The organism is Cytobacillus stercorigallinarum (assembly GCF_014836495.1).
Taxonomy (GTDB): domain Bacteria; phylum Bacillota; class Bacilli; order Bacillales; family Cytobacillaceae; genus Cytobacillus; species Cytobacillus stercorigallinarum.
The window spans coordinates 807,399-908,136 of the sequence record NZ_JACSQT010000001.1 but is presented as its reverse complement, the minus strand read 5'-3'; the positions used below and the strand labels follow the sequence as shown (position 1 = coordinate 908,136).

Sequence of the window (100,738 nt, the reverse complement as noted above, 5' to 3'; positions counted from 1 at the left end):
TTTCTTTGCACAAAATAATAAAATTGAACATTTTGAGTATTTTTAATAGTGAAAATAAATTAATGCAACACTAGTGATATATTACCAAAAAAACCTATATTATCATACTATTTATTATATTCAGGTAATAAGAGTAACAATTACGATATTTTATATAAAATGATTCCTTCTGTTTAGGTTCCTGTCTTTCCCCTCTGACTTCAAAAATTTTATTAAATTCTAACATTTATCTTTTTTCTAGAGATAATCTTTGACAAGTTGAATAAAATGATGTAAATTACGTAATGGGCGAACAATTAATATGTTAACCCAATATAATATTCGTATTTAGAGGTGCTAGCTATGGAAAACGTATTTGATTATGAAGACATTCAATTAATTCCTGCTAAATGTATTGTGACTAGTCGTTCTGAGTGTGATACGGCTGTAACACTCGGAAAACATAAATTCAAACTCCCCGTTGTCCCTGCAAATATGCAAACAATTATCGATGAAAAAATTGCTACTTATCTTGCTGAAAACGGTTATTTTTATGTCATGCACCGCTTCCAACCTGAGACGCGCAAAAACTTTATTAGAAATATGCATGCGCGTGAACTTATTGCTTCTATTAGTGTTGGTGTAAAGGAAGAAGAATATGGATTTATTGAAGAATTAGCTCATGAAAAAATTGTACCTGATTATATTACAATCGATATTGCTCATGGCCATTCCAATGCAGTCATTCAAATGATTCAACATATTAAATTACATTTGCCTGATGCTTTTGTTATTGCTGGTAATGTAGGTACACCTGAAGCTGTCCGTGAATTAGAGAATGCCGGTGCAGACGCAACAAAAGTAGGCATTGGACCAGGAAAAGTTTGTATCACAAAGATTAAAACAGGTTTTGGTACTGGTGGCTGGCAATTAGCTGCACTTCGTTGGTGCGCAAAAGCAGCAAGCAAACCTATTATTGCTGATGGTGGGATTAGAACACATGGAGATATTGCAAAGTCTATCCGTTTTGGCGCATCAATGGTCATGATCGGTTCATTGTTTGCCGGTCATGAAGAATCACCTGGTGAAACAATTGAAAAAGATGGTAAGCTTTTCAAAGAATATTTCGGTTCAGCATCTGAATTCCAAAAAGGCGAACGTAAAAATGTTGAAGGCAAAAAAATGTACGTTGAGCATAAAGGTTCTCTTGTGGATACATTAAAAGAAATGGAACAAGATTTACAATCTTCTATTTCTTATGCTGGTGGAAATAAGCTTGAGAGTATTCGTAATGTAGATTATGTAGTAGTTAAAAACTCAATCTTTAATGGTGATAAAGTTTATTAAACAGTACGATTGCGCTAAGAAAATTATTTATTTCATCCTGCCAAAGATTTGAATCAATGGCAGGATGAGTACGTTTATTTTGAAGTGAAAACAGGTTTTCTTTTCTCCATAAAGGCCTGTGTTCCTTCCTTTTTATCCGCTGTTGCAAATAAGACCGCTTGTGCTAATTTCTCAATTATTTGTCCTGTTTTTTGATCGGTTTCTGCCCCATATTGTACGGCCACTTTAGCTAGCCTCACCGCTAATGGACCTTTAGCTAAAATTTGCTCTGCTATCTCTTCTACTTTACCCTTCAAACAATGCAATGGAACAACTTCTGTTACTAAGCCATGTGTCATCGCTTCCTCAGCAGAAAGAAATTTTCCTAATAGAATCATTTCTAACGCCTTTCCTTTTCCAACCATTCGCGATAATCTTTGCGTTCCACCTGCACCTGGGATAATTGACAAATTCAACTCAGGCAAACCAATCTTGGCATGATCAGCCATCACTCGTATATCACATGCTAATGCCAGTTCACATCCTCCACCAAGGGCAAGACCATTTATCATGGCAATTGTCGGCATGTCATACGCTTCAATTTCATCATAAATTTCTTGCATACTACCTGATGCAAAAACATCTAACATTTCTTTCTCATTTAGTTGGGTAATGTCTGCACCTGCCGCAAATGCCTTCTCTCCTTCTCCTGTAAATACGACAAGCTGGGACACTCCATCATGTTTAATTTCTACGAGAGCATCTCTTATTTCGCTAAGCGTTTCTTTACTTAATCTATTTCTTACTTCTGGTAAGTTAATATATATATAGGCGAGCTGACCTTCTTTTTTTACAATAATATTTTCATACATCAGATTTCCTCCTTCTTATTTTTGAAGGTTTTCAATCAACATAGCCATTCCTTGACCACCACCGACACAGAGAGAGGCAATGCCAAATCTCCCCTTCTCTTTTGCTAGTGCATGCATTAAAGTAACGACAATTCTCGATCCAGTTGATCCAAGCGGATGTCCGAGAGCAATTGCTCCGCCATTAATATTTACTCGTTCAGGTGGTAGCATCAACTCTCTTTGTACAGCAATGGCTTGAGAAGCGAACGCTTCATTTATTTCAAATAAATCTATGTCTCTGATATGAAGCTTTGTTCTTGCCAATAGCTTTTGTATAGCCGGAACCGGTCCAATCCCCATGACTTCAGGTGAAACACCGACAGATGTCCAATCATGAATGATTGCTTTTGCTGATAATCCCCTTTTATCAGCTTCTTGTGCTGTCATAAGCAAGAGTGCTGAGGCGCCATCATTTCTTCCACATGCATTTCCCGCAGTTACGCTACCACCTTCTTTAAATACCGGCTTTAAGCTAGCAAGCTTTTCTCGTTTTGTCTCCGGTCTTGGATGTTCGTCTTGAGCGAAAGTGATTTGTTCTCTTTTGTTTTGTATTGTTAGTGGGATGATTTCTTGTTGAAATGCATTCCTTTCTAGCGCCTTTTTATACTTTTGCTGACTTTCATAGGCAAACTGGTCTTGATCTTCTCTTGCAATATTGTAGCGCTCAGCAACATTCTCTGCTGTCATCCCCATCCCTAAATGAGCGCCATAAATTTCTGGCGGTTGTTGACCATTCTCTTTATTGGCATCCACTAGTATCGTTTGGTCACCGCCAAACCGTGCGCCTCTAATAAAAATGGGGGAATTACTCATACTTTCCGTACCACCTGCGATAACAACATTTGCCTGTTTGGAGTAAATTTGTTGCATACCTGAAGCGATGGCCTGCATGCCTGATGCACATAATCGATTCACTGTAAAAGCGGGAGAGGTTTCTGGAATGCCCGCTCTTAAAGCGGCTACTCTTGCCACGTTGGATGATTGCGAGGACTGTCGCACTTCTCCTAAAATGACTTCTTCTACAGTCGATGGGCTCATATTGACACGTTTAAGCAATCCAGTTATGATATCGGAGGCTAAGTAGCTAGAAGATATATTTCGCAATGTTCCTCCATACCTTCCAATCGCTGTTCTTACGCCATCTGCAATGACGATTTTATTTGAGTCCATTTTCTTCCCCCTAGTTATATTCTTTATTTAATTGAGCAGCAATGATATTTTTTTGGATTTCTGATGTTCCTTCATAAATCCTCGTAATTCTCGCATCACGATAAAACCGTTCAATAGGAAAATCTGAAATGTATCCAATCCCACCATGTACTTGTACGGCTTTATCAGCTACACGGTTATATACCTCTGAGCCGAATAATTTAATCATTGCAGCTTCCTTGATTACTTTCTTGCCTTCATCAACCATCGTAGCTACTCGGTACGTAAAAGAGCGTAATGCTTCGATATCGACAGCCATTTCCGCTAACATATGAGCAACGGCCTGATGCTCAATAATTGGCACATTGAACTGCACTCGTTCTTTTGCATACATCATTGAAAGATCTAATAATTTTTGAGCAGAACCTAAGTTTCTGGCCGCCAATCCTGCACGACCGTTTGCAAGAATCGTTAATGCATTCACATACCCTCTTCCTTCTTCACCAAGGACATTTTCTACTGGGACTTCACAGTCTTCCATAATTATTTCTGCTGAATGTGAACCGCGCAGGCCCATTTTATGTTCTATCGCTCCGACTTGAAAACCAGGAAAACTTTTTTCTACAATAAAAGAAGTAATCCCTTTTGCACCTTTAGATGGATCGGTGACAGCCATAACCGTAAAGACATCCGCTTGCGGTGCGTTTGTAATATAGTGCTTTAACCCATTTAAAATATATTTATCGCCTTTACGTACGGCCGTCGTTTTTAAATTAGTGGCATTCGAGCCAGCCTGTGGCTCTGTTAATGCGAAGGCACCTATCTTCTTTCCTGTTGCCATATCAGGTAAGTACTTCTGTTTTTGATATTCATTTCCCATTTCCACAATGCCAACTGATCCGATACCCGTATGTCCACCAATCAAAGTGGTGAATCCATTATGCGTGGCCCCAATTTCTTCATACAATGCACATTTGCCTACCATCCCAATGCCTAACCCACCATACTCTTCTGGAATACTTAAACCAAATAAACCTAGCTCTTTTGCCATTTCTACAATTTTATCTGGGATGTAATCCTCTTTTTCGATTTGCATCGCAACCGCTTCCACTTCATTTTGCACAAACTCTCTCACACCTTTTTTCAACACTTCAATATCTTCACTTACTGTATAACTCATATCAACTACCTCCTTTTATTTTTGAATATTCTCTATTTTCTTCCCGTGTTGATCGTATGCATACCATCCTTTACCTGTCTTTCTACCTAATTCACCTTTTTCCACTTTTTCAACTACCGACTGTTTAGGACGATCCACTTCGAGCCCTGTTTCAGCATATCGTTGCTTCCTTACCGCATAATTCACATCAAGACCAGTTAAATCCATTAAAGCAAATGGACCAATAGGATGACCTAAAGCCTTTTCCACAACGTAATCGATTTCTTCAAAACTGGCATATCCTTGTTCATATAAATAAAGCGCCTCATCCATAAGTCTCGCTAAGATACGATTGGCAATGAAACCTGAAATTTCTTTTTGTAAAAGTACTGGTTTTTTGCTAATACTTTGAATGAATGTCATCGCTTGCTGTGCAACTTCCGTTGAAGTATGCGGACCTTGAACAACTTCAACGAGCTCCATCACAAGTACAGGGTTAAAGAAATGGATATTACATACACGATTTTGATAGGTTAACTTATCTATCAATTTAGAACTCACTATGGTAGAGCTATTTGTCGCAATGATACAATTTTCTGAGACAATCTTTTCTAAAGTTTGAAATAATGATTGTTTTGCCTCTAAATCTTCAATAATAGCTTCTATGATAATGTCTACATCATGTAACTGATTGATTTCAGTAGTAAATGTTAAATGATCGAAAGCTTTATCCACCTCATCACGAGAAAACTTTCCTTTTCTCACCCTCTTCTCTAACTGCGTTTCTAACACTTCTTTCGCTTTTATTAAACGATCATTTGATATATCTTGTAACACGACATCGTAGTGATGAAGCGCTGCTACAACAGCAATTTGGGCACCCATTGCTCCCGCTCCAACAACACCCACTTTTTTTATGTTTGTCATTCTCGTTTACTTCTCCTTTCTAATTCTTCTTTCACGAGTAATCTTTTTAATAGTTTACCAACACCATTTCTCGGTAGATGACTTCTTTCTTCAAAATCTCTCGGTACTTTATAAGGTGTCAATTTCGTATAACAAAATGCTTTAATTTCTTCAAGATGGAGCGTATAACCTTCCTTAGCCACAAGAAACGCTTTTGGAATTTCTCCATTTTCAGAATCAGGGATGCCGACTACTGCCACTTCAGCAATAGCCTGATGTTCATAAAGGACATTTTCCACTTCTTGAGGATAAATATTAAACCCTGAAAAAAGAATCATTTCTTTTTTGCGACCGACAATATAGAAATAGCCATCTTCATCTACTGTGGCTAAATCACCTGTAAACAACCACCCTTCTTGTAACGTAGAAGCTGTCTCTTTCTCATTGTTCCAGTAACCTTTCATTACTTGTGGACCTTTAATGACCAATTCACCAACTTGATTCATCCCTAAATCTTCCTGTTTTTGATCAACGATACGACAATCTACATCAGGAACAGGAATACCAATGCTGCCATGTTTATGTGTGCCATTTATTGGCGTACGATGTGTCGTTGGAGAAGTTTCCGACATACCGAAGCCTTCTAAGATGGTACAACCCGTTAATTGCTTAAATTGCTTAATCACTTCCACTGGCAATGGCGCTGATCCAGATGAACATATTTTAAGAGAGTTTAATCCTGCAGATCGTACATCTGGATGATGGATAAAAGAAAGATACATTTTAGGGACACCCGGAAACATGGTTGGTGAGTATTTCTTCACTTGAATTAAAACCTCATCAACGTCAAATCGCTCAAAGAGCAAGATTCGTGCGCCTAAATAGATGCCTACATTCATCGCGCTTGTCATCGCATACACATGATAAAGCGGGGTTGCTGCTAATATCGTTTCATTTCCGAAAGCCACTTTTTGTCGATACATCACATAGCTTTGGTAAACATTTGCAATTAAATTATAATGTGTAAGCATGGCTCCTTTAATCGCTCCGGTTGTTCCACCTGTGTATTGTATAATGGCTAAGTCGTTCTTAGGATCTATGGTCACTTCATTAAATTTAGTCATTCCGTCTTTGAATATATCTTTCATATGATGTTCTATTGGAGGTGCTGCCTTATTATTACTGACATTTGTGGCGTACATTATATGCTCTAAATCATACACTTCCCTAATTTTCTGCAGTGTTGTGGCAGATTTTTCACCAACAACTATTGCGCGCAATTCTGTATCATGAAACACTTGCAAAACCTCTCTTGGTGTATAGGCTGGGTTAATTGGCACGATGATAAGACCAAGTGCATGACTGGCATAATAAGCTGTGACATAATCTGGATGGTTTCCGAGCCATAACCCGATTCTATCCCCTTTTTTCAATCCATTTGTCTGCCAATACGAAGCGAGTGCATCTGTTCGTTTCTTCAGTTCCTCATAGGTGAGTGTTTCGTGATTAAAAATAATAGACACATGATCTGGATAAGAAAGCGCAGTTTCCTTTAACATTTCATAAAGTCCAATTTGAGGTATATGGAAATTTGGCAACCGATCTTCATAATACTTTTCCCATACTCTTTTTAAAGAGAGATTACTCAAGACACATTCCTCCTTTATGTGTCACATATAGTCTTTTAAAAGATCTCTTGCAATAATTAGCCGTTGGATTTCATTTGTGCCTTCATAGATTTTCGTTATTCTTGCATCACGATAATATCTTTCAACAGGATAATCAGCGACATAGCCCATCCCGCCATGAATTTGCACTGCTTTGTCAGCTACTCGATTAAACACCTCAGACGCGTAGAGTTTAGCCATTGAGGATTCTTTGACAACCTTCTTGCCTTGATCGACTAAATGAGCAGCTTTTAATGTTAATGTTCTTGCAGCTTCCGTTTCTGTCGCCATATCAGCTAACATCCATTGAATCGCTTGATTCTTAGCAATTGGCTTTCCGAACTGAATACGCTCATTCGCATATTTCGCTGATAATTCAATTAGTTTATCACAAGATCCAACTGCCCTTGCCGCTAAGCCAATCCGTCCTTCGCTTAAAATAGTTAATGCAGCTACATATCCGAGGCCCACTTCTCCTATCACATTTTCTTCTGGCACTTCACATTGATCAAATAATAGTTGAGCAGTATATGAACCTTTTAAACCCATTTTTTTATCCTTTTTCCCCACTGTAAATCCAGGAAAATCTTTTTCTATTAAGAAAGCAGTAATTCCCTTTGCTCCTTTATCTCTATCAGTAACGGCAAACACCGTAAACACATCTGCTACAGGCGCATTCGTAATGAAATGTTTTGACCCATTAAGAATCCACTTATCGCCCCTTTTCTCTGCTTTTGTCGCAAGATTAGTAGCATCAGAACCTGCGCCAGGCTCTGAAAGGGCAAAACAAGCAATTTTTTCTCCTGATGCTAAAGCAGGTAAGTATTTTTCTTTCAAATAGGGCGAGCCAAGCCTTACTAATCCTGTACTACCAATACCTGTATGTGCACTGATTAAACTAACAAAACCATTATGCGTGCGACCTAATTGTTCTAATACAGCGGTTTTCCCAACCATGCCGAGGCCTATACCACCATACTCTTCTGGTATACTCATCCCAAATAATCCAAGTTCCTTCACTTGCTGAACTAAAGAATCTGGTATACGATCTTCATCTTCAATTTGTTGTGCTAAAGGCTCTACTTCCTTCTCGACAAATTGGTGTACCATTTGCACAATCTGATCGATTTCTTGGTTTTGAACTGTGAACATAAGATCACTCCTTTGATTGCTTTATATAAATATGGATGCAAAAACCATGCCATCACTTTTATTTCACGAAAGATTATGAACGAATAGCTTTAACATAAGTTATACAGTGATTTTTTCGGCATCATTTGTATCATCCACAAAGTAAACGCTTACTTTTTTGATTCAAAAAAGAATAGAGTTGATTCACTAATGAATCAACTCTATTCCATACTTTTTAAGCTTTCTTGAAATTGTCGGTTGGCTAGTATGCAAAGCGGATGCAAGCTCGTATGTCGTTGTACATTTTTTTAATGCTTTTATAATAGCTTTTTTTTCTGCTGCTTCTACTACATCCTTTAATGTCTCTGTTTTTTCATTCTCAAATGAAAAATCTATTTCTCGCCGATATTCTGGCGGGAGATCATTCATTGTAATAATAGACTCTTGTGAGACAATAACCAATCTCTCAATTAAGTTGGCTAATTCACGAATATTGCCTGGCCATTGATAATGATATAAAAATTTTTTCACCTCCGTATGTAAATCTTTTTTGAAATGATATTTTTCATTTGCCTGTTTTAAGAAATAATGGATTAGAGGATATATATCCTCCCGCCGGTCCTTTAAAGAGGGGATTTCAATGGTAATCACATTTAAGCGATAATATAGGTCTTCACGAAAATGACCGTTATTCACCATCTCTTTTAAATCTCTATTGGTCGCAGCAATGAGTCTTACATTTACATTCTTTGTCTTTGTTCCGCCTACCCGTTGGATTTCCTTTTCCTGAATGACTCTTAACAATTTGACTTGTGAAGCCAACGGTAATTCCCCAATCTCATCTAAAAACAAAACCCCTTCATCGGCTAGTTCAAACATCCCTGGTTTCCCATGTTTATCTGCCCCTGTGAAAGCACCTTTTTCATAACCAAATAATTCAGATTCTAATAATTCCTCTGGAATCGCACCACAGTTTAATTTAATAAATTTCCCCCTCATTCTTCTATTACTTGTTTCGTAAATGTATTTAGCAAGAACATCTTTTCCTACGCCTGTATCGCCAAGAAGAAGAACTGTGGCATCCACATTAACAATCCGTTCAGCGGTTTCAAATACATGCTTCATTTTTTCACTCTCTATGACAATCGCTTGCTGATGTAAGGTAATGTTTTGTTTTAACCTTTCAATTTCTTGACGGTAAGAGAGGTTTAATTTATTTGCTTCTTTTAAAGCATTTTGTAGTTCAATCAATTGTGATAAATCTCTAATATTTGTAACAACACTTTCTACTTCACCCGTATCGTCAAAGACCGGACTACCAGTAAGGAGCAACGATTCATTGCCAGCTCGATTAAACTGTACATGTGAAATCGTTTCTTTCTTTTCTATCACCCTTTTCGTTAAAGAACTCTCGAGAATCCCCCTTTCAATTAATGCATCTACCTTCTTATTCATATAATATTCTTTTGGGATACCCGTAATTCTCTCCATTGCGGAATTGGTTAAAATGGTATTCCCCTTTCGATCGGTTAAATAAATACCGTCGTAAGAGTTTTCTATAATTGCTTCCAGTAGCGTATTTGCCTTCATCAAGTCACTTACTTTATTCATTAATTGAGTCAATTCGGAAGACGAAATCCCTATATATAAGTAGTGATCCTGGCCTGATTGACTTCTGATAAACAAAAGAAAATCTTCATCCGTTAAAAAGGCGACCCTTATCTTTTCATTACCATACGCATGCCATCTCGAAAATAGATCGTTAATATACGAAGAAGGCTTCCCTTTAATCAAGATACGTAATGATTCGCTCATAGAAATAATTTCACCAGTTAGCGTTGTCTCTACTGTCAGTAAAAGACTACGATTCTGTACAATCATCTACTATCTTCACCTCTTTACATGGTAAGAAAAATAGAGGAAATAATGTAACTATATTTCCCCCGTAATTGTTACTTCATTAACTATTCGTATTGACCGTTTTTTTTGTGTGTTGTTCAAAAAAAGAGAGAATTTCTTCAAACACCAGCTGCTCATTTTCTTTTTTAGTAAAGCCATGTCCCTCATCTTGTAATAAAATATATTTCACTTCGCGTCCTTTCTTCTTTAATGCTTGCACAATTTGATCAGATTCTTCTTTCACAACACGGGGATCATTGGCTCCTTGAATAACGAGCATCGGTTTAGTCATAAAATCCAAATAAGTAATAGGAGAATATTCAATGAGTTTCTCCTTATCTTTTATGGGGTTTCCTACCCATTGATCCATAATCGGTTTCCAATCTTCGGGAACGGATTCGATAAATGAAAATAAATTAGAAGGTCCGAAGATATCGACAACCGCTTTAAAATAATCTGGATGTCTGCCATGTAAAAGCAGCGCCATATATCCGCCGTAGCTTCCCCCCATTAACAGAATGTCACCTTTCTTTGCATAACCTTTTTCGATTAGCCATTCTATACCAGCTATATTATCTAACCTAGGACCCTCTCCCCAATCACCCTCAACCATTTTCATAAAGGACAAGCCATAACCCGTTGACCCTCTAAAATTAGGGGCAAAGATGCTGTATCCATGATTGATAAGGAACTGAAAATAGGAACGAAAAGATTTTCTCTCTGCTGCTTGCGGTCCACCATGTGGCCAAAATATAACTTGGCCATTATTTACCTTCTTATTTGCTTCAAACCATAATGCTTCAATTTCTAAACCATCAAATGAAGGATAATAAATCGTTGTTGGATCGACAAGCTCGGATTCTTCCACACCTGGTACACGATATTCAGTTAACTGCTTCCACTCTTCACCCTTTTTTAATTGATAAATATTATGCGGTTTAATGGCGCTTCTACCTAAAAGATATAAATTACCTGAGTCATGAACAACTAATTTTTCAATAATATCACTAGGAATTTCTATCTTTTGTAAGTTATGATTATCTAAAGAATAAACATAAAGAAAGTCTTCCACTCCTTTTTCAGAAGTTAAATAGATGATGTGATTACGCTTATCATAATGAATGGATGAGAAACTTTCTTGGTCAAGCCCGACAACTTTACTGTATTGTTTTGTTATCAAATTAAATGTCGCCAAATAAGTGAAATTCTCATTAAAATTGGTGATCAAATAAATGGTATCTTCCGAGGTAAATAAAGCACCCGTTACTGTATGCGCCTCTGCATCTTTGGCAGTTAAACAAAGCTTTTCACTTTCAGTATGTACATAAGCGAGGGAATGAGTATTGGCAAATACAGTAGATGAAATATATCTCTCTTCATTTGGACTCCAACCATCTAGAAACGTCATACCTTCTGTCCCCTCTAGGAAAAGTTCTTCTTTGTCCGTTTCTATATGATATCTGTACACATTTAAATAAGAAGGGTTATGTTTAGAAGAACTATAATACAAGTATTGACCATCTTTTGATAATAGGGGATTAAAATTCCTCTTTTTTTCATTATTAATCAGTTGTTTCAATTTGCCACCATCCGGATGGACAGCATAATATTGCGCACATTCATCTCCATCTTGATCAAAACCCGCAAGTATAAATTGACCACTATCATCATAGAGGAGCCCCATGCACACTTGATCTTTGAATGTTAATTGAACGGGAAATTGCTTTGGCAAATTCATTGCCCATAAATTGTAGTAGCCATTTAAATTTGTACTAAACACAACTTGTGACTCATCTGGATTGACGACAAAGTCGTTGATGCTTAACGTTTTTAGAAACTGCTTCATCTCGGGTTTCGGAAATTGAATCATAGAACCCCCTCCTAATTAAAAGATTATTCTCATAATTCAGTATACCATATTCTATTTTACCAATTAAAACCAAACAAAAGCGAACATAGTATGACATTTTTATTTCAATTCTAATAGAGTGCAATAACTACGCTGTTACTGCTCAAAATACAAATAGGACAAGAAGAGATAGATTTTCTCTTTTTTACAATTTTTTTCTTTCTTATGATTGAAAAATGTTTAATTGGTCATTCTGTTAATGCAATGAATTTTTGCATAAATCCTTCATAAAAAATGTAAGCCATAAAGAAAGAGGATACTAACAATGATTAGACTATTTGGAGGGCGAATTTTTAAAACAGGCATTTCTGTCTTTATTACTGCATTTCTATGTCAACTATTCACGTGGCCACCAACTTTTGCGGTTATTACCGCTCTTGTTACTATTGAGCCAACTGCAAAAGAATCCATTCGTAAGGCACCAGCCAGGTTTCAAGCCTCTTCTATAGCGGCTTCTTTTGCCGTTTTATTTACCTTTATTTTCTCAGATAGTTCGTTGGCCTACGCACTTACAGCCGTTTTCACTTTGATGATATGTACGAAGTTAAAGCTAGAAGATGGTCTGCTTGTTGCCGCTTTAACCGGAATGGCTATGATATCCATTGTGCAAGAAGCTTATATGGCCACATTATTAATGAGACTTGGGGGTACTACACTAGGTTTATTAATTTCTACTTGTGTAAATATCTTTATTTTACCACCTAATTATTTACTCAAAATAAGTAAAACATCTTCTCAGTTAATGCATCGTATGGATAGTATTCTTATATATGTGACGAACAATTTCAAACAAGAAAATAGGAGCAGAAACGAAATCAAACAAATCATTGAAAAGATTGAGGAAGAGGTTGCCCATTGTGAACAGCTGATTCAGTACCAAAAAGATGAATGGCGCTTTCACAAATTTTCAAGAAAGGATGTATCTTACTTAAGACATAAACAAAAGCATATAAATATATTAAAGCAAGCGTTTAACCATTTATGCCAGCTTGCAACTCTTTCTTTTAAAGAGCTCACACCATCACCATACTTAATGCGATTATTGGAAGATACTCAATTTCATCTAAAACAGCCATTGAAACAACATAATGAAAATGACTATATCAATTTAAGAACACAATCTAAATTGAATGACAACCACCTCAAAATTGAGGAAAATATGCTCGCCATACAACAGCTCATGGTGCAGTATCAAATAAATGAAGAAAAGTTAGAAAAAATGGATGAGAGTACAATGAAAGTAGAAAATACAAGGACTTAAAGATGTAGTTTGCAGCCTTCTTCAATCTGAACTGTTGTTAAACAGAAGGCTGCTCTAACTTGTTATTTTCCGCTTAGACAGTGCCTTTTACTGTGCTCTCATTCTTTTGGCTTCTTCTAAGAGCTGGGAGCCCGCGCGTTGTTCCACTCTTTGTAAGCTATCGAAAAAAATGTTTCTCCAATTATCCTCATTTACATTTCAACAAAAAACCACAGATCATTTAATCTGTGGCGCTACTTTTTGAAGTTATATTTATATTGTTTCAGCATTCATTGCATAGTGTATATCCTGACACCTTATAGCCTTTTCTTCTAAGAAATCGAATACTCATGTTTTTTTCTATTTGTGATGAAGCAATAACGTGTACTCTCTTTCCATCGATTTCATGATAAAAGCGATGGAGATAGGCAATGGGAATATGCAAACGATGATGTGCCTGATCTACTTTTTCATTATAATCCCTCACATCGACGATACGAACATCACTCTCATGATTGTCTTGTAACACTTGTGCCTTCACACCAAAAACGGGCAAATATCTACTATATATAAAAGTCAAAAGTAAAATGATTAAGAGTATACTAATAAACGTAAGCATTTTTCCTCCTAGGATGTTGTATTCACCCTCATATTCTATACCCCTGTTGGTATGAAGTCAACAAGAAGAACTCACCATTTATCCTTTTCTAATCTTCATTCACTGAAAAATTTATAATTCATCAAATCCATTATCGACTTGATTCACTTTTGTATATTGTCTTGATTTTTGCTCAAAGAAATCTGATTTGCCTTGATCTACTTCTTCATAGGCAACAATCCAACGGAGCGGGTTTTTACGGAATCCTTCAAATGGTCGTTCAAACCCTAATTGATTACTGCGGACATTTGCATAAAATTTGATGTATGCTTCAAGGTCAGTAATAAGAATACCATCCATTTTATCACCGATTACCTCCCGTGCCCACTCAATTTCGAGTTCTGCAGCTTTTTTAAAGGTATCTTTTACAAATTGATGCAATTCTGGTGTGTCTAATTCAGGCTGCTCGTTTAAGATTTCCTTAAAGATTTTCACAAATAAATCAACGTGAATTTGTTCATCACGATTAATATAGTTAATCATCGTTGATGTAGATACCATCTTTTGATTTCTCGCTAAATAATAGAAGAAAGCGAAACCAGAATAGAAGAATAAGCCTTCTAATACTACATCATAAACGATTGATTTTAACATATTTTCCGCTGTCGGTTCTTTAACAAAATCTTTATAACCATTTGTAATAAAATCATTGCGTTCTCTTAATGTTGGTTCTGTACGCCAATAATCGAATACTTCATCTTGTTTACTTTTTGAAACGATAGAAGAAAGAATATAAGAATAGGAGTGATTATGAATCACTTCTTGTTGTGCAAGAATAATCATTAACGCTGACAGACTTGAATCAGTTAAATAATCTGCTGTTTTCCCAGCATAGTCCGTTTGAATACTATCTAGTAACGCTAGTAAACCGATAATCTTTAAAAAGGCTTCTTGTGCGTCCTCAGATAACTCAGGGAATTGCTTAATATCTTGAGACATATTAATTTCAAATGGTGTCCAGAAATTAGACAACATCTTTTTATATTTAGGGTAAGCCCAGGAAAATCTCACATCATCCCAGTTTAATACGTTCGAACATTCTCCATTAATAATACCTGTTGAACGATTCGGTGCTTCATGATTCATAATGGGACGTTTATTTAAGGTATTCATTTATTCCATTCTCCTCTCTGTGAAATCAGCTAGAGCATGATTCACAATCTTCAATATCTGTGGAAGTCGAACGTAAATAATAAGTTGTTTTCAACCTGTTTTTCCATGCGGATACATGAAGATTTAATAATTCTTTTGCTTTTATCGTATTTTTAATATAAAGATTGAATGACACTGCTTGGTCAATATGCTTTTGCCGTTTCGCATTTTGAGCAATGCTCCATTTTTGATCGATATGGTAAGCAGATTTATAATACCACGTTGTTTGAGCGTTTAAGTCTGGTGCAGTTACGGGAATACGATAGTCTTTTTTCTCTTCAGAGTATTGCTTGTTGAAGATTGGATCAATACTCGGTGTGCTGCCTGCAATTAATGCAGTGGATGCATTAGGGGCAACCGCTTGTAAATAGCCGTTTCTCATCCCATTTTCTTTCACTTTTTCCATTAGGTCTTGCCAATCAAGTTCACTTTCGCCATTCAGGTAATCTCTTTTTTCAAAATAGGCACCTGTATGCCAATCTGAACCATTGAATGCTGGGTATGCTCCTTTTTCCTCAGCTAGATTCATCGAACTTTCAATCGTTAAGTAAGCAATTTTCTCGTAAAGTCGGTCTGCAAATTCTAATGATTCAGGGCTTTCCCATACGATCTTGTTAGTAGCTAATAAATGATGCCAGCCGAAAGTACCTAAACCAATCGCTCGATACTTTTTATTCGTTAACTGCCCTTGAATAACAGGGATTTTATTAATATCAATGACATTGTCAAGCATCCTTACTTGAATAGGAATCAATCGTTCTATCACTTCTTCATTCACTGCTTTTGCAAGGTTAATAGAAGAGAGGTTACATACAACGAAATCACCAGGTGTTTTCTCGATAACAATCTTTCCATCCTTTGTATACTCTTCTACTCTTGTTGTTACACTTTGATTTTGGACGATTTCAGTACAAAGGTTGGTGCAATAAATCATGCCGGCATGTGCGTTTGCATTCATACGGTTCACTTCATCACGATAGAACATAAATGGTGTCCCAGTTTCTAATTGACTGCGCATGATAGACTTCATAATATCAATAGCAGGAATTTCTTTCTTTGATAAGTCTTCATTATTGACGCACTCTAGATATTTCATTCTAAAGGTACCTGCGCCAACTTCTTCATCATAATAATCTTCCAATGAGAAGCCCATTTTTTGTCGAACCTCATGTGGATCAAATAAATACCAGTTACCACGCGCTTCTACTTTTTCCATGAATAAATCAGGTAGACAAACACCGGTAAATAAATCATGTGTACGTAATCTTTCATCACCATTATTTAACTTTGCATCAAGGAAAGAGAAGATATCCTTGTGCCAAACGTCTAAATAAACGCTAATTGCTCCTTGTCTTTGTCCAAGTTGATCCACGCTAACAGCCGTATTATTCAGCTGTTTCATCCATGGAAGCACACCAGACGAAGCGCCTTTGAATCCTTTTATCATACTGCCTCTACTACGAATCTTACCTAAATAAACGCCAATTCCACCACCGTTTTTTGATAGTGCAGCAATGTCTGTATTACTGTCATAAATCGAATCTAAACTATCATCAACTGTTTCGATAAAGCAGCTAGATAGTTGTCCCCAATTCTTACCTGCATTTGATAAAGTTGGTGTAGCTACAGTCATAAATAAGTTACTCATTGCCCAGTAAGCTTCTTTTACTAATTGCAAACGATTTTTTTCTTCTTGATGCATAAGAATCATTGCAATTACCATCCAGCGTTCTTGAGGCAACTCAAAAATTCTTTTTTGGCGATCTTTTGCTACGTAACGGTCAGTTAGCATTTTAATCCCGAGATAAGTAAAGAGCTGATCTCTTTCAGGGACAATTTCTTTGCCTAATTCATCAATCTCTTCTTTTGTATAACTAGATAATAAAATAGGACTATAAATATCAATATCACTCAACTGTTGAATTAAAGAATGAAAATCACCATAAGCTTGGCCACTGTACCCTCGGTTCTCAGCTGCTTGTTGATAAATCTTCTTTAAATATAAATGGGCAGCCACATAGGTCCAATCAGGTTCATTTACATTTATGTAAGAAAGACATTCTAGAATTAACTGATTATAGAAACTGTCTAACTCTAGGTGTTCTAATTGTTCAGCCCGTTTTTCTAACGCACTAATTGGTAAATTACTGAATTGTTGATATAATTGCTCAAAATTGACTGTCGGTTCAATCATTGTTTTCAAAGTTTTTCCTCCTTCAACCTATTTCTATCAAATTTAGGCATAAAAAAAACCGCTCCAGTTACACCTTGAGCGGATCAAACGACAGTATAAATACAAGTGTACAATTACACTCTTTTTATGATCTGTCGTTTCATCTTCTCAAGCCCCGAAGAAATGAAACTTTTGATTAAGAAGGCAGGTATCCTGGCTTGTGTATCAACCTACTAAGAGCCTTCCCATTCTCTCTAAAAGAACAGTGGTTTCCTCTTTTCGTCACACTTACAGTTGCGGGTACAGCTCCGGATTTCCGGATTCCCATTTTAAGTCCATTTGGACTCCTTCAACCAATTACTATATGTAGTTGTCATATATATAATAAATAACTATATATTGTATCTGAGATTGTATGAGTAATCATATCACATCATTTCATAGAATACAATTTATTTCTTTTATATAAATTTCAAAATAAACTTTTCGTTCTTTCATCGGTAAATTTGAGACCATTATAAATAATAGCACTTCTTATTTATGTAAAAAAGGCTTGAAATCCATTAAAAATTGTTCAACCCTACTTTTTTACCTTCAAACTAGTAAGCTTAAACCAGAAAAGAAATCGTTTTTGGTAAAATAAATTAAACGGTCACAGAAGTGTCAAAATGTAATAATTGCGCTAAAATGGTTGCTCAATAATCAATGTTTTAACCTCTTGGTACAAATCTTTTAATCACTCTATAAAGAAAAACAAGCTAACTATTTTATTAGCTTGTTTTTCTCTTTAAATCTTTTGATAGAATGTCTTTATGCTAGTTATTTTACACGTTGCAATCGAAGTGCGTTTAATACAACAGAGACAGAACTAAATGCCATCGCAGCACCCGCCAACCATGGTGCTAAGAAACCTGCAGCTGCAATAGGAATACCGATTGTATTATAGCCAAAGGCCCAAAAAAGATTCTGTTTAATATTACGAATGGTTTTTTTACTCATCATGATCGCATCAGCAATACTATTTAGGTCACCACGCATGAGTGTGATGTCTCCTGCTTCCATGGCAATATCTGTACCTGTACCGATAGCCATGCCGATATCGGCAGTTGCTAATGCAGGGGCATCGTTAATGCCATCCCCTACCATCGCTACTTTTTTGCCTTGACTTTGCAGTTTTCTAACTTCTTCTGCTTTCGTTTCTGGTAAGACTTCTGCAATGACTTTTGAAATACCTACTTCTTTAGCAATGGCTTGTGCTGTTAACTGGTTATCACCAGTCATCATAATGACTTCTAACCCCATATCATGTAGCCTTTGAATCGCTTCGCTTGATGATTCTTTTATTGTGTCAGCTACAGCAATAAGCCCTTTTGCTCTACCGTTAATAGCTACAAGCATAGCTGTTTTTCCTTCGCCTTCTAATTCTTTCATTTGTTTCGAGAACCAAGAGAAGTCTACCCCATTCTCTTCCATTAATCTAACTGTACCAATTAGTACATCTTTTCCTATTACTTTTGCAGAGATGCCATAGCCTGGTAGCGCTTCGAAATATTCACTTTTTACTTTTTCAACATTTCTCTTCTCTAATCCTTCCACAATGGCTTCAGCAAGAGGGTGTTCGGATGACTTCTCACTCGCAGAAACGATAGAAAGAAAATGGGCTTCATTTGTTCCAGGTTCAACTATGATATCTGTTAATACAGGCTGACCATTTGTAACAGTACCCGTTTTATCGACAACAACAGTTGTAATTTCATGTGTCATCTCCAGGTGCTCTCCACCTTTAAATAGTACACCCATCTCTGCGGAACGACCAGACCCTGCCATAATTGAAGTAGGCGTCGCTAACCCTAATGCACAAGGACAAGCGATGACGAGCACAGCAATCATTTTTTCTAACGCACTAGCTACATCACCCGGTTGCAAGAAAAGAAACCATATAAAGAAGGTAACAAGGGCAATAGCCACCACTATAGGAACAAAGATACCTGAAATCTTATCGGCTAACCGCTGAATAGGTGCTTTTGATCCTTGTGCTTGCTCTACAACTCTAATAATTTGCGCAAGCGCTGAATCTTTTCCAACCTTTGTTGCCTTTACTGTTAAAAGTCCATTTTTGTTAACCGTTGCTCCTATTACTTCATCGCCAGCTTTCTTATCAACTGGCACACTTTCTCCTGTTAACATTGATTCATCAACTGCAGATTGCCCTTCAATGATTACTGCATCTACAGGAATCCTCTCACCAGGCTTAATGATAACCGTATCACCTGCTATTACTTGCTCAACAGGGACAACGGTTTCCTTACCTTCTTTTACTACAACCGCTTTTTTAGCCTTTAAATTCATTAATTTTTTTATTGCTTCTGATGATCTTCCTTTTGCGCGTGCTTCAAATAATTTCCCTAATAAAATAAGGGTAATAATAATCGCACTCGTTTCAAAATAAAGCTCAACATGATGACCATGCGTTGTACCTAGCGATTGTATGGTTAGAAACAAACTATAAAAATAAGCTGCAGAAGTACCCAATGCAACAAGTACATCCATATTCGCACTGCCAGATTTCAATGATTTATAAGCACCCGTATAGAATTGCCAACCGATAATAAATTGTACAGGGGTCGCTAATATCAACTGTACCCAAGGATTCATTAAAAAATCTGGTAGAAAAATGAATGAGGTGAATTCAAAATGCCCAACCATCGTCCAAAGTAGTGGGATAGATAGGATGGCAGCAGCAATAAATTTCCTTTGCTGCTTTTTAATATTCTCCTCCCTTACATCATTTGCGCTCGCAGTTGTTTTTAACGAAGCGCTATACCCAATCTTATCTACCCTTGCAATAATTTCTTCAACTGAAACCTGCTCAGGGTTGTATTCTACCGTACCTGTTTCTAAGGCTAAGTTCACATTTGCCTGCGCAATTCCGGGCTGTTTATTTAACACTTTTTCTATTCGCGCAGAACAAGCAGCACATGTCATTCCTGTAATATCAAACTCAGCTTTCTCTAAAACAACTTCATAACCAAGATCTTTAATCTTCTGCTGAAATGCATGTTCTTCTATCTTTTCTGGGTTATAGGAAATGGTGGCTATTTCAGAAGTGAGATTCACATTCGCTTCATTTACACCATCCATTTTACTTAACCCTTTTTCTATTCGCGCAGAACAAGCAGCACACGTCATTCCTGTAATTGGTAAATTAATTATTTTTTGTGAATCGTCTTGCTTGGACATATGCCCTACCTCACCTTTCATTGAATACTATACCCTACTACCCTATATAAACACTTAAAATAAATCGTGCAAAGCTGCACGATTAAGATTTAACTTCATATCCTTGATCATCAATCGTTTCTTTAATTTGATCAAGCTTTACAGATGAAGCATCATAAGCAACTTTGACTTCTTTTTTATCTAAATCTACTTTGACCGTGTCTACTCCTTTTAATTCACCTACACTACTTTCTACTGCTTTCACACAGTGACCACAAGACATTCCTTCTACATGTAAAATTACGTTTTCCATTGTATAAAATCCTCCTATTTTTTCATTAATTTTTGAATTGTAATAAGAAATTCATCTAATACTTCTTCGTCGCCTTCATTTATCCGATCAATTACACAGCCTTTTAAATGGCCTTCAAGTAAAATCTTAGCGACACTATTTAAGGCAGATTGTGTTGCCGATATTTGTGTAATCACATCATCACAATACGTATCTTTTTCAATTAGACCCTTAATACCTCTAATTTGTCCTTCGATACGATTCAATCGAGTGACTAAATTCTTTTTTACTTTATCTGAATGATGACTTCTTCTATCTCCATGCTCTAGGCAAATGGTTTCTTCATTCACATGATCTTTTTCATATTCCATTGAATCGCCTCCCTTATTTTCATTATATTATACCCCGGTACCCTATGTAAAGTGAAAAAATTTGCCGAATAATTTTATATTACTCAACTATAAATAAAAAGGTAGGTAGCAATATCTACCTACACTCTTGACGTATCATTACACTTCATTAAGATCTGAGACATCTACTTCTGTTCTTTCTTCTAACGGAATTCCTCTTAAATGAACTGTAACGGTCTTATCATCTTCATGTAACTTATCTATCCATACAGAAGTTCCATTGTATTGAACTTCTACATCACTCGATGATGAAAGTATTTGTTTTATTCTCTTTGTTTCCATATGATTCACCTCTCATAATTGATAAATATATTCTTTAACATTTTAGGCTTTTTATACATTTCCGTTAGGAACTCATTCGATTACAAAAAAACTTCTCGACAATATCTTACTAAGAGTGAATGATATGCAAGTTGAAGAAGTGCTAATAAATATGTAAGCGGTACTAATCGTACATTAAAGGAATTTTTCATTAAACCAACGAAACGAAAAGTGGAAAGACATGGGCAAACTTTAGATTATTTTATGGAGGGGCAGTGAACATCGTATATGTAGACAGAAAGGGTTGTATTAGTCGTTGCAAACCTCTCGAAATCTATATCATATTAGCGAAGAAATGCAAACTTCAGAAGAATGATTAAAATTATGGAAAACAACTGAGAAGTGGGAAAGACAAGAAGGACTTGATACGCATCAAGTCATAGAGTGCTCATATTGTCAAATATACGATCGGACAGACATCGATTTTAAGCCTGCTAGCTAATTTGGGGGAAATGAATGATTAATTATTGTGATAAAGGCATTTCTCCGCTTGTATTTTATAACTAGATGAATGACAAACAATAACGGATCCATTGCATAAAAAAAGAAAAGAGAGGCGTATTCATCTCTTTTCTTTTAAAACGTTTTAAAAGCTCTTCCTCTACATATTTATTTTTTCTTTAAGAGGAACCGCTGGACCAAATAGTTCAAGGTGAATATGTGAATTTTCCACACCTAACATAAATAATTGTTCTTTAATATTTTCCATAAAATTGATAGGGCCACATAAGTAGTACTCTGCTTCTTCACTTATATATGGCTTTAAATCCTCACTAGCTAATCTTCCCTCATCATCACTATATTTAACTAGGTAACGACCATTCTCAATTTCTGCTATCGCCGTTTTCACTTCATCTCCAAAAGCATGTACGTTTTTATTCTTACAAATATGAAGGAAACTTACTTCTCGCTTTGTCCCTTCTAATGCATGAAGCATACCTAATAATGGAGTAGTTCCAACACCACCACTGATTAAAACCACTGGTGTCTCCGCTTGGGATTGCAGTACAAATTCACCTGCTGGTGCACTCATTTCCAAACTATCTCCTATTTGCACATGGTCATGTAACCAGTTAGAGACCTTACCGTGTTCTTCTCTTTTGACAGAAATACGATACGTCTCTTCTGATGGTTTTCCTGATAAGCTATATTGACGGTTAAGGTCGTACTTTTCGCCAGCTATATTTATACGAATCGATACATACTGGCCAGGTTGGTAAGTTGGTAACGTCATACCATCAATGGGCTCAACATAAAAAGAAGTGATAAGATCACTTTCAGGTACTTTATTTACTACTTTAAAAGATTTAAATCCAGCCCAACCTGATGCATTGTATAAGTCTTCTTCAGTTGAAATAAAGATAGAGGCAATCACATCATAAGCCTCTGCCCATGCCTGAATAATATCATCTGTTGCTGCATCACCTAAAACTTCTTTTATAGCTGCTAATAGATGTTCCCCAACGATGGGATAGTGCTCTTTCTTAACCCCTAAACTTCGATGCTTATGAGCAATTGTAGCAACTGCTGGCGCCAATTTTTCTAAATGTTCAATATGGATAGCTGCTTGAAATAATACATTAGCGAGGGCTTTAGGCTGCCTTCCCTTTTCTTGATTAGCATGATTAAAAATATTAAGAAGTTCAGGATGTTCGGCAAATAAACGTTTATAAAAATGCGTTGTGATAGCGGTTCCATGAATTTCTAATACGGGTATCGTTGATTTGATGATTTTAATTGTCTCTTGTTTTAACATTAATATCTCCACCCTTTTCATTTTAAAGATATATTTTAAATACATCTTTAAAATATACCTTTTCTGAATTTAAAGCAATATTTTAAATACATCTTTTAAAAAGTTGTCACAATTGGTTCCACACCCAGCTATATGTATAATAGAACTATTAATAGAAGAAAAAGGTGTGATTCCTAATGCGTCTTACCAACTACACGGATTATTCATTACGAGTTCTCATATATTTAGCAACAATAAAAAAAGACCAGCTGACAAATATTAAGGAAATTGCAGACACATATCAAATTTCTAAGAATCATCTGATGAAAGTCATCTATCAATTAGGGAAAAATCAATATGTTGAGACAATTAGAGGGAGAAATGGTGGCATTCGTTTAGCCATGTCACCTAAAGAGATTAATATTGGTGAAGTAGTCAGAAAAACCGAAGAAGATTTTCATTTAGTTGAATGCTTTGATGAAAATAACAATCATTGTGTCATTTCCCCTGTTTGTGGCTTAAGGCATGTACTAAATAAAGCATTAAAAGCTTATTTAGAAGTACTAGATCAATATACATTAGCTGATTTAACGAAAAATCAATCGGCCTTAGCAGACTTTTTGTTTAAAAATTAAATGTAGACGTCAATTTCTATGCATTCTTCCGTAGTGAAAGACTAAAAAGCGGCCATAGCCTTCTATATGGGGTAGCGTTAGGAAAATGCGATTTACAATGTTAAGCTGTATTAGCAAAAAAATCGATTCCTAATGTTTAGGAACCGATTTTTTAATTGGTGTTTTAAAGTCACGCAAGAGTTTAAGTAAATTTATTCACATCTTGGAGACTAAGAAAATTAAACAAATCAAAAAATAATAGATAAACCGCCAATCTCTTAGCGGTTTATTTTTATAACTCAATTTGTTATAAATTTTTTCTCATGGATATTCAATTGTAAATCTGCTACATTATTTATAAATTGTTGATCATGTGAGACAAAAAGAATGGTGCCTTCATAACCGGCAATAAATGTTTCCAATGCTTCAATGGCATAGATATCTAAGAAATTGGTTGGTTCATCTAATAATAAAATATTATATTCTCCTAAAAATAGCAAACAAAGTTGGAGCCGAATAGCTTCGCCACCACTTAATGACTTTAGATTTTTTTGTAAATCTGTACCAATAAACTGCATTAAGTGTAAAACACTACGTAAAAATGTCTCATCGTACCCTGAGCGATTTTTCACGAATTGCAGGATTGTTTCATCATTAGTGAATTGATAACTCATTTGTTTAAAATATCCTATTTTTGCCTTTGAAGAAATTATCAGGTTATTATCTTTATTCGCAATACGGTCTAGCAATGTACTTTTTCCACTACCATTGCTGCCTGTAATCGCAATTTTTTTACCAAGTGGAAGTTGGAAACTGACGTCTTCTAATAGTACTTTTCTCTCAATTTGAAGATTAAATCGGTCGGCCAAAATTGGGAACTTGTTATGCATCTCTGTAGCTTTAGATTGACGGAAAATAATAGCTCTATTTTCTCTTACAGCCTCTACTTCCTGAAGTTTTTCCATTCGATTCTCAATTGCTTTGGCAGCACGTTGCATCGCCTTTGCACTCGTACCTTTTGACTTCGTCATAAACGACTTGTTCGGTAAGGCATTCGCTTCCTTTTTAGACATCCGCCCTGCTTGAGCAACCTTTTGAGCTTTTTTCATTTTATCTTGTGCTGCTTTTTCGAGCCGACTCTTTTCTTTCACGAACTGTTCATAGGCTTGCTGCTGTTGTTCACGTTCCAACTGTTTTTGAGCAATGTACTCACTATAGTTTCCAGAATATACACAAACCTTACCTTCATGAATTTCCCAAATAGTCGTGACTAATTCGTCTAATACAGCACGGTCATGACTAATTAATACAAGTGCCCCATAATAATAACGAAGTTCCTCTAAGATAAAAGAAATGCCCTCTTGGTCTAAATGAGTTGTCGGCTCATCGATTAGTAATGCTTCGCAATAATTGGTCAACAACTGAGCAATTTTCATCCTTGTCTGCTCTCCGCCACTTAACCGAACTGAATCTTTTGGTATATCTAATTTTCCAAATAATACTGGATCAGCGCTAAGAGATGCTGGTCCTTCAAGCTGTTCAAAATAACCATATTCAACATGACGACACACTTTCCCTTTTGTTGGATGAACCTTACCTGCTAATAGTCTTAATAATGTGCTTTTTCCTGCACCGTTTTTTCCAACAATCCCAATACGGTCAAATTGGTGAATGGCTAATCGATCAATCTTTAAGATTTCCTTATCTAAATAAGTTATTTCAACATTTTCTAATTCAAAACAAATTTTTTCCATATTTGCTACCTCCCGAAATTTTATCATTCGTATCGATAGCATGGATCGATACGAGCCTTTAAACTAAGCTCGTATCAATAAAATAATAAGAACTGCATGTCTTTTCCTCCTATCTCTATCTTCAAAACCACAAATGCTTGATGGTCCTCCTGTTGTGTCATTTAGCCACCAAATGATACTAAATGGAACAGCAGTACTACTCAGTATGAAAAGAACTGCCCTGTATAAATCGCAAAAAATTTATGCTTCCAATTTTTATTTTCCATAGTAATCGATACCTCCAAAAAAATTTTAACGTATCGATTCTGATTCGATACGAGCCATTGAAAACAAAGCTCGTATCAATAGAGAAGTAACATGCACATTTAAAATTCTCCCCATTTAAATAAAATAAAAAATCACAGACAATCCGTCTGTGATTTAGAGTAAAAGGAAGTATCCTAGCCAAACTAATGGATTATGGAATTACATGTCAACTTCCCCATATAAAGGTGTGTCACCCAAAAAGAAAGAAAGGCAGAATAATCCGTTTCTTCATATTACATATGATATATATTTAAAATGAAGATTATTAAAAAAGGACAGACTTATCCCGTTTACTCTGTATATACAAACAGAGTCTTCGACCGTATTCAATTACTGGTTCAAAGTTAGGGACCATAGTCTAGGTATCATTTTTTAAAAATCTCCTTATATCTTTTATAGTATATATATATTGTAAAGTGACTTTTAGAAAAAGTCAAAGAAAAAACACTTATTCAATTGGCACAGTTTATGCACTTTTCCACTTAATCTTCTGTGCATCAACGAAAGGTTATTCAAGTTCAATCACAATACATTCTATCCCGAGCTAATCCCATTACTCAGAAGGGAGTATATCTGCCCTCGTTGATCTTTATAAATTATATAGTTTTCGTTAACCTGAACATTTTTTTAAAATTCAGTCTCCTAATCCACTTAAGATTTCTTCTTACCTTACAATAAATAAACCTATATTGAAAAGTTTTTTAAATAAAATAAAAAAGAGTGGTTATCAAACAACCACTCGTCGTATCCTGTTCATTCAATTATCCGTTGACTTAACGATAGTCAAAAATAACAGAAGAATATTATTTGTTATAAAGGCTATTATTATTTACTACTTGTAATTCTTTTGTTGTTGCTACCATTTCACTTTCACAAATTGGGCACTTTGGTGTACTTTTAAAGTTGTCTCTCACCCAAGCATTGCATGTTTCTGAGGAACATTCCCAAATTTTAATCTCTTCAGTCTTCACTTCTTCCATGTTCTTTCTTCCAAATCCCATTGCCATTATCAGGCACCTCCTAAAGGTAGAACATATCATCCGAAAAAAATAAAAATCACTCGCTATGCCAAACCAGTATGGTCCTTTATAACAAGTGTGTGTAATATTTTTTACTTAACAAATATTAGTATAGCACATTTTTTTATCCTTGTCAAAACAAGGAAACTTTCACTTTAACATGTTGTCCTATAAAAAACAACCTTTATGTATGAATTATAGTGGAAAAAGTGTATAATAGAGACGCTGATTGCTTTAAAAGAAAGGATGAAGACATTTGCATATTTCGAGTTATACGGTTGAACAGATCAATGATCCGACCGGTATACTATCTGGAGAAAGATACGAATTCTTTTTAGATATTGATGTTGATGAAGATGATGAATTATACTCAGAACAAGGTATTCGCTTGCGCGTGTTATTTTATAAAGGTGAAGACGAAATGAAAATACTTAATTATCACTTCCAAGAGAATAATAATGAAGAGATTCTGGAATTTGGATTGGAAGAAGAAGAAGAAATATTAGTCACTAAATTCTGTAGTCAACATATCAATGCAAATGATGAATAAATATAAAATGCCTAGGGTTAGCTCCTAGGCATTTTATGATTATTCCTCTACTTGTTTACCTTCTTCAATGATATGATACATTAAATGAGCCAGGTGATGTATTGGACCATATGCTTCTTCATCCTCTTGCTCTTCTTCGTTAAATTCGAGATCATTCAAATGCAAGGCAACAAATTGGTAAAAATCCGGCAATGCAAAACTGTAACAAGCGGTTGGTTCTTCTTCTTCTCCTTCATAATGAAGAACCATATACGACTCTTGTCCATCCTTATTCAGACCATCAAAGTAAACAAAAAAGCCAATATTCGTATCTAACTCAAACAGGTGTCTTGTTCCACCTTCTGTCATTTGATTAAAATCTTCCTCTGATAGTTTGTTTACATTCATTTCATCCACTTGATCTTCTTTATGGAATTGTACTTTAAATGATTGCATACATCTCCCTCACTTTCTCTATATGATAATAGCATAAACACTTGTATTATCCTATTATTACCTCCATAACAAAAAAGAAACTTCCTCTTTTTATTTTCTCCAGTTATAATAGCTTAAAAAGGAGTGCGGCGATAATGAATATACAAGAGATCTATCAGCTGCAAAAAATTTGTGAACAACATGATGATATCGTTCTTAAATTAAACTTGGATATGATAGAGAATACGCAAACCGAAACACCTTTGTACAAGCACTCTATTGATGGTCAGCTTATCGGTTTTGTTGCGCTTTATCCCTTCGGATCAAAGCTTGAAATTTGTGGTATGGTCCATCCTAGCTATCGTCGGAAAGGGATATTTTCTTCATTATTTACTGAAGCTTTGCCCATCATTGACCAATATGAAGAAGTGCTGATTAATATACCTGGTCAATCAATTACGGGTAAGACCGTTATGTCTACATGGAACAAATCATATGCTTTTACTGAATACCAAATGGTCTACAAGGTTAGTCAACCGACAAAACAACAGCAACGAAATATTCATCTCAGAACCGCAGAATTAGCAGATTCTCCTTTCTGCAACCAACTCGACCAATTATGCTTTAACCTTTCAGAAGAGAATGCAAAAGCAATCAACGATGATTTTAACTTACATAAACAAGATGATCAATTACTAGTCATTTGCAATGGTAATAAAAGAGTCGGTAAAATACGTCTAAATATAAGGAATCAACAATTATGGATATATGGGTTCGCCATTCATCCTAATGAACAAGGTAAAGGGTTGGGGAGCGAAGTATTGCGTCTAGTCGTTCAACAATACCAAGCGCAATATTCCATTCACCTAGAGGTTGAAGTTAAGAATAACCGTGCGCTCATGCTTTATAAAAAGTGTGGATTTACGGTTTGCGGCAGTCAGGATTATTATCACTTCAAGTAATATCCTAAAAAGCCAAACCCATTTGTTATCATCCAAACCAAATCGTACATATAGTCCTCTTCAAATACATCGGTGGACTACTTTTAACTATGTAAAAAGAAAAAGATCACTCCTCATTGGAAGTGATCTTTTTTCTTTTATTGAACATTTGTATTATAGCTTTGTCACATTTACAGCTTGAGGTCCGCGTTGCCCCTCTTCTATATCAAAAGACACTTCTTGTCCTTCATCTAATGTTTTAAAGCCTTCCGTTTGAATTGCAGAGAAATGAACGAATACGTCATCTCCACTTTCTTGTTCAATGAAGCCAAATCCTTTTTCTGCGTTAAACCATTTTACTTTACCTGTTGCCATTTTTTCTTTTCCTCCTAAACATTTGAAACTCACAGGAAACATCTCCTGCATTTCCTAATATACCACAATTTGCTTTATTTTAATCAATCGCGGCCTTTATTATTTTTTACACGACGTCTTTCGCGACCTTTATAGTCACGGCCGCCGCCTTTACGATCTCTTCCACCAGATCTCGGACGATCACCAAAGCGACTACGATTACGTCCATCTCTGTTTTTAGGTTTTTTCGAACGAAGTGGTTCAACCGCTGTAATTTTTACAGGTGTGACATCTGGATCTTTTGTTAATAATTTTAATGCTGCTGCCAATACTGTCACTGAATCTGTATCTTCTAACAACGATTCAGCAATACGCTTATACTCATCGTACTCATTCTTATCAATTGTATTCATTAAACGATTAATCGTCACACGTTGGTTACCTGCAACAACATCTTTAAACGTTGGTACTGGTTCTTTCTTCATTTTTGTCTTCGTTACACTTTCAATAATTTTCAAGTGATCGATTTCTCGTGGAGAAACAAATGTAATAGCTAAACCTTTATTTCCAGCTCTTCCTGTACGTCCGATTCGGTGCACATAGCTTTCAGGATCTTGAGGAATATCAAAGTTGTATACATGTGAAACGCCTGAAATATCGAGCCCACGTGCGGCAACATCTGTTGCTACCATAATATCAATTGTTTGGTCTTTGAAACGACGAATAACTTGATCACGTTTTGCTTGGGGAATATCACCATGAATACCTTCTGCAGAATATCCACGTTTAATTAATCCTTCAACTACTTCATCTACACGTTTTTTCGTTCTACCAAATACAATCGCAAGTTCAGGAGATTGAATATCTAATAAGCTACATAATACATCGAATTTTTGTTTTTCATGCACTTCGATATAAGATTGTTCAATATTCTTTACTGTTAATTCTTTTGCTTTTACACGAACAATTTGTGGATCATTCATAAACTTCTCAGCTAATGTTTGAATACGTCTAGGCATTGTTGCTGAGAAAAGAAGCGTTTGGCGTTCATGCTCAATTTCACCAAGAATTCTTTCAATATCTTCAATGAATCCCATATTTAGCATTTCATCCGCTTCATCAAGAACAACTGATTTAATATTATTAAGACGAATCGTTCTTCTTTCAATATGATCAATTAAACGGCCAGGTGTTGCAGCGATAATTTGCGGACGATTTTTAAGTGCGCGAATTTGTCTACCAATATCTTGACCACCGTATATCGGTAAAGTTCTGATTCCTTTCACTTGTCCAATACGATTTAATTCTTCTGCCACTTGCACAGCTAGTTCTCTTGTTGGCGCAAGTACCAAACCTTGAATGCCATCTTCTTTCGTTACTTTCTCTAACATTGGGACACCAAATGCCGTTGTTTTACCTGTACCTGTTTGGGCTTGACCAATCATATCCGCACCAGCTAATGCAATAGGTAGTGATTGTGCTTGAATAGGGGTTGGCTCTTCAAAACCCATATTAGAAAGAGCTTTTTCTAGCTCTGTACTTAAACCAAAATCCGAAAATTTTACCAAGATAAATCCTCCTTGTATTTCAATCATACATCAAAATAATCTATAGTATGAGTGTATCCAGTTTCTATTAATTTTTTTCAATTTATAAGCAATAAAAGCAAAATCATTTTAACGGTGTAAGAACAGTTCAATAGTCGTTCACATAAAAAGATGATGCATGAAAGGCCATGCATCACCGCATTATTATGCTTTTACAACGTTTGCAGCTTGAGGGCCACGGTCGCCATCAACGATTTCAAAAGTAACTTCTTGACCTTCTTCAAGAGTTTTGAAACCTTCAGTTTGAATCGCACTGAAATGTACGAATACGTCTTGTCCTTCTTGAGACTCGATGAAACCAAAACCTTTTTCTGCGTTAAACCATTTTACTTTACCGTTATTCATGATAATACCTCCAAAAAATAATCACTAAAAAGTCATAATTATATAAGCTTATAGAGAAAAGTGGAATGCCTCGTACTTTAATTTTCTTATGAAGTTAAAAAGGCCGTAACTAAAAGAAATGAAGAGTACAATCGCCTACATTTCTTGCAGTTACGACCACTTATCCAAATAATATATAACGAACTTTACAGCGTATATTTTATACTACATTGTTTTATCGCTAAATGTCAATAGTTATTTCTCACTGAACCGTTTTCTCTGCTGAAGCTACTGTGTGTTTTAATAACATAGATATCGTTACAGGGCCTACTCCACCAGGGACAGGTGTAATAGCAGATGCTTTTTCATAACAGCTATCATAATGAGCATCGCCAATATTTCCTGGGTTGTATCCAGCATCTAAAACAACAGCCCCTTCTTTTAGCCAGCTTCCTTGGATAAAATTAGGTTTCCCTACAGCTGCAACAACAATATCAGCTTTGCTTAAATGTTCACTTAAATCTTTTGTTTTAGAATGACAAGTCGTTACAGTTGCATTGCGATTGAGCAGTAATGCAGAAACAGGCTTACCTAAAATCGGACTTCTTCCAACCACAACTGCATTTTTTCCTTCAACAGGAATATCATAATAATCAATGATTTCCATAATAGCAGCAGGTGTGCAAGATGGATAAACACCGAAACCAAGTGCAGTTTGACCATAGCCAAGACTGGTGACACCATCCACATCCTTTTCGATGTCGATCGCTTCAAATGCTTTTCTTTCATCTATATGTGCAGGTACTGGATGTTGTAATAAAATGCCATGTACATTTTTATCATTATTTAAATCCTGAATCGTTTCAATGAGTGTTTCAGTAGAAATACTTGCATCTAGATGTATTCTCTTTGAAAGAATACCAAGTTTTTCACAGGCATTGCCTTTCATGCGTACATATGTAGCAGAAGATGGATCGTCTCCCACTAAAATAGTAGCTAAGCAAGGCGTTACTCCTTGAGCCGATAATTTTAATACTCTTTCTTTTAACTGTTCTTTTACGTCATTCGAAACTTTTTGTCCGTCTAGTATCGTTTTTTCTTCCATGTCCAATCCCTCCGAAATACAAAAGAGATAAGTAGAACTTACCTCTGCCCAGACGACCGGCTAAACATAGACGCAGCTCCCCAGCGGTTATTTCCGCAATGTCGTCAGTTACTGCGATTTCTTCAGCTTCCTCTTTATTATAACAGAAAACACATATATTTCAACAAAAATGGAGCTTATTGTTCGTCTTTATCATATTGCGCCATAGGCTATTTTCTTGCTTCTATATTTGATTATTCGTTGATTATGGCATAATTTTTGTTGAGAATCAAAGTTAATGCTAAGACCGACATACATAATGATGGGATATATTTTAAAGAATACTTGAATGACTTTATCTTTACTATATCGGATAAATCAAAAAGCGAACCGCTTCAATGACGGTTCGCTGGTTATATTTGAGATTATTTAATTTCAATAAGTTCTTTACCTAAAACAACGAAAGCCCTACCTCTCTTCCATCCTTGCAACCCCGAAGTTGCGCCAGTGAGAATCAGGTTAAATCTTCATTTGTTCTTGAGAAAAGTAACTCTTTTTTGAATTGTATATTGGGGTTTAATTATTGAAGTAACCATATAAAGTTCATTTATGGGTAAATAGAAGATGATTTAAGAAGAATTTCAACTTCTTCATGAAGTTGTCCACAAAATAGTTCTTAATTATAAACCTTGCTTAGCGAACTTTACTCTAAAGAGTAACTTTCACATCAAGAAAAGTCGTATGACTACCGACTATCTTTCTATCTCAAATACCAAATTCTATTATAGTACTTCGGTAGATAAATGTCAAATTCATTGGTTATACGACAGGATAAGAGAAAGACTCACAAATATACCCCGTCGTCACCCAACATTTTTTTCACCCTTTGTTTGTCGCCCATTCAATCACTTCATTCAGTTCGTTTGTATATGATAGTGTTTGTTCAACTGTCCAGTCAAGTTCTTCAGCCATCATTTCAATTACAGCATTCTTATATGTGAACACAAGCATAATGTTAAACAACAATGCGCCTGTTCGGCGAAAAAAAAAGTCTACAGGCGAGACCGCCATTTCATAATCAAGTGCATATTTTAACTCCAACCATAAGACTCGTGGCATAAGGTGCTCGTCTTTATGATATTGCTTAACTAATGAGAATAAAACCGGTGCATTTGAACCATAACGGCTTAAAAGATAAAGGGACTCCTCTCCTTTTAATCCAACTTCTATCCCTTCCTGTTTCTTTGCTTCGATAAAAGTAGGGAAATTTTTTGCTCCACCTACTCTCCCGCCTGACAACGGTAGATGCTTTGTCATACTTTTTGAGAACAATAGCTGATATTCTTTTTTTAGCATAGACGAAACTCTGTCTACAATTGTTTCGGCCATTTTTCGGTAACCCGTTAATTTACCACCAGCAATCGATATTAAACCATGCGCTGACACCCATATTTCATCTCTTCTCGAAATTTCTGAAGGCGACTTCCCTTCTTCATGAATGAGCGGACGTACTCCTGCCCAACTGGATTCAATATCTGCTTCTGCCACCTTTACATTTGGAAAAACCCCTTTAATTGCGTTCAGCAAATAGAGCCTATCTTCATCTGTGATCGAAGGGTGCGCAGGATCATCTTTATAAAATGTATCTGTTGTTCCAATATACGTTTTCCCTTCTCGAGGAATAGCAAAAATCATTCGACCATCTTCACTGTCAAAGTAAATAGCTTGCGCTAATGGGAAAATGGAATGATCGATAACAATGTGAACACCTTTTGTTAATTTTAAAGATTTATTTTCCATTTGTGCATCTTTATCTAAAAGTCTCTCTACCCAAGGACCGGTAGCATTCACACATTTTTTTCCGAAAACTTGATAGGATTCATTACTGAGCTGATCTTGTACCTCAACCCCATTAATCATTCCATCCCTATAAATAAAATCGGTTACTTTAGCATAATTAATCACATCAGCCCCACGATGAGCCGCTTCTTTTATCACTTCTATCGTTAACCGTGCATCATCTGTACGGTACTCCACATAATAACCACCACCGAGTAAACCTTCTTCTTTCAGTAAGGGTTCTTTAGATAACACCTCCTCTTTATTTAACATTGTTCTTCTTTCATCTCTTTTTACTCCCGCAAGGAAATCATAAACCCTCAATCCAATTGATGTTGTGAATTTACCGAAAGTCCCTTCTTGATAAAAAGGTAAGACCATCCATTCTGGTTTTGTGATATGAGGGCCGTTTTCATATACAATCGCCCTTTCCTTTCCTACTTCAGAAACAACATGAAATTCAAATTGTTTTAAATAACGTAGACCACCATGCACAGTTTAGTCGAACGACTTGAGGTTCCTGCTGCAAAGTCCTGCATTTCAATTAATGCGACTTTCATCCCTCTTGTCACAGCATCAAGGGCGATTCCAGCTCCTGTAATACCTCCACCGATAACAACGAGATCATACTCATTGTTAGTTAAATCATGAATGGTAGTAGAACGATTCTTCGCAGAAAATGTCATTTTCGTACCCTCCTATTTACTTATGGTGTCGCAACTTATTTAAATGCCATTATTGCGCTTATTGCACTTTTAAGGTGTACCTACCCACCTTATGCTGCGTAACCTTCCCTATTTTCCTCCACCCATCCAGGATGGGGGAATTTGGACACGATGTACAAGGTCTCCTTCATAATTGAATAAAATTGCTCGAGAGCTCTTAGGTAAACTTCCAATAGTTCACTCCCCTATTATTTATTTGAAAAATGCTCATACAAATGAAAGACCATAATGGTGAGCATTAACCAAATCGCCCCGACTAAAAAACCAGCCGCTACATCACTAGGATAATGGACACCTAAATATATCCTACTTAAACCGATGGCAAAAATCAGTAACCCCATGATAATCGCTACAGCCCACTTCATACTTGTCCTTTTAGTTAAATGAATAATGACAAAAGCGAGTGATCCGTAAAAGATAAACGATCCCATTGAATGTCCACTTGGAAAGGCATATCCCGTTTCTTCAATTAATGGTAGGATAGCTGGTCTTTCTCTTTTAAAATAGTGTTTAAGACTCCAATTTAAAAGTGCCCCCACCCCCGATGCCAAACTAATATAAATAGCTAACGCATACTTCTTTTTTAAGACGAGGAGGACCATAACAATCAAAACTGCCGCGGCAATCCACCGTACAGAGCCAAGAAAAGTGAAACGATCAATCATGGTCGTTAATGTCGGAGTTATATTTTGTTGGACAATATGGATGACCTCCATATCAAACCAAGCAAGATCGTTGGTTGTGTAATCGAACACGATAAACAAAAACAGACTTAAAAATAGAATAAATAGTATGATGTTTGTTGTTATGTATACAGTTGGTTTTTTCATTGCCCATTCCTTTATGTTTTTTAGAAAGTTGGAGAAGTCTAGACTTCTCCAATTGAACGATCAAATCTATGCTTCCTTCTTTGTTTTTGCAGAAGTCGTTGATTTTTTCTTTTTTGACTTCGTTGTTGTTTTTTCTTTTTTTGGTTGTGATGGTTTTGTTTGATCGATGGATGCTTGTAATGCCGCCATTAGATCCGTAACATTGGATTTCTTTGGTTGCTGTTGATTTGTTGTTACTACCTCTTCCCCATTTTTCTTTGTTTCAATCAAGTCTAGAAGTGCTTGGCGATAGTCATCAGTATATTTCTCAGGTTCAAACGTTGTTGTTAGTTGGTCTATTAATAATAATGCCGTATCTAATTCTTTTTTGGCTATTTTTTCTTCCGCAGGAATATTAGGCACATCTGCAAAATTTCTCACCTCATCAGGGAAATGGATGGTTTCCATTACTAAAGTGTTGTGAAAAACTCTTAAAAGAGCTAGCTGTTCTTTTGCACGAATGATGATTTTCGCTATTCCTACTTTTTCAGACTCCTTTAAAGCTTCCCTTAATAAGGCATAAGCTTTCGATCCGCTATCTCCAGGTGAAATATAATAAGAGCGGGAAAAATATATCGGATCTACTTCATTTATTTTAACAAAATCTAAAATCTCCACCGCTTTATCTTCATTTTCTTTTTTTAACGCTTGTAATTCTTCTTCATCAAGGACGATAAACTTCCCTTTCGTGTACTCATATGCTTTTACTATATCACTTTGATCAACAGATTCATCACATACAGGACATACTTTCTCATACTTAATAGGTGAATGACACTTACTATGCAAATTACGCAATTTAATATCTTTATCTTCAGTTGCCGCATGCAATTTGATCGGGATATTCACTAAACCGAAACTTATGCTTCCTTTCCACATTGTGTGCATCAGTAAACCTCCTCCATTCTTATTAGTTGTATTTTTTCTCTGTGGATTATTCATATACACGTACATTGTTGGTAAGATTAGCTACATCTCTTTTTATATGTCTTCATGAAGCATTATCTTTACAAAAAACAATGAAAAAATCAACAAACACCACAGATTCAACTGTGATGTTTGTTGATTTTTTTAATAAACCGGATAAGGTGGGTATGGTGGATATACAGGATAAGGTGGATAAACCAGAGGTGCTAATAATGCGCCACCCAATAAGCCTGTCGCTACACCGCCTAAAAATGGACCACCAAAACCAAAACCGGGTCTCCCAAAACCGGGACCGCCAAAACCTGGGCCTCCCCCGAAACCAGGACGACCCCCATAAGGCCTTCTATAAAAATGAGTCTGTGTAGCTGCCGGGTAAAAGTGTTGAGTCAATAGATAACCTCCTCTATAGTCGTTCTCTCTATATACTCCTTATAACCTATGTAAAACACCTAAATTTGCTGTAGGCAAAAACCTACCCTTAAACTTTTTAAAAAACAAACGATTGAATGACTGGTTGCCTCATCGTATGATCTTTTGTCCATTCTAAAAAAGTAACCTTCACATTTAAAACCGGGGATAACCATTCATGTTTTTTTAATAATCCACTATAATTATGGAATGGACTTTTCTCCTGAATAATTTGGTTTGTCACTTCTGTCACTTCACGCCAATCTTTTAAAGTAAGCTTGCTCGAACCTGCACTGCCGATATAAATGAGCTCACCCTCTTCATTATATACACCTAAATCAAGTGAACGAATAAGTGATCCATTATAAGTTGCCCCTCCAACAACAGCAATAAGGTCCTGTTCTTTTTTCTTTTTTAACCAGCGTTCATCTTTTCCACCTAATATATAATTACTATTTAAATCTTTACATACAATGCCCTCTAGCCCTTGCTCTATGACTGCTTCATATAATGAATGGCAGTCTCTAAAACTTTGGACAATTTGAATCTCATTTGTTGGCTGGATCATTTCCCTTAACATATCCTGGCGTCTATGTAATGGGGTTTCAATCAGCCATTTACCGTTATAATATAAGAGGTCAAATATCATATAAGTAATTGGAATTTCTGTTTGTAATTGATTGATCGTTATTGTATTTTTCCGGCGATCTCTTCTCATTACATCATAAAAAGAGGGTACACCATCTTGAAAAGCGATTACTTCTCCATCTAAAATGAAGGAATTCCCCTTAATCAATGATGGCAATCGTTGTATTTCCGGATATTGGAGGGTGCGCTCATTTCCCTTTCGATTAAAGAGCGTCAATTTCTCTTTTTCATAATAGGACAATATCCTTGTACCATCCCACTTTACCTGCGCAATCCACTGATCGCCTTTTGGAATCTCATTTGTCATTTTTGGTTCAAAAGGAATAATTGGCTTCATTGGATTGCTCCTCACTTGTATGTCTTTTTTTAATCTAACCATACTATGACCATGTGTAATACGTTTTATGAATAGAAAACAGAATGAAAGAAAAAGGATGTTGAAGGTCAATATGAGGAAAAAAGGTCGTTTCTTTATTACCGGCTGGAATATTACAACTAATCAGTTTGAATATAGTATCGTACAACAAAATGAAGTAAAGGTAATGGGTGAATTTTCTGAAGGTCTAAATGAACAGGAATTGGCTATTTTAGTAAAATTGATCCAAAAAAATGGAAGCAAAGTAAATCAAACAAAATACACCATCTCCCCAAGCATTTGTATTCAACTTTGCTTTCGAGACATAATTGAGGATACTTTTATACTGCCTCAATTTATGCAATTCTTACCGAATGAGCAATGGGATACATGTACATGGGAGAGATTATTGATAGAAAATGCTAACATCGATCCTTCTATTGAAGTGACCCACCCGGAAAAACCGTTATGGGACAACCCAAAGATTAATAAAGAGCAACTCATTGCTTATCTTGTTTCCGTCTCTCCACGGTTGTTACCGTTTGTGAAGAATAGATTGTTAACAACCATTCGCTATCCACATGGCTATATAGGGAGAGAATTTTTCTATCAGAAGAATAAACCTGATTATGCACCGTCATTTGTTACTTCTTTTACAAAAGACGAAATCGACTATATCTTATGTAATGATTTATCTACACTTGTTTGGCTAGGTAATCAATTAGCACTAGAGTATCATACCCCTTTTGAAACAATTGACAGTGAACATCCGCTTGAAATTGTGTTCGACCTTGACCCACCTGATGAAACACATTTTTTACTAGCTGTTACTGTTGCACAGAAACTAAACAAGATTTTTGAGGAATTAAATATTATTGGCTTTCCAAAATTAACGGGTGGAAAGGGGATACAAGTACATATCCCAATTATGCATCATCATTTTTCTTATGAGGATACGAGACTGTTCACTTCATTCATAGCTTCCTATTTAGTTGAAAAAAACCCAGATTTATATACGACAGAAAGGATGAAAAAGAATCGCGGGAAAAAGTTATATATCGATTATATTCAACATGCAGAAGGAAAAACGATGATTGCGCCCTACTCTCCAAGAGGCAGAGAAGGAGCAATTGTAGCAGCCCCACTCTATTGGGACGAAGTGGACAAACAACTGCAAAGGAAGAACTTTACATTAGACAACATTAGTAAGTCTCGTTTAACTGATCCATGTCCAATGGCAAGCTTTTTCGAAACCAAAAATGACACAATCGCAAACATTATTCATTCATTAAAAAAAGGATAAGGCTATACACAAGTGAAACCTTAGTAAATGTGGTTTACTCGTCATTTTAGAAGCTACAATAGCAATGCAAATATCATATGAACGACCTGCAATTGAGATGCAAAAACAAAAAAACCGAAACAACACTATTTACGCTTAGTGCCGTTTCGGTTCAAAACTTATTTCTTTCTTAATAATCATACAAGGGCTCTTAAGCATTTAATTGCTTGGTTAAAAAAGCAGAAGCCTCTTGTTGTAACTTCGCATATTGCATCATTTCTTCAATATATTCTTCTGAGCTATCGATGGTAAATGTCCCCGGGTGATTTATATCTACTTCAATTGTACATTGATAGACAAAGCTGGCGTTACCAATCAGATCGATTGTAAAGGTATCATTTTGCTTATGAACAACACAACGGACCTTACCACCGTTGTTATAAACCTCAATCGGTTGCTCATAGGTATTGATACTTTGCATACAAGTAACTAAACTTGAAGCGGACATCGCTGTTCCGCATGCATTTGTAAAGCCCACTCCTCTTTCATACGTACGAACAAAGATGCCACTTTCTGGAAGAGGTTTGACGAAACTCACATTTACCCCATCAGGAAAGTAATCATTTTCTCCGTTGACATACAAACTTAATTCCTCTTGAATATCTGATTGCAACTCCTCGTTTTCGACAATAGCCACAAGATGGGGATTAGGAACAGAAAGAGCAGTAAAAGCGATATCTTCTGAAAGCTCTTCAATCTTTTCATTAATTAATTGATGCTGATCAATGTGAAGTGGCAAAGTAGCAACATCAAAAGACACCGGAGAAATTTCTACCTTGTAAGTAGGGATATCTTTATAAATATCGTCTTCTTTACTAACTTGAAGGGTAACTTTCATCGTATCAATTGTCGCCTCTTTGATTTTCAATTTCTCACATACATATCTCGCGACACAACGAAGACCGTTACCACACATGGAAGCTTCAGAACCATCTGCATTAAAAACTCGCATTTTCGCATCAGCATCTTCACTTGCTAATATAAATAAAATCCCATCCGCACCAAGTTCGCTGGTACGATTACAAAGACTAATCGTTAAGTTCGCTCGTTCTTTATCACTCCAGCCAAACGACTGCTCCATCTCATCAATGATAAAAAAATCATTTCCCGAACCGTGACATTTAATTAATTCTAATTTCATCATAAACCCTCTTTCTCTTTTAGGCTCTTCATTTAACTTCTATTCATGCTATAACCATTATTCATGTGAATATAACCGTTAATATTATTATAACGAGAAAAAGAAAGAGGGAGCAAAGAAAATTAATTATTAACGAAAATGTTTATTGAAATTACTCATTTCAATCGCATTAACAGCTGCCTCCCAGCCTTTGTTACCTGCTTTTGTACCCGCTCTCTCAATCGCTTGTTCAATAGAATCAGTTGTTAACACACCAAAGATTACTGGTATGCCTGTTTGCAATGAAGTCGCTGCTACTCCTTTGGCTACCTCTGCATTCACATAATCAAAATGTGGCGTGGCCCCTCTAATGACTGTTCCAAGGGCAACGACCGCATCGTATTTGCCACTTTCTGCGAGTTTTTTTGCCGCTAGGGGAATTTCAAACGCACCAGGTACCCAAGCGATCGTAATATCCTCCTCAGCTACATCGTGACGCTTGAAGCTATCCAATGCGCCATCTAATAATTTTTTTGTAATAAACTCATTAAACCGCGATACAACAACGGCTACTTTCATTCCCGTACCAATTAAATGTCCTTCTAGTATTGTATTCATTCTACTTCACTCCTATATTAGTTTGTTAATAATTGTGATTGCTTATAAGAGATTAATTGTTCAATCGTAATCATCTTCAAATCATATTTTTCTGCTACTTTCTCTAACTCTGCTACTCTAGCCATTTCACCATTTTCTTTCATAATTTCGCATATAATCCCGACTGGACTTGCACAAGCCAACTTCGCTAAATCAACTGCCGCTTCCGTATGTCCTGAGCGCTCAAGGACGCCACCATCCTTCGCTACAAGGGGGAAAATATGACCTGGACGATTGAAGTCTTTTGCTTGTGTTTCTTCGTCTAACATCTTTTCTACGGTTAAAAACCGTTCAAATGCGCTTATACCAGTCGTTGTCTCTTTATAATCAATACTGACTGTAAAGGCGGTTTGGTGACTGTCTGTATTATTAGTAACCATCGGATGCAAGTCTAGCTTTTTGGCGATTGACTGCTCAATCGGCACGCAAATAAGCCCTCTTCCCACTGTTGCCATAAAGTTGATCGTTTCAGCTGATGCATACTCGGCAACAGCGATAAAATCACCCTCATTCTCACGATTCTCATCATCACAAACGATAATCACTTTTCCCTTTTTCAAGTCAGCTATCGCTTCTTCAATTGAGTGACTCATATGTTCCCTCCTAACTTAAGAATCCATTATTCTCTAATAACTGATGGAAATTTCTTTCACGTTTTGATGTGTCTGTAAAGGCAACTACGTACTTTGCAAATAAATCATATTCAATATTAACGGGATCATTTACCGATTTTTCACTAATCACCGTTTCTTCAGCTGTATGAGGAATTAGCGCAATCGTAAAATATCCATCCCCAACCTCCATCACTGTTAATGAAGTGCCATCAACAGCAACAGATCCTTTCGGTAGAATTAAATGCTGATATTGCTCGGATAAGGCAACCGAAAGATAAATCGCATTTTCTACTCTTTGTTTTTTTAGAATTTTTCTCGTTTCATCCACATGACCGCTTACATAATGGCCGCCAAATCGTCCACCTGCTAACATCGCCCTTTCTAAATTCACCTTGCTCCCTACTTTTAATGAGGAAAGCGATGTCGCATGAAAAGTTTCTGGCATCACATCTGCTGTAAAACTTCTTTGTTGGAATTCGGTCACTGTTAAACAAACGCCGTTCACAGCGATACTATCACCGATATGGATATCATCCATAATCTTTGTAGCATTTAACACTATTTGAATAGTAGATCCGCGCTGAATCGTTCGTTGTACAGTACCGATTTCTTCGATAATACCTGTAAACAGAATGATCAACCTCTCTGTATAAGATTTGTTCGTTTTAATAAAAGTTGGAATTTTCCGCTCGGGGCAAAGACGCGGTATCGGGAGAGTTTGTTGAATATTACAAAAAAAGTTCGACTCACACTTATAGTTATCCCATTTCATCACCACCATTCTTAAAAAAGACTCATGAATAAATAAACCCGTATACGAATACGTATACGGGAAAAGTAATCATGGCCAAATAAACGTCAAAATCAACTGTTTTTGAACGTTTTTACACACACGCATCCTTCTCCCATCCAGACTATACTGTCGGCTTTGGAATTACACCAAATCCACCGTTCTCATTCCTGAGCCCGGGTCACGGACTAAGAGGTCACCCTCATCACCGCCGGTTGGGAATTTCACCCTGCCCCGAAGGATATTCTATGAAATTACAAGACTACTATTATGTATAATAGTCTCTACATCTAGCATATCTTTAAATCTTTATGAAAGCAATACTGAATCTCAAAATCATTCTTTCTTCACTCAGTACAAAGGTCATCAGTCTATATATTTAAGTGTTCCACTTTCTGCAAGAAGGTTTACAAACAGTTCATCATTGATTTGCACACTATTGGCTTCAATGAAAAAATTGTCTTTATTATTTACTTGAAAATAGAAATTGGTTTTTGCATGTAATTTCTCGATTTCTTTCAGATCTGATTCTAAGTTTTCAATTTTTATATGACCAAAACCATTGTTGTGATAACTAATTTCGCTTAATAAATTCGCCTCAGTAAAACGACGGTCATTTAAACGTATCGTCCCTTCAATAGCCTCTTGATAAACAAAGAACGACATCACTTCCTTTATAAAAATGTAGGTTTTCTTAATCTGTTGTTTATGACAACTGAGTAATTTTAAAGAAATGGTTTCATTCAAATAATCAATCTGTAAATCATCTAAATCCCAATATTCTGCTTTTTCGGCAAATAAGGTATTTATTCTATTTAAATCGCTAGACATCTTATCACCACTTTACTTTTTTCTTTTCACCTGTGTAAAGCACAATTTACCGCCATATTTTAGTCATAGCATTTTCTTTCTTCCCTTTTATTTAATTCCCTTTCGCTTCGAGTATTTCAATAAACCTTTCAAAATTGTCATTGAATCTTTGTTGTTCATAATAATCATCATTCACTGAACTATTGCTCTCAATCGCTCCAGCAATCGTACACGATCCCAGTATAAAGCAAATTCCAATAATCCATGCAGCATTAAGTAAATCTTTCCTGTTTATATTCATCATTTTCCTCCTATCCTTTAATCATTGGACAACGGATACATATAACAGTTTTTTCGGTAAATAGTACGAAATTTATTTTTTTGAAGACGATAACATTATTTGCTAATTTTCACAGAAGATTAATCATCTTCGTAGAAAGTATCATACATTTCAGGAAATAGTTCTTTTAATCTCCTTATCGTATGCGCATTTGCAACAATATCCAGTACATCAGAACTAATATAAAATAAACAATCGTGATGCACAAAACAAATATAAAGCGAAGTATGACCATCAACCATTTTAAGGGTATAGCGAAAAAACGCGGATGATTTCACATGATTTACCGTTGTATAGACAAAATAACAACCCATTTCTTCTTGCCAAACTACTTTATTAGACCAATTATTAATCTTGAAAAATCGACGTAAATTTAACTTTTCTCTCCTTACCCTATTGCTATCAATATCTTGATAACCAGAAATAAACGTCATATCTAACTTTTGCTCTATAGGAAATAGGTGATGAAATAAGCTTTTTGCTAAACCGGGATATTGTCTGAATGTCTCCAAACCAAACCGAATTCGATTGTCCTTCACTACTTGAAAATAAGGCGTTGCGGCGTTCGTCATATCAACTCCGAAATTATTTGCAGGGATCATTCTACCACTCGATTCTTCACAAAATATAATGATTACCATAATTATACACTCATTTCTAAATAAGCGACTATATATTTTTTTACACGTTTTTCCATCACCTGCGTTCACTTAGAAAATAAAAAAAGCACGTGTTCATTCCACCTTAAAGCAGAATCGACACGCGCTTCATTCAAACACTATCTTATTCTTTATTTAATTAACTCTAACTCAACAGGAATAAATTCTTCCACTGTTTCACCATCGAGTACTTTTTTGGCTGTTTCTAAAGCTTGCTCGCCCATTCTATCTGGTTTTTGAGCGACTGTTGCTGCCATGTCGCCACCTTCTACTGCCGCGACGGCATCATCTGTTGCGTCAAATCCAACAACAATGACATCTTTCAATCCAGCAGCCGTTAGTGCTTGATAAGCACCAAGCGCCATTTCATCATTATGAGCAAATACAGCTTGAACATCATTATTGCTCTGGATGATGTTTTCCATTACTGTTAAGCCTTCTGCACGATCAAAATTCGCAGATTGTTTTGTTGCCACTTCCACATTGTCAGATGCTTCAATTGCTTCGTTAAAACCTGCACCTCTTTCACGTGCTGCCGATGAACCAGGGATCCCTTCAAGTTCTACTACTTTTCCTTCTCCACCAAGTTGTTCAATGATAAATTCTCCTGCCATTTTACCGCCTTCTGCATTATCAGAAGCTACGTGAGCGACAACTTCGCCACCTTCAGCACTTCTGTCCACAGTAATAACCGGGATATTTGCATTATTAGCTGATGTAATGGCAGAAGCAACCGCTGCTGAATCGGCTGGGTTCACAATTAATAAATCTACCCCTTGTTGAATTAAATCTTCAATATCACTCACTTGTGTTGCTGGGTCGTCTTGCGCATCTACTGTTTTAATCGCATAACCAAGCTCTTTTGCCTTTGCTTCTGCACTATCACGTAGTGTCACAAAGAAAGGATTATTTAATGTAGAAATTGATAGACCAATTGTTTTTTCACCTGATGCTTTTTCATCACTACCAGTTGCTTCATTATCATCAGCCCCATTATTTAATGAACATGCACCTAATAAAGCGACTACTAAAACCAAAGTTAGAAGCTTCCATATTTTTTTCATGTGAGTATTCCTCCTTCATAGGTTTGCAAATCATATATGTTAAGCAGCTTTCTTTCTATCAATTAGTACAGCTAATAGAATGACGCCGCCCTTCACCACTTGTTGGTAGAAAGATGATACGTTTAATAAATTCAAACCATTATTTAGTACACCAATAATCAAAGCACCAATTAATGTACCAAAGATCCATCCGCGTCCGCCTGAAAGACTTGTCCCACCAAGTACAACAGCCGCAATGGCATCTAATTCGTAACTTGTACCAGCTGTTGGCTGTGCAGAGTCAAGACGAGAAGTTAACGTAATTCCGGCTACAGCAGCAAATAGTCCTGAAATCGCATAAACACCCATTTTCAAGCGATCCACTTTTAAACCAGAGAGCTTAGCGGCTTCTTCATTCCCACCAATCGCATAAACACCGCGACCAAACGTTGTTTTCTTTAATAAGAAGTATAAAAATAAATATGCTAACAGCATCGTAACAACAGGAAATGGTACACCGAGAAAATAACCTTTACCAATCATTTGAAAGCTAAAAGCATCAGATAATCCAGTAATTGGTCGACCTTCTGTATAAACAAGTGTCAACCCTCTGAAAATTGTCATTGTCGCTAATGTTGCAATAAAAGGAGCGACTTTACCTTTTGCAATAATTACACCGTTGACAAGTCCCATTAAAGCACCTGCTAATAAACCGAGAAGAACGGCTAATATTGGATCCATACCACTTGCTAACATACCTGCAGTCAGTGCCGAAGATAGCGCTAAAATCGAACCGACTGATAAGTCGATACCACCTGTCAAGATAACAAATGTCATTCCAAACGCAATTAAAGCATTAATTGAAACTTGTCTTAGTACGTTAAGTATATTGTCAGCTGTTGTAAAGCTTGGACTCATAACCGATAAAATAATAATAATGAGTAATAAACCTAAAACCGGTCCTAGCTTTTGAATGGAGCCGATGCCTTTACTAATTTTGTTCATGCTTTGTTCCCTCCTGTTGCTGCTTCCATAATTTTTTCTTGAGTCGCATCCGTTTTTTCTAGAATGGCAGCTACTTTCCCTTCATGAATCACCATAATACGATCAGACATGCCTAGTATCTCTGGCAACTCAGATGAGACCATAATAATGGAATGGCCCTTCATCGTTTCTTCATTCATAATCGTATATATTTCTTTTTTTGCTCCTACATCGACACCACGTGTAGGTTCGTCCAAAATTAACAGTGTTGGATCGATTCCTAGCCATTTTCCAAAGACCACTTTTTGTTGGTTCCCACCACTTAAATTCTTAACTTCTTGTTCTGGACCAGCTGTTTTAATTTTTAACTTCTCTATCATTTCTTTGGAGAAAGCTTTTTCCTTTTTAGTAGACATAATGGCACTTTGCGAAAGCGCTTTTAAATTAGGAACGGCTAAATTCTCCCTTACACTTAATCCAAGTATCAGACCTTCATCTTTTCGGTCTTCTGTAATAAAGCCGATACCGGCAGCAATTGCTTGCTTTGGTGCACGAATGTGTAGTTCTTGACCATTCAAGTATATTTTCCCAGACGATTTCTTTCTTGACCCAAAAATCGCTTCCATGATTTCCGTTCTCCCAGCTCCCATTAAACCGGCAACTCCAAGTATCTCACCTTTTCTAACATCAAATGAAATGTTAGAAAAATGACCTTTCACACTTAAGTTCTCCACCTTGAAAAAAACATCACCAATTGTTGCTGTCCGAGCTGGGTAACGCTCACCAATTTCTCGACCAACCATCATTTTCACGATTTCATCGAATGAGGTGTCTGTGGTATATTTCGTTCCTATTGATTGCCCATCTCGTAAAACTGTAATGCGGTCACACATTTTAAAAATCTCTTCCATGCGATGAGATATATAAATGATTGCCACATTCTCTTTTCGTAATTGATCGATAACAGTAAATAATGTATCAATCTCTCTATCTGTTAAAGCGGCTGTTGGTTCATCCATGATAAGAACCTCAGAATTGGCAGCGATTGCTCGTGCAATTTCGATCATTTGTTGTTGTCCAACAGAAAGTTCTCCAGCAGGCAGTTTTACATCCATTTCAATCCCTAAACGCTTTAAATACTTTTCTGCTTTTACATTCATCTCTCTCGTCTTTAATAAACCGAAAGTATTTAATTCTTTACCTAAGAACATATTTTCAGCCACTGTTAAATAAGGAATAATATTTAACTCTTGATGAATGACAGCAATGCCATTTTTTTCTGCATCTTTTGGTGAAGAAAATACAGTCTTATTCCCTTTATAATATATATCACCTTGATTGCTTTCATGGATACCTGTAAGGATTTTAATTAAGGTTGATTTCCCTGCCCCATTCTCACCCATAAGTGCATGGATTTCCCCAGCTCTTAAGTCAAAATCAACGCCTTTGAGCACTTCCACTGAATAGAAGGATTTATGAATATTCTTCATTTCTATTATTGATGATTGCTTCATTAAAAAATCACTCCTGACGTTAAAATGATGTTAGCGTAAGGGGATGCTTCTCCAGTTCGTATTATCGCCTTTGCTTTTTTTGTTTCTTTCTTAAAGGTTTCATGCGACACATAGTCACAATGAGTGAACTTGTCTTTTATTGTTAAGAATAGCGGTTGATTATCTGTCTTCATTTCATCTGCTAATGTGACTCGCTCAATCATTAGTTCTTTTTCCAATTCATTTAAAACGTCTAGAAAAGAAGGTGTTCCTATCTTTAGAGCAAGGTCGATTTTTTTCACGCCATCTGGAATAGGTAGCCCACAATCAGCAATCACAATCGTATCTGTATGGCCCATATCACTGATGACTTTCGCTATTTCACTATTCAGCATTCCTTGTTTCTTCATGATGATTCACTTCCATTTTTTCAATTTCGGCTTTTATCGGCATCCCTACTTGGGCACCCAGTTTCGTTACAGATAAACCTGCAGCCTTTATAGCGAAAGTAATGGCCTGGTCTAATGTTAAACCTTCATCAAGGGCAACAGCTAAAGCACCATTAAATGTATCACCCGCTCCAGTCGTATCAACTGCTTTTACCTTTACAGCAGGAATGGTCATGAGTTCTCCTTGTTTAAAGAACGCAGCCCCTTCACTTCCTTTTGTAATGACAAGTTTTTCTTTCAGTAATTCAATTGCTTCCGCATCATTTTTATACGCTTCGAATAATTGTTTCGCTTCATATTCATTCGGTGTTAAATAGGTCACAAGCTCAAACCAATGCGAAGGAATATGATGGAAAGGAGCAGGATTTAAAATGACGCCAACATTGCCTTCCGCCGCAATTTCTAGCACTTTTTCTACTGCAGATAATGGAATTTCTAATTGCAGAAGCACCCATTCACTCGCTAAAATATCATCGCGATAAGTTTCAATGACTTCACTAGTCATTAAATGATTGGCACCAGGTACAACAATTATTTTATTATCATGGTTGTACACTGTAATGCTTGCTGTTCCAGTTCGGACACCTTTTTCTACTTGGATACTTTCCGTATTGATTTGCAGCTCATTAAAATAATCCATATATTCCTGACCAAAAGGGTCATCGCCTACTTTACCAATCATTTTCACATTCGCTCCAAGCTTAGCTGCAGCCACTGCTTGGTTCGCCCCTTTACCACCTGGCACAGTAAAAAATGATTCTCCCATCACGGTTTCTCCCATTGATGGATTTATATTTGTTACCGTGACTAGATCCATATTGATGCTTCCAATTACTGTAATCATCTAATCACTCTCCTTCTGTCTTTTTAATGCTTTGTCGTTTCTCTCATTTTTAATTCTGTCGGGAAAACAATATGGTCCTGACCTTCTTCATTACCGTTGATTCTATTCAAAAGCATTGTTGCTGCTTTTTTGCCCATCTCATATATTGGTTGAGCGATAGTTGTAATTTCTGGTGAAACAGTTTCTGTCCACTCAATACCATCAAAACCGATAATCTGGAGTTCGTTCGGTACTTTTATTCCAAGCTTCGTGCATGCCTTTAGTGCACCCACTGCCATCACATCATTACCAGTAAATATGGCATCAATATCCTTATGTTCGTGAAGAAGACGAAATGTTGCTTCTTGGGCTGTTTTCATTTGATAATGCCCTTCACTTATATACATAGGTCTATCAAGAGCCATCATGACATCTTGATACGCTTTCTTCCTTAGTTGGGAATTGATAATATTTTCAGGACCACTAATATGGGCGATTTTCTCACAGCCGTTTTCAACTAAATGCATAACCGCTCTTTTCGCTTCCCGATAATTATCAATGGTCACAGAAGGAATACTTTCATGAAACACACGGTCCAGTGCAACTACGGGTATTTGTAAATTGGCGAGATGATTTTCATTCATATGATTAGACACAATGATCACACCATCAATATAATTTTCCGCCATTTTATTTAGATACATTAGTTCTTTCTCTAAATTGTCATCACTATTACATAAAAAGGTTGTGTACCCTTGTGCTACCGTCACATCTTCCACTGCACGAACAAGTTGAGGAAAGAATGGGTTAGTAATATCCGGGACAATGTAGCCAATCATTTTTGACTGTTTTTTAAATAAACTCCGCGCAACATTATTAGGGCGGTAGTTTAATGCTTTGATTGCTTCTTCTACTTTTGTTTGTGTTTCCTTTTGGACATAGCCTTTTTTATTAATCACTCTCGATACAGTTGCAACAGATACATTTGCGTACTTTGCTACTTCTTTAATTGTGGCTATATGAATCATCACCTTACATAAAATTCCTTGTTATATACTGTTATTATACTTATTTCCAAAGATAGTATGTAACCCGTTACATAGAAATCATTCATTATTTGTAACGTTATTCCCACATGATAAGGAAATGTATGTAACGGGTTACATATTTCAGAAATAAAACAAATATCAATTAATTACTATTCATTTGATATGTAACGCGTTACACACAAATCTGTAACCGTTTACACATTTTTAGTTTATCATCTATTAAAATTTTGTCAACTTTATTTTCATCTATCCTTTTTATAAAGAGGGTTTCTGTTCTATCACAATTTGTTTATATGGTCCTTGAATGGTAACTTTCATGAGTTGCGCAGCCATATATTTAGCGGTATACGGACAATCATTTTTTAACCACCATATAATTACCCCTAAAAACGCAGAGGCGTAAAAGCGAATAGCCATCTCTCTCGGTATGGTTAATAAGTTATCATCTGGTTGCATTACGGTCATGCCATCTGCAATAAATTCGCTCAACACAGTTGTTAGTTTATCTCGAAAATGAGGCATTGTACTTTCAGATAGCAACACTCTATATATATAATCATATGCGCCAATTTGGGTAAATAATTGAATAAAGCTTTCATTTGGTGTTTCAGCAGCATACGTCCCTTTACTTGCAATGAAAGAAGTCTTCATGGCTTCTTTTAATTCAACAATCATGTCATCCGTACTTTGTTCAAGCAAATCATATTTATCTGTAAAATGGAGATAAAAAGTCGCTCGATTTAGCATCGCTTTTTTTGTAATTGCCTGCACCGTCACTTTTTCAAAACCTTGTTCTTCTATTAAAGCAATTAAGGCGTCAGTCAACATTCGCTTCGTTCTTACTACACGTGGATCTACTTTTTCTTTTTTCGACATTCTTCTACTCCTTGTATTAATTGTCCTTAGTTTTAAACAAAAATGAATAAACTGTTGAGTATGCGACAATCTCAATTTTTTTGTTCATTGCTGTATTTTTTCATCTGTTGTTATAATCAGATTATCAACGGATTGTTGATAAAGCAACTAGTTGTATTAAAAATCGTACGATATGCTCTAAGATTTTTACCAAATGGGGGTTATTTATCATGAGAAGATTAGAAGGAAAAGTAGCCATTATTACTGGTGCAGCTAACGGGATGGGTGCAGCAGAAGCAAAGTTATTCGCGAAAGAAGGCGCTAAAGTTGTAGCGACTGACTTACAAATGGAAACCTTAAATAAAGTAGTTGCAGAAATTAAAGAAGCAGGTGGTGAGGCGATCGCCCTTGCTCATAATGTGACATCTGAGGAGCAATGGCAAGCAGTTGTAAATAAAACCATTGAACAATTTGGTAAACTCGATATCTTGATTAACAATGCGGGTGTCGCTTCTCCTAAAACACTAGAACAAATGTCAATGGAGGAATGGAATAAAATTTTAGATATCGACTTAAATGGTTGTGTAATCGGCATGAAATATGTCATCCCTGAATTAAAGAAAAATGGCAGCGGTTCCATTGTCAATATTTCTTCCATCGGTGGCATAGTTGGCATGGCAGGAACAAGTCCATATACAGCAGCTAAGGGAGCATTACGAGTCTTATCCAAATCTGCAGCAGTTGAATATGGAAAGGAAAATATTCGGGTCAATTCTGTACACCCAGGAATCATTTCAACACCAATGACCGCTCCTTCCATGGAATCTGCCTTACCGTTCTATCAAACTTATACGCAGTTGCCTTATTTCGGCAACCCTGAAGATGTCGCTTACGGTGTCCTTTTCTTAGCATCAGACGAAGCAAGATTTGTCACTGGTACAGAGTTAGTGATTGACGGCGGTTGGACTGCCCTATAATAAAACTTATACAAAAACGAGCCGTGACTTATTTCATCGGCTCGTTTCGTTTTAATACACATTCGTTTTATTTTTTTTTGAACTAAGGCCAGCATCTACAAATAATAACAACGCTGTAATGATATGCATAATCATTCCGACAACCGGAATCCAACCAATAATAGAAGTAATGATACCTGTGATACTACCGTACTTGTTTACTCCATCTCTTGCAGATAGTACAAGTGTGATTACATGAAGGAAAAACATAACAATGAGTGGCACCCAACCATTTGAGAGAATAAAAATCCCTCCGAGAAAAGGAATGCCAAGAAACGCTTCACATGCACCTGTTATCCATTTTAGAATTGTTGATGTACTCAATTTTCCACACCCTTAATGCTTAATCTAATAACATATTATCATACATTTATACCCACACATTCGTTTTAGAAAACATCCTCTATGGTAAACGTAAAATTTCCTTTTCCAAGAAGTCTTCATTTAGCGCACCTAATACTTTATTTCGAATAATCCCATCCGAATCAATGAAATAACTCGTTGGATAGGCAATCACCTCATAGTCATCTAAGACAATGCCTTCAGGGTCCATTGGGATGATGAACGATAGTTCTTTCTCTTTCACGAAATCAGCGGCATTTGTTTCGTTTCTTTCCGTTTTCGTCATATTTACAGCTATGACTTCAAATCCGTCTTCTTTATATTCTTTATAAACTTTTTCCATATAAGGCATTTCTTCTTCACAAGGTCCGCACCAGCTTGCCCAAAAATTAAGTAATACTTTCTTTCCTTCATAGTCACTTAGTTGAAATGACTCACCATTCAGTGTTTCCAACTGAATTTCAGGTGCCTTCTCACCAATTTTCAAGCCAACAGCTACATTTTCTGGGTTTTCTATTTCCTCATATTGGTCAATTTGTACTTGTGACAATAAACCTTTGTCCTTTAGAATAGTCCGATCTACGATCAATAAAATAATAAGTAATGAAGCCGCAATGATTAAAAACTTTCTCATAGAACACCTCAACTTAGAACACTTTTCAAAACTGTCTTAATCATACTATAGTTGAGACAACTTTAGCGAATCTTTTACTTTAATGTTGAATGTTTTTAACATATAGGATTAATAAACTATAAAAAATTAATTGTTCATCTGCAGTCAGAGGTTGATTCATCGTTAAAAAGGGGGTGTTGTTTACTTTGAACGATTCCGTCCATTCTCTCGGAATCCATCCTTTCTGTAATTTCCCTAACTCCCTCCCATTCTCAGATTGAACCAATAAATTCATAAAAGTCCTTTCATATCTTAGCGTATAAGCTCGGCTATCTTTTTGACAAATAAAGCGCTTATTATTGTCATAGTGTAGAAGAATCGTTTTACCGTTATATTCTATCTGGATATTAGGTTTACGCACTGTAATTGTAGCAAGCACCTTATGATCAACAAATAATGCATAGCGATTTCTGTATATCCAGCGGTCGACAAATGTAGGCAAAAACCAGCGCCATTTATGAAAAGCTAAATCACGTATCTCTCCAACCGTTCTACCATCTCTATTAAATAATAATAGTCTTAAATTCGGCGCTGGTAAAAACCCTATAAGAAATTCCCTTTGTGAGAATAGATTGATTTGCTTACTATTTGTTAATGTATGTGAACGTACCTTTGCTTGATTATTTGCTAACACATAGCTTTGATAAGACATCCCACTATATAAAACAAAGGGCAAACACCACCAAAGAAGCCCGCTGATCTCCTGAAAGAAACTATGATAAATGACTAATAACCATAGTGGTATACATGCAAGTAAACTACCATTAAGAGAGGCTTGTGCTGATTGTTGATAATATTGCTGAATATTCATGAACTTCCTACCCCGATTCTCTCATAAAAATGAATTACTACCAATCTATTATAGAAAGAAGGAAATCATGAGTAATATTCATTTTTACCGCTAATCAAAAGAAAAAAAGACAATTCTCCTCTTTCATGAGAGAAGGAAATTATCTTTTTTCACCAACTTTTCAATTCTTGATAAACTAGCTTCTGCATCCTTATAACCTTGCTCATAAAAGGCAGATAGTTTCTTTAAGTCTCGTTCCATTCTTCCCACATCCACCGTCTCAGGTCTAATGATTACCACTTGTCCCTCTTTTTCTTGCTTCTCTAAATAGTCAACGGTTTCGTTATACATTTTGTAACGATTCATCATTGCTCTTTGAAGCCCTGGATATTGTGGATATTTTCTTCGTAACAAAAAACTCATTCTTGACGGTTTTTTTCGGTAACCTTTTGGACGTGTTAAAACAACAACAGCTTTATCATATCCATCTGCTTGTGCTTTTCTAATGGGTATAGAATCAGAAATACCGCCATCGAGTAGCATTCGGTTATTAAAAGAAATTTCTGGGGCAATAAAAGGTAATGAACTTGATGCCTTTAATAGGAGCAACAAGTTTTCTCCATAGTCTTTCTTCCCATAATAGACAGCTTCTCCACTCAAACAATCGGTTGTACCAATTATAAACTCACTTTCTCCGTTAAAGAACGTTTCATAATCATAGGGAACGAGCTTATTTGGAATTTCACCAAAAATAAAGTCCATCCCAAATAATTGTTTAGATTTTCGATAATTTCGCAAGGATAAATATCTAGGATCAGATACATACTCCACACTTACCTTCTTGTTACGGCCCTTTTGTTTCGATAAATAGGAGGCAGCATTGGCTGCTCCTGCAGAAACACCAATTACATATGGAAAAATCATACCTTTATCCAAAAATAATTCCATAACACCAGCGGAGTAAGCCCCTCTCATTCCTCCACCTTCTAATACAAGGGCTGTTTGATGTAAGTTCATGCTCTCAACGTATCCTTTCTAATTAAAGTCCTTGTTCTATTATAACAAGCTTGTCTTGTCTATTCTACGAAAGAGAGGTATGCCATGAATGATAAAATGTTGAAAAAACGAAAATAACATAGAGTACTCTGTCCTAGTGAATATAAAAAAGTTTGCTAAGAAGCTACCCCACTACTTTTATTAAACACGGTCAGCTGTTCACGATTAATAATGTTATTTAAAAAATAATAAAGTTGTTTAAAAATGAAGAGCATACATCGTGATCTTGTCCGTTCTTCTTGAACTACCGGGCAGCATTCCTGTAATAAGTGAAAATGAAATTTGATAGAAAAAAGACCTCTTGATAAGATAAATGTGTCCTAAGCCGGCTAGCTAAAAGGGACAAAATATCTATTCGGAGGTCTCAAAATGAATTATAACCAAAATCATAAAATAGCTCAAATTACATCAAAAACCTTAATCATTGGTATAGATATTGCCAAACATCATCATGTAGCTAGAGCACAGGATTATCGTGGAATAGAGCTAGGTTCTACTTGCTTTTTTGATAATACTCAAGAAGGAATTAGGACATTTATTAATTGGATTAATCAAATAAAAGATTCATACGAAATGGAGTCTGTCATTACTGGAATGGAGCCAACAGGCCATTATTGGCTTAATTTAGCTCATATTCTAAAGGAGGAACAGATTAAGTTCGTCACGGTCAACCCCTTACACGTCAAGCACAGTAAGGAACTAGACGATAATTCTCCCACTAAAAATGATGTTAAAGACGCAAAAGTCATTGCACAACTAGTCAAAGATGGTAGATACTCCGAACCAACGATACCACAAGGAGTTTTCGCAGAACTGCGTGTGGCTAAGAAATTGCGTGATCTATTAAATGTAGACTTACAAATAGTGCAAGGACAGATACACAACTGGATTGATCGGTATTTTCCAGAGTTCTTTACCGTTTTTAAAAGTTGGGAAGGGAAGGCAGCTCTTCATTTATTAAAGCTGGAAGCATTACCGGAAGAACTGGTGAGATATACAGAAGAAGAATTACTAGAATACCTTAGGCAAGCAGTGAAGCGCAGTATAGGGATTAAGAAGATTCGTGCCTTAAAAGAAGCAGCCAATCGCTCGATTGGCATCCGTCAGGGTGCCATGATGGCTAAAATGGAGTTAAGAACGTTAATTCAAAAGTATGAACTCATTCAAAAAAAGTTCGAAGAGCTTGACCAAACTCTGGATACACTACTTCAAGATATTCCAGGCGTTGATCAAATGTTAAAAATAACAGGAATTGGCCGTGATACAGTGGCGGGTTTCTTCGCTGAAGTAGGCGATTTGAGTGAATACAATCATCCTCGCCAGATAACTAAACTGGCTGGACTTAGCTTAAAAGAAAATACATCAGGTCAGCATAAAGGGAGAACCAGAATAACCAAACGTGGTCGAAAGAAATTACGAGCATTGTTATTCCGAGCATCTATGATTCTAGTAGCCAAGAACAAAGCCTTTAAAGCCCTACATTATTACTACACAATGAGACCTGACAATCCGTTAAAAAAGATGCAGTCTTTAATTGCCTTGTGTAATAAGCTCATCCGTATACTATTCTCTATTGGTAAGAAACAGTTTGTGTTTCAAGAGGAGAAGATGTTGAAGGACATCCCTCATATGCATGCATTTATCCAAGAACCAATAGCAGCTTAATCACTATTAAACTAACGATTAACCAATAGATTTAACAAGATGAACAGACAAAATCAGCATGGGATTAGTTGGCAACGCAACTAACGTAAGGACTTAGATCCTGTGGGGCAGCATGACCGACATCCACCTTATGGAAAGGTTGAACGAAGGAATGTAGGAGCGTAGACTCTGTGAGATTTGGGAGGGTAGACCTCCATAAGAGATGTGGACATCCATTGGTGCGTACATACCTATTTATCCAACTTTTGGGAATCATCTGAAGGTTGGCTAGTTTCCTGCGCTCATTTTCTTCGTAAACAGCTTGATTGTGTACTTTTCACTCTAATCAAATCTGTAAAGTAAAACAAGTTAGATAGCAATACGGTGAAAAACTGCGTAATTAAGAGATAAGTGTTTGTTTATTGAGGGAGGTTAGTTGAACAAGGAATTTAAACTATGGAAGAAATAGTATATAGTAAGTAAAGTTTTTTATATTCCAAACGTATATTTTAAGGTTAATATTTTTTATTGCGGAGGGGTTTTATTGCAAACACTTTTTAAATATAACTGGATGATACGAAAAGATTGGTATAACTGGTGTGAAGATTTAAGTGAGGAAGAGCTTTTGCAAAATCGAACTGGTGGTATGGGCAGTATATTACATACACTTTTCCATATTGTTGATGTCGAGTGGAGCTGGATACGTCTATTACAGGGAAAAGCGGACTTTCAGGAGAGTTTTGATTATTATAACAGCTTGGACAAGATTCGAAAATTGGACGCAGAATTTCATATGGAAGTAGAGAACTTTGTGAACAATTGGGATGCAAGTATGGAAAATCAATTATTTTACGATACCCTGCCAGATGGAAGAATTGTAACAGATACTTGGGGTGAAGTTATGCGCCATGCCATTGCTCACGAAATTCACCATATAGGACAATTATCAATTTGGGCAAGAGAATTGGGAAGGAAACCGGTTTCTGCAAACCTTATCGGGAGAGGACTTTCCTCTCATTCAACAAAATAATTTATTAAAGGGTTTGCAGAGGTAGCATCTGTTTTCTTGTTGTACTAGGAGGCAGTATAGCACAATAACCAATAATATGAATTAATAATCAGAAAGTAAAAATTACTTAGTGAAAGTGAAAAAATTGAGGAATAAAGTTTACTTAGTTTTATTGTTTTCTTTAACACTTGTTGGCTTGCTCTTTATAACGAAAAGCACATTTAAATCTAATGTTGGATATACAACCTTTAAACCAACAGGAGTTAAACACGAATTTACTAGGGTTGATTTAGAACAGAAACAAGTGGTTGGTACGGTCTCATATAAAAATAAAACATATATGACTGTCGTTGTGGATGTAACCTCGAATACCTTTCAAGTCGAGGGAAGTGTTGATGAATTAGGAGATTTATCAATGAGCCAAGATTCTTACATAAATCTGTTCAAGCAGCAAGCTAAATATTTCATTGAAAAAAATATTGATAATCCTAAAAAGCATTATGAAGAATTAGAACATCAATCGTTTTAAACAAACGGGTGATTAAGTATAAGTAGGAGGGTTGCTGAGACAGCTTTTTTCTTTGTCGTTATTAACATAATACGCAGGTTACTTGAAGAATAACATGGGTTATTATGGTAATGTAGATGTAAATGAAGTTGTCTAAATGAAGATAATTATACAAGCATTTATTGGTTCAATTATAATTCATATAATCTATATAGTCGGTATGATGTTAGACGGTTATATCAAAACAAGAAACTACAAACCAGATATATCAAGTGCGTGGGAAAAAGTAGAGACACTTCAAAGTGAGTAGATTTTGGTAAAGCTAATTCTCCTTTTCTTTACTTGTTTACTTTTATAGGAGTAACAGTGATTTGCGGAATTATTATATCTTCTTATAAAAAATTGTTGAACTAACGGGTGCAAGAGTTAAAGATGATTATCGCTGGAGCGTTCTTTTTTTCTTGTTTAACAAACAGGGCAGGCTAGTCGAACAGTGTTGTTTAAATTGTGTTTAACAATCGGCCATATTGAGAGTGACAAGAAAACAGAATGAGTGACTTAAGAATAAATGTTATTTACACTTTGCTGAGGAGGTACTTATGAAAACTCACTATTATTTAGGTTGGTTTAACAATTTTTTTTCAGAGAATCTGGGCAGGGCGTTACAGGAGGATATAACTGATAGAAAATCGCTTGCTATGATTAGCTCGAATCCATCTGTTTTTGAAGATGATGGTGCTACTGAACGGTCGTGGCTTGACCAGGCTGGCATTATGTTTAATGAATATCATTTAATTAATTATCGCTTACAGAAGGAAGATGCCCAAACGATAATTCAAAATGCTTCCGTCATTTTTTTGTTGGGTGGCAATATCCTTAATCAAAATGGTTTTTTGATGGAGTATGAATTATCGGATTCGATTAAAAAAAGCAACGCCGTTGTAATGGGAGCAAGCGCTGGGGCAATCAACATGTCCGCTAAATGGTTGTGCTCGAAAAACTTTGGAGATAAAGTTGAAATGAGCTCTGTTTACGACGGAATCGGTCTTGATAATTTTTCCGTCCTGTCTCATTTTGATCTTGAAAATAACATGGCACTGGTTCAAAGCGAACTATCTCCCCTATCGGAAGAAATAAATATTTATGCGTCAAACAAAGATTGCGCTGTACGTGTAAAAGAAAACAAAATCGACATTTTTGGCAATGTATATTTAATTTCCGACTCAAAGATTCAGAAATTGGATGAGACGCTCTAGTTCTAGCGAAACGCTATGGCTTAATTGAATTAATTTTTTTATGCACCGTCTCTATTTTAAATATAGTGAAGGAGAACTGGCACGAGTGTTGAATTGCGTCTATTTTTCTCCTTCACCCTTCCACAAAATATTTAGTTAAAGTAATTAAATTCTTATTGAACTAACGGATGCAAGAGTTAAAGATGAGGATTGCTGGAGCGTTCTTTTTTTCTTGTTTAACAAACGGGACAGGTTAATTGAATACGAATGAATCAGAAGATCGTCATTAAAGTCGATCTTCTTTCTTGTCACTGTTTCAGATAAAAGAATAACTAACCGCTGGAATCAATTTATAGTAATAAATTTTATTAATTGGAAAATAATAGTACAAAGAATGAGGGATAAAAGGAAATACAGGGGAAACTTCGCTCGAGTCGATACCCGCTTATAGAGTCATGAGGTTTGGGAAGTCTTGCTTCAGCTTTCGTGCCGGACATGGCACTGCTAAAACCAGTTTGTCCAAATTATATATTTTCTTATCTTATGAATTCAGGCTGATCAAGATAAGTCTTCTTTTCTAATTCTGTTTAAAGGGTGTGTAAGATTATGGAATTTTTCACTTCACAGGAATCTTTAACTATTGTCCAATGGATGCTCCGGGCCATTGTTGGATTTGTGTTTTTCGTCATACTTGTCAAATTAATGGGTCAGCGTTCCCTTTCCCAAGTAGGACTTCTCGATTTTGTTATCGTGCTGATTATTGGAAATATTATTGCCCATCCGCTGTCCGATGAAGGATTAGGTCTGGAAGGGTCGATGATTACAATGAGTGTTATTTTAATCTTGTATATAATCGGAATCTACCTAAGTTTGCATTTTAGACATTTTAGAAAGTGGTTTATCACCGATCCGATTCCATTAATAGAAAATGGAATGATTAATAACCGTAATATGAAACGTGCCCGAATTTCACTTGATGAACTGCAGACCGAATTGCGAATGAAGAATATTGAAGAAATCCAAAAAGTCGCACTTGCCTTATGGGAGCATGGTGGCAAGGTTTCCATCTTTCTGAAGACGGAACATATGCCTTTAACAGCCGTCACATTTAGCCAACCTGTCAAACCTTTTTATTTTCCAAATGCCGTTATAAAAGAGGGAACGATTGATTGTAAACAATTGCATCAATTAGGCAGGGATGAAGAATGGATTCATAAAAACTTCAAGATACCTATCCAAATATAACCATCAAAGATATTCTGCTTGGTACCGTAGATGACAAGGAAGACCTATGTATATTCCTATATAATTCCTGAGCTTCCTCATGATCTTATTTTCCTATGAGCAGGTGCAACCGACAGGATGTTTTCCAATTTAAATAGCTGGAATTTTTTGTTTGCATAGCAAGAAGCAAGAATCGCGGACAATCCTTTTTTTCTTTGAAGAAGTTAACTAAAAGAAAATGTTGAGGCTAAGCTATTTTATTAGATGTTTTTATATTTATATAAGCGATCTTTCGACATGAATAAATATATAGGAGATGGCTTTTCTCTTTTTGATACACTATTATGAAGAAAAAAAATAAATTGGTAGCACGAAAGCTTTTTCAATAATTTATAATATCGGTTGTGGATGGCAAATGTTTCAAACCCTAATTTCCCACAACTTTATTTAAGCATTGTAATGCCGACTAATCCCTTTATTTCATTAACATTATCATGCAATTGTATACATTTAGCTATTAATAGAAGTGATTCCTTAACTTTTTTATAGATCATTGGAGCTTTTCTGTTTCACTATCAAATTCTTGTATCTGCCTTAGTAATTCTACATTATGTAGGTGGATTCTTAGAAGTACATCATTTTATTTATTACTGTTCCGTCCGTTAACGTTATTTTTTCCTTTGTACCTTGTTATACGAACACGCATAATGGAATGATATTTCAAAATTAAACGTGTTTATTATCTCTATACATCAGCTACCCTATCGTTGACACCCAAACCTACTTAAATCAAAGAATCACCGAATAAGCATTCCTCTATGAATGAAGCAATCATTTACTTTGTTCCTTATTAGTATATATATTATTCTATAAGCCAATAATTCGGCTTACAATGGAAAGGCCAAAAAGAAAACACGAACATTGATTTGTTCGCGTTTTCTTTTTGGCCTTTTATATTTACTCGTTTATTAGAGGATACGGATGATAAACGGGATGCGATACTCTTCCCCTTCAAACGCCTTAACAGCTGCAATAATGGTAAATACGATAAACGCAATGCCAAATATCGCTGCTAATAAATAACCAATGAGCACTAACATCAAGATCGTACTAATGATTCCATAAACAAAGTAAGTAATGAGGAAGTTAAAATACTGTCTACCATGATAGTCTACAAGCTTTGAGCTATCTTTTTTTATAAGCCAAATAACAAGTGGTCCTATAAATACAGTAAAGAAACTAATAATATAAATGCCCGCAGCAAGTATTCTGTCTGTTTGTGAATCTTTCATTGTTGTTTTCCCCTTTCTCTTATTCCTTCTTGTACTATATACCTATTTTACGATGATTATTATAAAAAGTTTCAAAGTTTTTATTTTCAAATTTCTGTTCTTCTATTGGACAACTTGAATACATTTATAAAAGCGAGAGAAAACAAGTTGATACGTGAGTTCCCCTGATTTTTACTACTAGGAAAAAAATAAACAAATAGGTGATTTATATGATGTCAAAAATCGAAGCATTTATTCTTGGAATCATTCAAGGTATAACAGAATTTCTACCTATTTCAAGCACCGGACATTTATATCTTGGAAGACATTTATTTGGTCTTGATGAAGCAGGATTATTTTTAGATACCATGCTTCATATCGGTACCCTTTTAGCTGTCCTTGTTGTTTATAAAAATGAGTTATTAGAAATCATTAAAAATCCATTTGGAAAGTTATCGATGCTGCTTGTCATTGGTACAATCCCTGCTGTCTTTGTTGGTTTATTATTTAATGATTTATTTGATTCGATCTCAAAAACCGGTGTCACCATTGGCTGGGAATTCATTCTTACCGGAATCATTCTGTGGTTCTCTGATAGTATTAAAAATGGTGCGAAAAAGATGAAAGATATTAGCTATGGCGATGCATTATTTATTGGGAGTTTTCAAGCAATTGCCATATTCCCTGCTATCTCACGATCCGGTTTAACCATCGCTGCGGGGCTCATCCGTAAACTCGATCGAGAAACAGCTGCCTACTTTTCATTTTTATTATCTATACCGACCATTGCAGGAGGCATTGTGCTGCAATTTGGAGAAATGTATGCGGGTCATATCGAAGCCATTAGCTTTGGCAGTATGTTAATTGCCACACTTGCATCAGCCATTTTCGGTTATATTGCCGTTGTTTGGATGATTAATTTTCTAAAGAGAAAATCACTCAAGATATTTGCCGTTTATGTTTGGATTTTAGGATTAACAATCCTATTTATGCAAATGGCAGGCATTTTTTAATATTGCTTCTCATGAGTAGGGTATTGATTTCTAATTTATCACTTTAACAGTATATTTGATGAAATATTATTAAGCAGAAAAAGGACTGGATGCTGATGTCGACGATACTTTTTAAAAATGCCATTGTCTATCCCATTACTTCAAAGCCTTTCCACGGAGATGTATTAATAAAAAATCGTATAATTAAAAAGGTCGGTAAAGATATTCAAGATTTGCATGCGCAAGTAGTTGATTGTTCTCATGGTTTTCTGCTACCTGGTTTTATTGATGTTCATACACATATCGGATTATATGACGAGGGGACTGGCTGGGCAGGTAATGATGCGAACGAAACAACCCAGCCATTAACACCTCATATTCGTGCAATCGATGGCGTCCACCCTTTCGATCCTGCCTTTCGTGATGCACTCAAAGCTGGGATTACTACTGTTCACGTAATGCCAGGCAGTGCGAATATTATCGGTGGCACCACATCTATCTTGAAAACGTATGGTAATAGCGTTGAAGAAATGCTTGTAAAAGAAACTGCGGGATTAAAAATTGCTCTAGGAGAAAACCCTAAAAAAGTTCATAGTCATAGCAATGATCATTCAATTACTAGAATGGGTATTATGGGAATGTTAAGAGAAGCGTTTTATAATGTTCATGCCAATCCAAATGAAGTAAACCTGCGCACATCCCCTATAATTAAAGCACTTACACAAGAAATACCTGTGCGAATTCATGCCCATAGAGCAGACGATATTTTAACTGCACTACGATTTGCTAAAGAGTTTAATTTAGATATACGAATTGAACATTGTACAGAGGGCCATTTAATTACTCCTTATTTAGGAAAGAACCTCCAAGTGAGCGTTGGACCGACCTTAACAAGACGATCAAAAGTAGAGTTAAAAAACAAGACGTGGGACACTTATAGAATCCTCGATAAAGCTGGTGTCTCCGTTTCAATTACCACCGATCACCCTTATACACCTATTCAATACTTAAACATTTGCGCAAGTATTGCTGTTCGAGAAGGTTTATCCGAACAAAAAGCATTGGAGGGAATAACCATCGCTGCGGCTAAAAACTTAAAAATTGATCATAACGTTGGTAGCATTGAAGAAGGGAAAGAAGCTGATCTTGTACTCTGGAGCCACCACCCTTTTCATTTTCTAGCAAAACCAAAATGGACAATGGTCTCAGGCAAATGGGCATACACAAATGCAGTTGACAAATAAAATGATAATAAGGAAGATTTATCTTTAAATGAGAAGCTCTGCCTCCCACCCCTTTCTAAATAATGATATGGTATCTTCTCCATTTATCTTCTATCCATCACACTTTTTTATGGTCCTACCTTGCTTTACCTCCATGTATCTGTATCTTTTTCACCTCCCATCCACTGGTTGTTTTATGCAATGTCACCATTAGAATCAGGCATGCAAAAAATGGTGAAATTTGGCGAAAAATAATCTTTAAAATAAGGCAAAAAATCTATTCCCTTTTTGTATTTTTTTTAGTATTATACTTTCATAAAATAATATTTTTAGTCGATAATATCTTTTGTTTTTGGATATTGGGAAGGCAAATGGTGCGCCACCAGTTTACTGGTTCTAGTGGGTTCGATTCCCACCCCGAAATTTTTTAGCTACATTACAAAAAATTTCGAGGGTGGGCCTTTTCTGTCTTTTTGGCATGGAGTAGGTTTACTCTCACGTGGAGGGATAACCAATGCTGAAAAAACGTGACCTAAATGATTGTCAAGTTTTATTCGAATTGATGACGCACCCCGATGTCTTCCCTTTTGTGCGTCATAAAGCTCAATCTTATGAAGAACTGTTGTTTATTACGAAACAAACGCTTGAAGCTGAGGAACAAGAAAAACTCATCTCTCGCACCATTACAGATGAATGGAATAATCCAATAGGTACCATTAGCTTATATGACATTGAAAATCAAGCTGGCTTTCTCGGCACATGGATTGGTAAACCCTATCATGGTAAAGGTTATAATCAATTAGCCAAAGATGCTTTCTTTAATGAACTTTTTTATGATTTAAATATTGAAACCATTTTTATGCGCATAAAAAAAGAAAACATTCGTTCATTAAAAGCTGCCCAGAAACTACCTTATGCCATTTATGCCAATGAATCACGTAAAAGTTTGTATGAAAAAATAAATGAAACTGGCGAGATTTACGATTTATTTGAAATTCCTAAAGATCTTTATTCTCTTCATATGCTTAGAGAAGGACTGACAGTGGAAGATACAACTCATCTAAAAGAAGCTTAAAAAAACAAGGGAGCTTACTATAGCTACCCTTGTTTTTTATTCGCTAAAACCTGTTGATAAATTTTTCTCACTTCATATGTTTTGTAAAGTTCTAATTTCCGCAATTCAATCGGGTGTCTATTGATTCCATATTCTTTGAGTTTTGCAATATACCAGCCTTTTGAACCTTGATATGCCATCCTCATCTCTCCTACCGTTCTTTCTAACAATATATGTGATAAGAATAGGAGACATGCTCATTAATGAAGATTTTTTCCTAATACATCCTTTGCTCCAGTAACTGGAATTACACTACCAGTGATAAAACTAGATGCCGGTTCAGTAAGAAATGCGATTACCCTCGCTACATCCTCTCCTGTACCAGGGCGTCCTACAGGGGTGCGATCATCATTTACTGTACAGGCATTGTTTATATCACTCTCTTTCCACTTGCCAATAATATCCCCCGGACAAACCATATTTACTGTTATGCCGTTTTCTGCTTCTTCCATTGCAATCGTTTTTGTTAATGAGACTGCACCAGATTTTGCTGCCGCAAAAGCCGAACGATACATCCATCCTGGGGCAGTTTCGGCGCGATCAAACCCTATTGTTATGATTCTCCCCCACCTTTTCTTTCTCATGAGTGGAATAACCGCTTTTCCCAATATAAATAAAGCTTGCAGATTTCCATTCATTAAATAAGACCATTCATCTAATGAATATTCAATCATTTTCTTTTTTTCGTGAATATACGGGCCCGCGTTATGTATCAAGATATCAATTGAATCTGTTTTCGCTAACGATTGTTGGATGAGATGATTACATTCATCATCATTCGTTATATCTGCTCTAATTGCGATATTTTTTGTCCCATATTTCTTAGTAAGTGCTTCACAAAGTTCATTTGCTTTTTGTTCGCTATGTCTATAATTAATAATTACGTTTATTTTTTGTTCTGCTATTTTCCATGCAATACTTCTACCGATACCAGTTGACCCACCAGTAATTAACGCTGTCTTCGTATTCACAAAACAACCCCTTTTAGTTAGAATTTTTTAAATTATTATTTAATTTCAATACTAATCAGTAAAAAGTAATGTTGCAAGTGTTTTGTATTGATGTTCCTTTAACGAAAATGGAATTGTTGCATAAATTAAATAATAGGCGTTTATCATCATCGGAAAGATCATCTCTTTTTTTGGAAGGGTGAAAAGTATATGTTCCCTTGGAATCAATTCCCATTTAATAAAGAAATGAAGGCCAAATTCGAAAAACTAAACCAAAAAGAAGTCAATGAGTATGTACAAGGGATGCTCGGAAAGGTCTTTCCGAATGACCTTCAATATTCAACAAAGCAAGAACAAGAAGAAACTCAACATACAACAGAAAATAAACAATCACAAAGTAAGTTAAGATTTCGTGTCTTGGAGACACATAAGTATGTGTTTGTAAGAATAGAAATCCAAAAACGAGAATGGTTAAAACAATTAAAAATGTATCATACAACCAATCAACTCATTCTCGAACATATCCCAAAAGACAGTGACCAAACACTTATTACATTACCGACTCTTGTTCATAAAAAGGGCGCTAAAGCAGACTTCCAAGATGACATTTTAGAAATCCAACTTTATAAGTTAATTGACCGGCAATTATCTGAAATTCATGTCGATGACTATTAGTTTGGAGTGGAAATATGTGTTACTACCTAAATACCCTAACAACAATGCTTTCAATCATTAAAAATGGATTACCGATTATAAAAAAACGAAAAAAGAAAATTTCAACTGCAGTTGCTGGTATGGCTGGATTAGTTTCTGCCTCACGCCTTAAACAGGCAGGGCATACGGTCAGGAATAGCCGTGTAGGAGGAAGAATATACACGCTTAGATCTTCCTTTTACGGATGGGGATGATCTGGATATGGGTGCGATGAGAATCCGTCATACACATAAACTTTTTGTATAACAATATTTAGCTAAATTTCAATTGCCATTATCCCAGCCTTTACACTATTACATGAGGCAGTAGAACCCTTTATCACACTATATAATCACAGTACAGAAGAAGACAAAAAAAGAATAGTCTCAGAATACGGTAAATATTCCATGGTCGATTTTTTAAAGTTTAACCCCTTAGAAACGCCTTTATCTTCAAATGCGATAAGATTAATTAGTATTTTTATAGGAATTGAAGGGTTTCAAAATTGATCATTTATGTCGATTTTATCTATTGTCCTCTCCCCTACTCTTGCCAAATGGAATTACCATCGAACCTATTTTTTTCAATCAAAAAATAGAAAGAATCAAACAAAGTGGGAATAAAGTAGCCATCTACGTTAATGATACATATCAACATACTTTTAAATTTACTTTACTTCAATTGATAGCTTTACTACCCCAAAATAGCATCAGTCAAAAAAATGGCAGGCAATTAGAGAATTGTAAAACATTCCTTCAATGAAAATTGGGATTGAATTTAGTAGCCCTTTTTGGAAAAGGTACAACTTTGGTCATGTTAAAACTGATGTACCGATTCATTTTAGCTATGTTCCTAATAGGGTAAATAATGATAGACCAGTTGTTTTACTTGTCAGCTATAGTTGGGGCAATGACGCTTTATTATGGAATAGTTTGTCACAATTAGATATTACGAGGGAAGTCTAGAAAAGCTTAAGTGAAGTATATGGGGATATTGTCTATATAGAATACCTCAGAACCGTTACATTTAATTGGAGTAGAAATTCTTTTTCGGCAGGTTGTTTCACGTTATATTCACCAGGTCAACAAAAAGATTTCGGCGAGGAAGTAAGTAAACCAACAGGGAGACTTCATTTTTCTGGGGAGCATACATCTCTTTCCCTGGATGGATTGAAAGTCGGGTATTCGTGCAGCAGCAGATATTCATAAGAGGGAATAGTCATGATATAAAAGAAGCGGTGAAAAGGCCATAAATAATACTAAGGCCTTTTCACCGTATGAACTTATTTAAATGGCAGTATATCCACTGTCTACTGTAAAAGTTTCAGCCATAAAGCTTTGCCACTCTCTACGTTCATCTCAGCATTGACAACGTTTGCACCTTTTTTCACCAAACGCCTTCATAGCCAATCCCTAACGCTAACTTTTTTGATTTTTTAAACTGATGTAGCACCTTGTCCACCATCGATACGATAATATGATCCTGAAATAAATGAAGCTTTTTCTGATGATAAAAATACCATTAGATCGGCAATTTCCTCAGCTGTTGCATATCTTTTCATTGGTACAGAACTTTCAAATTGTGTACGGGCATTATCTGTTTGTTCAGGCATAGCGTTTGCTTCAATGGATCTCATCATTTGTGTATCTACACCAGATGGCGTAACCGCATTTACTCTTACACCATAATCAGCAGCTTCTAGTGCAGCCGTTTTGTTTAACCCGATTACTGCATGTTTAGATGCAACATAAAGCCCCATACCTGGTGCACCTAATAAACCGCCGTTTGAAGCTGTATTAACGATTGCTCCACTTTTTTGAGCTTTCATCACAGGTAAAACATATTTTAATCCTAAAAACGCACCGAAAACATTTACCCCAAATACTGCATCAAAATTTTTCTTTGATTGCTCATCTAAGATGGCAAAATCGCCATTGATTCCAGCATTATTAATAAATGTATCGATACGACCAAATGCTTGTTGTGTATCTTCAACATATTTTTTTACTTCTTCTTCTTTTGTAACATCAGCTGATAACAATAAAATCTCCTCAGCATCAATAGAAGCAGCAGCCTTTTCTAATGCCTCTTTAGATAAATCTACTAGTGCAAGCTTGGCACCTTCTTTAGCAAAAGCTTTCGCTGCAGCTAATCCAATCCCACCTGCGGCACCTGTAATTAGAACTACTTTGTTTGAAAAACTCATCTGAAATTCCTCCCTTTTGTTTAATCCTAAATAATCATACTACTAAAATTGTATATTGTCGACAATTTTGATTATTATTAATAGGATGCCCATAAGTGGACATCCTTATTCTAACGTTTCTAATAAAAGAGCTGGTACTACTTCCTTCGCTTCGGTAATCTTATTTTCCATCAGATTTTTAGTGATTAATTTCATTCTTGGATGAAAACTGTTCATTGTATCCATTGTCCATTTCACTTGGGCAAATACGGTTAATATATAAACAGATTCATAATAAAATTTAGACAGTGCTTTATTGTTCGCCACTTCAAAAAAGAACGTTGTTACACCCGTGGATTTCATTTGATAACCAATGAGATCACCTGCAAGAAACGCTTCTTCCGCTTCATTGAGTTTTAATATTAACGTCTCTTTCGTTTCATCATGCCATCGATTCGAAGTCATATCTAGTGCCATTTGAATGAGTCCAACCATGACATGTGTATATTCTTTTATATCTTCAGCCGTAAAGGATTTTACAACTGTCCCTTTTCGATGAATACGCTCGACAATATTGTCTACTTGAAGTAAATATAATGCTTCTCTCACTGGTGCTCTACTTGTTTTTAGCTCTTCTGCTATTTTCTCTTCAATAATTTTATCTCCAGGAATATAAGAACCTTTCATAATTTCCCTTAATATGTATTTGGCAATTTGTTCAGGAAGCGATTCCCCAAATCGTTGTTTATTATTAAATAAAAAATCCTTCAATCCATTCACTCCGTTGTTTAATTACTCTTTATACATACATTATATCATTTAATTAGAACGATTTGGAAAATGAATCATAAATGGATGAGTAAGCCGTGCGATATCTTTGTAATCGGATGGTCGTAAAATGAATATGAAACGCATGCAAACAAACCTTACTTTGCCAAAACAGCTAAAGTCTAAATGTATTTATTTTTTGAGGAACAATAAAAAATGAGCAACGCCCGCATCGTATGATGCAGGTGTTGCTCATCTTGAATGATAAGAAGTAAAACATATTTGTCCGACTATTATTTACCGATGAACATTTGAGTCCAGTAATTACCGTTCTCAACATAACCTACTCCAAGGTGAGTATAGCTAGAGTTAAGAATATTTTCACGGTGACCTTGGCTATTCATCCAAGCTTGTACTACTTCTTCTGGTGTTTGTTGACCTTGGGCAATGTTTTCACCTGCAGAAGTATAAGAGATTCCAAATTGTTTCATCATATCAAATGGAGAACCATATGTTGGGCTGTTATGATCGAAATACCCTTTTGCTTGCATATCACGAGATTTTTCACGCGCTACATTACTAAGTTCCACATCAAGTTCTAATGCAGGAAGACCAGCATTTGCACGTTCTTTATTTGTTAAATCAAGTACTTGTTGTTCATATGCACTAACTTCAGATGATGCCTCTTCTGATGGTGCTTGTGTTTCTTCAGCTACTTCTTGCTCTGGTTGTGCTGCTTCTTCAGCTGGTTGTTCTGCTGGTTGTGCCGGTTGTTCTTCAGGTTGTGTTGGTTGTTGAACTGGCTGTTCTACTTGTTGATTTTGCTCTGGTTGTGCTACTTGTTCTGGTTGTGCTGCTTGTTCTGGTTGTTCTGGTTGTGCCGCTTGCGCTTTACCTTGTTCTAATGCTGCTTGTGCTCTTTCTTTCGCTTGACTTAAGATGTTTTGAATATCTTTTTGATTCCAATTCACATTATATTTACTCATGCAATCTTGCATCACTTTATTAATATAATCTTGGTTTAACATATTAGAAGTTTGATAGACAAAAGCCTTTGTTTCTACTTTTACTTGAGCTGGCTCTGCCGCTTCTGCCTTGTTTAAACCTGGTGCTGATACTAATAATGCAGCTGCTGCCGCTACTGAAAAAATAACTTTCTTACTCATAATCTATTTCCTCCCTAATGGATGTTTTTTGTTGTTTCTTGCTGTGAGATAATCATATCATAGGTTTTTTTGTAATATTTTTGGGAGGAAATAGAAATGAACCATTCTTTCTTGCATCTTTCTAATAATAGAAAGAAAAAACGTTATGATGATTAGGTTTTTTTGATTTTTAGAGAATAGGTTTTTTTATCATTAATTGGTAGTGACACTATCGTGTTTCCATTTATATACTAGAATAATATACTTGACAACTTGAAAAAGCCTTTTTCTCTTTTACTTTTATTACATATACGTAACATTCGTGATATTTATTATGCAACTATAATGAAATGATATCAAAGGCTGAAAACCTTGATGTAAGGCGGTTTGTAGCATAAAACTTTTCTATAACTTGCCTCATGAACAACAAAAGATATTCATTAACTACGACAAAAAAGGCCACTCTTCTTTATAGAAAGAGTAGCCTTTAATATTAATCATCATTTACCATTGGAAGTATAATTTGTATCGTAGTACCAATATTGTATTCACTTTGAATAAGCAAGCGTCCTTCGTGTAAATGTACGAGTTTCTCCACAATGGCTAAACCAAGTCCTGTACCACCATCAGCTCTCGTCCTCGCTTTATTCACTCGATAAAATCTTTGCCGGATTTTATCTAAATCTTCTTCGGGTATCCCAATCCCCGAGTCTTCCAATTGAATACAACAGCCATCTTCTGTTTGGAAAAGATCAAGTAATAATGTGCCCTCATCAGTATATCTAATCGCATTATCAAAAATATTTTGCATAATTTGTTCGATTCTACCTTCATCTGCAATGATAATGATATCCGGATCAAGATCAACTTCTATAGATAAGCCTTTTCTTTTAATTCGCGGACGATACTTTTGCACGACATCTTCCAATAGCTGGGCTAGCGGTATTGGCGCTTTCACCAACCGATAGTCATCTGTTTCGAGTTTTGACAAATCTAATAAATCACCGACAAGTCTTTCCATCCGAGTTGCTTCCCGATAAATCAGCTCAAGGTATTTTTCTTGATCTTCTTCATTAGTTACAAGACCAGACTTCAATGCATCACTATATCCTTTGACATAACTAATGGGTGTTCTTAATTCGTGAGACACATTAGCAAGAAATTCTCGCTTTTTATCATCTTCTTTTTGAATAGAGGTGGCCATCGAATTAAAAGCACTAGCCAGTTCACCAATTTCATCTTGTTGATTTGTCGCTAACCGCACATTATAGTTCCCTCTAGACACTTGTTCAGCTGCTAACTTCATTTCCATTAACGGGCTAGTCATTCTTTTAATCAGAAAAGTACCTGTCATAATGGCGAATAGAAGAAAGATGAACGCGGCAAGCATCCAAAGATAAGCGAAATCCTGTGTAATATCAGAAATTTTCTCTAACGGTAAATAGACATAAATAATACCAGCGAGGCGATTATCATCTAATAATGGGATAATCACACCCATAATACGAGTATCAAATCTTTCTTCAAAACCCGTTTTGTAAATTGGGGTTCCTTTTAATAATTGCTCTCGTTCTTCTCCGTTAATAAGCGAATCATACTTCATTTCAAATGGAAAGCATGCACTTAATTCCCGGGGATTATCTACCATGATAATATCGGTTTCTGATTTATCATTGTACCAAGCTACTTTTTCTTTTAAGTCTGTACTTATTTCTCCACCTTTATAATCAGACGCTAAGGCTAATCCTTCTTCTAATAATGTATCTTCTACATTTTCGACATATAATTTCTCATAAAACAAATAAGATAATAGGTAGGAATAAACAATTGTGATAAGTATCGCTATCGTCACTGTTAACCATAACTTTTTGGCTAATGTGTCGGTAAGGTACTTCATTTGTCTGGTACCTCTAATTTATACCCTACACCCCATACAGTTTGAATGTAATCTGCTATACCCAATTTCATCCTTAATGTTTTAATATGGGTATCGACCGTTCGTAAGCTACCATCATATTCAATTCCCCACACATGTTCAAGGAGCTGCTCCCTTGAAAGCGCCTGGTTAACATGTTGAATTAAATAAGAAAGCATTTCAAACTCTTTTAAAGTTAAAGAAATTTTTTCCTCTTCGACAAGGACTCTCCGCGCTTTTTTATCAATTGATAACTTCCCTATTTTTATTTGCTCGGATTCTTGTTTCACTTTTCCAGATCTCCGAAGAACGGCATGTATTCTAGCTACAAGTTCTCCTGGGCTTAGTGGTTTAACAATATAATCGTCACCGCCTAATTGCAGCCCCTTCACTTTATCCCATTCTTCTCCTTTTGCTGACAGAAAAATGATTGGAATATCTGAGTTCGTACGTATTTTTTGACAAACTTCATATCCATCTTCATTTGGCATCATAATATCTAAAATGACTAAATCAATTTCAGCTTCCTTCAATATCATGTAGCCTTCTTCACCACTCTCAGCGGTAAAGCATTTAAATCCCGAATTCTCCAAATACATCTCAATTAATGTTCTCATATCTGGTTCATCATCAATAATTAATATATTTACTTTTCTCATGAATCCTCGTTCTCCCTAAGCAAAATTTGAAACGGACCTTCGCCTACTTCTATCGATCCTTTCAGTTTTAGTGTCTCTGAATCGATAAATTGTAACTCAGAGCTATCATACCCTGCGACCAATATCATATCTCTAACGGTTTCAATTGTGAAAGGATTAGCTGTTACGCTCATTTCACCTAATACTTCACCAGCCTCATTTAACTTATAAAGCAGATTTGTTCCATGGCTCACAACAAATATCGCATCATCAGCTTTGGTAAAATCAACTGGCATTGAAGGAACACTAATTTTTCTTAATGCTTTTCCGGTCTCTCTATCATAAACATGTACATATTTTTCAATATCTAATCCTTCACCATGTCCACCGACCCATATTTCGTCATCTAATGAGAACAAACCTGTTGCATGTGTATGTATTTCATAGTTTTCTTTTATTTCCATCGTTTCTAAATCAATATTTGTAAGGACATTCTCATCAAATCCTATAATGATGAGTTCATCACGAGCTTCATCATGTGTCATTTCTAGTGGTCGATCAAAGATATCAATATCACTTGTTTCTTCTCCATTACTATTAAAAAATCGGACGCTATTTTTTCTCTCATCTAAAGCAACTATTGTGTCAGCTCCTAGTTCCTCAACGTCCACAATCCCCTCACCAATCGTCCACTGATGAATCAGTTCCCCTCTAGATAATGAGTAAAGATCAATGGTGTTTAACTTTTCTCCATACAGTAAAAGAGTGTCGCCATCTGATAGTACACTTCCTCCCGTGTATGCTTTATTGACCTTCCATGAACCGATGCTTTTTTGCGCCTGTATGTCTATAAATGATAGACTCATTTCCTTAATATTGACTGTTAATGCAATATCCCGATCAGCTGGTATATTTGTGAATTCTTCCTGTCTACAGGCAGTTAAGAAAGAAGAAATCAGTAAGAAAAATATGAACGCCTTGTAATAACGCATATAAAGTTTCTCCCCAGTTTCAATGTTTTTATAAGTCAAGGATACCGAATGGTTGTGTTAAAAGTGTGAAAACATTCAATCGATTGTAGCGAAAACTTTAAAATGTATATCAATGAGTGCTACTTTCATATCAGAAGAAAGTGAGGAGTCATTGATTCTTTTAATTGCAGCAATTAACTTTCTTTGTTTATCTTTTCTCACTCGTGGGTGTGCATTTTCATCTCTTAACTCTTTTTCTATCGCTATCATTAACACAGTATCTGCATTTTCTTCTCCTGTTGCCAATTCTCTATTTTTCCATAATGAACGGTAGCTTTGTAAAAGTTCGTTACTATTCATATTTCATCCACTCCTCTCTTATTTGAATCTACTTGATTCATACATAAATTTCAATTAAAGGTTAAAAATAAAAGTAATTCATCTATAGGAAGGGGCTAGTCAATGACTACACCATATTGCTGTCCATCATGTAAAACAAATCGGTCACGCTTTAACATTATCGAACAACACCCGCGTTCAGTTAAGCTTGACCCACAATCAGGCTCTGTACTTGAAGAATATGCAGCTGAAAATTTAACTGCTTTCCATTTAAAATATAATGGTCCAACAGTAAGGATTCAATGCGGTGCATGTGGCCTAATAGAAGACGAAAAAACGTTTATTAAGTTTGGAGAAAACCAATAAAAATTAGGGTGCAGGAATTGAAGAAGGCGTTCAAAATCGATACGATTAAGAATGCCTTCTTTTTTATTATATCGTTTACTATTTCATTTAAATTCACAAGCGATTTTTTTGTAAGAAATGATTAGCATCGACTTGCCATGGATCCAGTGGGGAAAATCTAACTAAACGAATGGAACCACGATAGCTCTTCTTCCCTTTATTCTTTATATACCAATCGACTTGAATCGGTAGATTAACGACTAATGCAGTATTTCCTTCGTCTAGTTGACCAATTGAAGCTAACTTTACATTTTCAATCGAACGGATTGTCTTGTCATCTATCTTGTTTAAAGTGACAAGCGACAGAAGATACGCATCTTGTTGTTTCAAGCCTGCTATAAAGGCAGCTGATACTCTTTCCGGCTCCGATATAGCCATATACTCATCAAGTTTACCAGCAGCTTTGAGAATCATCAATTTATGAGACAAATCCATTGAATTGGTGCGATGTGTCGTACTGCCGAAAAAATGTATACAAAAATGACCTGGAAAATTATTTGATAAAGCACCTGCCCCGTGTGGCATCCCGTGCATCGAAGCAGCAATCCACTCTCCATCACTAATAACGATAATCGCTCTTCGCTTCCAACTCCATTTTCCATTATAAATTTCCTTCATTATCTTTGTATCAGCTTTCGTTAATGGTTGAACATCTGCATGTTCACTCCCAGCTCTTCGTTGGACATCAAATCGCTTACCAGTATCGACATCTAGCACAGTAAACTTCTTAAACTTCGGTAAATGTTCTTTCGCTTCTTTCCAAGGCAACATCTGGATCGGTAATCCAATTTCATCATCCACCATACTATACATCTTTGCAGGGGACACTAAATAAAGCATGACAAACAGGGAGACAATACACAATTTTTTCATCTTTTATCACTCTTCTTTATTAGGTTTCATCGTAAAGTTTGCCTAAACATGAGCAGTTATATGTATAGTAACTTTTGGGTGGATTCCTCCAATGATTAAACCAAGTAAGAAAATCAGCATCGAATTACGTCTTTTGATTAAGTTAACAACAACAGGCGTAGATAATTTCTTCATAAAAAAACTGAGTAAGACATCATCCTACTCAGTTTGAATCGATATTTTCTTTTGGCTTTTCTAGAGATTGTAGTGCGCTTTCGATTTTATCCCAATCCATATTTTCTCCGATGAAGACCATGTTTAAAGGAATATTCATTTCTTCTTGAAAATAGACAGGCATCCCGTAAGAAAATTGGAAAAGCTGTGGATAGGCTAAAGATGAAAACTTAATATATCCCTTCATACGGTAAAGTGTGTCGGGTAATTCTCGCAAAAAACCTTCAAAAGCAGATCGATCTACAGCTCCTTTAAATTGATAAACAAACGTACTTAAATGTAAATCTGTTCCAATCCTACTGCTTGATTGCTTTTCTTTCGGCAGTAAGGACAATTCTCTGATTCGTTTTATTGGTACTTTTGCGTTTTTTGTCAACAATGTAAACGCTGTGGAATTAATACTTTGAACTTCTTGGATGACTTTTGCTTGTTCATCTTCTGTTAACAAGTCAATTTTATTAACGAGCAGACAATCTGCATGTCTAATTTGCTCAATTAATAGCTGTAGCACTTGTGGTGTCAATTCTTTTCTGTTTCGCCATCTTGCACTATCAAGGATGGAGATAATACCTTTAGGGACAATGGAGTTAGCAAAAAGTGGTGAGAGCACAGCATCTAACACTTCCACTGGATGTGCTGCTCCTGTCGCTTCTATATAGATAACATCTGGTTTTTCAAGCGTTAATAAACCTTGTAACTGACCTTCTAACTTGTCCTGAATGGTACAACAAATGCAGCCATCCAATAATTCTTTTAACGGAATGTCATCATCTATTGCATCTGAATCTATTGACACTTTTCCTAATTCATTCATTAATACAGCCACTTTTCTGCCGTTCTCTTTTTCATCCTGTAGCAACTGCTTTAAAAGTGTGGTCTTTCCACTCCCTAAAAATCCAGCTAATATATAGATCTCTGTGCTCATGTTTATTTTTCCCCTTAAAATCTATTCTGCAATCGTCTCTTCAATCATATTACTGAGTTTGTTTTTCATTATTTCATACGTATCATCGGTTATATACCCTATTTTTTGAAACTCTTCTTGCTTACATTTCCATACTGGAATATATCCATGTGGGAAATATTCATCCTCTTCTTCTAATCCCACTTCAATAAAAGATTGGTAGTCACTTTCTAAACATTGATCAAGTTTTGCTACTTTTCCTTTTTTACAGCGAATAAATTCAATCACCAAGTGTTCATGTCGTTCGTAATGTCTTAGCATTTCAGCGATTAACATTTCACAAGTTTGTTCGACATGAACGACCTCCTTCTTTATATTATCATTCATTTGAACAATCTGCCTCATGGAAACCACACCTCTTTCATTGAACCATTGTAAAGGATATAAGAGATTGGCACAAATATTACGGTTGCCCATTGACCTCCGTGACATTCTTCCCTTCGAAAAACTGCTTGAGGGCAGAGATATTTTCTTCATAATCCATATCTAACACAGCGCCAGCATGCGGAGAATTTTTATCCACAAATGAATCGTCTACCGGTATCCGCATTGTTTCTATATCTGTTATTGGATTCAATAATACAGAGGTAGCCATCGCAAACATTTGATCAATATGTAAATCGGTATCAACATTTGCCATCATCATTTTCATCATTTCTGGTGATTTGGCGATTCCTTCAATAGATGTCATATGATTTTTAAGTTCTTCCTTTAATAAGGCAAGCACTTCCTGTTGTCGCTTTACTCTTCCATAATCGTATTCATCATCATGACGAAACCGAACATAATCTAAAAGCTGCTCACCATTTAAAAAGTTTTTCCCTGGCTCAATATTCATATTCATATCTTCAATCATTGCTGCGGGAACATCCACTTCAAGCCCATCTGGCGCAACAGCATTTAGAATATTTGCAAATCCTTCAAAGTCAATGACAACCGAATGATCAACCTTTATTTGAAAATTTTCTTCGATTGTTTGCGAAAGTAATTCGGTTCCCCCTAAAAAATAGGCATGGTTCAATTTATGGTATCCTTTTTCATAATTCGGGATCTCTACATAACTATCGCGCATGATTGAGACAAGTTTAACTCTTTCTTCCTTTGGTTCATACCGAGCTAACATAATTGTATCAGATCTTGAATCTGCTTCTCCTCTAGAATCAACACCAACAAGTAAGAATGTTTTTGCTTCTGAATTATTCCATGTTGTTCCCTTCTCTTTTTGACGATGATCTTTTTCAGATATGCCAGATGAACAAGCTGCTAATAGCAAAGCTAATAAAATAATGAAAGATTTTCTCATGGTGCATCCTCCTTATTTTTCCTTTATTCATTCAGTGTAGGGATAGATGAACATCTTTATACTTTAAATGAGGGGAAAAAGTTATTTACGTGATTGCTTTCCTAGAGTAGTGGGGTTTTCATATATAAAAACAAACCAACAACCTACATACAGTGTGTTGTTAGTTTGTTCGGCGTCTAATCAACTTGATTTTTTTCTACTGTCACTATTTCTTCTTTTTTCATTCCTGCTGAGAAGAAAATGATACTACTTAAACAAATGACGGCTATCACAAAGAAAGCAATTGTCCCCCCACTAATACCAATCAAATAACCGCCAATTATTGGACCAATAAAACTACCTGTATTCCTAAACTGAGCAGCACCAAAATACGTGCCACGTAATTCCTCAGAAGCCAACTGATCAATCAAGATACTACTTGCTGGGAACGATAATATTTCTCCTAAGGTAAATAAGATTACACCGATAACTGCCATTATCCAATGAGTGGATATAGCAAAAAAGAACAAACCGACAGCTACAAGAGCTGAACCAATAATCATAGACTTTAAAGGGCGAACTTTTTCCATCAGTTTGGCAAAAGGTAATTGTAATATAATCACAAGGATAGCATTAATGGATAAAAGAAATGAATAAATGACGACCCCATTCTCTAAGCGGTTGTCAAAGTGTTGTGGTAAGTTAGAATCCATTTGCGAATAGCCAATCGCGAGTAATATTCCACCTAGAATATAATACAATAGCGACCTATCCCTCCGTACAATGTGAAAGGCAACAGGTAAGGTAACATTTTCTTTTTTCTCTAAACGAGGAACAGGCTGTATCGTAAACACTAAAATGAACATATATGCTAAATAAATACCACCAGTAATATAAAAGGTGAGAGAAGCGTTTGTTAATGCTAATAAAGCACCGATTAATGGGCCAACAGCCGCACCAATATTAATTGCGACATATCTTAAGGAAAATACCTTCATTCTTAGTTCCTTTTTTGTTAAATCAGCCATCAATGCTTGTGCCGTTGGTTCAAAAAAGGAATTACACAAACCAAGTAAAGCATTGAGTAGCAAAAAAGCAAGAGCTGAGGAGGACAAAGCAAAACCAAAATAAGCTGCTGCTGTCCCTACTAATGCAACAAGCATAATTGGCTTCCTTCCAAATTGGTCAGATAAATGGCCTCCTATAAAACCTCCTATTGTCGACATTAACGGACCCATTCCGATAATGAGGCCAATTAAAAACGAAGGATAGTCCTGATTCACTAAATATATAGATAAAAAGGGCAACGTCATAAATGCCGCCCCACGAGATAGGATGGTACCAACTAGTAAAATCCATATCGTGCGATGAAACTGGTTAATATAATCTTGCAATCGTTTAATCATGGTGTTTATCCTTTCGATTCTTTTACAATCCATCCTTTAACTAAAAACAAATAAGATACTAGAGCTAAGATTTCTGCAATAGCAATAATAAGTGCCATCGGCCATGAAGATGATTCACCCGCTATCCCAACTAACGGAGCAGCCATACCACCAAGCAAGAACGTCATTAAACCAATTAAGGCTGACGCACTACCAGCATTTTCACCTTGTGAAGCCATTGCCAAGGAAAAAGTTGAAGTATTAACTACCCCAACAGCAGAAACAACTAAAAATAATGGAATAAGAACACCCCAAATACCTAAATGGAAAATTTCACTTAGAAGTAATGTAACCCCTCCAACTAATGCAATCGACAATCCACCTACTAATAAAGTTCCCTCATGTATTCGCTCTGAAAGTTTTCCCGTTAATTGGCTGCCTAATATAATACCAATTCCATTTATTGCAAAACACACACTAAACAATTGCGGAGAAAGACCATAAATGTTTTGCAATACAAAGGGGGACCCAGATATATAAGCAAACATAGCCGCACCAACAAAACCTTGAGATAAAGCGTATCCCATAAATTTGCGATCTTTTATGATTTTGCCGAAACGGCTAAAGGAAGCAAAAACGCCTCCATTTAACCTTTTATCTGCAGGCAAGCTTTCTTTTAACGAAAACATAACCAATAATAGGCTAAGAAATCCGATGAATGTTAAAACCAAAAATACCCCTCGCCAAGAGGTAATCGCTAATAACTGCCCACCAAAAACGGGTGCTAAAATAGGTGCTGCCCCATTTATTAGACTAAGTGTGGCAAAAAATTTAGTTAATTGTGTACCACTGTATAAATCTCGTACAACGGCTCTTGATATAACAATTCCTACAGCCCCCGCTAACCCTTGAATAAACCTCAATATGATGAACAACTCAACGTTTGGGGAAACCACGCAGGCAACTGAAATGAGACAATATAAAATAAGTCCAATTATTAACGGTCGCTTACGACCAACCATATCACTAACTGGCCCAGCAAAAATTTGTCCTAAAGCTAAACCAACCATACAGGCCGTTAAGCTTAATTGTGCATATGATGCACTTGTATGCAGGTCATCTGCTAGATTAGGTAATGCCGGAAGATACATATCTAAGGATAATGGTCCAAAAGCAGATAATAACCCTAGAATAACTGCCAGCATAAGACGCTTACTTCTACTCTCCTCCTTATGGTTCATTAATTCACTTGTTTCGTGCATCACACATCCTTCTTTCCATATTCAATACAATTTTAGAATATTGCTAATTTACCACAAAACCGTTAAAAAAACATCCGTCTTTTTCAAATAAATTCGTCATTCGAAATAAATATTCTTGAATTTTATTACATTTCATCGGCTCTGCTTACGTTTGGTTTTTTCCTGAGTGCTGTGATTTTGCTCGGCTTTCATTCCTGTTTTAGCTTCTGAATGACACGTAAACTCTTTTTGCTTTCTCTCAGCATGAATTTTAAATGTCACAGCCAACATCCATCATATCGTCTGTTCAATTTTGATAATTAAAAAAAGAAGCGGCCTTACCCCTATAAAACATAGGGCTAAGACCGCTTAAACGATATTAGACGTTCTTCGTTATTATTTCATTTCTTCTTTTAAAACTTCTACTGCTTTCTTGATTTGAGTATCGTTCTCTAGTAGTTTTTCACGTAAAGCTTCCATAAGTTTCACGGTTGTTTCACCTTCAATAACACCTGTTTCTTCCAACTCATGATCCTTTTGGAAAGCTTTCACTGCAGCTTCTGTTTCTTCATCAAAGAATCCATCATCTTTATCAAGATCATATTCCAGTGCTACTAACATCGCTTGTGCTGACTTAATTTGACTGGATGATTCCGATATTTTTAATGGTTTCTCAGGATTAATATAAGGTAAGGAAGCATATTCAGGCAATGACACTTCATAATCTGGCTCAATACCCTTTTCATGAATCCAGTTTGCATCTGGCGTCAGCCATTTTTCTGTTGTAAATTTCATATTTGAGCCATCAGTAAAATCTTGAGCACGTTGTACAGTTCCTTTACCAAATGACTTTTTACCGATTAAACTTACATCAGCCGATTCATGAACGGCAGCTGCTAATATCTCTGAAGCACTAGCACTACCTTCATCAATCACCACGACTAGAGGCGTCTCCATTTGCTTTCCATTAGGTGCCTGCACAGCCTCTCTATTCCCATTGCGATCTTCAATTTGGAATAAGATTTCACCCTCTGGTACAAACAAACTAGAAATTTCAATTGCTTGATCTAATAATCCGCCAGGGTTTTGTCTTAAATCTAAAACAAGCCCTTTCATACCTTTTTCCTCTAAATCATTTAACACATCCACAAGTTCTTGCGCTGTATTTTCAGAAAAGGAAGTGACCTGGACTTTGGCAATATCATCTTCTAACATTTCTCCATATACCGTTTCAAGAGGGATTGTATCTCTCGTAATTGTTACATTCATCGGTTCACTGTTGCCACCACGACCAATTTCCAGTTCTACTTTTGATCCTTTTTCACCTCTTATTAAAAGGACTGCTTCTGAAGAACTCATTCCTTGCAAGCTCTTGCCATCAACAGATACAATCTGATCATTTGGTTGTAAGCCAGCATCTTCTGCAGGAGACCCTTTTAATGGTGAGACAATGACAATTTGTCCGTCTTGTTCCGTAATTTCTGCGCCAATCCCTTCAAAAGAAGAGGAGATGCTTTGGTGAAAATTAGCCGCTTCATCTTCGTTCATATAATCGGAATATGGATCATCTAGTGAATCTAGCATCCCATTGATAGCCCCATTAATTAATTCACCCGAATCAATTTCTTGGAAATAATTTTCGTTCAAGGAATCATAAGCTTGATATAACTTTGAAAATTCACTTCTTTCATTCGTTCCTACATTAACGGCCTTCTCGTCACCGAAAGACAATGCTAATGTTGTGATTCCAGCTGTAACAAAAACGAGGATGAATACAAGCATAATAAATGGGAATAATTTCATTTTTATTAGCTTAGGCTTATCCTTTATTTCCTGTTTTTCTTCATCATTATTTACTTCATTAGACAACCCTTTCACCACTTTCATCACTGTAAGCTGTGATGCTTACTCAAGTTTAAGATTTTATATTGGCGTTATCGGTATCAATAACTATATTACTGTACTGCAAATTATATCTCATTTCTTTGGAAAAGAGGAAGAATTTTCTTATGTATTCCTTTCATCTCAAGAATTCAGGCTTCTTTTATGTATCAATTAAATGAGGAAAGACTTCTTCTATATAGTGAATCTCATTTGTTCACTTCTAATTTTCCCAAACCCCACATAATCATTACATAAATGATGAAAGGAGAATGAATGCATGATTCCTGGTATATTACTATGGTGCTGTTTTGCTTTATCTATTATCTTTCTTATCTCAGGAATATTTAATCATTCTTATGTTCAAGCATTATTAAGTTTCATTTTGTTCCTGCCAATGAGTTGTTATTTATTTCGTATTGATCATTTTTTACAATACTTTTTTCTATTCCCTATTGTTCCATTGATCGCTTTTGGGTACATTTTTATGAAGAAGCGTACTTAAATTTCTTTTACCGTATTAAAGTATTCTTCTAATGTTAAATCTTTCTCAAAAATGACTTTTGCTGCTTCTTTTCCGACATAGCGAAAATGCCAAGGTTCAAATTTGTACCCCGTTATTTCTTCTTTTCCTTTTGGATAACGTAAAATAAAGCCGTACTTATGTGCATTCTCTTTTAGCCATTTACCTTCTTTTGTATCTTCGTAATCTTGAGTTAACGTGTAATCAACTGAAGGACTTGAAATGTCCATCGCTAATCCTGTTTGGTGTTCACTACTTCCAGGTAGAGCAACTGCTTCCGAAGCTTTTTCCTCACCTACGCTATTTACCTCTGCTTGGAAAACTGCTTCCTGTCGATCATATGAACGATACCCAGATACAGCAAATAACGCTATATTTTCTTTTTTAGCTGCAGAGAATAATTCTTCTAATGCATCTGCGGCTTCTTTTCTAAGGTAACTTTTTTCAATATCTTGATCTCCAAAAGAATATTCAACATCTGCACGTACAAGATCTTTCGGAGCATAATTTGCCGGTAAAGCAAAGTCTTTATTCACCATTACCATTAAGTTGGTTGGGTTTGTTATAGTTGGAGTTCCATCTACATCTTCAATCTGATTAAAAAATTGAGAAGCTAATGTTAGTTCCTCTTCATTTTGTTCACCTTGTTCGGGAGGTTGTTCAGTTGAATTGTTTTCTGTTTCTTGTTGATTGTCCTCTTCATTTTCTACAGGCTCATCTACTGAAGTTGGTTCTGAATTAGATAGAAAAGGTATTTTTTCTAAATAAGGATCTAATTGACTGCAGCCTCCTAGAAAAAGAGCAACTGTAACTGTTCCTACAAGTACTTTCTTCATTACTTTTCCCCTATTCTCTTTCTTTATGTCAACGTCTATCATAACACTTTATATGATAAATTGCGAAAGAAGAGAAAGGCTTAGTCTATGAACCTTACTATGAGTGATTCTACCAATAACAAAAGAGAAAAGGGTCATTTTAAGTAGCTGCTGAATCAATAGAGAAAACGAATCAAATAAACAGATCTGAAGATATATTTGCTTTTACTTTTAGCTTAAAGGCAAAAGAAAAACGAGTGACTACGAAAAACAATCACTCGTTAACCTATCGATTTATGAAATTGCCGCTTCTAACGCTACTTCAATCATTTCATTGAAAGTCGTTTGTCTTTCTTCAGATGTAGTTTCTTCACCAGTAATAATGTGGTCACTTACTGTAAGGACAGAAAGGGCCTTTCTTGCATGCTTAGCTGCTAACGTGTAAAGTGCTGCTGTTTCCATTTCGATAGCAAGAATTTGATACTGGGCCCATTTTTCATGTTCAGCATTATCATTGTAGAACATATCAGCTGTAAAAACATTCCCAACTTTCAATTCCAATCCTTTACTTACACCGCTGTCATAAGCTTTGCGCAATAGATCGAAATCAGCTGCAGGTGCATAATCAACACCACCAAAAGTTAAACGATTCATTTGGGAGTCAGTAGAAGCTGTCATCGCAAGGATCACATCTCTTACTTTCACATCTTTTTGGATGGCTCCGCATGTGCCAACACGGATCAAGTTTTTCACATTATAACTATTTATCAATTCGTTCACATAAATAGAAAGGGAAGGAACGCCCATTCCAGTACCTTGAACAGATATTCTTTTGCCTTTATAAGTGCCTGTATAACCAAACATATTGCGGACTTCATTATAGCACTTTACATCTTCTAAAAAGTTCTCTGCAATATATTTTGCCCTTAGTGGATCACCTGGTAGTAAAACTGTTTCTGCAATTTCATGTTCTTTTGCTCCAATATGTACACTCATGATATTCCTCCATCTGTTAAAATCGTGAATTATCTAAAATATAGCATAGGATGAGTTGTGATGGAAATGAAAAGAGAAGCAAAGTTTTACACTACACTTCATTACCTAACCATTATTCGGTTCACTAAGGCCCAACCACCCGACTTTAATTGATAATAATATTGTCCTCTTCTACCTTCATCAATATATAAAATATCTCCCGTTGATAAAAATCTCCCTTGGAAATCAAAAGGCATGCGATCTAGGACATTAAATTGCTTAAATACAGTTGATAAACATTCTTCATGATTTATACCTTCAATAAGTGTGCGGTAGACTTCTCGATAGCCCCGTGTTTCTCTGTATTTTGGAGTTTGAAAAATGGTAACATCATATTCTTTTGTTCTAGGTTTTACAAAAGGCTTGATCATATATACCCCTCCAATAAATGATTATTTTAAACAATATATTAGCTTTTTCTACGTTTATTTCCTTCAAAGAAATTCGCCTAATTTTGTCGATTAAAAAGAAATTTTATTTTGAAAACGCTTACATTTTTGCTTTTGTTTCATAAACTAGTATTAAACATAGTGATTGGTACAAAAGGGAGGGATAATTTGAAACGAGAGAAAATTCACTTCCGTCAATTCTTTTTGCTGCTTGTTTGTGTTTCCATCATTTGCAGCTCTTTTCAATGGCTATTCCCATACAAAAACTATACAAAAATTGCTCACCGTGGTGACGTTGCTCAAGCACCTGAAAATACAATGGCCGCCTTTCATTCTGCACTAAACAATGGCTTTGACGTAATCGAATTAGATATTCATTTAAGCAAAGATAAAAAAATTGTCGTCATACATGACGCATCTGTTAACCGGACTACAAATGGTGAAGGTTTAGTGAATGATATGACAATAGCAGAGTTACAAAAACTCAATGCAGGTAGTTGGTACAGTCAACATTTTTCTGAAGAGAAAATCCCATTATTACAAGAAGTGTTAGATGAGTTTGCTGGTAAGATCGTTTTGTTAATAGAAATTAAGGCTGGAGCAGAAACGCCAGAAATTGTAGAACAACTAGCAAACCAATTAAAACAAACCGTAAATGCTGGTGTACCTGCAAAAATGTTACAAATCCAATCCTTTCATATTGATGCATTAAAGCAATTCACGGAACGCGCTCCTGACTTTCCCATTGGCCTTGTTTTATCCACGCCTATTAATTTGATTCAAATGTATTCCTATAAAACAGAAATTAGTTTTTTATCGATTCATTATTCGAATTTAACACAATCATTCATTCAACAAGCTAAACATTATGGATATACGATCTATGCCTGGACGATTGTTACTCCATTACAGTTCAAGCAAATGCAATTATTAGGTGTAGATGGGATTATTTCGAATAATTTGGAGCGGAGAGAAGAGAATAGATATTTTGCATTTCTTCAATCATTTATAGAAGGTCATAGACTTTTAGAAAGATTTTTTGTGTAAATATTAAAACCCAACCAACAATTGATCCATAAAGGAACATCATACAGTTGGTTGGGTTTTTGTGTTTATCGTATTTTCTTACTCTTCCGAATCAAAACTTACATCTTCATCGATAATACACTTTTTGATTAAGTATTCAAAGGTAATATCAGCTAATTCATCTACTTCTAGTTCTACAGGAACGAACCCTCTTTTAGTCAACTCATGAAAGAAAAATTCAGCAATTTCTTCAGTATCTATAAAAACTTCAATTTCCTTCATATGCGACTCCCCCTTTGTACAAATTGTATGTGACACCTTTATGAAACATGCAACATTTGAATAGAAAAAATTTTTTCATTCTCTTGTCATTAAATCTAGTAAAAGTACATAAATATTTTCTATCACTAGTTTTGAAAGGATGATTTTATGGAAAAGTTCACAGCAGTCTGCAATCGTTTTATAGAAGATGTAAATAATGAAGAAGGGAAATCACTACAACTAATTGATCGGTTATTACGTTTTTTATTCATCGCTGTTTTACTAGTAGGCATTCCTATCATTTCAGTGGCAACTATTCAACTGTTTCATCTTTTGTAAGATTAACCTTTTTTACTTTCGTTGTGATAGTTTCCAGTTTTTTTAATATTATTTTCATCGCTTTTTCATATTCTTCATCTTGAAAAAAGTTGTACAAAAAAGAATAGTCATTATATATGTCTAGCAAACCATCTATGATTTGTTTCTCTTCGTTGGTTGTAAGATCCGTTCGACTTACTTCAACATTTTGATTACAAAAATCCTCGTTATTCTTTATTTCGGTAATTGCTTGTTGGTTAATAAGAAACAACATGCCTAATTTTTCTATAAATTCGTCCGCCTGTTCGGCATCAGATAATAAGGAAAGCTCCTCTTCACCAGCCTCAAGCCACTCTCCATCAGAAATTCGAGATAACTCATAAATGACGTCTTCCCATGCATCTTCTTTATACCGCCAAATCTCGGTACGAAAGCCCACTACTTTGAAAATCTCAGTACCATACCCCTTCACTTGGACGAGATCCCCAAAAAAGTATTGATACTCAATATCTACATGCTCTTTATCACTTACATCTCCTTCAAACTCTGAAAGTGGCTGTAAACTTGACTCCAAGTATAGACCATCACTTTTATTCACTTCATAAACATACATACCGTCAAGCCATTTTACATCTGTTACTTTCCCTACCGTTCCATAAATTGTAATCACGACTGTATCACCAACTTCATATTTCGGTTTTTTACGATTAACCATTGCCCTCATCCTTTCCAATAGTCGTGACTTTTAATTAAGATAGTATATGCATGAAAAGGCATTTTCGCTCGTATACAGGGACGTCCAAATTTTTTAGGGCAATGTTCATCTTTTGTTTATTTACGAAAAAAAACTGAATAAGATTTTCCCTCACTCAGTTTTTTATTCTTCATTTATTCTAATTTGATTAAAGCTTTTTAGTATTTTTTTAGCCTCTTCACATATAATGGACATTCTTTCACCTCATATATAGAAAAGGATCACCACTTTCCCGTTGAGGATAAAACTTAATTTGTTTATCTTCAAGTAATTGTACTATAGAGAAATAACTAAGCTCCTCTGCAAATTTCTTTGTCCATCCTGCTTTAGCAGCTGTATCTCTGATTGGTCCTTTCATCCCTACAAAGTATAAAGAAATCCCGTTTTCTTGATTTAATTGCTCTATCATTTCTTCTAAAGATTTAAAGGAATGTGCATCTATATCATTTACTCCCGAAAAATCAACAATAACTAATTTCGCATTAGGTTTAATCAATATAAGCTCGTTTAATTTATGCTCTAAATATGAAATATTTGAAAAGTGTATAGACGAGTCTATGCGGGCGATAATCAAATCATCTCGCGTTTTAGCATCTGGAAATCGTTTTATATCGCGAAACACTTTCTCCTTTTCTAAATATCCTATTTCTATGACCCTAGGCTTAGATATCTTAATAAATAAAATGCTGAAATTAAAAACAACCCCAATAACTATTCCCCATTGAATACCAATAACTAATGTCGCAGCAAAAGTAACTAACCAGCTCCAACCATCAACTGCCTTTAATTTAAACCATTTCCTTAATTGCTTGAAATCTATTAATTTATAGACCGCAACGATGATAACTGCAGCTAATACAGCATTAGGGAGATAATAAAAATATGAAGTGAAATATTGTAGAGCAATGATAATGAGTATGCTAGTAATTATTGAGACCATTTGCGTAACTCCACCACTTTGATAGTTGACTGCACTCCTTGAAAAGCTACCATTGATCGGAAAAGTCTGAAAAAAGGAACCGAAAAAATTTGCACATCCTAAAGCGGTTAACTCTCGATTAGGATTGATTTTATAACCTTCTTTTTCTGCGATTGTTTTTCCTATAGAAAGTGACTCCATAAACCCTAATAACGCAATGGTAAGAGCAGGAAGGATTAATTGCCTAACTGCATCCAGCGTAATTGTTGGGAACACCGGAGTAGGGAAACCGCTTGGTACCTCTCTCACAATTTGAACACCTCGTTCATGTAAACCAAAGGCATAGACACTTATAATGGAAAAAACAATTAAAAGTAACGCAGCCGGAATTCTAGCATTTATTCTTTTTAGTATAATTAAAAATACTATGCTGCAGCCGCCAATTAAAAGTGTTAAAAAATGAATCTTCGGAATCTCATTGACTAACTCCTTTAATATTAGATGTATTTGCAGGTGAGTTTCTACGGTAATTCCTAATAAATGCTTTAACTGACTTAATCCAATAATAATAGCAGCTGCAGAGGTGTAGCCTCCTAAAACCGAAGGAGAAATATAGTTAACAATCATCCCCATTTTCAAAACAGCTAAGATAAGCTGAAAAATCCCAACCATCATTGCTAAAAAGATAACAAGAATAATATATTCAGAAGTGCCTGGTTTTTCAATTACAGATACGCCGGAAAAAACCAGTAATGAGGTTATCGCAGTTGGCCCAACGGATAAATGCCTAGAAGATGCAAATATTGCATATATGATTAATGGCAAGGTGGATGCATATAGACCCATAATTAGTGGGAGGCCCGCTAGCATCGCATAGGCCATCCCTTGGGGAACAAGCATGACAAAAAGCGTCATCCCTGAAATGAAATCTTTTTTTAGTGTTTGTAATTGGTATGATCTAATCGAAATGAAAGAATTATATTTTTTATCTAACATAGCAACCTATCCTTTTAATGTATGAAAATTGAGCTTTCTATAAATGGGATGAGAGAGATTTCCTTGGGACTGCCTAAGATTAGAAATAGGGCATTTTCTGCCCTATCATTAAGGAGTGACAATATTTATAGAATGATCAAATTGATCGAGTAGGTTTAAAAATTCATCCAGTTTTGTCTGGTCACCAAATAATTTTAGTTTATTTGAAGTAATAGCTTCCACTGGGTCAAGGATTCCACTTACAATCGCATAAAATGTCGCCTTATTACTAATGAATGAAAGATCTGGATTTTCATCTAACTTATTTCTCTTATTTAATACACAATTTTCGAGATAAATGGTGTATTTCTCCTCTTCATCAGATAGAGAAATATTCATGGTCATTTTTTTATTTGCTGCTTTCGGACCATTTAACCTTACAGAAAGTAATTTAAAAAATTCATCAAACGGCATTTTAAGCATCATAACCGGATTACCTTTCGATGTTGCCCTTTTCTTCCTAGTCCCATTTCTTAGTTCTGATGCCCCGATAAGATAAGCGTTACGCCAATTAGCTGATTCTGCCTGATATCCTAATTGTTCAAAAGCATCTGCTAATAAATCTTTAGCTTCCGTATTTTCTGGTTCAGCCATCACTACATGCTTTAATACTTGCGCAACCCAACGATATTCCCCATTTTCAAAATCAGCTTTCGCTTGTTTGATTACATGAGTAGAGCCAGCCATGTACTTTACATATTTTTGACCTGCTTCAACTTGTGGAAGTGGATCCAAATCAGAGGGATGACCACTATAATAGCCTAGATAGAAATTATAAATCCCTTTAGAATTATGCTTTAAAGTACCATAGTATCCTCGATTACCCCAATATTGGTCCAACGTCTCAGGAAGCTTGAGCTTTTCTGATATTTCTTCCATTGTATACCCATGATTGGCTAGTCGAATGGTTTGGTCATGGATATATTTATAAAGATCACGTTGTAATACCAAATGTTCAAGCGCTTGCTCTTTTCCCCATACTGGCCAGGCATGTGCCATGACTAAAGCATCAATCTCTTTGTTTATCGATAGCTCAATGGTTTGGTCGATTGCCTTCACCCATTCTAGCGTATCGCGAGTTTTTGCCCCCCTCATCGTATAAATTTGATGCATTGTTTTATTCACATTTTCTGATACAAATAATACTTTGTAATCCTGAATGTAAAAATGCATTTCTACAGGTGCTTCAGTATTTGGTGTTAACAAAAATTCGAAGTTGATACCGTCTATTGTTAATTGCTCTTTCTCTTCTTTTATTTCTCTATTGGGCATCTCAAAACCATTACCTGAGTCGAAAACAGTTCCGATGCCTGCGGATAAAAATCCTTTTTCTCCCACTGGTAGCCCTATACCAAACTGATAGGATGCACGCCTAGACATGATTGGGCCTAAAAGGACATTTTCACTAAACATCTCTTGTGTAAAATGTTCAGGGACAATAATAGGAATAGTAGATGTCTCAGCATATTGGAGTATTGACTGTGTACCCCCAAAATGGTCAGCATGGCTTTGACTAATGATAATGGCAGTCACTGGCCTTTTAGGTCGATGACTATAATATAACTCCATTGCCGCATCTGCAGCAGAGTTACTAGATGAAGTATCAATGACAATGACTCCGTTTTTGCCTTCAACAAAAATCACTGTTGCTAACGAAAGTCCACGAACTTGATACACACCTTCAACGACTTTATAAAGACCTGATTTTGCCTGTAATTGTACATTCCTCCACAAGCTTGGATTGACAGTATCAGGAGATGGATGATTTTGGATATTTAAACTTTCTATCCTATTCTCATACGAAGCTATTAAACCCCTATCCGCATCTTCGAAATCTTGCTTGTTTTCAAAATTTAGAGATGTTAAAAAATCCTTATTTGCTTTTTTTGTAACAGCAGTAGCATTCTTTGGGCGCTTGGATAAATGACTTGTCGGAATAGTACCTGACATTTATATACCTCCTAAATTAGTCCTCATATTTTTTAATTTATTTGTCTTTCTTTATCTTTCCAAAAGTCCTTTTTCAATTCTTTTTTATCAATTTTCCCTATTTGAGTTAATGGTAAATTTTCTTTGAAATAGACTTTTTTAGGGACCATATAACTAGACGTTCGCGCTTTACAAAACTCAACCATTTCTTCTTCTGAACACTTCACCCCATCATGTAAAACAACAAAGACTGTTACTAATTCGCCCCAATCTGGGTCAGGGACACCAATACATGCACTCATCACAACTGCAGGATGTTGATTAACAACTTTTTCAACTTCAACAGAATAAACGTTCATTCCACCTGAGATGATCATATCTTTCTTTCTATCAACAATATATAAAAAACCTTCTTCATCGAATTGGCCAATATCTCCTGTATAAAACCAGCCATCTTTGATTGCTTCGCTTGTTAAATCGGGCCGTTTATAATAGCCTTCCATTAAGTACGGTGATTTTAAAATCACTTCTCCCTTTTCATATGTTTTAACATCTTGACCTCCATCGTCTATTATTCGTATTTGAGTCATTAAACAAGGTTTTCCACAACTTTGGAGAAACTTAGCCCCTGTCTCTAACGCTCGTACGTGATCGAATTTGTGCATTCTTGTAATGAGAACGTTCGCTTCAGTTGCTCCATACTGTTGAACAAATACCGGACCAAACAACTCTATCGCTTCTTTTAACCTTTCGGAAGAAATTGGCGAAGAACCGTAGTGAATGCTTCGTAAAGAACTAACATCAAATTTCATTTTTTTCGCTTTGTCGATAATCCGATAAATGATCGTTGGTACTGTGAAAGTAACCGTAATCCTCTTCTCTTGTACCGTCTTTAAAAATGTGTCCGCCTTAAACGTATCAATATAAACATGCGCTCCACCGGCTAACGCCCGTAGCATTAAACTTCCCGCTGAATGCTGAAGCGGGGTCGTTAATAACACTTTATCGCGGTCATCCATTGGAAACTCTATGAAGCTCGCAATAAGTGCAGCAGCTTTCCCTCCTTGAGAGTGCATGACACCCTTGGGCATCCCAGTTGTCCCACCGGTATAGGAAATCATAGAGATATCTTCAGGTGACATGTCTGGGAACGACGACACGTTTTCAACTTTTTGGATTTCTTGTCTACTTATCGTGATAAACTCTTCTGGGTATTGTAGATTAAAACCCGCCAACCCTATTACTTTTACGGATTGCTGTTGCTCTTTTTTATCATTCACATATTTTAATACTGTCTTCATATGCATTTCCGTAGCCATAATGACAAAATCCGTATCAGAATCATTTAAAATAAAGGCAACTTCACGAACGCCTAACTTAACCCCCATTGGAATCGAAGTTGCCCCGCAGCGTGCAACAGCTTGGCTAAAAAGAACGAATTCCATACTATTTGGAATAAGATAAGCAACGTGTGAACCTTTTTTCACACCAAGACTAACTAAAAAACTTGCAATTTTGTCTATTTCTTTACGTAATTCGCGGTAGGTTAGGGTTTCATTTGTTGACATGAATGTTACTGCAGGATGTTCTTCAAATCGTCTTAATGCTTTATCCATATAACCTTGAATAGTTTCTATACTCATCCGTATCACCTATCCTTTATTTTATTTTTCACTTCACCTGTAACAATTCTTTCGCGATTGTATTTCTCTGAATTTCGGAAGTACCAGTTAAGACTCTAAACATTCTTACGGTACGATACATTTGTTCAATTGGATGGCCTTTCATAAGCCCTTGACCGCCGAAAATTTGCACTGCTTTGTCCAACACACGTCCAGCCACTTCAGATGTAAACAGCTTTACCATTGAAGCAGTTGCTCGGTCACCTTCCCCATTCTCAAGTTTTTCGATAGCATCGTACACCATACATCTTGCAGCATAAATTTCTGTCGCCATATCTGCTAGCATATGTTGAATAGCTTGAAACTCACCGATTGACTGTCCAAACTGCTTACGTTCATTTGCACGTTTAATTGATAAATCTAATGCTCTTTGAGCCACCCCAATATATGTAACACCCCAAATGGCTCGATTTTGACTGATCCTCTTTATTCCAAGTAAAAATCCTTTCCCTGATTCTCCAAGGATATTTTCAGAAGGTACTCGACAATTATTGAAAATCAGTTCCCCTGTTCCATGCTCTCCTGAAATGGGAATTTGTGTTTCCCCTAATTCATAGCCCGGTTTTTCATTTGTTTTTCTATCAACTAAAAATGCGGTTATGCCAGCAAATTTTCCTTCAACGACTTCTTTGCAGATCACAATAGCAAAATCGGAATAAGGTGCTGCACTAATAAAGTGCTTTATGCCATTTAAAATGTACTCATCTCCATCTTTGACAGCTGTCGTTTGGATGGCCTTTGCATCTGAACCTGCTCCCGGCTCAGTTAAAGCGAAACAACAACTCGTTTCCCCTTTAATTAATGGATTGACATACTTTTCAATCTGTTCTTTTGTGAATGATTCAAGCATCTGCCCAATTCTTAAGACACCGCCTTTTTCACCTAAAACAAATCCCCATAAAGCAGATCCTGACCGAGCTAGTTCTTCTTTCAGCAAACATAACTCTTTTAAACTTACATTTTGACCACCATAATCGTTTGGTAGAGTAATCCCATAAAAACCTAATTCAATGGCTCTATTTCTCACCCATTGAATCGCTTCGGTCGGAACGAGCTCTTCCGTTTTAATATTCATTGCTTTTTCATATGGAAGCAGCTCATTATAAATAAATTCACGCATTTTAGTAACTAATTCTTGTGATTCACTCGTTATAACCATATATACTCCCCCCTAATTATGTGTAGACATCTATATACATCCTATATAAAACCAAACGATGATGATTGCCTTTTTTATTTACATGTGTTTAGAAGAAGATTTTATTTCTGTTTTATTTTTCCTCATATGTGGAAGTACTAGAACGATAGCTGTTGCTATTAGGAAAAATAGTGAGATCGGGCTTTTAAAGAATACGGTTAAATCTCCTGTGGCTGTTAAGATTGCCTTCCTAAGATTATCCTCAAGCATTGGTCCTAAAATAAAGGCAAAAAAGAACGGAGCTAAAGGGAAATTCGTTTTTCTAAAAAAATATCCAACCAAGCCAAAAATGATCATAAGCCAGATATCAAAAAAACTATAATTAATCATATAAACACCAATAAAACAAAATGCGGCAATAAATGGGACTAGGAATAGTTCAATTTTTTGGATTAACAAGGCAAAGGCAGGCACAAAGGCAACGTTTAATATTAATAGCAATACATTTGCAATGAAAAAGCCTGCAAAAGATGCCCACACGATGGTTGAAGAATTTTCAAATAGAAGCGGCCCAGGCTGTAAGCCAACCATAAGGAGTCCACCCATCAATATGGCTGCAGAAGCGGAACCAGGTATACCTAAAGCAAATGTAGGAATAAGTGCACCACCTACTGACGCATTATTGGAAGCTTCTGGACCACTCAATCCAGCAGGAGCACCTTTGCCAAACTCATCAGGTTTCTTCGACATTTTTTTCTCGACAGTATAAGACAAAAACGTGGAAAGGAGAGCACCAGGTCCCGGTAAAACGCCCACGATAAATCCGATAATTGACCCTCTTATCATCGAACCCGTGTTACTAACAACCTCACTTACTTTTGGAAATAAAGAGGAGAATTTTATATTTGTCTTCATCCCTCTTGTAGTTGCTTTCTCTTCAAGCCTAAACAGTACTTCTGAAATTCCAAAAAGCCCGATACCGATGACAGCGATGTTCATTCCATCCCATAATTCAACAAAGCCAAAAGTTAACCGTTCCTCACCTGTAACCATATCTGTTCCGATTGTGGATAGTAATAGACCTAACAATGTGGCGATTATTGGTTTTAATGGGTTTTTCTGCGTTAATCCACAAGCTACAATTAACGTAAATAAGATGAGTGAAAAATATTCAGCAGGTCCGAACATAAGTGCATATCTAGCAAGGATAGTGGTCAAAAATACCATTCCCACAAACCCAAAAACTCCCCCAACAAAAGAGGCAATCGCGCTTAATGTTAAGGCATACCCCGCTTTTCCTTTTCTCGCCAATGGGTAACCATCGAATGTTGTCACAATGGCGCCACCATCACCAGGTACGTTAATTAAGATTGAACTAATCCGTCCCCCATACATCGATCCTAAATAAATACTCATTAATAAAATTAAAGAACTTAACTGGTCCATCTTAAACGTTAAAGGTAAAAGAAGGGCCATGCCGGTAATAGGACCCAAGCCAGGTAATGCACCGATGATTGTGCCTAAAGTTACGCCAATTAAACACCAGAGCATTGCTTCTGGACTTGAAAGCATCGTAGTAAATCCAGTTAATAATTCCGATAACAAATTCTCACCCCCAAAAATCAATCATTTTTCATCCAAAGATTCCCAATGGCAACGGACTGTCTAACCACAATTCAAAAATCACATACATCATAATTAAAACGACAATGGTAAAGGTAAATGCTTTAAACCAAGGTATTTTCTGTACAAATGCTAAAATGGTGAACATAAAAACCCCTATACTTGCTAGCATTCCAATAACGTACGATAATCCAATTGTCACTACCAGAAAGACGATAAGGAAAATTTGTTGAAATCGGGTTTTTTTATCCACCTGCTCCTCTGCCTCTTTTTTCTTTAATCTCATTATCTGAAAAAGGTGGAAGCAAAGAAAAAGGAATAATAAAATTGAAATGATCCGTGGGAAAAGCCCTGCGCCTACTGCTCCCAGATTAGTCGAATATACTGGTAAACCAAACGACATGATGAGAAAAACAGTACAAACAAACAGTAAAAAGAAACCAAAATAGCGCTCAACGAACATGTGAAACCTCCTTTTGAGGAACTACTAATTAAAATAAATTATTTACATCTAAATTTTGATTATTTTTCCAAATTTTCTAAATATTTTTTAAATTCTATCCCCTCTTCCTCAATTAACTTTGTATATTCTTCTGTATTTAAATAATAAGAAGACAATCCACGGTTCTTTAAAAATGTTTTCCACCTATCTGTTTCAGTCATTTTCTTAAGGTTTTCTGCCCAATAATTAACAACTTCATCTGAAACGTCTCCTCCTGTCCAAATTCCTGTATATCGATGGAAAGCAACTTCCACTCCTGATTCTTTTAAAGTAGGGACATCTGGTAAATCTTTGGAGCGTTCGTCTGAAAGGACAGCTAACACGCGCACTTCACCTGTCTTGATATAGTCATTAATTAATGGAAGTACACCTAACGTCGTATCAATTTGGCCACCTAGTACAGCCGTTAACCCTTCAGAAGCTCCTTCCATTGGAACGAAGTTTAATTTATCAATACCTGCGCCTTGTTTAATCAGATCCCATTTAAAGGCTTCACCACCATCAATTGGACCGAGCGTACCAATAGTTACATCTTTCTCCGATTTTAATGAACTTAATAACTCCTCTATCGTTTCATATGGGGAATCTTTGTGGACATAGATAAATAGTTCACTAGTAGCCAGGGAAGCAATTGGTTGAAAATCAGAAAACTTTAAATTAAGCCTTGGGTCCCAACCTGGACCATATTCAGGGACCACTATTAACTTGTATGGATCACCTTTTTGCCTCGCTAATTCTTCACTTGCAATACGACCTCCAGCACCTGTTTTGTTTGTGATGACAAAAGATTGGTTTATCATCTCTTCATCATTAAAAATTTGTGCTGTTGTACGCATAATTAGGTCTTGACCACCACCAGGAGCAAAACCAACAAGTGCATCAATAGATTTATTAGGATAATTCTGTGGTAAACCCTCATTTTCTCCTTTTTCTTTCTCAGACGAAGATGCAACATCTGATGAATTACACGCAGATAAAACTAGCATTACTAATGTAACTAGCAAAATAACAAAGAATGAACACGCTTTCATTTTTCTCATTAAAATACTCCCCCCTTATTTTAAATTTATTTTTTATCAGTAAATTGATAACATTTCTAAAGTCGGCTTATCATTGTTATCTTTACTGTTACTTCTAATTGTGAATTGATAACAGTCTGTATTTAGATACATGAGCCCTGCTACAAGAGGAGAAGCGTCTTTATAGTAAAATACTCGGCTTAATGTCATGAGAGGATGATTATTCGGGACGTTTAACCTATTTGCTATTTCATTCGAAACAGGACGTACCCCTATTGAACACCTTATTTCCTCAAGACCCAGCTGAGAATTATCTTTGCTTGTTTTTAACAATGTACTTAATGGTTTGTCTTCCACCTCTTCTATCATCTCTTCTGTAAAAACTAATTCAGGGGATAAATAGGTAATGTTAAAAGCGATCGGCATATCTTTTAAATAAAATATACGGTATATTGTACGTATCTTAGTATCCATCGAACATTCTAGTGCTTCGGCAATATTTTTTGAAATCTTTTCTTCACCGTATTTAACTAATTTTATTTTCACATTTAGACCTTGACCTGTTAAAGTTTCATAAAACCCTCTAAAGTTTTGCACGTCTAATACATCGTTCATAATGTCCGTTTGAATGATTGGAAATTTAACATACATACCTTTTCCTTGTTGAATGATAATGAGGTCTTCTTCTAATAAAAGTTTGATTGATTTTCGAACTGTTAATCTGCTTACCTGATATTCTTCTGTTAATTCATGTTCACTAGGTAATCTCTGACCTGGCTCAAAGATGTTTTTTTCTATTTTCTGTTGAAGGTCTTGCGCAATTTGTTTATACAAAGGTATATAACTTTCACGATTAATAGTCATTCTAACTCTCCTCACATATATACATGTATATAGATGTTATATAAAAAACTTAAAAAAAATGAATGTTTTGGAAAACAGTTGGATTAAGATTTATAATAAGTTTAATTCATCCTAAGTTTAAATTCCCACTTGCTTTAGTAGCTTCAAACTCCCCCACATATTTATACATGTATGTAGACGTTATATAACAAGTCAAAAAAATAAATGTTTTGGAAAACACTTGGATTAAGCTTTATAATAAGTTTTGTTTATCCTTAGTTTAAATTCCCACTTGCTTTAGTAGCTTCAAACTCCCCCACACATTTATACATGTATGTAGACGTTATATAACAAGGTAAAAAAAATGATATAGTGGTCATTATGATTAGTGTAGAGCAAAACTTGCGTTAATCATTAAACCTATTCCTACAGCCTTTTTCTCAATATCTCTCTTTTCTATCACCCTTCCTAACGAAGATTTGGGTGTATGCACAGTTGATTAACTAACATTTTATTAAAAATATTTAAAATTGTCAATTTATTCTTAATATTATATTTGAATATAGACAATTCATATAATCTTGTCATTCACTTCTTATGATGATTATGATCCTCCATCTTATCAAAGATGTTATGTTACTAGATTGGGTTATAAAACATGTCGGCAATACTCAAAAGTCACTGATAAATAAAAGCACCCTATAGGTAGATTCTTTGACGTCTCTACTCTATAAGGTACTTTTTAAATTTACTCTACCAGATTTTATTACTTCCGTATTGCTAGAAATACCCTACTTTCTTATTTGAAACGCCATTAAATAGAATCATAGGGGAAGAAAATGGGTAATACTAAACATTTATCCCTTATTATTATATCGTTCCCACGCCTCATCAAAGACAGTCATCGTTGCTAAATAAGATCCGTTTAACTCAAGGTAAGAACTGATTTCTTGATAGTTCTTAGACATTTTAGGAAAACTATGATCATGGTAAGCATCGTTTGCAAAAATACTTATTTCATCCTTTGGTTCAGGATGGCGGTAGGTCATTAAAAAATGGTAAAAAGATTTTGCCATCGTACCAACTTCCTTTAATCCGTTTTTCTACATCATGAAGGAAAGTTAATAACAAATCAAGCATTAGGTTAATCTAACTGGGAGAAATCAAAATAATTTCTCTTTAGCAATCGCGGTCTTGCCATCAATTCCGCAAAAGAAATCTCTTTATCTATTGTTTTCGTATCAATTAAAAAAAGTTGATCTTCAATTTCTTTTACTTGCTCATCTGGTTGATATTCCATATCACAGTCGTGACATAAAATAGAGGGTGTTTCGGTAATTTCTATTGCTCTTGAGCCATCGGGGAGTTCCCAAAACACACTGGCTTTTTTCTCTTCAATATGTTTACTATCACACCATGTACAATGGCTGTGCATTGTTATCACCTCACTCATTAGAAGCTGCCGTTTCCGATTCTGACCTTTTCTTTTGTTCTGCTTGGTATTTCTTTTCTTTTAACTCGTCACGTTTTTCTCTACGATTCTTCAAATTACTATGAGATGGATCATGGTCATAATGATCCCGGCGATTTAATCTAGATAGTCCTTCTGGGACAAGATTAAATGCTTCATCATTCAATAGGCCTGCCACGCCAACTTTTGATTTCATCTCTTCCATATCTCCATATACACCTTGGAAATAATCATCAGCTTTACCTGCGACATAGTTTTCAGGCTCTGGATAAGTCGTAATTACCCCCTCAAAGTTTCTTAAGACTACTTTATCCGCACTTTGTGAGATCAAGTAATTCGGCTGAAGGGCAATTTTCCCTCCTCCTCCTGGCGCATCTACAACAAACGTTGGCACAGCATATCCTGAAGTATGACCTCGCAAACCTTCAATAATCTCTAACCCTTTTGAAACAGGCGCACGGAAATGGCCAATCCCTTCAGATAAGTCACATTGATAAATATAATACGGC

General features: G+C 35.9%; 98 protein-coding genes, 4 pseudogenes and 3 riboswitches (1 of these 105 running past the window's edge). Of the genes and pseudogenes, 21 read left to right on the top strand and 81 right to left on the bottom strand.

Annotated elements, in window-relative coordinates; genetic code table 11:
* The first annotated feature begins 342 nt into the window (after window positions 1-342).
* Entirely contained in the window at window positions 343-1,326 is a 984-nt protein-coding gene (gene guaC / locus H9655_RS04590) for a GMP reductase (RefSeq protein WP_191811289.1), read from the top strand.
* A gap of 74 nt (window positions 1,327-1,400) precedes the next feature.
* On the opposite strand, the gene H9655_RS04585 is transcribed toward guaC, so the two are convergent.
* From H9655_RS04585 to H9655_RS04550, 8 genes are all read right to left on the bottom strand, one after another.
* Window positions 1,401-2,177, bottom strand: coding sequence for an enoyl-CoA hydratase/isomerase family protein (locus H9655_RS04585; protein WP_191811287.1), 777 nt, complete (start codon window positions 2,175-2,177; stop codon window positions 1,401-1,403).
* A 15-nt stretch (window positions 2,178-2,192) separates the two neighbouring features.
* Window positions 2,193-3,386, bottom strand: coding sequence for a thiolase family protein (locus tag H9655_RS04580; RefSeq protein ID WP_191811285.1), 1,194 nt, complete (start codon window positions 3,384-3,386; stop codon window positions 2,193-2,195).
* 10 nt (window positions 3,387-3,396) lie between these two features.
* Window positions 3,397-4,545, bottom strand: a complete 1,149-nt coding sequence (locus H9655_RS04575) for an acyl-CoA dehydrogenase family protein (RefSeq protein WP_191811283.1) — start codon at window positions 4,543-4,545, stop codon at window positions 3,397-3,399.
* 15 nt (window positions 4,546-4,560) lie between these two features.
* The gene (locus H9655_RS04570; RefSeq protein ID WP_191811280.1) at window positions 4,561-5,451 is read right to left on the bottom strand and encodes a 3-hydroxyacyl-CoA dehydrogenase family protein; all 891 of its coding nucleotides are present in this window, start codon (window positions 5,449-5,451) and stop codon (window positions 4,561-4,563) included.
* Window positions 5,448-7,079, bottom strand: a complete 1,632-nt coding sequence (locus H9655_RS04565; protein WP_191811278.1) for a long-chain-fatty-acid--CoA ligase — start codon at window positions 7,077-7,079, stop codon at window positions 5,448-5,450. Before H9655_RS04565 ends, H9655_RS04570 begins: the two co-directional genes overlap by 4 nt.
* 21 nt (window positions 7,080-7,100) lie before the next feature.
* Window positions 7,101-8,249, bottom strand: coding sequence for an acyl-CoA dehydrogenase family protein (locus tag H9655_RS04560; RefSeq protein ID WP_191811276.1), 1,149 nt, complete (start codon window positions 8,247-8,249; stop codon window positions 7,101-7,103).
* A 186-nt stretch (window positions 8,250-8,435) separates the two neighbouring features.
* Window positions 8,436-10,109, bottom strand: coding sequence for a sigma-54 interaction domain-containing protein (locus H9655_RS04555; protein ID WP_191811274.1), 1,674 nt, complete (start codon window positions 10,107-10,109; stop codon window positions 8,436-8,438).
* A 79-nt stretch (window positions 10,110-10,188) separates the two neighbouring features.
* On the bottom strand, window positions 10,189-11,997 hold the full coding sequence (locus H9655_RS04550) for a S9 family peptidase (protein ID WP_191811271.1): 1,809 nt from the start codon (window positions 11,995-11,997) through the stop codon (window positions 10,189-10,191).
* Between the two features lie 304 nt (window positions 11,998-12,301).
* Here H9655_RS04550 and H9655_RS04545 point away from each other — a divergent pair, with 304 nt between their 5' ends.
* Entirely contained in the window at window positions 12,302-13,297 is a 996-nt protein-coding gene (locus tag H9655_RS04545) for an aromatic acid exporter family protein (RefSeq protein WP_191811269.1), read from the top strand.
* A 262-nt stretch (window positions 13,298-13,559) separates the two neighbouring features.
* Here H9655_RS04545 and H9655_RS04540 read toward each other — a convergent pair whose 3' ends face one another.
* From H9655_RS04540 to hmpA, 8 genes are all read right to left on the bottom strand, one after another.
* Window positions 13,560-13,895 carry a hypothetical protein gene (locus H9655_RS04540; RefSeq protein ID WP_191811267.1) on the bottom strand — a complete coding sequence of 112 codons (336 nt, stop codon included), beginning with the start codon at window positions 13,893-13,895 and terminating at the stop codon, window positions 13,560-13,562.
* 111 nt (window positions 13,896-14,006) lie between these two features.
* A complete protein-coding gene (locus H9655_RS04535) occupies window positions 14,007-15,047 on the bottom strand; it encodes a ribonucleotide-diphosphate reductase subunit beta (protein WP_191811265.1) in 1,041 nt (346 codons plus the stop codon).
* A 25-nt stretch (window positions 15,048-15,072) separates the two neighbouring features.
* Window positions 15,073-17,280, bottom strand: coding sequence for a ribonucleoside-diphosphate reductase subunit alpha (locus H9655_RS04530; RefSeq protein WP_191811405.1), 2,208 nt, complete (start codon window positions 17,278-17,280; stop codon window positions 15,073-15,075).
* 165 nt (window positions 17,281-17,445) lie between these two features.
* Window positions 17,446-17,623, bottom strand: a riboswitch (cobalamin riboswitch).
* A 455-nt stretch (window positions 17,624-18,078) separates the two neighbouring features.
* A complete protein-coding gene (locus H9655_RS04525; RefSeq protein ID WP_318245444.1) occupies window positions 18,079-20,520 on the bottom strand; it encodes a heavy metal translocating P-type ATPase in 2,442 nt (813 codons plus the stop codon).
* A 61-nt stretch (window positions 20,521-20,581) separates the two neighbouring features.
* Window positions 20,582-20,791 carry a copper chaperone CopZ gene (gene copZ / locus H9655_RS04520; RefSeq protein ID WP_191811263.1) on the bottom strand — a complete coding sequence of 70 codons (210 nt, stop codon included), beginning with the start codon at window positions 20,789-20,791 and terminating at the stop codon, window positions 20,582-20,584.
* 14 nt (window positions 20,792-20,805) lie between these two features.
* The gene (locus H9655_RS04515) at window positions 20,806-21,141 is read right to left on the bottom strand and encodes a metal-sensitive transcriptional regulator (RefSeq protein ID WP_225230408.1); all 336 of its coding nucleotides are present in this window, start codon (window positions 21,139-21,141) and stop codon (window positions 20,806-20,808) included.
* Window positions 21,142-21,279: 138 nt separating this feature from the next.
* A complete protein-coding gene (locus H9655_RS04510) occupies window positions 21,280-21,462 on the bottom strand; it encodes an H-type small acid-soluble spore protein (RefSeq protein WP_191811261.1) in 183 nt (60 codons plus the stop codon).
* A 640-nt stretch (window positions 21,463-22,102) separates the two neighbouring features.
* Window positions 22,103-23,257 carry an NO-inducible flavohemoprotein gene (gene hmpA, locus H9655_RS04505; protein ID WP_191811259.1) on the bottom strand — a complete coding sequence of 385 codons (1,155 nt, stop codon included), beginning with the start codon at window positions 23,255-23,257 and terminating at the stop codon, window positions 22,103-22,105.
* Window positions 23,258-23,433: 176 nt separating this feature from the next.
* Here hmpA and H9655_RS04500 point away from each other — a divergent pair, with 176 nt between their 5' ends.
* Complete coding sequence (locus tag H9655_RS04500; protein ID WP_191811257.1) at window positions 23,434-23,871, top strand: Rrf2 family transcriptional regulator; 438 nt, start codon at window positions 23,434-23,436, stop codon at window positions 23,869-23,871.
* Between the two features lie 278 nt (window positions 23,872-24,149).
* On the opposite strand, the gene H9655_RS04495 is transcribed toward H9655_RS04500, so the two are convergent.
* Complete coding sequence (locus tag H9655_RS04495; protein WP_191811255.1) at window positions 24,150-25,604, bottom strand: Msr family ABC-F type ribosomal protection protein; 1,455 nt, start codon at window positions 25,602-25,604, stop codon at window positions 24,150-24,152.
* A 1,109-nt stretch (window positions 25,605-26,713) separates the two neighbouring features.
* A complete protein-coding gene (locus H9655_RS04490) occupies window positions 26,714-26,917 on the bottom strand; it encodes a cold-inducible protein YdjO-related protein (protein ID WP_095372957.1) in 204 nt (67 codons plus the stop codon).
* Between the two features lie 268 nt (window positions 26,918-27,185).
* On the opposite strand from H9655_RS04490, the gene H9655_RS04485 reads away from it, so the two are divergent.
* On the top strand, window positions 27,186-27,479 hold the full coding sequence (locus H9655_RS04485; RefSeq protein WP_191811253.1) for a DUF6509 family protein: 294 nt from the start codon (window positions 27,186-27,188) through the stop codon (window positions 27,477-27,479).
* Between the two features lie 39 nt (window positions 27,480-27,518).
* On the opposite strand, the gene H9655_RS04480 is transcribed toward H9655_RS04485, so the two are convergent.
* On the bottom strand, window positions 27,519-27,914 hold the full coding sequence (locus H9655_RS04480; protein WP_191811251.1) for a cytosolic protein: 396 nt from the start codon (window positions 27,912-27,914) through the stop codon (window positions 27,519-27,521).
* 134 nt (window positions 27,915-28,048) lie between these two features.
* Here H9655_RS04480 and H9655_RS04475 point away from each other — a divergent pair, with 134 nt between their 5' ends.
* Window positions 28,049-28,855 (top strand): GNAT family N-acetyltransferase, encoded by an 807-nt coding sequence (locus H9655_RS04475; protein WP_191811249.1) that lies wholly within the window; start codon window positions 28,049-28,051, stop codon window positions 28,853-28,855.
* 153 nt (window positions 28,856-29,008) lie between these two features.
* On the opposite strand, the gene H9655_RS04470 is transcribed toward H9655_RS04475, so the two are convergent.
* From H9655_RS04470 to H9655_RS04430, 9 genes and pseudogenes are all read right to left on the bottom strand, one after another.
* A complete protein-coding gene (locus tag H9655_RS04470) occupies window positions 29,009-29,209 on the bottom strand; it encodes a cold-shock protein (protein ID WP_095372953.1) in 201 nt (66 codons plus the stop codon).
* A gap of 83 nt (window positions 29,210-29,292) precedes the next feature.
* The gene (locus H9655_RS04465; RefSeq protein ID WP_318245443.1) at window positions 29,293-30,756 is read right to left on the bottom strand and encodes a DEAD/DEAH box helicase; all 1,464 of its coding nucleotides are present in this window, start codon (window positions 30,754-30,756) and stop codon (window positions 29,293-29,295) included.
* Window positions 30,757-30,939: 183 nt separating this feature from the next.
* The gene (locus H9655_RS04460) at window positions 30,940-31,140 is read right to left on the bottom strand and encodes a cold-shock protein (protein WP_191811245.1); all 201 of its coding nucleotides are present in this window, start codon (window positions 31,138-31,140) and stop codon (window positions 30,940-30,942) included.
* A 241-nt stretch (window positions 31,141-31,381) separates the two neighbouring features.
* Window positions 31,382-32,224, bottom strand: a complete 843-nt coding sequence (locus H9655_RS04455) for a bifunctional 5,10-methylenetetrahydrofolate dehydrogenase/5,10-methenyltetrahydrofolate cyclohydrolase (RefSeq protein WP_191811243.1) — start codon at window positions 32,222-32,224, stop codon at window positions 31,382-31,384.
* A 39-nt stretch (window positions 32,225-32,263) separates the two neighbouring features.
* Window positions 32,264-32,346: riboswitch (ZMP/ZTP riboswitch) on the bottom strand.
* A 736-nt stretch (window positions 32,347-33,082) separates the two neighbouring features.
* Window positions 33,083-34,728: pseudogene (locus H9655_RS04450) on the bottom strand (glycerol-3-phosphate dehydrogenase/oxidase).
* A gap of 227 nt (window positions 34,729-34,955) precedes the next feature.
* Window positions 34,956-35,597, bottom strand: coding sequence for a phosphatase PAP2 family protein (locus H9655_RS04445; RefSeq protein ID WP_191811241.1), 642 nt, complete (start codon window positions 35,595-35,597; stop codon window positions 34,956-34,958).
* Between the two features lie 66 nt (window positions 35,598-35,663).
* Entirely contained in the window at window positions 35,664-36,524 is an 861-nt protein-coding gene (ku, locus tag H9655_RS04440; protein ID WP_191811239.1) for a non-homologous end joining protein Ku, read from the bottom strand.
* Between the two features lie 183 nt (window positions 36,525-36,707).
* Window positions 36,708-36,953, bottom strand: a complete 246-nt coding sequence (locus H9655_RS04435) for a spore coat protein (RefSeq protein ID WP_191811237.1) — start codon at window positions 36,951-36,953, stop codon at window positions 36,708-36,710.
* A gap of 97 nt (window positions 36,954-37,050) precedes the next feature.
* Window positions 37,051-37,956, bottom strand: coding sequence for an ATP-dependent DNA ligase (locus H9655_RS04430; RefSeq protein WP_191811235.1), 906 nt, complete (start codon window positions 37,954-37,956; stop codon window positions 37,051-37,053).
* A 67-nt stretch (window positions 37,957-38,023) separates the two neighbouring features.
* On the opposite strand from H9655_RS04430, the gene ligD reads away from it, so the two are divergent.
* Window positions 38,024-39,277, top strand: coding sequence for a DNA ligase D (ligD, locus tag H9655_RS04425; protein WP_225230407.1), 1,254 nt, complete (start codon window positions 38,024-38,026; stop codon window positions 39,275-39,277).
* A gap of 190 nt (window positions 39,278-39,467) precedes the next feature.
* Here ligD and dapF read toward each other — a convergent pair whose 3' ends face one another.
* The 14 genes and pseudogenes from dapF to H9655_RS04355 form a co-directional block, all read right to left on the bottom strand.
* On the bottom strand, window positions 39,468-40,457 hold the full coding sequence (dapF, locus tag H9655_RS04420; protein ID WP_191811233.1) for a diaminopimelate epimerase: 990 nt from the start codon (window positions 40,455-40,457) through the stop codon (window positions 39,468-39,470).
* A 129-nt stretch (window positions 40,458-40,586) separates the two neighbouring features.
* A complete protein-coding gene (gene ribH / locus H9655_RS04415; RefSeq protein WP_191811231.1) occupies window positions 40,587-41,054 on the bottom strand; it encodes a 6,7-dimethyl-8-ribityllumazine synthase in 468 nt (155 codons plus the stop codon).
* A 41-nt stretch (window positions 41,055-41,095) separates the two neighbouring features.
* Window positions 41,096-41,686: pseudogene (gene ribB, locus H9655_RS04410) on the bottom strand (3,4-dihydroxy-2-butanone-4-phosphate synthase); the annotation flags it as partial.
* Between the two features lie 10 nt (window positions 41,687-41,696).
* Entirely contained in the window at window positions 41,697-42,338 is a 642-nt protein-coding gene (ribE, locus tag H9655_RS04405; protein ID WP_191811397.1) for a riboflavin synthase, read from the bottom strand.
* 262 nt (window positions 42,339-42,600) lie between these two features.
* Window positions 42,601-42,743, bottom strand: a riboswitch (FMN riboswitch).
* A gap of 120 nt (window positions 42,744-42,863) precedes the next feature.
* Window positions 42,864-43,328, bottom strand: a complete 465-nt coding sequence (locus H9655_RS04400; RefSeq protein WP_191811227.1) for a YxiG family protein — start codon at window positions 43,326-43,328, stop codon at window positions 42,864-42,866.
* A gap of 91 nt (window positions 43,329-43,419) precedes the next feature.
* Window positions 43,420-43,608 carry a hypothetical protein gene (locus H9655_RS04395; RefSeq protein WP_191811225.1) on the bottom strand — a complete coding sequence of 63 codons (189 nt, stop codon included), beginning with the start codon at window positions 43,606-43,608 and terminating at the stop codon, window positions 43,420-43,422.
* A 119-nt stretch (window positions 43,609-43,727) separates the two neighbouring features.
* Window positions 43,728-44,288, bottom strand: a complete 561-nt coding sequence (locus H9655_RS04390) for a hypothetical protein (protein WP_191811222.1) — start codon at window positions 44,286-44,288, stop codon at window positions 43,728-43,730.
* Window positions 44,289-44,437: 149 nt separating this feature from the next.
* Window positions 44,438-45,370 (bottom strand): ribose ABC transporter substrate-binding protein RbsB, encoded by a 933-nt coding sequence (gene rbsB / locus H9655_RS04385; RefSeq protein WP_191811220.1) that lies wholly within the window; start codon window positions 45,368-45,370, stop codon window positions 44,438-44,440.
* A gap of 39 nt (window positions 45,371-45,409) precedes the next feature.
* Window positions 45,410-46,354, bottom strand: coding sequence for an ABC transporter permease subunit (locus H9655_RS04380; protein ID WP_191811218.1), 945 nt, complete (start codon window positions 46,352-46,354; stop codon window positions 45,410-45,412).
* Window positions 46,351-47,847, bottom strand: a complete 1,497-nt coding sequence (locus H9655_RS04375; RefSeq protein WP_191811216.1) for a sugar ABC transporter ATP-binding protein — start codon at window positions 47,845-47,847, stop codon at window positions 46,351-46,353. The genes H9655_RS04380 and H9655_RS04375 overlap by 4 nt, the downstream gene beginning before the upstream one ends.
* Complete coding sequence (rbsD, locus tag H9655_RS04370; RefSeq protein WP_191811214.1) at window positions 47,847-48,236, bottom strand: D-ribose pyranase; 390 nt, start codon at window positions 48,234-48,236, stop codon at window positions 47,847-47,849. The genes H9655_RS04375 and rbsD overlap by 1 nt, the downstream gene beginning before the upstream one ends.
* A complete protein-coding gene (gene rbsK / locus H9655_RS04365; RefSeq protein ID WP_191811212.1) occupies window positions 48,211-49,119 on the bottom strand; it encodes a ribokinase in 909 nt (302 codons plus the stop codon). Before rbsK ends, rbsD begins: the two co-directional genes overlap by 26 nt.
* A gap of 23 nt (window positions 49,120-49,142) precedes the next feature.
* A complete protein-coding gene (locus H9655_RS04360; RefSeq protein WP_225230405.1) occupies window positions 49,143-50,126 on the bottom strand; it encodes a LacI family DNA-binding transcriptional regulator in 984 nt (327 codons plus the stop codon).
* Window positions 50,127-50,402: 276 nt separating this feature from the next.
* Entirely contained in the window at window positions 50,403-51,023 is a 621-nt protein-coding gene (locus H9655_RS04355; protein ID WP_191811209.1) for a TetR/AcrR family transcriptional regulator, read from the bottom strand.
* Between the two features lie 209 nt (window positions 51,024-51,232).
* On the opposite strand from H9655_RS04355, the gene H9655_RS04350 reads away from it, so the two are divergent.
* Window positions 51,233-51,979: an SDR family NAD(P)-dependent oxidoreductase gene (locus H9655_RS04350; protein ID WP_191811208.1), complete on the top strand. Its 747-nt coding sequence runs from the start codon at window positions 51,233-51,235 to the stop codon at window positions 51,977-51,979.
* A 51-nt stretch (window positions 51,980-52,030) separates the two neighbouring features.
* Here the strand turns inward: H9655_RS04350 and H9655_RS04345 are convergent, their stop codons facing one another.
* The 4 genes from H9655_RS04345 to H9655_RS04330 form a co-directional block, all read right to left on the bottom strand.
* Window positions 52,031-52,342, bottom strand: a complete 312-nt coding sequence (locus H9655_RS04345) for a hypothetical protein (RefSeq protein ID WP_191811206.1) — start codon at window positions 52,340-52,342, stop codon at window positions 52,031-52,033.
* A gap of 79 nt (window positions 52,343-52,421) precedes the next feature.
* Window positions 52,422-52,994, bottom strand: coding sequence for a TlpA disulfide reductase family protein (locus H9655_RS04340; protein WP_191811203.1), 573 nt, complete (start codon window positions 52,992-52,994; stop codon window positions 52,422-52,424).
* Between the two features lie 79 nt (window positions 52,995-53,073).
* Window positions 53,074-53,844: a hypothetical protein gene (locus H9655_RS04335; RefSeq protein WP_191811202.1), complete on the bottom strand. Its 771-nt coding sequence runs from the start codon at window positions 53,842-53,844 to the stop codon at window positions 53,074-53,076.
* A gap of 123 nt (window positions 53,845-53,967) precedes the next feature.
* On the bottom strand, window positions 53,968-54,840 hold the full coding sequence (locus tag H9655_RS04330) for a patatin-like phospholipase family protein (RefSeq protein WP_191811199.1): 873 nt from the start codon (window positions 54,838-54,840) through the stop codon (window positions 53,968-53,970).
* A 408-nt stretch (window positions 54,841-55,248) separates the two neighbouring features.
* On the opposite strand from H9655_RS04330, the gene H9655_RS04325 reads away from it, so the two are divergent.
* The 5 genes from H9655_RS04325 (at window position 55,249) to H9655_RS04305 (ending at window position 60,520) form a co-directional block, all read left to right on the top strand.
* The gene (locus tag H9655_RS04325; RefSeq protein WP_191811196.1) at window positions 55,249-56,544 is read left to right on the top strand and encodes an IS110 family RNA-guided transposase; all 1,296 of its coding nucleotides are present in this window, start codon (window positions 55,249-55,251) and stop codon (window positions 56,542-56,544) included.
* A gap of 523 nt (window positions 56,545-57,067) precedes the next feature.
* Window positions 57,068-57,553 (top strand): DinB family protein, encoded by a 486-nt coding sequence (locus H9655_RS04320; protein WP_191811194.1) that lies wholly within the window; start codon window positions 57,068-57,070, stop codon window positions 57,551-57,553.
* Between the two features lie 124 nt (window positions 57,554-57,677).
* On the top strand, window positions 57,678-58,061 hold the full coding sequence (locus H9655_RS04315; protein WP_225230404.1) for a hypothetical protein: 384 nt from the start codon (window positions 57,678-57,680) through the stop codon (window positions 58,059-58,061).
* A 578-nt stretch (window positions 58,062-58,639) separates the two neighbouring features.
* The gene (locus H9655_RS04310; RefSeq protein WP_191811192.1) at window positions 58,640-59,296 is read left to right on the top strand and encodes a Type 1 glutamine amidotransferase-like domain-containing protein; all 657 of its coding nucleotides are present in this window, start codon (window positions 58,640-58,642) and stop codon (window positions 59,294-59,296) included.
* 585 nt (window positions 59,297-59,881) lie between these two features.
* The gene (locus H9655_RS04305) at window positions 59,882-60,520 is read left to right on the top strand and encodes a DUF421 domain-containing protein (protein ID WP_225230403.1); all 639 of its coding nucleotides are present in this window, start codon (window positions 59,882-59,884) and stop codon (window positions 60,518-60,520) included.
* 239 nt (window positions 60,521-60,759) lie between these two features.
* Here H9655_RS04305 and H9655_RS22875 read toward each other — a convergent pair.
* Both H9655_RS22875 and H9655_RS04300 read right to left on the bottom strand, forming a co-directional pair.
* A pseudogene (locus H9655_RS22875) lies at window positions 60,760-61,053 on the bottom strand (YkoP family protein).
* 414 nt (window positions 61,054-61,467) lie between these two features.
* Window positions 61,468-61,791 carry a DUF4870 domain-containing protein gene (locus tag H9655_RS04300; protein WP_191811190.1) on the bottom strand — a complete coding sequence of 108 codons (324 nt, stop codon included), beginning with the start codon at window positions 61,789-61,791 and terminating at the stop codon, window positions 61,468-61,470.
* A 212-nt stretch (window positions 61,792-62,003) separates the two neighbouring features.
* On the opposite strand from H9655_RS04300, the gene H9655_RS04295 reads away from it, so the two are divergent.
* The 3 genes from H9655_RS04295 to H9655_RS04285 all read left to right on the top strand — a co-directional run bounded on the left by H9655_RS04295 (window position 62,004) and on the right by H9655_RS04285 (window position 65,060).
* A complete protein-coding gene (locus H9655_RS04295; protein WP_191811188.1) occupies window positions 62,004-62,783 on the top strand; it encodes an undecaprenyl-diphosphate phosphatase in 780 nt (259 codons plus the stop codon).
* A 95-nt stretch (window positions 62,784-62,878) separates the two neighbouring features.
* Window positions 62,879-64,006, top strand: coding sequence for an amidohydrolase (locus tag H9655_RS04290; protein WP_191811186.1), 1,128 nt, complete (start codon window positions 62,879-62,881; stop codon window positions 64,004-64,006).
* Window positions 64,007-64,499: 493 nt separating this feature from the next.
* A complete protein-coding gene (locus H9655_RS04285; protein WP_191811184.1) occupies window positions 64,500-65,060 on the top strand; it encodes a GNAT family N-acetyltransferase in 561 nt (186 codons plus the stop codon).
* A gap of 23 nt (window positions 65,061-65,083) precedes the next feature.
* On the opposite strand, the gene H9655_RS04280 is transcribed toward H9655_RS04285, so the two are convergent.
* Complete coding sequence (locus tag H9655_RS04280) at window positions 65,084-65,239, bottom strand: DUF2639 domain-containing protein (RefSeq protein ID WP_191811182.1); 156 nt, start codon at window positions 65,237-65,239, stop codon at window positions 65,084-65,086.
* Between the two features lie 60 nt (window positions 65,240-65,299).
* Window positions 65,300-66,070: an SDR family oxidoreductase gene (locus H9655_RS04275; protein WP_191811180.1), complete on the bottom strand. Its 771-nt coding sequence runs from the start codon at window positions 66,068-66,070 to the stop codon at window positions 65,300-65,302.
* 225 nt (window positions 66,071-66,295) lie between these two features.
* On the opposite strand from H9655_RS04275, the gene H9655_RS04270 reads away from it, so the two are divergent.
* The 3 genes and pseudogenes from H9655_RS04270 (at window position 66,296) to H9655_RS22345 (ending at window position 67,950) form a co-directional block, all read left to right on the top strand.
* Complete coding sequence (locus tag H9655_RS04270; protein ID WP_225230402.1) at window positions 66,296-66,724, top strand: Hsp20/alpha crystallin family protein; 429 nt, start codon at window positions 66,296-66,298, stop codon at window positions 66,722-66,724.
* 14 nt (window positions 66,725-66,738) lie between these two features.
* Complete coding sequence (locus H9655_RS04265; RefSeq protein ID WP_191811176.1) at window positions 66,739-66,957, top strand: FAD-dependent oxidoreductase; 219 nt, start codon at window positions 66,739-66,741, stop codon at window positions 66,955-66,957.
* A 543-nt stretch (window positions 66,958-67,500) separates the two neighbouring features.
* Window positions 67,501-67,950, top strand: a pseudogene (locus tag H9655_RS22345) (flavin monoamine oxidase family protein).
* Between the two features lie 227 nt (window positions 67,951-68,177).
* Here the strand turns inward: H9655_RS22345 and H9655_RS04250 are convergent.
* The 7 genes from H9655_RS04250 to H9655_RS04220 form a co-directional block, all read right to left on the bottom strand.
* Entirely contained in the window at window positions 68,178-68,948 is a 771-nt protein-coding gene (locus H9655_RS04250; protein WP_191811172.1) for an SDR family NAD(P)-dependent oxidoreductase, read from the bottom strand.
* Between the two features lie 105 nt (window positions 68,949-69,053).
* Window positions 69,054-69,698: a GntR family transcriptional regulator gene (locus tag H9655_RS04245; protein ID WP_191811170.1), complete on the bottom strand. Its 645-nt coding sequence runs from the start codon at window positions 69,696-69,698 to the stop codon at window positions 69,054-69,056.
* Window positions 69,699-69,988: 290 nt separating this feature from the next.
* Window positions 69,989-70,861, bottom strand: coding sequence for a CAP domain-containing protein (locus H9655_RS04240; protein WP_191811168.1), 873 nt, complete (start codon window positions 70,859-70,861; stop codon window positions 69,989-69,991).
* Window positions 70,862-71,333: 472 nt separating this feature from the next.
* Complete coding sequence (locus H9655_RS04235; RefSeq protein ID WP_191811166.1) at window positions 71,334-72,737, bottom strand: sensor histidine kinase; 1,404 nt, start codon at window positions 72,735-72,737, stop codon at window positions 71,334-71,336.
* On the bottom strand, window positions 72,734-73,414 hold the full coding sequence (locus H9655_RS04230) for a response regulator transcription factor (protein WP_191811164.1): 681 nt from the start codon (window positions 73,412-73,414) through the stop codon (window positions 72,734-72,736). Before H9655_RS04230 ends, H9655_RS04235 begins: the two co-directional genes overlap by 4 nt.
* A complete protein-coding gene (locus tag H9655_RS04225) occupies window positions 73,411-74,385 on the bottom strand; it encodes a YncE family protein (protein WP_191811162.1) in 975 nt (324 codons plus the stop codon). The genes H9655_RS04230 and H9655_RS04225 overlap by 4 nt, the downstream gene beginning before the upstream one ends.
* A 75-nt stretch (window positions 74,386-74,460) precedes the next feature.
* Window positions 74,461-74,724, bottom strand: coding sequence for a hypothetical protein (locus H9655_RS04220; RefSeq protein WP_191811159.1), 264 nt, complete (start codon window positions 74,722-74,724; stop codon window positions 74,461-74,463).
* Window positions 74,725-74,826: 102 nt separating this feature from the next.
* Between H9655_RS04220 and H9655_RS04215 the strand changes: the two genes are divergently transcribed.
* Window positions 74,827-75,069, top strand: a complete 243-nt coding sequence (locus H9655_RS04215; protein WP_095372909.1) for a DNA alkylation repair protein — start codon at window positions 74,827-74,829, stop codon at window positions 75,067-75,069.
* A gap of 93 nt (window positions 75,070-75,162) precedes the next feature.
* Here H9655_RS04215 and H9655_RS04210 read toward each other — a convergent pair whose 3' ends face one another.
* The 11 genes from H9655_RS04210 to H9655_RS04165 all read right to left on the bottom strand — a co-directional run bounded on the left by H9655_RS04210 (window position 75,163) and on the right by H9655_RS04165 (window position 85,691).
* Window positions 75,163-75,981 carry a hypothetical protein gene (locus tag H9655_RS04210; protein ID WP_191811157.1) on the bottom strand — a complete coding sequence of 273 codons (819 nt, stop codon included), beginning with the start codon at window positions 75,979-75,981 and terminating at the stop codon, window positions 75,163-75,165.
* 42 nt (window positions 75,982-76,023) lie between these two features.
* Entirely contained in the window at window positions 76,024-76,155 is a 132-nt protein-coding gene (locus tag H9655_RS22625; RefSeq protein WP_263600733.1) for a hypothetical protein, read from the bottom strand.
* Between the two features lie 28 nt (window positions 76,156-76,183).
* Entirely contained in the window at window positions 76,184-77,119 is a 936-nt protein-coding gene (locus H9655_RS04205; protein WP_191811156.1) for a CobW family GTP-binding protein, read from the bottom strand.
* 21 nt (window positions 77,120-77,140) lie between these two features.
* On the bottom strand, window positions 77,141-77,503 hold the full coding sequence (locus H9655_RS04200) for a hypothetical protein (RefSeq protein ID WP_191811154.1): 363 nt from the start codon (window positions 77,501-77,503) through the stop codon (window positions 77,141-77,143).
* Between the two features lie 58 nt (window positions 77,504-77,561).
* Complete coding sequence (locus H9655_RS04195; RefSeq protein WP_191811151.1) at window positions 77,562-78,461, bottom strand: LCP family protein; 900 nt, start codon at window positions 78,459-78,461, stop codon at window positions 77,562-77,564.
* 176 nt (window positions 78,462-78,637) lie between these two features.
* The gene (locus H9655_RS04190) at window positions 78,638-79,846 is read right to left on the bottom strand and encodes an MDR family MFS transporter (protein WP_191811149.1); all 1,209 of its coding nucleotides are present in this window, start codon (window positions 79,844-79,846) and stop codon (window positions 78,638-78,640) included.
* A gap of 5 nt (window positions 79,847-79,851) precedes the next feature.
* On the bottom strand, window positions 79,852-81,087 hold the full coding sequence (locus H9655_RS04185) for a multidrug effflux MFS transporter (protein WP_191811147.1): 1,236 nt from the start codon (window positions 81,085-81,087) through the stop codon (window positions 79,852-79,854).
* Window positions 81,088-81,462: 375 nt separating this feature from the next.
* Window positions 81,463-82,953: a lmo1851 family serine protease gene (locus H9655_RS04180; RefSeq protein WP_191811145.1), complete on the bottom strand. Its 1,491-nt coding sequence runs from the start codon at window positions 82,951-82,953 to the stop codon at window positions 81,463-81,465.
* A gap of 495 nt (window positions 82,954-83,448) precedes the next feature.
* Window positions 83,449-84,306, bottom strand: coding sequence for a M15 family metallopeptidase (locus H9655_RS04175; RefSeq protein ID WP_191811143.1), 858 nt, complete (start codon window positions 84,304-84,306; stop codon window positions 83,449-83,451).
* A 273-nt stretch (window positions 84,307-84,579) separates the two neighbouring features.
* Window positions 84,580-85,281 carry a purine-nucleoside phosphorylase gene (deoD, locus tag H9655_RS04170; RefSeq protein WP_095372899.1) on the bottom strand — a complete coding sequence of 234 codons (702 nt, stop codon included), beginning with the start codon at window positions 85,279-85,281 and terminating at the stop codon, window positions 84,580-84,582.
* Window positions 85,282-85,382: 101 nt separating this feature from the next.
* Window positions 85,383-85,691, bottom strand: a complete 309-nt coding sequence (locus H9655_RS04165) for a YodL domain-containing protein (RefSeq protein ID WP_191811141.1) — start codon at window positions 85,689-85,691, stop codon at window positions 85,383-85,385.
* A gap of 186 nt (window positions 85,692-85,877) precedes the next feature.
* On the opposite strand from H9655_RS04165, the gene H9655_RS04160 reads away from it, so the two are divergent.
* Complete coding sequence (locus tag H9655_RS04160; RefSeq protein WP_191811139.1) at window positions 85,878-86,756, top strand: glycerophosphodiester phosphodiesterase; 879 nt, start codon at window positions 85,878-85,880, stop codon at window positions 86,754-86,756.
* Window positions 86,757-86,834: 78 nt separating this feature from the next.
* On the opposite strand, the gene H9655_RS04155 is transcribed toward H9655_RS04160, so the two are convergent.
* Complete coding sequence (locus tag H9655_RS04155) at window positions 86,835-87,017, bottom strand: YozD family protein (RefSeq protein ID WP_191811137.1); 183 nt, start codon at window positions 87,015-87,017, stop codon at window positions 86,835-86,837.
* A 147-nt stretch (window positions 87,018-87,164) separates the two neighbouring features.
* Between H9655_RS04155 and H9655_RS04150 the strand changes: the two genes are divergently transcribed.
* Window positions 87,165-87,335 carry a hypothetical protein gene (locus H9655_RS04150; protein ID WP_191811135.1) on the top strand — a complete coding sequence of 57 codons (171 nt, stop codon included), beginning with the start codon at window positions 87,165-87,167 and terminating at the stop codon, window positions 87,333-87,335.
* On the opposite strand, the gene H9655_RS04145 is transcribed toward H9655_RS04150, so the two are convergent.
* From H9655_RS04145 to kamA, 12 genes are all read right to left on the bottom strand, one after another.
* Complete coding sequence (locus H9655_RS04145) at window positions 87,310-88,029, bottom strand: hypothetical protein (RefSeq protein ID WP_191811133.1); 720 nt, start codon at window positions 88,027-88,029, stop codon at window positions 87,310-87,312. The two genes, H9655_RS04150 and H9655_RS04145, sit on opposite strands and share 26 nt — an antisense overlap.
* 238 nt (window positions 88,030-88,267) lie before the next feature.
* On the bottom strand, window positions 88,268-89,983 hold the full coding sequence (locus H9655_RS04140; protein ID WP_191811131.1) for a SulP family inorganic anion transporter: 1,716 nt from the start codon (window positions 89,981-89,983) through the stop codon (window positions 88,268-88,270).
* Window positions 89,984-90,091: 108 nt separating this feature from the next.
* On the bottom strand, window positions 90,092-91,972 hold the full coding sequence (locus H9655_RS04135) for an alkyl/aryl-sulfatase (protein WP_191811129.1): 1,881 nt from the start codon (window positions 91,970-91,972) through the stop codon (window positions 90,092-90,094).
* Window positions 91,973-92,004: 32 nt separating this feature from the next.
* A complete protein-coding gene (locus H9655_RS04130; protein ID WP_191811127.1) occupies window positions 92,005-93,594 on the bottom strand; it encodes a class I adenylate-forming enzyme family protein in 1,590 nt (529 codons plus the stop codon).
* Between the two features lie 28 nt (window positions 93,595-93,622).
* Complete coding sequence (locus H9655_RS04125; protein WP_191811124.1) at window positions 93,623-94,792, bottom strand: acyl-CoA dehydrogenase family protein; 1,170 nt, start codon at window positions 94,790-94,792, stop codon at window positions 93,623-93,625.
* A 78-nt stretch (window positions 94,793-94,870) separates the two neighbouring features.
* Complete coding sequence (locus H9655_RS04120; RefSeq protein WP_191811122.1) at window positions 94,871-96,376, bottom strand: tripartite tricarboxylate transporter permease; 1,506 nt, start codon at window positions 96,374-96,376, stop codon at window positions 94,871-94,873.
* 28 nt (window positions 96,377-96,404) lie between these two features.
* Window positions 96,405-96,857 carry a tripartite tricarboxylate transporter TctB family protein gene (locus tag H9655_RS04115; RefSeq protein WP_191811120.1) on the bottom strand — a complete coding sequence of 151 codons (453 nt, stop codon included), beginning with the start codon at window positions 96,855-96,857 and terminating at the stop codon, window positions 96,405-96,407.
* 59 nt (window positions 96,858-96,916) lie between these two features.
* Window positions 96,917-97,936: a tripartite tricarboxylate transporter substrate binding protein gene (locus H9655_RS04110; protein WP_191811118.1), complete on the bottom strand. Its 1,020-nt coding sequence runs from the start codon at window positions 97,934-97,936 to the stop codon at window positions 96,917-96,919.
* A gap of 36 nt (window positions 97,937-97,972) precedes the next feature.
* A complete protein-coding gene (locus H9655_RS04105; RefSeq protein ID WP_191811116.1) occupies window positions 97,973-98,779 on the bottom strand; it encodes a GntR family transcriptional regulator in 807 nt (268 codons plus the stop codon).
* Between the two features lie 836 nt (window positions 98,780-99,615).
* Window positions 99,616-99,834 carry a YozE family protein gene (locus H9655_RS04100; RefSeq protein ID WP_191811114.1) on the bottom strand — a complete coding sequence of 73 codons (219 nt, stop codon included), beginning with the start codon at window positions 99,832-99,834 and terminating at the stop codon, window positions 99,616-99,618.
* Window positions 99,835-99,902: 68 nt separating this feature from the next.
* Window positions 99,903-100,193 carry a YokU family protein gene (locus H9655_RS04095; protein WP_191811112.1) on the bottom strand — a complete coding sequence of 97 codons (291 nt, stop codon included), beginning with the start codon at window positions 100,191-100,193 and terminating at the stop codon, window positions 99,903-99,905.
* A 10-nt stretch (window positions 100,194-100,203) separates the two neighbouring features.
* Window positions 100,204-100,738: the 3' end of a lysine 2,3-aminomutase gene (kamA, locus tag H9655_RS04090; RefSeq protein WP_191811110.1), read on the bottom strand. The gene runs 881 nt beyond the window's last position; 535 of the gene's 1,416 nt are visible here — the last part of the coding sequence; the start codon falls outside the window, past its right edge — the gene reads right to left on this strand; the stop codon is at window positions 100,204-100,206.

Excerpts from the sequence above, each read along its gene's own strand:
- guaC (WP_191811289.1), top strand. The coding sequence starts at position 343 with ATGGAAAACGTATTTGATTATGAAGACATTCAATTAATTCCTGCTAAA.
- H9655_RS04585 (WP_191811287.1), bottom strand. The coding sequence starts at position 2,177 with ATGTATGAAAATATTATTGTAAAAAAAGAAGGTCAGCTCGCCTATATA.
- H9655_RS04580 (WP_191811285.1), bottom strand. The coding sequence starts at position 3,386 with ATGGACTCAAATAAAATCGTCATTGCAGATGGCGTAAGAACAGCGATT.
- H9655_RS04575 (WP_191811283.1), bottom strand. The coding sequence starts at position 4,545 with ATGAGTTATACAGTAAGTGAAGATATTGAAGTGTTGAAAAAAGGTGTG.
- H9655_RS04570 (WP_191811280.1), bottom strand. The coding sequence starts at position 5,451 with ATGACAAACATAAAAAAAGTGGGTGTTGTTGGAGCGGGAGCAATGGGT.
- H9655_RS04560 (WP_191811276.1), bottom strand. The coding sequence starts at position 8,249 with ATGTTCACAGTTCAAAACCAAGAAATCGATCAGATTGTGCAAATGGTA.
- H9655_RS04555 (WP_191811274.1), bottom strand. The coding sequence starts at position 10,109 with ATGATTGTACAGAATCGTAGTCTTTTACTGACAGTAGAGACAACGCTA.
- H9655_RS04550 (WP_191811271.1), bottom strand. The coding sequence starts at position 11,997 with ATGATTCAATTTCCGAAACCCGAGATGAAGCAGTTTCTAAAAACGTTA.
- H9655_RS04545 (WP_191811269.1), top strand. The coding sequence starts at position 12,302 with ATGATTAGACTATTTGGAGGGCGAATTTTTAAAACAGGCATTTCTGTC.
- H9655_RS04540 (WP_191811267.1), bottom strand. The coding sequence starts at position 13,895 with ATGCTTACGTTTATTAGTATACTCTTAATCATTTTACTTTTGACTTTT.
- H9655_RS04535 (WP_191811265.1), bottom strand. The coding sequence starts at position 15,047 with ATGAATACCTTAAATAAACGTCCCATTATGAATCATGAAGCACCGAAT.
- H9655_RS04530 (WP_191811405.1), bottom strand. The coding sequence starts at position 17,280 with ATGATTGAACCGACAGTCAATTTTGAGCAATTATATCAACAATTCAGT.
- H9655_RS04525 (WP_318245444.1), bottom strand. The coding sequence starts at position 20,520 with ATGAAAGGTGAGGTAGGGCATATGTCCAAGCAAGACGATTCACAAAAA.
- copZ (WP_191811263.1), bottom strand. The coding sequence starts at position 20,791 with ATGGAAAACGTAATTTTACATGTAGAAGGAATGTCTTGTGGTCACTGT.
- H9655_RS04515 (WP_225230408.1), bottom strand. The coding sequence starts at position 21,141 with ATGGAATATGAAAAAGATCATGTGAATGAAGAAACCATTTGCCTAGAG.
- H9655_RS04510 (WP_191811261.1), bottom strand. The coding sequence starts at position 21,462 with ATGGAAACAAAGAGAATAAAACAAATACTTTCATCATCGAGTGATGTA.
- hmpA (WP_191811259.1), bottom strand. The coding sequence starts at position 23,257 with ATGTTAAAACAAGAGACAATTAAAATCATCAAATCAACGATACCCGTA.
- H9655_RS04500 (WP_191811257.1), top strand. The coding sequence starts at position 23,434 with ATGCGTCTTACCAACTACACGGATTATTCATTACGAGTTCTCATATAT.
- H9655_RS04495 (WP_191811255.1), bottom strand. The coding sequence starts at position 25,604 with ATGGAAAAAATTTGTTTTGAATTAGAAAATGTTGAAATAACTTATTTA.
- H9655_RS04490 (WP_095372957.1), bottom strand. The coding sequence starts at position 26,917 with ATGGCAATGGGATTTGGAAGAAAGAACATGGAAGAAGTGAAGACTGAA.
- H9655_RS04480 (WP_191811251.1), bottom strand. The coding sequence starts at position 27,914 with ATGCAATCATTTAAAGTACAATTCCATAAAGAAGATCAAGTGGATGAA.
- H9655_RS04475 (WP_191811249.1), top strand. The coding sequence starts at position 28,049 with ATGAATATACAAGAGATCTATCAGCTGCAAAAAATTTGTGAACAACAT.
- H9655_RS04470 (WP_095372953.1), bottom strand. The coding sequence starts at position 29,209 with ATGGCAACAGGTAAAGTAAAATGGTTTAACGCAGAAAAAGGATTTGGC.
- H9655_RS04460 (WP_191811245.1), bottom strand. The coding sequence starts at position 31,140 with ATGAATAACGGTAAAGTAAAATGGTTTAACGCAGAAAAAGGTTTTGGT.
- H9655_RS04455 (WP_191811243.1), bottom strand. The coding sequence starts at position 32,224 with ATGGAAGAAAAAACGATACTAGACGGACAAAAAGTTTCGAATGACGTA.
- H9655_RS04445 (WP_191811241.1), bottom strand. The coding sequence starts at position 35,597 with ATGAAAAAACCAACTGTATACATAACAACAAACATCATACTATTTATT.
- ku (WP_191811239.1), bottom strand. The coding sequence starts at position 36,524 with ATGCACACAATGTGGAAAGGAAGCATAAGTTTCGGTTTAGTGAATATC.
- H9655_RS04430 (WP_191811235.1), bottom strand. The coding sequence starts at position 37,956 with ATGAAGCCAATTATTCCTTTTGAACCAAAAATGACAAATGAGATTCCA.
- ligD (WP_225230407.1), top strand. The coding sequence starts at position 38,024 with ATGAATAGAAAACAGAATGAAAGAAAAAGGATGTTGAAGGTCAATATG.
- dapF (WP_191811233.1), bottom strand. The coding sequence starts at position 40,457 with ATGAAATTAGAATTAATTAAATGTCACGGTTCGGGAAATGATTTTTTT.
- ribH (WP_191811231.1), bottom strand. The coding sequence starts at position 41,054 with ATGAATACAATACTAGAAGGACATTTAATTGGTACGGGAATGAAAGTA.
- H9655_RS04400 (WP_191811227.1), bottom strand. The coding sequence starts at position 43,328 with ATGTCTAGCGATTTAAATAGAATAAATACCTTATTTGCCGAAAAAGCA.
- H9655_RS04395 (WP_191811225.1), bottom strand. The coding sequence starts at position 43,608 with ATGAATATAAACAGGAAAGATTTACTTAATGCTGCATGGATTATTGGA.
- H9655_RS04390 (WP_191811222.1), bottom strand. The coding sequence starts at position 44,288 with ATGGTAATCATTATATTTTGTGAAGAATCGAGTGGTAGAATGATCCCT.
- rbsB (WP_191811220.1), bottom strand. The coding sequence starts at position 45,370 with ATGAAAAAAATATGGAAGCTTCTAACTTTGGTTTTAGTAGTCGCTTTA.
- H9655_RS04380 (WP_191811218.1), bottom strand. The coding sequence starts at position 46,354 with ATGAACAAAATTAGTAAAGGCATCGGCTCCATTCAAAAGCTAGGACCG.
- H9655_RS04375 (WP_191811216.1), bottom strand. The coding sequence starts at position 47,847 with ATGAAGCAATCATCAATAATAGAAATGAAGAATATTCATAAATCCTTC.
- rbsD (WP_191811214.1), bottom strand. The coding sequence starts at position 48,236 with ATGAAGAAACAAGGAATGCTGAATAGTGAAATAGCGAAAGTCATCAGT.
- rbsK (WP_191811212.1), bottom strand. The coding sequence starts at position 49,119 with ATGATTACAGTAATTGGAAGCATCAATATGGATCTAGTCACGGTAACA.
- H9655_RS04360 (WP_225230405.1), bottom strand. The coding sequence starts at position 50,126 with ATGATTCATATAGCCACAATTAAAGAAGTAGCAAAGTACGCAAATGTA.
- H9655_RS04355 (WP_191811209.1), bottom strand. The coding sequence starts at position 51,023 with ATGTCGAAAAAAGAAAAAGTAGATCCACGTGTAGTAAGAACGAAGCGA.
- H9655_RS04350 (WP_191811208.1), top strand. The coding sequence starts at position 51,233 with ATGAGAAGATTAGAAGGAAAAGTAGCCATTATTACTGGTGCAGCTAAC.
- H9655_RS04340 (WP_191811203.1), bottom strand. The coding sequence starts at position 52,994 with ATGAGAAAGTTTTTAATCATTGCGGCTTCATTACTTATTATTTTATTG.
- H9655_RS04335 (WP_191811202.1), bottom strand. The coding sequence starts at position 53,844 with ATGAATATTCAGCAATATTATCAACAATCAGCACAAGCCTCTCTTAAT.
- H9655_RS04330 (WP_191811199.1), bottom strand. The coding sequence starts at position 54,840 with ATGAACTTACATCAAACAGCCCTTGTATTAGAAGGTGGAGGAATGAGA.
- H9655_RS04325 (WP_191811196.1), top strand. The coding sequence starts at position 55,249 with ATGAATTATAACCAAAATCATAAAATAGCTCAAATTACATCAAAAACC.
- H9655_RS04310 (WP_191811192.1), top strand. The coding sequence starts at position 58,640 with ATGAAAACTCACTATTATTTAGGTTGGTTTAACAATTTTTTTTCAGAG.
- H9655_RS04305 (WP_225230403.1), top strand. The coding sequence starts at position 59,882 with ATGGAATTTTTCACTTCACAGGAATCTTTAACTATTGTCCAATGGATG.
- H9655_RS04300 (WP_191811190.1), bottom strand. The coding sequence starts at position 61,791 with ATGAAAGATTCACAAACAGACAGAATACTTGCTGCGGGCATTTATATT.
- H9655_RS04295 (WP_191811188.1), top strand. The coding sequence starts at position 62,004 with ATGTCAAAAATCGAAGCATTTATTCTTGGAATCATTCAAGGTATAACA.
- H9655_RS04290 (WP_191811186.1), top strand. The coding sequence starts at position 62,879 with ATGTCGACGATACTTTTTAAAAATGCCATTGTCTATCCCATTACTTCA.
- H9655_RS04285 (WP_191811184.1), top strand. The coding sequence starts at position 64,500 with ATGCTGAAAAAACGTGACCTAAATGATTGTCAAGTTTTATTCGAATTG.
- H9655_RS04280 (WP_191811182.1), bottom strand. The coding sequence starts at position 65,239 with ATGGCATATCAAGGTTCAAAAGGCTGGTATATTGCAAAACTCAAAGAA.
- H9655_RS04270 (WP_225230402.1), top strand. The coding sequence starts at position 66,296 with ATGAAGGCCAAATTCGAAAAACTAAACCAAAAAGAAGTCAATGAGTAT.
- H9655_RS04265 (WP_191811176.1), top strand. The coding sequence starts at position 66,739 with ATGTGTTACTACCTAAATACCCTAACAACAATGCTTTCAATCATTAAA.
- H9655_RS04250 (WP_191811172.1), bottom strand. The coding sequence starts at position 68,948 with ATGAGTTTTTCAAACAAAGTAGTTCTAATTACAGGTGCCGCAGGTGGG.
- H9655_RS04240 (WP_191811168.1), bottom strand. The coding sequence starts at position 70,861 with ATGAGTAAGAAAGTTATTTTTTCAGTAGCGGCAGCAGCTGCATTATTA.
- H9655_RS04235 (WP_191811166.1), bottom strand. The coding sequence starts at position 72,737 with ATGAAGTACCTTACCGACACATTAGCCAAAAAGTTATGGTTAACAGTG.
- H9655_RS04230 (WP_191811164.1), bottom strand. The coding sequence starts at position 73,414 with ATGAGAAAAGTAAATATATTAATTATTGATGATGAACCAGATATGAGA.
- H9655_RS04225 (WP_191811162.1), bottom strand. The coding sequence starts at position 74,385 with ATGCGTTATTACAAGGCGTTCATATTTTTCTTACTGATTTCTTCTTTC.
- H9655_RS04220 (WP_191811159.1), bottom strand. The coding sequence starts at position 74,724 with ATGAATAGTAACGAACTTTTACAAAGCTACCGTTCATTATGGAAAAAT.
- H9655_RS04215 (WP_095372909.1), top strand. The coding sequence starts at position 74,827 with ATGACTACACCATATTGCTGTCCATCATGTAAAACAAATCGGTCACGC.
- H9655_RS04210 (WP_191811157.1), bottom strand. The coding sequence starts at position 75,981 with ATGAAAAAATTGTGTATTGTCTCCCTGTTTGTCATGCTTTATTTAGTG.
- H9655_RS22625 (WP_263600733.1), bottom strand. The coding sequence starts at position 76,155 with ATGAAGAAATTATCTACGCCTGTTGTTGTTAACTTAATCAAAAGACGT.
- H9655_RS04205 (WP_191811156.1), bottom strand. The coding sequence starts at position 77,119 with ATGAGCACAGAGATCTATATATTAGCTGGATTTTTAGGGAGTGGAAAG.
- H9655_RS04200 (WP_191811154.1), bottom strand. The coding sequence starts at position 77,503 with ATGAGGCAGATTGTTCAAATGAATGATAATATAAAGAAGGAGGTCGTT.
- H9655_RS04195 (WP_191811151.1), bottom strand. The coding sequence starts at position 78,461 with ATGAGAAAATCTTTCATTATTTTATTAGCTTTGCTATTAGCAGCTTGT.
- H9655_RS04190 (WP_191811149.1), bottom strand. The coding sequence starts at position 79,846 with ATGATTAAACGATTGCAAGATTATATTAACCAGTTTCATCGCACGATA.
- H9655_RS04185 (WP_191811147.1), bottom strand. The coding sequence starts at position 81,087 with ATGCACGAAACAAGTGAATTAATGAACCATAAGGAGGAGAGTAGAAGT.
- H9655_RS04180 (WP_191811145.1), bottom strand. The coding sequence starts at position 82,953 with ATGAAAGTGGTGAAAGGGTTGTCTAATGAAGTAAATAATGATGAAGAA.
- H9655_RS04175 (WP_191811143.1), bottom strand. The coding sequence starts at position 84,306 with ATGAAGAAAGTACTTGTAGGAACAGTTACAGTTGCTCTTTTTCTAGGA.
- deoD (WP_095372899.1), bottom strand. The coding sequence starts at position 85,281 with ATGAGTGTACATATTGGAGCAAAAGAACATGAAATTGCAGAAACAGTT.
- H9655_RS04165 (WP_191811141.1), bottom strand. The coding sequence starts at position 85,691 with ATGATCAAGCCTTTTGTAAAACCTAGAACAAAAGAATATGATGTTACC.
- H9655_RS04155 (WP_191811137.1), bottom strand. The coding sequence starts at position 87,017 with ATGAAGGAAATTGAAGTTTTTATAGATACTGAAGAAATTGCTGAATTT.
- H9655_RS04150 (WP_191811135.1), top strand. The coding sequence starts at position 87,165 with ATGGAAAAGTTCACAGCAGTCTGCAATCGTTTTATAGAAGATGTAAAT.
- H9655_RS04145 (WP_191811133.1), bottom strand. The coding sequence starts at position 88,029 with ATGGTTAATCGTAAAAAACCGAAATATGAAGTTGGTGATACAGTCGTG.
- H9655_RS04140 (WP_191811131.1), bottom strand. The coding sequence starts at position 89,983 with ATGTTAGATAAAAAATATAATTCTTTCATTTCGATTAGATCATACCAA.
- H9655_RS04135 (WP_191811129.1), bottom strand. The coding sequence starts at position 91,972 with ATGTCAGGTACTATTCCGACAAGTCATTTATCCAAGCGCCCAAAGAAT.
- H9655_RS04130 (WP_191811127.1), bottom strand. The coding sequence starts at position 93,594 with ATGAGTATAGAAACTATTCAAGGTTATATGGATAAAGCATTAAGACGA.
- H9655_RS04125 (WP_191811124.1), bottom strand. The coding sequence starts at position 94,792 with ATGGTTATAACGAGTGAATCACAAGAATTAGTTACTAAAATGCGTGAA.
- H9655_RS04115 (WP_191811120.1), bottom strand. The coding sequence starts at position 96,857 with ATGTTCGTTGAGCGCTATTTTGGTTTCTTTTTACTGTTTGTTTGTACT.
- H9655_RS04110 (WP_191811118.1), bottom strand. The coding sequence starts at position 97,936 with ATGAGAAAAATGAAAGCGTGTTCATTCTTTGTTATTTTGCTAGTTACA.
- H9655_RS04105 (WP_191811116.1), bottom strand. The coding sequence starts at position 98,779 with ATGACTATTAATCGTGAAAGTTATATACCTTTGTATAAACAAATTGCG.
- H9655_RS04100 (WP_191811114.1), bottom strand. The coding sequence starts at position 99,834 with ATGGCAAAATCTTTTTACCATTTTTTAATGACCTACCGCCATCCTGAA.
- H9655_RS04095 (WP_191811112.1), bottom strand. The coding sequence starts at position 100,193 with ATGCACAGCCATTGTACATGGTGTGATAGTAAACATATTGAAGAGAAA.